The sequence below is a fragment of the Streptomonospora sediminis genome (assembly GCF_054778995.1).
Genome location: NZ_BAAGYZ010000021.1, coordinates 115,344 through 229,610 on the forward strand (window position 1 = coordinate 115,344; position 114,267 = coordinate 229,610).

The following is a 114,267-nucleotide window of genomic DNA, read 5'->3' on the forward strand; positions in this document are numbered from 1 at the left end:
GACCTTGGGACCGAGGAGGCGGTCGATCTCGGCGAAGTACTCGTCTTCGAGGCCGGGCAGGAACCGCCCGTCGACCTGCGCCGTTGCGGCTCCGGGGATGACGTTTGCCTTGTAGCCGCCGTCGAGCACGGTCGGGTTCACGGTGTGGCGCAGCGTGGCGCCGATCATCGAGGCCACCGAGCCCAGGCGGGCGACCGTGGACTCCACGTCGTTCTCGTCGAACTCGATACCGAACTCGGCGCAGACCTCCTCCAGGAAGGTGCGCACGGTCTTGGTCAGCTGGACGGGGAACCGGTGACGGCCCAGGCGCGCCACCGCATCGGCCAACTCAGTGACGGCGTTGTCGTCGTTGACCATCGACCCGTGTCCCGCGGTGCCGCGGGCCGCCAGGCGCATCCAGGCGATGCCCTTCTCCGCGGTCTCGACCAGGTACAGCCGCCGGTTCTCCGCCACGGTGACGCTGAATCCGCCGACCTCGCTGATCGCCTCGCTGCAGTCGGCGAAGAGCTCGGGATGCTGGTCCACCAGCCACCGGGCTCCCCAGGTGCCGCCGGCCTCCTCATCGGCCAGGAAGGCCAGCACGATATCGCGCGGCGGCCGGCGCCCCTCGCGCATGCGCTGCCGCAGCACAGCGAGGACCATCGCGTCCATGTCCTTCATGTCGATCGCGCCGCGCCCCCAGATGCACCCGTCGGCGACCTCGCCGCCGAACGGATCGTGCGTCCAGTCGGCCGCGTCGGCCGGCACCACGTCCAGATGCCCGTGCACCAGCAGCGGCGCCCGCCCCGGGTCCGTACCGGGGATCCGCGCCACCACACTGCTGCGCCCCGGATGCGACTCGTAGATGGCCGGCTGCACGCCGACCTCGTCCAACTTCTCCGCGACATACTCGGCCGCGGCCCGCTCCCCGGGACCGGAGTGGTCCCCGTAATTGGACGTATCGATGGCGATGAGCTCCCGGCACAGCTCCACAACCTCGCGCTCCGCCGCGCTCACCCCGTCACCGTCACCAACACCAGCCATGGCGCCCACCAACTCCTCTCACCACACACGTACGCCCTCGACCCTTCCATGCTCCCCCTGAACCCGAAAACGATGTCCGCCCGACCCCAGACCTTTGCTATGGTTAACCCCAGCCCGCACACAGTGCAGGGCCGCTACGTCCGGGTGGCGGAATAGGTAGACGCGCTAGCTTGAGGTGCTAGTGCCCGTTTAGGGCATGGGGGTTCAAGTCCCCCCTCGGACACTTAGGTATGCATGAGATTGCATAAGGTTTCATGGCGACAAAATCCCGGGACTCTGTGTCCTGGGATTTTCTTTGTCCTATGTGACCTGGACGTGCTCAGTATCCAGCCATACCGCATAACCTTCCATGGGGGTTCGACTCAGCATGGTGCGCATGGTTCCGCTGATGCGGAGGACTCACAGGCGGACCAAGATTGCCTCCGCATCGACTCCTGCGCTCAGCGCCCGCTCCACGGGATCGTAGGTAAGCGCCAGTCCCCGTTCACGGCACGCCGCGACCTGCGCGGCCGACCCGCGGCGGACATCGACCTCCTCGAATAGGACACCCAGCTGCCCCATAAGGCGGACCAGGAAGGCCCCAAGGTGGACGGTGACGGCGTCCTCCCGGACGAAGACGTTGCGCATCTTTCCATCGGCCACGTGCTCCCTAGCCGTGCGATCGGACCGAATCGGCCTCCTTCGGGATATCGGAGAACAAGTGGCCCGCTCGGTCCGAAGTGGTACCGCCCAATCACCTGCTGTGGCTGATGGCCACGACCTCGACGGCGATTCCGCACCGGCGCAGCGCCACGGCAGTGCGGTACAGCTCGACCTGCGCCAGCGGGTAGAGACTGTCAACGGTGACATCGGAGTGCTTGGCCAACCGGATGGCGAACACGACGGTCCTCGGTTGAAAACCGGTGAGGTCGCGCTCGGGGTCGATGCGGGCCACGGCCTCAGCGAACCATTCGCGTGCCTGGCGCTCGTAGTGCAGGCTCTCCACAGCCGACTTGGCCTGATTGAACAGGTGACTCAGGCCCGCTGCTGACGACGCCTGCTTGACGTGGACCAGCTCATTGCCCGGCCCGAGAATGTCGCATAGCTCCACCCCGTTGCCGGAGTGGACCTCGGTGCGGGCGAGGTTCTTGTCCAGGCAGAGGTATCCGGATTGCGTCTCGCCGACGCGCCTGTTGTAGGCGGCTTCAGGGGACTCCTTGTCGTGCCGGTATGCCAGCCGGTCCGGCCAGACGGGGAGCTCCAGCGAGGAGCCGCACGCGAGGAGGTCGGCGACCTCGCGGCGCACTTCCTCCAGGTAGCGGGCGCCGTACTCGTACCAGCGCCCGTCCCGCAGCACGTACATCTCGCTGCCCGGCGACACCGTGGCATCGATCCAGTAGCACAGGTTGCGGTGCGTGGCGATCTCCCGCCGGCCGTCAGTGTCCTCGAACAGTTTGATCCACCCGTTCTTGAGGGCCTGGGCGAGTTTCCCCTTTCTCAGGGAGCGGAGCCGCGCCACCAGGTCCTCCACCCGGAGTTCGGCACGCAGCGGGCACGTCGCGGGTCCGATGCGGACCTGGAATGAACGCGCCTCGTCGAGCTGGTCGAAGATGTCCAGTGGCGGGGCGATCGCCAGCCCGATGGACTCCGGGTCGCGCAGCCCGTCCTCGACCAGCGACCAGAGCACCTCGATCTTCTCGGGAGAGCGGACCTCCTTGCGGTCTTTCAGGAACCGCATTTCCTCGTGCACCTGCCCGTCCTTCACCGTGGCGGCGATGAAGCGGATGTCGTTGACGAGGTCGGCTTGGTCGACACCGAGGTGGGTGCGGATCCCGTCCCCGCATTCGGCGAAGCGCGGGCGTTCGCCGCCCCGCGCGGCGGTGAGCTCGTTCAGCCCGCACTTGGCTTTGAGGCGGTTCACCAAGTCCCTTTCGTGCCGGAGGCCGAAGGTGCGCACCGCTTGGCCGCGCGGGATGTGGGTGCTGCCGTACCGGTTCGCGGTGTCCATGTCGCGGGTGTTCACAGTCGCCACCGTTGCCGGGTCGAGGGCGCAGGCGGCGAACGTGCGTCCGAACTCCGGGTCCCTGAGGTCCCTCGGGATGAAGTGGTATCCGCCGCCGTAGCTGAACGCATAGACGTGGTCGTCCACCGCGATGAGGACGGCAGCGACCGGCGAGGCCTTGCGCAAGTCCAGGTCGACCGCGGTGGTCCGGGCCGCGTCGGCCTGCCAGTCGGGCGGGTGTTCGCCGCCGCGCATCCCGTACAGGATCACCGCGGGCATGCCGTGGATGCGGGTCGTACTGAGGTCGAGCTGCCGGCGGGCGGTTCCGGCTTCGTCGAAGACGGCGCGCATGCTCTGCTCGTTCGTGTCCACATCGGTCAGCCGGTACAGCGTGACCTCGCGGACGCGGGCGGCGATTCGGGGCGGCTCCGGGGTGGAAAGTGCCGTTCCGGTTGTCATTGCGGTCTCCCGAGGGGAAGTTGCGGGACATGGTCGTGAACACGCCGCTGAACACATCATCAACGGCGACTCGGTCAATGTAGGACATGCTTGTGAACCTAGTCAACAGACAAAAAACTGTGCACGGGAGTTCCGCTGCTCATGCAGCCGCGATAGGGTCAACACCATGGCAAGTTCGGTGCCGGACACCAGCGACGGCGACACCCCGACCGTCAGCGCGGCCGAGATCGCACGCCTGGCGGGGGTGGGGCGCGCCGCGGTAAGCAACTGGCGGCGCCGATACGGCGATTTCCCTGCACCGGTGGGCGGCACGGACACCAGCCCTTCGTTCGACCTGCGTGAGGTGCGCGGCTGGCTGAAGCAGCAGGGCAAGCTCGACCAGGCGCCGAGCGTGGAGTCGGTGTGGCAGCTCATGGACGCCGCGCGGGGTCGGCTGGACACCGCCGACGCGGTTGCGTACACGGGTGCGGCCCTGCTGGTGGCGACCTCGGAGCGCGAAACAGCGGAAATGGCGGACGCCGAGCTGGACGACCGTATCCGCGCGGTGTTCACAGCCGTTCCCGGCATTGGGGCTCCGGAGCTTCCCCCTGTTCACACGTTCCGGCCCGCACTGGACGGGATAACGGAGCTGGCCCGCAAGGAGGGCGGCCCGCCAGAGGCGTTCGAGCGGCTCTACAAGCGCTTCCTCACCTCGGTCACCCGCCATTTCACGGCCACCCCTGAAGACCTGGCCGAGCTGATGGTGGAGCTCGCCGGCCACCCCGGCGGCACCGTGTTCGACCCGGCGTGCGGCGCGGCCACCCTGCTGCGCACGGCGTTCCTGCGCGGCCGGGGGGTGCATCCAGTCGGGCAGGAGTTAACCACGGGGTTGGCACGGCTCGGCCGGGTGCGGCTGGCATTGGCCGGCGCCGAACCCTATATCCGCGCGGGTGACTCGCTGCGGGAGAACAACTTCCCCGACCTGCGCTCCGACGCAGTGCTGGTGAACCCACCGTTCAACCAGCGGGACTGGGGTGTGGGGGAGCTGGAGTTCGACGCCCGCTGGGAGTACGGGCTGCCGGCGAAGGGCGACTCGGAGCTCGCCTGGGTGCAGCACGCACTCGCCTGTGCCCGGCCCGGCGGCGCGGTCGTCGTGGTCCTTCCGCCAGGCGTGGCGTCGCGGCGGTCCGGTCGCCGGATCCGGACGGAACTGCTGCGCCGGGGCGCGCTGCGCGCGGTGGTCGCGCTGCCCGCAGGACTCGCGCCCCCGATGGGCGTTCCCCTCACGCTGTGGGTGCTGCGGCGCCCTGTCGAGAACGAGCCCGCGCCCTCCGAGGTGCTGCTGGTGGATGCCGCCGCGGCGATCGCCGAGCCCGCGTGGCCGGAGGTGCGCGAGGCGGTGCTGGACGCTTATGAGCCGTTCGCGGCCGGCCGGGGGGTCGGCGGCGAGGAGGGCGGGTACTGGCGGGCGGTGCCGGTGGTCGGCCTCCTCGGCGAGGACGTGGACCTCACCCCGGCCCGGCACCTCACTGCGGCCGCTCCCGATGTGTCCGGGCTCGGTGCGGCCCGGGAGTCCGCGGTCGAGCTCGCCGGTCGGCTCCCGGGACTGCTGCCGCGGGTCGCCGAGGCCTCACCGGGGTCACGGGCCACGGTGTCCGTGCATGATCTGGTGCGCCGCGGGCAGGTCGAGCTGCTCTGGACACCGTCGCACCGCCGCGGGGAGGAGGACGCCGGACCGGATGCGCTTCTCGCGTTCACGGAGCGGGATGTGCTCTCCGGTGGGCCGCCGTCGCAGCGGATACCGGAGGGTGTGGACGCCGTGCGAGTACGGGCGGGTGATGTGCTGGTGACGCGCGCGATGATCCTCCACCCGGCAACCCGGGTGGTCGCAGACACCGAAGCGGGAACTCCCGTCTCGGGCAGCGTGGTGGTCGTGCGCCCGGACCCCGACGCGGTCGACTCGTGGTTCCTGGCCGCCGTGTTCAACGGCTCCGAGGTGGCGCAGCGCTCCTCCCCATCGCGCCGCTCCTCCATCATCAACGTCCGGCGGGTGGAGTTGCCGCGTCTGCCGCTGCTCGACCAGCAGCGGATCGGGGCGGCCTTCCGCCGGCTGGAGGAGTTCCGCGCCACTCTGGACCGGCTGTACCGGGCGGGTGGCGAAGCGCGGCGCACGATGGTCGACGGCCTGGTCTACGGCGCGCTCCGCCCGGTGGAAGACGGGCCGGATGGCGCTTCCGACAGATGATCGGCGCCGACTCGGCGGAAACCGGTCGCGCCTGTCGTAGCCGTCTCGCAGACTTTCCCTGTCCCCTCTTCGTTCTTGGTAAGGAAAACCCGCCATGAGTTCTGAGCACCAGCGGCTCGCCGGTTTCCTCTGGTCGGTGGCCGACCTGCTGCGCGGCAGCTACAAGCAGTCGGAGTACGGTCGGGTGGTCCTGCCGTTCACCGTGCTGCGGAGGCTGGAGTGCGTGCTGGAGCCGCACAAGGCCGCCATCATCGAGAAGCGCGACGAGCTCAAGGAGAAAGGGATCGAGAACCGGGAGCGCCAGCTCCTGTCGTTCGTACGGCCGCTGGGGTTGGGCTTCTTCAACGAGTCGAACCTGAGCCTGACGAGGATCGTGGGGTCCGAGACCGACGAACATGTGATCGCGCGGAACCTGCGCACTTACGTCGGTGGTTTCTCTTCGACGGCCGCGGACATCTTCGAGCACTACGACTTCACCAACCAGATCGCCCGGTTGGAGAAGTCGAAGCTGCTGTACCAGGTGGCGGGCAGGTTCGCCGACCCAAGATTGGACCTAAGTCCGGAGCGGGTGTCCAACCACCAGATGGGCTACCTGTTCGAGGAGTTGATCCGCAGGTTCTCCGAGATCTCCAACGAGACCGCCGGTGAGCACTTCACCCCGCGCGAGGTCATCAACCTGATGGTGAAGCTGCTGCTGTCGCCGGACGAGGCCGAGCTGCTAACCCCAAACAGGGTTTTCACCGTGCTGGACCCGGCGTGCGGAACCGGGGGCATGCTCACCGCCGCCGAGGACTTCATCACCGAGCACAACCCGCACGCGACCGTGAAGCTGTTCGGCCAGGAGATGAACCCGGAGTCCTACGCGATCAGCCGCTCCGACATGCTGATCAAAGGTGAACAGGCCGACAACATCAAGCTCGGCAACTCCTTCACCGCCGACAAGCATGCCGCACGGTCGTTCAGTTACCTGCTGGCCAACCCGCCGTTCGGGGTGGAGTGGAAGCAGGCCCGCGCTGAGGTCGAGGCCGAGCACGAGAACAAGGGGTACCGGGGCCGGTTCGGGGCGGGGTTGCCCCGGATCAACGACGGTTCGCTGCTGTTCTTGCAGCACATGATCCACCACATGCGCACACCCGAGGAGGGGGGCGCGCGCGTGGCGATCGTGTTCAACGGTTCCCCGCTGTTCACGGGAGGTGCGGATTCGGGCGAGTCCAATATCCGCCGGTGGATCCTGGAGAACGACTGGCTGGAGGGCATCGTGGCCCTGCCGGACCAACTCTTCTACAACACGGGGATCTCCACGTACTTCTGGATCCTGTCGAACAAGAAGGATGCGGCCCACAGGGGCAGGGTGATCCTGCTGGACGCCCGCGAAGAGTGGGAGAAGATGCGCAAGAGTCTCGGCGACAAGCGCAAGCTCATTCCGGACGACCGGATCACGGAGTTGACGAAGCTGTACGTGAACGCCCTCTCCGAGGCGGAGTCGGACCCGCGGGTGAAGGTGTTCCGGCCGAAGGATTTCGGGTACCGCCGGATCACGGTCGAGCGCCCGCTGCGGCTGCGTTTCGAGGTGACCGAGGAGGCACTGGCCGAACTGGAGGCCAACAAGACCCTCGCCAAGGACACCGATCTGCGGGAGAAGATTCTCGCCGCGCTGCACCCTTTGGCGAGCCGGGAGCCGATCTACAGCAAGGCCGACTTCGACGCCGCGCTGAAGGCCGCTTACGCCGACGCGGGGCTGACCGGCATCCCGGCCGCTGTTACCAAGCAGGTGTGGAACGCAGTCAGCGTCAGCGATCCGGAAGGCGAACTGCAGAAGGATAAGAAGGGCGATGTCCTTCCGGATACGGATTTGCGGGACAACGAGAATGTTCCGCTGGACGAGGACATCCACGCGTACTTGGAGCGCGAGGTTCTGCCGCACGTGCCTGACGCCTGGATCGACGAGAGTAAGACGAAGGTGGGGTACGAGATCCCCTTCACCAGGCATTTTTATGAGTACATACCGCCGAGGCCGTTGGAAGAGATCGACACGGAACTGAAGGAGCTTGAAGGGGAGATCCAGCGGTTGTTGGGGGAGGTGACGGAGTGATGTGGTCGAGCGTTCGCCTAAAATACATAGCCAGACTAACAGCCGGCGGAACCCCAAAATCAGACGTAGAAGAATACTGGTCCGATGGCGACCATGGCTACCCCTGGGTTTCCATCTCTGACATGTCGACCCACGATAAGGTCACTGACACGAATAACCGGATCACCAAGAAGGGGTTAGTCGCCGCGCGACTCAGGCCCTCCTCACCCAAAACACTACTTTTCAGTATGTACGCCAGCTTAGGCCATACTGCTTGGCTTGAACCGAGCGGAACTTGGAACCAGGCAATCCTTGGCATCACCCCGAACGGAACAGTCGATGGACGCTTTCTCAATTATGCATTAATAAGCATCCGCCCCAATATCCATCAATTCGCGCGCAGCAACACGCAATCAAACCTCAACGCGGAACAAGTTGGCAACCTCACCCTACCCATGCCTAGCATGGACGAGCAGCGCCGCATCGCCGATTTTCTCGACGCCGAGACAGCACGGATTGATCGCCTTACACACGCACGAGCACGTCAGATTGAACTTCTCAAAAACCGTTTGCAATCTCGCAATTCACAGAAATTCAATCACCTAAGCATCTATCACCCAACCGCGCGATTCAAGCACGCACTTTTAGGAATCGAACAGGGATGGTCTCCTGATTGTTACAACACCCCTGCAAAGCAAGAAGAGTGGGGCGTACTCAAATCAGGGGCGGTCAACAACGGATCTTTCGATCCAGAAAACAACAAGAGACTCCCAGTAGATATCGCCCCTAAAGTTCGTTATCGCATCCGCAAAGGCGATCTCCTCATGTCTAGAGCCAGCGGATCATTAGACCTGATCGGGAGCATCGCCGTAGTCCCCGATATAGAGAAAAATCTACTTCTTTGCGACAAAATATATCGGCTCTACACCGACAACACTAAAGTACTACCTGAGTACATGGCATTTATCGCATCCTCACCCCAGGTTCGCGATCAAATCAAGAATGGAACTTCAGGAGCAGGAGGACTTGCAAACAACCTTCCTTCCGGTGTTATCCGTTCTCTTTCTTTGCCCCTCCCTCCCCTTGAATGCCAAAGAGAAGTCGTTCAAAGAGAACGAGACCACCAGGAAGCACAACAAGGGCTACAGAAGGCAATCCACGACCAGCTCTCTCTCCTCACTGAACGCCGCCAGGCGCTCATCACTGCCGCTGTGACCGGCCAGCTCGATGTCATGACAGCGGGGCGGGCGGCCGTGGGGTGACGCTGGGGCGTGGACGACGGCCGCCGTGCCGGACAGGGAGTCGGGGTCAGCGTCGGCTACTGGTGTGGAAGTGGGCCCAGGTGACCATCGGGCCGGTGTAGTCGTCGGGAGCAGGGGTGTGGACGCCGCAGCACGGGTCGGCATCGGCCGGCACGCGGCCCCAGCCGTGGGATAGGGCCGCGGCGAGGACCAGGCCGCAGCCGCCGGGGCGCATCGGTTCGACGGGCCGACGCTCGGCGCGGGTGGTGGCCTGGCCCTGGTCGATCACTTCCAGATGGAGGACACCGGCCGCCAGACCCACCAAGCCCACATCCACCTCGCCGTCGGGGCGGCCTGAGGCGGTGTGGCGCAGGGCGTTGCTGAAGAACTCGCTGGCGACCACTTCCACGGCGTCGGCCACGTCGTGGAAGTCGCGCACCAGCGCCTGCACCCAGAGGCGGGCCTCGCGGCACTGCTCCGCCGCGCCGGGAAAGGACCGGTAGGCGCTGAGCGTGAACGGGGAGAGTACGTCTTCCATCACGCCACCTCCGCGAACGCGCCCGAGGCGGCTTGCGCGGCCTGCTTACCGCGTGCGCGAGGGCGGCGGCTGAACAGATCCCGGACTTTTCCCGCGCCGCCCCGGCCCACCGGGCGGAGCCCGGCGAGGATCGCGGCAGCCTCGCGCGGCGAGTCCGCCGGAGCCTGACCGTTCCGGCCCCAGATGAACCACCAGGAATCCCCCAGCCACATGGCCACGACGGCGACCCGGCGACCGTCGGGGCCGACGGTGTAGAGCACCGGGTGATCCGAATCGGCCAGCGCCACCAGCGCCGACCCACCGACCTTGTGCACCTCCTGCTGGAGCTGGTTGAGGAGATGGCGCCGCGTCGACCCGAGTGTTGTTGAAGACGGCATGGGAGTACCTCCGTAGGGGTGAGGACAAGCCTTCACCTCAGATAGAATCAGCTAGAGAATCGATTCTCAAGGTAATTCAGGTAGTTTTCACGGACGTACACCGAGAAGCAAGCTGTAACTGTCGGTAACAGGCAACTGATCACAGGCGACTGTGGTCGCTAGGCTCTACCCGATGCTTGCGAGCCTGGGAGGGACTGGATGCAGGGCGGACAACCAACGGTCGCTGGACGCGGTCTCGGAGCCGAGCTGCGCTCTATACGAGAAGAGCGCAACCTAAGCAGTCGCAAAGTGGCGAACCAACTGGGGTGGCCTCAGTCAAAGGTCTCCAAGATCGAGAACGGCAAGCAAGGCGTTACCCCTGCCGATGTCGCCTCTCTACTGGCCATCTATGCAGTGACCGGCTTCGAGAGAGACCGCCTCGTCGCGAAGGCCGAGAAGGCCGATGAGCCCGGCTTCTTCGAATCTCAGGGCGGCCTGTCGCGAGAGTCGCGAACGCTCATCCAGCTCGAATCAGAAGCCGTCAGCCACTTCAACTTCGAGCCCCTGGTCATACCTGGACTACTGCAAACGCCGGACTACACACGTGCCATCATGCAAGCGGCCGGTGTCCCTGAGGAGGAAACGGAAGTCCGTGTAGCAGCCCGCATGGGACGCCAGGCTCTGCTGAGCCGGGAACATCCCCCGAAGTTTGAGTTCGCGATCGACGAAGGCGCCCTACGGCGCAACATCGTGCCCCCGCGCTTGCTCGCTCGCCAGCTACGCCATGTCATCGAGGCATCCGAGCGCCCCCATGTGACCATCTGGACCCTCCCGCTAGCGCTCGGCGCGCACACAGGTCTCGACGGCTCTTTCGGGGTGATCGAACTCCCCAAGGGCAAGTCCGTGGCCTACCTCGAACACAAGATCTCTGGAACCTTCCTGGAAGAGACTCACGAGGTCGAGTTCTACCGGGCCGAGGCCGATAGGCTTAGACAATCCGCACTATCTCCGGATGAATCGGTCGCTTTCATCGCAGCGATCGCTGAAGAGCAAGCCCCCGAATGAAAGGCAGAGCCCATGCGCGCCTCCGAGCACCCAGCACTTGAGTGGCGCAAGAGCTCCTACAGCGGCTCCAACATGAACTGCCTCGAATGCTCCAGCGCCACCTGGCACGTCTCCTCCTACAGCGGTCGCGAGGTCAACCGCGTCGAGTACGCCCACCTCCCCTCCTCGGTCGTCGTGCGGGACTCCAAGCACCCGCAGGCGGGGCATCTGGCCTTCTCCGGTTCCGAGTGGTCGGCGTTCCTCACCGCGGTGAAGGACACCCGCCTGTAGAACTTCGACTCGTCATCCGAATACCGATGGCTCGGGAGTCGAAGTGGCCGGATCGGGCCAGCAACCGGGATTCGCTCCTCCGGTAGACGGGGTACGACGATCAGCGATCAGCATCCCCTGTGCAGCGCGTCGATCAACGAGGAGCGTCGCCCGGCATGGCCGAATCCCCCGTCAGTGGTCACGGTTTCACCATCGAGCAGCTTTTCTCCGGGCAGCGGTTCGGACTGGACTACTACCAGCGTGAGTACGTCTGGTCCCGCAAGCACGTCGACTCCCTCGTCGAGGACCTGTACCAGCGGTTCGCCGCCTCGTGGCACCCCGAGCACAGCAGGTCCCAGACGTCCGAGTACGCGCCGTACTTCCTCGGGCCGTTCGTGTACTTCGAAGAGGGTGAGACCACCTACCTCGTCGACGGCCAGCAGCGCATCACCACGCTCCACCTGCTGCTAATGCACCTCCGCCGACTGCTCGTCGAGCAGCAGATCGACGCCGACGACGACCTGAGCGAACTCGACAAACTCATCCGGATCTCCAAACACGGCCGGCGCACCTACACCATCGCGATCGACGAGCGGAGCGCACTACTCGACTCCATCTATAAGGGACGCCCCTACAACCTCCCGAAGAACGCCACACCCTCGGTGATCAACCTCTACGAACGCGCCCGCGACCTCGACGAGACCTTCCCGCCCGAGCTCCGCGGCGAAAGCCTCCTCCCCTTCCTGGACTGGCTCCGCGACCGCGTGTGCCTCGTCGGTATCAAGGCCGACAGCCGCGAACAGGGCTGGGAGATCTTCAAGACGATGAACGACCGGGGCGTCAAGCTCGACCCCGTCGAACTGCTGAAGGGCTTCCTGCTCTCCCACGCCCGCGACCGTCACCAACTCGACGTGCAATGGCGCGCAATGCTCGCCCAGATCATCGCCAACGAGCCCCACACCCCCAGCGACTTCATCACTGCCATGCTGACCGCCAAGTACGCCGATCTCTCCGACACCGGACCGGGCAACGACACCGACAGGATCGGCACGGCGGCGCACGAATGGGTTCGCGAGAACCACGGCCGGCTCAGCCTGCACGGCGAGGACTCCTACCACCGCTTCGTCACCAACGAAATCTGCGGTCTCGCCGACCGGTACGCCTCCCTGCTACGCGCCGCGAAAGAGCCCTACAAGAACCGTGAGCCCATCTTCCACAACGCGGTGAACGGCCTCGACCAGCAGTACACCGCGATCCTCGCCACCGTCTCCCCCACCGACGACCTCGACGAGTTCTGGAAGAAGGCGGTCCTGGTCGCCGGTTACCTCGACCTCCTCTACGTTCGCCGCTTCGTGAACGACAAGGCGCGCCAACCCGAGGCCCTGGACGACGAGGTGGCCCATCTGGTGCCGCGGCTCCGCGATTGCCGAACCAGTGAGGACGTCAGGAACCTGCTCAGCCAGGAGATCGCCGGACTCGACGACGACTTCACCGGAATCACCGCGACCAAGTTCGGCCTGCGGCACGACAACAGGAAACAGGTGCGCTACCTGCTCGCCCGGGTCACCGCCTGGGTTGAGAAGGAATGCGGCAAACCCGACCCCCTCGCCAGCTACCTGGACCGGCAGCGTCCGTACGAGATCGAGCACATCTGGGCCAACAAGCCCGCGCGCTACCAGTCCGAGGCTCCCACACTCGCCAAGTTCAACGCCCACCGCGACCGGCTCGGCGCCCTGCTGCTCCTGGACAAGAGCGAGAACGCGAGTTACCGGGATGTTCCCCTCAGCGAGAAGATCGAGTCCTACCGCCAGCAGAACGTACTGGCCGCCTCCCTCCACCCGGGGTTCCACAGTGCCAGGAACCCCGGTTTCCGCAAGCTCCGCAGCAACAGGGAGTACGGGCTGGCGAAACTGTTCCAGAGCTACAAGGACGACACCGAGTTCACCGCGAAAGCCATCGACGAGCGCCAGAAGCTGTACCAGCGGCTGTGCGAACTGGTGTGGGCACCGGAGAACTACGGATTCAAGATCCCCAAGCACGTGACGCCCGAGCGGCGTGCCGCCCGGCGAGGCAAGGCGCGCTATGACGTCACCGTGGGAGAACTCATCCAGAACGGCTATCTGGCTGCCGGACAGGAGATTTTCGGCACACGCGCCGGTGAGCGCTACACCGCCACCGTCCTCGGCGACGGCCATGTGAAGGTCGACTCCGGGGAGATCTTCACCGCCGTCTCATCGGCGGCCATGTTCGTCCTGAACCGGCAGTCCGCCAACGGTTGGACCTTCTGGCACGCTAAGAAAGCCGGTGGAAAAGCCACGCTGAAAAGCGTCCGCGACGAAGCCCTGAAGGATGGCCTTCGGGACGAGACGGCACGTGACTAGTTCCTCCTTGCGAGTGCGGAACATTCCGCATCAGGTGCCGAACGACCCCTGCGGCGGCCACCGAAGGTAGGGGGTGGGCGGGAGTTCGACGATGCGCAGCCGCCGCAGCCTGAGACCCAGACGCGTCTACTCCTCGGCCACACCCCGGATGGCGGCGCGCTCGCTCTCGAAAATCTCCAGCGCACGGCGCCAGTCGCCGGAACAGAACGCCTCCCAGGCGGGGTCCCCGGACTCGTAGAAGAACTGCGTCCGTTCCAGTTTCCAGACCTCGCCGGTCATGGCCGGGTCCGCGCGCAGGGCGGCGGCGTCCGCACGGTAGGCGCGTCGGTCCAGGGAGGTGCCCTCAGCGGAACGGATGTCGTCAAACATCGGCGATGTCCTCCTTGGCGGCGCGCAGCACCGACCGGCCAAGCAGATGCATGACCGATTCACCCCGTTTCGCCGCCGTGGCCGTTGATCTCGGCCATACTGGGGGCTTCACGGCGGACCAAAAAAGAGCCTCGCGCGCCCAAGGAGCCTCCCGTATGCCCTCGCCGAAACCCCCGCACCACGAAGCGGCGTTCGAGACGGTCATCGTCGACTCGCTCACCGGGACCGGCGGATGGGTCGAAGGTTTCCAGCAGGACTACGACCGGCGGCTCGCGCTCGACACCCGGCGGCTGTTCCAGTTCCTGGGCCGCACCCAGCCCGACGAGTGCGAACGGCTCACCGAGCTCTACGGCGGCGACACCGAGGAATTCCAGCGGCGCTTCGCCGAACACGTCGCCCGCGAGATCGACCGGCGGGGAGCCCTCGACGTGCTGCGGCACCCCGTCAAAGACCGCGGAGTGCAGATACGGCTCGCGTTCTTCAAACCCGCCGGCGCGGGAGCCGCCGACGCCCACGCCGAATACGACGCCAACCTCCTTACCGCCACCCGGCAACTGCACTACTCCGCGAAAGCCCCGGAGAAGTCCCTCGACCTTGTGCTGTTCTGCAACGGGATACCGGTCGCCACCGCCGAGTTGAAAAACCCCCTCACCGGGCAGACCGTGGAACACGCCAAACGGCAGTACCGCACCGACCGCGACCCCCGCGATCCCCTACTGCGCAACCGCGCTCTGGTGCACTTCGCGGTCGACACCGACGAAGTGCACCTCACCACGCGGCTCGCCGGCGACGCCACCGCCTTCCTCCCGTTCAACGCCGGTTCCAGAGGCCCCGGTGTCTCCGGCGGCAAAGGCAACCCGCCGGCCGGACCCTCCGGGTATGCCACGGGCTACCTGTGGGAGCAGATCTGGCAACGCGACACCTGGCTCGACCTGCTGCGCCGGTTCCTGCACCTGGAACTGCCGGCGAAAGGCGCCAAAGCACCCCCGCATGAACGTCGGCTCGTTTTCCCGCGCTACCACCAGTGGCACGCCGTTGACCGGCTCACCGACCACGTCGCCCGGCACGGCAGCGGCCACAACTACCTCGTCCAGCACTCCGCCGGCTCCGGCAAGTCCAACACCATCGCCTGGCTGGCGCACCGGCTGTCCACTCTGCACACGGTGCCCGACCCCGCCGACCTCGGCCCCGGGACCGGGCTGGGCGCCGACGAGCTGGTGTTCGACAAGACCATCGTGGTCACCGACCGCTCCGTTCTGGACAAGCAACTCGGCGACACCATCTACCAGTTCGACCACACCCCCGGTGTGGTCAAACGCATCACCACCACTGACGGCAGCAAGTCCGGCCAGCTCGCGGCGGCGCTCACCGACGCCACCACGAAGATCATCATCGTGACCCTGCAGACCTTCCCCCATGTGCTGGAACAGGTCACCGCGCTGCGCGGGAACCGGTATGCGATCGTCGCCGACGAAGCCCACTCCTCCCAGTCCGGCGACTCCGCCTCAGCTATGAAGCGGGCCCTGCGCAAACTCGGCAGTGACGACATCGACGCCGACGGCGACCCGCTGACCGCCTCGGCGCTGGCGCGCGGCCGCCACCCGGAGCTGTCGTTCTTCGCGTTCACCGCCACCCCGAAACCCAAAACCCTCGAACTGTTCGGCACCCCCGATCCGGTGACGGGCTCCCCCGAGGCTTTCCACGCCTACTCGATGCGCCAGGCCATCGAGGAAGGCTTCATCCTCGACGTGCTCGGCAACTACATCACCTACGCCAACTACTTCCGACTGGCCGGGCCCGACACAGAGGACCACGAAGTCGACACCAAGAAAGCCCGCTCGGCGCTGGTGCGGTTCGCGATGCTCAGCCCGGAAAGCATGCAGCAGCGCGCCGAAGTCATCGTGGAGCACGTACACCGGGACACCCGGCACCGCATGGGCGGCCGCGGCAAGGCGATGGTCGTCACCGGGTCGCGCAACCACGCCGTGAAGCTCTACCGGGCCATCACCGAGTACACGGCGACACTCGGATACCGCGATTGCAGGGCGCTCGTCGCGATCTCCGGCGAACTGGAGGTTGATGGGAACCCCGACGACAAGGTCACCGAAACCACTCTCAACGGATTCGGCGAGAAGGAACTCCCCGAACGGTTCGGCTACACGCGCGCCGACGACCCCGACGCCCCGGCGAACGGCAAACCCGAATACCGCATCCTCATCGTGGCCGACAAGTACCAGACCGGCTTCGACCAGCCGCTACTCACCACGATGTTCGTGGACCGCAAACTCACCGGCGTGCAGGCGGTACAAACCCTGTCGCGGCTGAACCGCACCCACCCCGCCAAAAGCCAGGACGACCTGTTCGTCCTCGACTTCGCCAACGACGCCGAGGACATCCGCAAGTCCTTCCAGCGGTACTACGAGACCACCCTGACCACCCCCACCGACCCAAACCTGCTCTACACGGCCGAACGCGAGGTCATGGAGCACCAACTGCTGGTCGAGCACGAACTCGCCGACTTCGCCGAAGCGTTCGCAGCCGCCGACCGCTCCCCCGTCGAAGGCCGCGAACGGCAGCGCCTGCACGCGGAGATGAACCGGCACACCGAACCCGCCGCAAAACGGTTCGTCCGGCTGCAGGAGGAGGACCCCGATGCCGCGGAGTCCTTCCGCGCAGCCCTGCGGGACTTCGTCCGGATGTACGCCTTCCTCGCCCAGATCGTGCCGTTCACCGACAGCGGGCTGGAGCGGTTGTTCCAGTACGGCAAGCTGCTGCTGAACCGACTGCCCAACCGCAAGGAGGAATCCGACATCGACCTCTCCGGGACCGCCGTCGAGCAGTTCCGGCTCAAGCAGACCGGTGTGCACGACGAACGCCTGACCTCCGAGGGCGCGCAGGTGCTGCCAGGGTTCTCCGAAGGCGGGAGCGGCACCGCCGAAGAACCGGAAACGGGTTCCCTGCAGGAGCTCATCGACGAACTCAACAAGAAGTACGGCGGGCACGCGCAACCGGGCGACATGGGCGACCCCCTCAACGCGGTCCTCGTCGAACCCGGGATGGCCAACTCCGCCGACGCCAACAGCGAGGAGGACTTCGGCCTGGTATTCGACACCGCCTTCGAGGACAAGGTGTACGAGGCCGCCGAGAGCAGGACCGAATTCCTCCGGATGTTCAGCGACAATGACGAATACCGGGAGGAGTTCGTGCGCAAGGCCCGCGGACGCGCCTATCGGCGGCTGCGCCGCGACGCCGCCTGACCGCCCCCTGTACCACGGAAACACGGCCATTCGATGTTCCAGCAACGCGTCATCGCCGACCGCTACGAACTGACCACCCCCATAGGCCGAGGCGGCATGGGCGTGGTCCTCCGCGGCTACGACCGCCGGCTCGACCGCCGGATCGCGGTGAAACTGATGAGCCGGAAGCACCTGAGCACCACCGACACGCAGGCCGACGTCCTGGTCGAACGCTTCCTGCGGGAAACCAGGATGACCGCCCGCGTCGAGCATCCGGGCGTCCCGGCCGTCTACGACGCCGGAACCGAGAACGGGGAGCTGTACCTCGTCATGCAGCTCGTGGAGGGGCAGAACCTCGGCGATATCCTCGCGCAGCGGGGCCCGCTGCCCGTAGAGAGCGCGGCCGCCATCGGGGCGCAGCTCGCCTCCGTCCTCGCCGCGGCACACTCCGGCTTCCTAGTGCACCGCGACATCAAGCCCCCCAACGTCATGCTGGGCCCCGACGGCGCCGTGAAACTCCTCGACTTCGGCATCGCGATCCTGCTCGATCCGAGCATCTCCCGGCTCACCCGAAGCCACGAGGCCCTCGGCAGCGCACCATACATGGCTCCCGAGTTGTGTGACGGCGGGGACGCCACCGCGCGCACCGATCTGTACGCGCTGGGCTGCCTGATGTTCGAAGTGCTCACCGGCCGTCCCCCATTCACCGGCGCACACACAGCGGCGCTGATATACCAGCAGGTGCACACCGCCCCGCCCTTTCTGGGCGAGTTCCGCGACGACGTCCCCGCGCCGCTTGCCGCGCTCCTGGCCGACCTCCTCAGCAAGGAGCCGACCGACCGCCCGGCCGATGCCGGCGAGGTGCTCACCCGGCTGGCTCCGTGCCTACCGGCCCCGCGGCCGGTGGGAACCCCCGACACGAGCGCAGAGCACGACCCGACCCGCCCGTTCCGGTACCCGTTCACACCCCGTTCCCGAACCGGCAGCGACACCGCGCGGGCAGCCGCTCCTCCCTTCCCTGCGCCGTATCCGACCGGGCCGATCGACCCGGATCAGGTGTACGAGGAGGTGGACCGACTCGTGGACGACCAGCGTTTCGTCCAGGCCGGCGACGTCCTCTCCGACGCGCTCGCAAACGCGGAGCAGCTGCCCGACGATGTCTGTCTGCGGTTCACCCGTATGCGGGCCGACGCGTGGCTCTACGCCCGCCGCATTGAACAGGCCGAGCGGGAGTATCGGCGCCTGCTCCCGCTGCTCATCGAGCAGCACGGCGAGGGGGCGCGCGACGTCATGGCCTGCCGGGACGCTCTAGCCGCGTGTCTGGTCGACCTGGACCGCTACGCCGAGGCCATCGAGGTGCTGCTCGACCTGCTGGACAACCACCGCACGCTCGGCGAGGAGGAGACAGAGGACGCCCTTGAAATCCGCTTCGAACTCGCCCGCACCCACGCGGAACTGGGCGAGCTCGAGAACGCCCGGAACCGGCTGCGCGACCTCCACGACGACGCCGTGCGCGTCCTGGGACCTGATCACCCCCTCACTAGAAAGGTGCAGCGATTGCTGCATTAACGTTGAACGGGAATCGCCCTCAAGGAAGAACCAGCTATCCGGGGCGGCGGCGGATTGCCGGCCGGCGCCAGCGGGCGTGCTGCCCCGGTGCCTCAAACCGCCGCGTCCCAGGCCTCGGCGAGCGCGCGGACGGAGGGGTACCGGTCCTGCGGCCGCTCCGCGGTCGCCTTCTCGACGACGGCGCGCTGGTCGGCGGTGCCGCGCCAGTGTTTCTCCTCGTCGCCGGCGTCGAGGAGGAGGCGGAGGGCACGGCCCAGGGTGAACACCGTCGTCCGGATATCGACGACCGAGCCCCGCACGAACTCCTCCGGGGCCATGTAGCGCCTGGAACCCGGAAGCCGCTCCGCCTCAAGGGTGAACGGGCCGGGCCGGTACTCGTCCAGGTCGCACAACACCATCCGGTGCGCGTCGAAGTCGTAGAGCATGCAGCCGTCGTAGAAGTCGACCGCCACGAACCCGGCCTGCTCCACCGCGATGTGGGCACTCAGCACGGATTCCAGGACCGCGTGTATGCGGGGAGTCGGGAGCCTGCGGAAGCGGGACAGCGGGCTGTTGGCCTCGCCCCGTCCTCCGCGGTGTTTCCGTGTCGGGTGATAAAGCACCTCGCCGGTGAACCACGGGTACACGAGCACAAGTCCGTCGTCGGTGGTGAAGGAGTGCAGCAGCGGGGCGATGGCGGGATGGGCGACGGCCTGGTGCACCGCGATCGCCCGGCGCAGTGCGGAGACGCCGCCGGGAGTCGAGGCGCTCTTGACGAACCAGCGCCGCCCGGCCGCGGCCACCCCGTAGGAGACGCATCCCGAGTCCTGCTCGGCGAACGTGCGGAAGACGCGGCCCGCTTGCGCGAGATGGGGCTGGAGCGCAGAGACGTGCGTGAGGCCGGAGAACGGGTGTGTCGCCATTCCCCGAATACTGCCACCGGCGGCGTGGCGGCGTCGGTGCAGCCGCTCATGCACCGCGGTGCCGCGCGGCTGCGGGCGCCTTCCCTATCGGTGCGGACAAGAGCGGAGCCCGCAACCGCATCGAGCCGTGGCGATGGCGGTCCGCACAGGCGAGGCCCGTGCGGTGTTCGAACGCGCCGCGCCGATGATCAGGGCCGGAGGCCGTTTCACCGCTCTCACCGCCGGTCCAGGAACGTACGCACGACCGCGGCCAGCTCATCGGGGACCTCCTCGGCCAGGTCGTGGCCTGCGTGGAAGACGTGGCCGACGACGTCGCGGGCGAGCAGCCGCATCTGCGCCTCGTTCTCGCTGCCGATGAACGCATCGCCACCGACCGCCAGCACCGGAATGTCCAGCTTCTCGGCAGCCGCTGCACGGTTCTGTTCGGCATCAGTGAGCATCGCGCGGTAGATGGCGAGCATCGACCGGATGCCGCCCGGCATCGAGTAGCAGCGGACGTATTCCTCGATCGCGTCCGGGGAGGCGCTGTCAGGACGGCTGCGCTCCTGCTTGATCATGTAGGTGATCAGGTCACGCTCGTGCCCGGCGATCAGCATCTCCGGCACGTCCGGCTGGTTGTAGAACCCCAGGTGCCACAAGAACATCCCTTCATACAGATTCTCCCGGGTCAGTGCGGCGTGATCCTCGAAGCCGAACCCGGGCAGGCGCGCCTCGGCGAAGACAAGCGAGGCGACGTTCGCGCGGTGCCGCGCAGCCAGTTGGTAGCCGATGGCGGCGCCCCAGTCTTCGCCGACCACGCTGTAGGCCGGGTGTCCGAGTCGGGCCATCAGCTCGGCGATGTCGTCGCTCATGGTCGCGGAGTCGTAGCCGCCGTCGGGGTGGGCGGAGTCGCCGAGTCCGCGGAGGTCGGGGACGACGACGGTGTGGTCGGTCGTCAGGTGTGGGACGAGGTGCCGCCAGTGGTAGCCCGTTTTCGGTACTCCGTGCAGCAACACCACGGCGGGGCCGGAACCGCCTACTCGGACGTGCAGGCTCGTTCCGTTGACGGCGACGCGATCGGTGCGGAGGGGCGCTCCGGCATGGTCCACGATCATGTTTCTCATCCTTTCCCGGTGTGCTCGGCGGTGGGCGGTGCCTTCCGGCACGGCCCTCCGATCGGAGGAATCTCTGAAATATAGATAAGTCAGTCTAGAATTCGGGCGCGCAGAGCCTGGTCCCGGTATCGAGAGGTGGTCGGAAGCGGGCGGGGACTCCAGCGCGGTGGGCGGCTAGGGCGCCAGCATCGCCATGGTGGTGTCGATCGTCGCCCTGATGCGCTCGTGCTGGCCTACGCCGGCGCGGGCCAGCACTTTCAGGCCGGAGTTCACGGCCACCAGCATGGAAGCGGCCGTCTTGGGGTCGACTCCGGGTGCCAACTCGCCTTCGGCCCTGCCCCGGAGAAGGACCGAGTACAACGCCGTCTCCGTGCGCCGCCGGTCGCTTTCCAGGCGGCGGGAGACCTCCGGATCGACGGTTCCATGCTCCACGGTGGCGTTCACCGCGAAACACCCTTCGGGCCCATCCGGCTCGGACGCCGTGACGCTGGTCTCCAGAAAAGCACGGACCGACTCCAAGGCCGACTCGTGGGCGGCCAGTATGTCGGCGGCGCTCGGCCCGCCGCCTCCGGAGACGAAGCGGTCGAGTGCGGCCAGGTACAGCTCGCGCTTGGAGCCGAAGGTCCCGTACAGGCTCGCGCGGGAGATACCGAGCTCCTCGACGAGGTCGGTGGTCGAGGTCCCCTCATACCCCTTCCGCCAGAACAGCCGCATGGCGGTGTCAAGCACGATCTCGGGGTTGAATTCCTTGCTGCGGGCCATACCGGGAAGACTAGACAATTGTGAACAGATCAGTCAAAAACTGTCCGGGCGGCGTACGCTCTCGCCCTCCCGGAGTCCCTGGGTCGCGTTCCCGCAAAAAGCGGGCACCTTCATGCGGCTTGGTCCAGTAGCGGCAGTGTCAGCCGGAAGCGGGCGCCTTCACCGAGCGCGGTTTCCAGCTCGACGTCGCCGCCGTGCGCACGGGCGAGGGAGCGGGCGATGGCGAGGCCGAGCCCTCTGTTGCCTCCGTCCGAGCGGCTACCGGAGCGGTCGGTGCGGTAGAAGCGGTCGAAGACTCGGCCCGCTTGTTCGGCTGCCATACCCGGACCCTCGTCGGCCACCTCGAGCAATGCCGCGGCACCTACAGTGCCTACTCCAATACGGACGGGGGTGCCCGGCGGAGTGTGGGTAACGGCATTGCCTACGAGATTGGTCACGACCTGCCGCAGCCGGGTCTCGTCGGCGTGGACCTGGGCGGCGCCGGGCGGACCGTCACCTCCCGGACCGGTGAGTTCGATCGGACGGGACGGGTCCAGGGCACGCAGATCGTGGCGTGCGTCATTGGCGAGGGTGCGCAGGTCCATTGGGGCCCGATCGAGCTGCTCCTCCGGGGCTTCGTCGAGCTGGGCGAGCAGCAGCAGGCCCTCTGCGAGGCCGGCGAGTCGCGTTGCCTCCCGGTCGATACGCTGCATCGTCTCGTCGACGTCGGCCCGTTCCGGCAGGGCACCCATCCGGTAGAGCTCGGCCGAGCCCTTGATGCCGAAAAGCGGGGTGCGCAGCTCGTGGCTGACGTCCGAAACGAACGTGCGCATCCGGGCCTCGGACGCGGCCCGATCGGCGAAGGCCCGTTCAAGCTGGCCGAGCATGGTGTTGAGCGACACCGCCAGGTGCCCTATCTCCGTGCTTGGTGCAGCGATGTCGGGTACGCGCCGGGTGAGGTCTCCACCGGCGATCGCGGCCGCCGTGTGCTCGATCCGCCGCAGCGGTCGCAGGCCTCGGCCAAGGGCGAACCAGCCGACCCCACTCAGCAGCACGAGGAGAGCCGCACCGCTGGTCAGGCTGGCTGTCCGGAGGCGGGTGATCGTGGCATCGAGCTCGGTGAGCGGTGTGGCGGCGATGACCGTTACGTCCGAGCCCGGGATTGTCCGGGCGACGGCCCGCCAGCGTTCCCGGCCGTCAGCGGCGCGCAGGGTGACCGGTGTCCCGTCGGCGGGCATCGTGCGCAGATCGCCGAGTGGCGGCAGGTTCGCCTTACCCAGCCGGGAAGACCGGACGTCTCGGGCGATGTCACCGTCCGCGTCCAGGTGCACCAGGTACGGGACCCCGAACAAGTCGAGGGCGTGCTCGAGGCGCTCCGGGTAAGCGGTCACGGGATCCATCCGGGGCGGCATGGCGGTCGACGCACGCGAGAACAGCACGGTGAACGAGCGCAGCTGGCTGTCGAGCCGGTCGAGCTGGTAGCGCTCCAAGCGGTCGGACACCACGGCACTGACGAGGGTCAGCCCCGCCAACAGCAGGCCCGTGGTGAGCAGCAATAGCCTGGCCCGCAGCGAGAGCCGGTTCAGGGCGCGCCTCACCGCCGGGGCTCCCGCAGGACATAGCCGACTCCGTAGACGGTGTGGATGAGCTTAGGCTCTTCGGTGTCGACCTTGCGCCGCAGGTAGGAGATGTAAGTGTCGACGATGTTGGTGTCGCCGCCGAAATCGTAGTGCCACACCCGGTCGAGGATCTGTGCCTTGGACACCACGCGTCCGGCGTTTTCCATCAGGTAGCGCAACAGTCGGAACTCGGTGGGGGAGACTCGGACGGGCTGTCCCGCCCGCTTCACCTGGTGTCCCTCGGGGTCGAGCGCGAGAGGGCCCGTCTTCAGCATGTCCGCCTGGTGGCCCCTCGTGCGGCGCAGGATCGCGCGGATCCTGGCGATCAGCTCCTCCAAGTCGAACGGTTTGGTCACGTAGTCGTCGGCACCGAGCGAGAGGCCGGTGACCTTGTCGGCCTGCTGGTCCCGGGCGGTGAGGAAGAGGATCGGCACCGGCCCGCCGCCGCGGCTTTCCGAGCGCTTGCCGCGGAGCTGCCGGACCACATCGAAGCCGTCCATGTCCGGCAGCATGATGTCGAGCAGCACCAGATCGGGAGGCTCCCCGGTGGCTGCGGCGACCGCCTCGGTGGCGGTCGCCGCGGTGGTCACCTGGAAGCCGGCGAAACGCAGCGCCGCGGAGAGCAGTTCGCGGACGGTCGCCTCGTCGTCGACGACCAGCAGCCGCTCGACATCTTCTCGCAACGTCATCGCCTGCCCTGAGCTCCCCACGCCGACCAGGATGGAACTCCCGGCTCCCCGGATGGCCCATCAACGAATGTCACACGTCGCGGCGCCGCACGACCGCGAAAGCGGCGCCGAGAACAACAGCGACGCCGAGGCACATGCCGGCGAAGTTGATCCAGGGATACGGGTAGTCGGGATCGGGCACGGTCGCAATGATAGCGGTCGGGCCTACGCCCGGCCAGAAGTCGAGAAGCCACTGGAGCCAGGAGGGGTAAAGGTCTGCGAAGCCGGGCACCAGGAGGACGATCCCGACCAGCGTGGCGAACGCTCCCGCCGTGGCTCGCGTGATCATGCCGAGGCCGACCGCCAACAGCGCGATCACCGCGAGATAGAGTCCGGCGCCCGCGACGGTTGAAAGCACGCCGGGATCGCCGAGCCCGGCGTTCGGCACGCCTTGCACGGCGAGAAGGCCCTGCCCGACGAAGAAGCACATGAACATCAGCGCCTGGCCGGCGACCAGGGCCACGCCGGCGGTCACCACCAGCTTCGCCGCCAGCACTCGGTGCCTGCGGGGCGTGGCGGTCAGCGACGTCCGTATCAGACCGGTCGCGTACTCAGAGGTCGCCACCAGAGTTCCCAACGCACCGATGACCAACTGGGCTATGAGGTATGACCTCAAACTTAGGTTGGTGGGATCCCAGTCCTGCCGTTCGGCGGGCGTCATTGACGCATATTCCGGCCCGGCGGCATCCATGACCAGGACCATGAGCCCCAGCCCGACCGCGAAAAGGAAGGCCAGCGAGTACCACGTGGAACGCAGGCTGCGGAACTTGACCCACTCCGCGTGGACAGTGTGAGCGAACGTCACATTGGTGGATGAAGTCGCGAGTGAGCTCATGCGGTGGTCCCCTGGTATTCGATGCTGTCCTCGGTCATCGCCATGAAGGTGTCTTCCAGCGATGCTCGCTGCGGCGTGAGCTCGGTAAGCACGATGCCGTCGTGTGCGGCGAGTTTGCCGATCTGGTCGCTCGCCATGCCGGAGACGACGAGTGTGGACTCCGAACCCTCACTTACGGCCGCCCCTGCGGCGGTCAACCTGCGCGCGAAAGCCTCCTGGTCGGGAGTGCGGAGTAGTACGGTGCCCTCACCACCCGCACTCATAAGCTCACTGACGCTGGTATCCGCGAGGAGCCGTCCCCGGCCGACCACGATCAGATGGTCGGCGGTCTCCGCCATCTCGTTCATGAGGTGGCTCGACACCAGCACCGTCCGGCCCTCGCGGGCCAACGAGCGCATGAAACCCCGCACCCAGCGGATGCCCTCCGGGTCGAGCCCGTTGACAGGCTCGTCGAAGATCAGCACCTCCGGCTCACCGAGCAGGGTCGCGGCGATGCCGAGCCGTTGGCGCATGCCGAGCGAGAACCCTCCCACCTGCTTGCCGGCGACGTCCTCCAACCCGGTACTGGCAAGCGCCTCGTGGACCCGGCGCCGAGGCAAGCCGTTGCTCACCGCGAGCGCCAGCAGATGGTCGTAAGCCTTCCGGCTGCCGTGCACAGCGCCGGCGTCGAGCAGCGCGCCCACCTCGGTCAGCGGAACCGGGAGGTCGCCGTAGCGGCGGCCACCGATGGTGACGGAACCGCGAGTAGGGGCGGCCAGCCCCAGGATCATTCTCATTGTTGTGGACTTGCCGGCGCCGTTCGGGCCGAGGAAACCTGTCACCTGCCCCGATCCGACGGTGAAGGACAGGTCGTCCACCACGGTCTGAGGGCCGTACCGCTTGGTCAGCCCGCGTGCCTCGATCGTTGTCATGGGGCCGATCCTGCCGAGCCGAACCGGCCGGCTTCTGAGAGCTTCTGAGAGACCTCTCAGAAGACGGCCGTCCCATCCGAGCGCCGTCGCGCCGCCGCCCGGCGCTGCGGCGTCCCGCTCACAGGAAACTCTGCGGACCGGTGCACGGGCCCGCGGCGAACGAAACACAGCGCGTCCTCGTTGCCCGAACATGCAGTACGCACATATCCATCGGGGCATTGCACATTTGGTGCACCTGCTCAGGGACGACCGCCGACGCCGAGCGTGGCGCCGGATCGGCAGACTCTGATGTGTTGAGGGCCATAGTTTCTTGCGCGAGAGTATGACCATGGCCGACGACCAGTTGTCAGAGGTGTTCTCGCTCGTTGAGGTCCAAAGCGTGCTCACCGGCGGGCTCGCGGCGCGGGGTGCCTGGGTCTCTGGTTCGCCGATCACGCACCCGCTGAAGTTTTTCGCGCTGCTGTCCGGCCGGGGACGGCTGAGGACCGATGGGCCCAACGTTCCCCTCGAGCTGGAAACCGGGGACGTCGGGATTCTCAACAACCGGGGATGGGTCGAGCTGCGCGGCGGTCCCGACGGGGTGCCGCCGCGCGAGGTCGGTGTGCAGCCGGACATGCCACCGTCCTGGCCGCTGCCACCCGAGAGGGACGTCGACGACGTCTTGGTCGGCGGCCGCATCGATCTCAACCCGGCAGGCGAGGCGCTCCTGCTGCACGCTCTGCCGCCGGTCTCGCACGTACGGGCGGCGCAGCGTGGCGCCTCGGGGCTGCGCTCCATCGTGGACCGCCTCTTCGACGAGCTCGCCGGCGACCGGGTCGGTTCGCCGTTCGCGATCCGGCAGTACGGTCAACTCCTGCTGCTGGAGACGCTGCGGGCGTATCTCGAGCAGTTCGAGGCGCCTCCCGGTTGGTTGCAGCTCCTCGCCGACGAACGGCTGCGGCCTGCGGTCGCCCTCATGCACGGCGAACCCGGACGATCCTGGGGTCTCGAGGAACTGGCGCGGGCCGCCGCGATGTCGCGGGCATCGTTCGCCGGCCGCTTCCGAAAGGTCTCCGGCATGACGCCACTGGCCTACCTGAGCCGCTGGCGCATGATGTTGGCGCAACGCGCACTCAGTGACGGTGAAGCGCATATCGGGCCGCTGGCCGTTCGGCTCGGTTACGGATCCGAAAGCGCGTTCAGCACCGCGTTCAAGCGTGAGATGGGCATGTCGCCATCGCAGTACCGCCGACAGGTCAGCGGGCTCGCGGAGGCCCCGGCACCGTCCGAAGCGGTCGCGGCGCTCTGAGGGGCGACGCGGCCAGCGGGTAGGCGCACGTCTGCGCGCGACCCGGGTCACGCGCAGACGATCACGACTGGCCGCGGCGCTTTCGGGATCCCGTGCTCAGATCAATGGGATCTACTTGGATTCGACCCGGCCGAGCGCGTCGGCTCCTGTCGTCAGCGCGTCCTGCGCTTCCTGCCAGGCAGGATCCTGGGCGTCGAATGCCGTGCGGAGGTAGGCCGCGGACAGCCGCCCGACTGCTGCCACCCGCTCAGGGTTCTCGTCCGTGGTCAGGGCGGAGTCGTATCCGCCGACCCCGCCGAGCATGTGCTCTGCGTCCAACATGGTGAGCAGGGTCTTGGGGCCTGGGGACAGGTAGTAGGAATCCATACGCCAGCGCGGGCCCATGTGCGTAAATCGCGCAGAGGCATCCCGTTCACCTGCGACGATGAGCGCAGGCGCGTTCATCGTGGAGAAGTCCGGGTCCGCTGTGGCAGGGTACTGCTCGACCACACCCTCGTTGAGCGCATCGCCGCCTCTGCCGGGTGCGGCCATCAGCACGCCCGTCTTGACCCGGCGGTCGATCAGGCTCACTGTCCTGCCGCCCCGAGAAGGATCGGCGAAGCGCATACCCAGCAGCAGGCCCGCGGTATGGCCACCCAGCGAATGCCCGACGACGGCGATGTTGTTCCGGTCCAGACGCGTCCTGAGCTGCGGCACGGCCGACTCGATCGTGTCGAGTTGGTCGATGATGTGGCTCATGTCCTCAGCTCGCGCTCGCGCGTACATGGGTGCATCGGGGTCATCGGCGTCACGCAGGCCAAGCATCGTCGCGTCCAGGTGGGTCGGCTGGATCACGGCAAACCCGTGGGCCGAGTAGTAGTCGACAAGCGGGGCATACCCGAGGAACGAGTTCAGGAAGTTCGTTTCGCCATGGCCGTGCGAGAGGAGGATGACCGGCACTTTGTGCTTGGTCACGGGCACGGTGACCCGGACCTCCAGGGGCACGGTCCGGCCGGGCGTCGACAACACGATCGGGCTGATGGTGATGGTCTGAGTGGGCTCGCCGGGGTTACCGGAACCAGGCGGATAGCGGTCTTCCAACTCCTCTGCCGCCGCGGCCCCTGCCCCGGCTACAGCACCGGCTACGGTACCGACCGCGGCCAGACCTGCCCCGGCCGACAAGGCTCGGCGCCGGGATATCCCGGCGGGCCGGCTGCCTGAGTCGGTTGGTCGATTCGGTTCACTCACGATGAGGCCCTTTCCGTGGATTTCGCTGCCGGGGCACCTGCGGCCGGCAGGAGACAAGACGGGCGGAACGTGCCGCGCCGACTTGCTGACGCGTACCACCCTGGGCCCATACGCGAGTACTTTGAATACTCCTTAGTCTCGATTTCTTGCGTGAGGGTACGACCAGGGTTGTGATCAGCGTTCCAATGTGTGCGACCCCGTCGAGACAGCGGGGACACCACAGGCCGCGCCGTACCAGATCGGCTCGGGACTGGCGACGATGCAGAAATGCCGGTCTCAGAATTAAAATCCCGGCATTTCTGCATGATCATCAGTGCGCCGGATGCGGCGGCGCCTGCGGGACCGCTGCCTCTTCCGTTGGCGGTCATTTCCGCCAGACGGCAAGACACCGTGTCATAAGCTGGAAGGGAATGGCATGCCCGTCGGTCCGGTCTACCGTGCCGACCAGGTGTACATCGAGTTCGGGACAGTGGAAAAGCCAGGTCCCGGTGGCTCCCGAATGGCCGATGAGTGTAACCGGGCGGCGCCCCGCCGCCATAGCCCGGTTGACTCTGAAGAACATCGTGCCCAGCCCGTACCGCAGGACGGGGATGTTGCGCAGTCTGTTGCGGCGCTCAGTAAGGGATTCCAGTGAGCAGGCGCGGCTGAAGAGTTCGCCGGCGAGCAGCGCTCGTTGGAAGGTGATCAGATCACCGGTCGTGCTGAATAAGTCGTTGCTGGACTCCAGCAGCCCGGTCAGCTCCGCGCGGCGGTGCCGGGTGTAGAGGGCCAGCGGCGCTGCCGCCGTTGCCGGCCGGGGGTGGGCGGGCAGCCATGTGCTCGTCAGCTCGAGCGGGCCGGTGATACGTCGGGCCAGCAGGGTGCCGAATGAGTCGCCGGTGACCGCTTCCAGGACGCGGATGAGCAACTGGAAGCCGGTATCGGAGTAGCGGGCCTTCTGTCGTGCGGCTGCGAGGTCCTGCGGTTGGAAGTGCGGGCGCTGCTGCTCGCGAGTGGTGTGCAGCATGTCCTCGAAGCCCCATGCCACATCACGACCGGCACGGAGGGAGTGCTCCAGGCCAGGGCCGTCGCGGCGCTTCTCGAAGTGATCGGGCAATCCCGATGTGTGGCTCGCCAGGTGGCGCACGGTGATCTCCGGCGTCCGGTCGGTTCCGCGCAGGACATGGAGTCCGCTGAGTGCCTCGGCAGGCAGGTGGTTGCTGATCGGCGCGGCCAGATCGAGTTCGCCGCGCTCGTGTGCTTGCAGCACGAGTGTGACGATGAGGCGCTTTGTGATGCTCGCGATGAAGAACGGCGTATCGGGGCCCGGCTGAGGGTCGGTGTCGGCTCGTGCGGAAACGGCCGACCAGCGTCGCCTCCCGTCATCTCCCACGAGGGCGAGACTGACATGGTGCGCGCGGCGCTGCGCGATGAGGTTCTCCACCAGGCGTGTCAGCCGGGTGTCGACGTCGGCTTCGACGGTGTTGTCAGGGGCCCGAGTGGTGAGCGGTGCGAGTGGCATAGCCGGCTCCTGTTCACGACCGGCGCCGCGCGCATCGATGCTGTCGGACAACGCCGCCGACCTTTTCTCTTATAGACATGTCTACGAGATATGTCTATAGGATGCAATGGTCTACGCTCGGCCCATGGCACACGTGGTCCTGGGGCTGCTCCTGATCGCCCCGCAGAGCCTCTATGACCTCATCAAAGGATTCGAAGCAGGCGTCGCGCTGTTCTACAGCGCCAGCTCCGGAAGCATCAAGCGCGCGCTGGACAACCTCCTCGCACAGGAACTCATCGAGGTGGCCAGCGCCGAAGCCGGTGGCCGGGGCAGGAAGGTCTACCGTGTCACCGACGCCGGCCGGCAGGAGTTTCGTGCGTGGATGATCGGCGAGCCGACCGGATCAGACCTGGAGAGCGCAGTGCTCTCGCGGCTCTACTTCCTCGGCCTGCTCGACTCCGCAGAACGCGCACCGGTGCTCGGCCGCATCCGGACTCGCATCGAGGCCGACCTCACCCGGCTCACTCGCCTAGAGCAGCGCCTCGACGCCGTTGACGTGCCCGATGAGCTGACAGACGTCGCGACCCACCAGCGCGCGACTCTCGACTACGGCATCGCCTCACTAAGGTTCGCCAGTGCGTGGTTCAGCGACTACACCGACCGCCACGAGCAAGCGGACACTTAGTCCCTGCTCTCCGAACGCAACGCATGGCCCATGACGGCGCATACCAGTGCGTGGGATCTCCGGCATCACCTATCGAAGTGCAGGGCGTGGCGATGGGAAACTCCGATCCGGCTCGGCAAGGGAGCCCAGCAGCCGCCGGAACAGCCCGGTGCCGACCTCGGTCTGCAGCCCGTCGAGTTCTCCGGTGGAGACCGCCGGGAGCGCGGGGGGGTCAATGCCGTCTTCGGCTCCGGAGGGGGGCCGGGCTGGAGTACGCGCGGTGGATCGGACCACCAGGGCGGGTCCGTCTCCGGGGCTCCGTGGGCCAGGTCGTGGACGGCGCGGCGGAGTAGCGCCGTGACACGCTCGGGCGGTGCGTCCCGCAGGCCGTCGAGTTCCAGGAGGTGGCGGCCGATGACGGTGCCGATGGAAAGGGCGGATCGGCGATCCGTGGCCGACCGGATGCGATGGCGGTAGAAAGGTTTGCAGGCACCGAGGGGAGGCGGGGGGCGATGATCGACCGGGCCGGGCTGGCGGAGTTCCTCCGGCGCCGCCGGGAATCGTTGCAGCCCGAAGACGTCGGCCTCGCGCGCGGGAAACGCCGCAGGACCACCGGGCTGCGGCGCGAGGAAGCCGCCTCTCTGTGCCACATGTCCACGGACTACTACGCCCGCTTGGAGAGGCAGCGCGGTCCCCGGCCCTCCGAGCAGCTGATCGCATCGATCGCGCAGGGCCTGCATCTTTCGCTCGACGAGCGCGACCACCTGTTCCGCCTGGCGGGGCACCACCCGCCGCTGCGGGGCCCGGACAGCGAGCACATCAGCCCCGGTCTACTGCGCGTCCTCGACCGTCTCGCCGACACCCCCGCCGAGATCATCACCGAACTGGGCGAGACTCTGCGGCAGACCCCGCTCGGCGCCGCCCTTACCGGCGACACGACCGGGTACACCGGCCCGGCCCGCAGCATCGGGTACCGCTGGTTCACCGACCCCGCTACGCGGCGCCTTTATGCTCCCGACGAGCACGCCCATATGTCGCGGATGTTCGTGTCGGGCCTGCGCGGTATCGCCACGCTGCGCGGACCCGGTTCCCGGGCGGCGCACTTCGCCGACCTCCTGCTGGACCAGAGCGAGGAGTTCCGGGACCTGTGGAACGGCCACGAGGTCGGTGTCCGCCCCCGCGAACTCAAGCGCTTCATCCATCCCGAGGTCGGGCCGCTGGAACTGACCTGCCAGACGCTGGTCGATCCGGACCAGTCGCATTCCCTGCTCGTCTACACCGCGGCTCCCGGCAGCGAGAGCCACGGGAAACTGCAGATGCTGTCCGGTCATCGGCGCCGCCGCGCCATGACCGCGGGATGAGAGGCGGCCGGCGCGGCCGCATGGCCGGCGCCGGGTCCGGCCCGTCGCGCCACCGGCTTGTTAGGTGCGCCACATATTCCCGGCATGACAAATACCGAAACTTTTCGAATTGCGGCTCCACGGCAGGACCCGAGCCCAACGCCAGGACCTGCGAGGACGAATACCGTGTTTTCCGGACCACCGGACCGACGTGCAAAAACAAACCCGGGCCGCGAAACGCGGCGGCAATAGTGGGATCACCCGATAAGAATATGCTGAACTGCGGAAACCTGGCCGCCGGCAAGCCGCTCCGCAGGAACGGACGCACACCGCGGAGAAGCCCCCACCACTCACCTGCGATCAGGCTACCTGCGGGTACTTAATACAGTTCCAGGCCAGAAACACGGCCGGGAAATTTTATACAGAATTAATCCCGACACCCAGTAGCATGTCCGAATGCGGTCACGGCAGGAAATCCTGTCGACGCCGACCGCTCCAGCGGTCCACGGACTCCCCTCCCGAGCCGTTCAGCAGGGAAGCCGCTCCACTCCAGAGGCATGGGCGCCTTTCCTGGCCGTGCGACCGCTGTTCCTTTCACTCTTAATCAACTGGAGACCCCCTATGAAATCGTGGCGTACTCTCATCACCGCCGGTCTGGCCACCGGTGCCGCGGCAGTCGTCCTGCCGTTGACCGCGAGCCCCGCTTCCGCGGCGGATGACTGGAGTGTCGCCGGTGGCGGCTATCCCACGGTCGAGGCGTGCATTGAGGACGGCTACCGCTACATGAACTACGACGGCCAGGAGAAGTACCACGACTACACCGAGTTCCAGTGCTACCAGAACGGCAGCACCTGGGCCATGCGGGTGCGCTAGTCGCACTCGGTCGAGCGTGGTCCGGTCCTCATGAGTGCCTCTGCCGCGGTGTTGCACCGCGGCAGAGGCACTCGGAATTCCAGGGCGCGTATCGGACGGGCGGGTCGCCGGTGCCGGCCGGCCCGACCACCCGGCCGACCACCGAACCGGGGCTCAGGTGTAGTCCCCTGCGAGGTAGCGGTCGCGGCATGTCGCGCGGCGCAGCTTGCCGCTGGAGGTCTTGGGCAGGGTGCCGGCCGCGACGAGCACCAGGTCGTGCAGAGTGATGCCGTGCTGCTCGGCCACTGCCGCGCGGGCCCGGGTCAGCAGCAGGCGGTGCTCGGCGGCCGGGTCCCGGGCGGCGTTCGCGGCGGGCGCGCCCGGCTCGCTCCCCTCGGCCTCCTCGTCCCGTACTCCCTCTTCGATCCGCTCCATCCGCTCGGCGATGACGACGAGCCGCTCGCGCCCGCCGTCGTCGACCGACACGGCCGCCAGGTGGCCCTGCCGCAGCCCGCTGCCGGCGCCGGCGGCCGCCGCTACGCAGGACTCCAGGTCGGCCGGGTGATGGTTGCAGCCGTCGATGATGACCAGGTCGCTGATCCGGCCCACGACGAACAGGTGGCCCTCGTCGGCGAACCCGAGGTCGCCGGTGCGCAGCCACTCGCGGTCGTCGCCAGGCGCGGCGTCCGAGCGCCGCCGGCCGTAGATCCGGGAGGTCTGCTCGGGACTGCCGTGGTAGCCCGCGGTGACCGCCGGACCGCACACCCAGATCTCGCCGACGTGTCTCGGGGGCAGCCCGACCAGGGTCGCGGGGTCGACGATCGCGAACTCCTGGCCCCACTCGGTCCCGCATTCCACGACCATGCGCGCGGTGCCGTGGTCCGGGGCCGCCGACGGCACCGCCTGGCCCTTGGCGAGTTCGCGGCGGTCGCAGGCAAAGACCCGCGGTGCGGCCCCGGGCGGTGTCGCCGACACCAGAATGGTGGCCTCGGCGAGGCCGTAGGCCGGTGTGTGCGCCTCGTGGGAGAAACCGAAGGGGGCGAAGGTGTCGGTGAACCGGTCCAGACTGGATTTGCGCACCGGTTCGCTGCCGTTGACCAGCGATGTCAGGGCGCTGAGGTCGAGTCCGTCAAGCCCGGCGGTTCCGTCGAACCCGCCGGGTCCGGCGGAACCGCCGGCTGCGCCGGTGACTGCGGCATCCGCGGCGTCGCAGACCATGCCGAGCGCGAAATCGGGGCACGGCGCAAAGGTGCCGCCGTAGCGCGAGAGCAACCGCAGCCAGCGCAGCGGGTGCTGTACGAAGGCCAGCGGATCGAACACCACCGCGCGGCAACCGATGGCCAGCGGCACGGTCACCGAAGTGGCCAGGCCGAAATCGTGGAAGAGCGGCAGCCAGCTCACCGAGACGGAGGCGGGGCCCAGCCGGTAGGCGCGGATCGACTGCTCGACGGTGTGGGCGAGGTTGGCGTGGGTGACGCGGACGCCGCGGGGCAGCCCGGTGGAGCCCGAGGTGTACTGCAGGTAGGCGGTGTCTCCGGGAGCGGGCGAGCACGGCGTTGCCGCGCCGCGGCCGGGCGCCTCGCCGGTCGCGTCGATGACGGTCGGGAGGTTTCCGCCCGGCTCTTCGGCGGCGAGCTCGGCGATCGGGGCGGTGTGCTCGGGTGTGGTCAGCACACACGCAGGGGCGGCACCGCCGAACAGAGCACGCAGCCGCCCATTGCGTTGGAAGGGCTGGGGCGGATACAGCGGTACCGCCCGCACTCCGGCGTACAGGCAGCCCAAGAACGCGGCGGCGTAGTAGAGCCCTTGCGGGCAGAGCACCGCGGCCGTGTCACCGGGGCGGCAGTGCGCGCCGAGCAGCCCGGCGATGCGGCGGGCGTGCCCGTCGACCTCGGCGTAGGTCCAGTCGGTCGCGCTGCCCCGGGGGTCGGCCGCATAGTCGACGAATGTCAGCGCGGGCGCGTCGGGGTGCCGAGCGGCGTGTTCGCGGATGCGGCTCGGCAGGTCGGGCGGCTCGGGCGGGGCGGATGCCGTGGGCATGGTGATTTCTCCGTTGTGAAGGGCGTCGCCGGTGGCGCACGGGTCGGGCCCGCGGCGCGGCCCCGGCCATCGGCGGGGACCGGACGGACCTCCTGCGGGGTCAGCGCAGGCAGGCCCGCAGGTAGTCGCGGTCGATGGGAGGTTCGCGGGGACAGGCGAGCCCGAGCCCGGCCAGGGCGGTATCGGCGAAGGTGCGGGTCATTTTGCCCATTGGCGCGATACCGGCGGTGAGTTCCATGGACTCCGCCGCGATGTGCGAGCCGGGGACGGGAAGGTCGGCACCGCTGTAGCTGACCGGGAACCCCACGCGCTCGGCGACCGCCTCGACGAGCAGGTGGGCGGGCACGTGGCCGCCGGTGACATTGATCGTCCGCAGTCCGGGACCCGCGGCCTTGGTGCTCGCATCGGCCATGGCGCGTGCGGCGTACTCCGCGGGCAGCACGTTGACCGGGGCGGTCCCGTCGCCGGGTACGACGATGCCGTTGCGGACCTCGGGAAACCGCTCGGCGAGCGCGGCCAGGGCGTCGCGGGCCACCACCAGCGGCTGGGCGGGCCCGCCCGGGTAGGGCGGTAGGTCACTGGTGAGCAGGGCCGGGCGGAACACCAGGACATCGCAGTCGGCGTGCTGGGCGGCCCAGCGGCGCACCCGTATCTCGGCGTCGAACTTGGACCGCTCGTACTCGCTGTTGAATCCGTGGGAGTCGTCCAGCTCGTCGTCGCCGATGACTCCGTGCTCGCGCCCGCCGGCCACGGCGTGGGTGCTGGTGTGCCGCAGCGCCCGCAACCGGGGGCAGCGGTCGGCCAGGGCCAGGACGTTGCGGGTGCCCACAACGTTGGTGCGGCGCGCTCGGGGATCTGTTGCCAGCAATCCGATGTAGGCGGCGTTGTGCCACAACGCGCTGACCTCGCGGGTGAACGTATCGAGCGTGTCCGGATCCATCCCCAGGTCCCGCCGGGTGATGTCGGCGTCGACGACCCGGATCCGCTCCGGCAGCGCGGCCGGCAGATCGCCGCTACCGCCCTGTGCGCGCAGGAACGCCCCGATGCGCTCCAGTGCGGGGACCGGCCCCGGCCGGGCCAGGACGATGACGCGGTCTTCGCGCTTGAGCAGCTCGGTGAGCAGCCGCAGGCCGACCAGGCCCGTGGCGCCGGTGATCGCCGTTGTCATCGCACACCTCCCGCAACGCTGCCGGGTCCAGCAGGCTCAGCGGATAGAGCGGGTCCACCTGCTGCGGCGCGGTCGGCGCCGCCGGTCCCCGGCTCGGCGGCGGCGCTGGGCTCAGCGCCGGGTTCGGCGATCGACTCGGCGATGAACTCCGCCAGGTCGCCGAGGGTGCCGCCGGTCCACAGCAGCTTGGTCGGGATGCGCACGCCGGCCCGCTGCTCGATGCGGGTGCGCAGTTCCAGCGCGCGCAGCGAGTCGATGCCGAGGTCGGTCAGCCGCACATCGGGGCCGAGTTCGCGGGCCGGGTCGCCGAGGATCTCGCCGAGCTGGTCGGACAGGTATTCGGCGACGGCCGCGGCGCCGCGGCCTCCGGCGGCGGCGGCTCGCACGCGCGCAATCAGCGCGGTGTCGCGCCCGTGTTCCTCCGAGCCGTTGCTCCGGCGCGCGATGTCGGCGAAGAACGGCGACTCCACCGCGTGCGGCATCGCCTTTGCCCACAGCTCGGCATCGACCGGGACGTAGCCGGTGCAGACGCGGTCGTGGCGCAGCAGGTGGTCCAGAGCCGCGATGCCCTCTTCGGCGGCGATCATGGTCGTCCCCCGCTCGGCCAAGGCCTCGACCGCCCCCTGTCCGGACCATGGGCCCCAGGCGATGCTGGTGGCGGGCAGCCCGTGGGCGCGCCGCCACACGGCAAAGGCGTCCAGCCACGCGTTGGCCGCCGCGTAGGCGCCCTGACCGGGCGGGCCCACCAGCGCGGCCGCCGAGGAGAAGCAGGCAAACCAGTCGAGCGCGCGCTCGCCGACCGCCTCGTGCAGCCGCCAGGCTCCTGCGGTCTTGGCGTGCCAGCTGCGCTCCAGGGTGGCGTCGTCGAGCAGGGCGACGGTGCTGTCGGCGATGGCGGCGGCGGCGTGGGCGACCCCCCGCAACCGGCCACCGGAGTCTTCGGCTGCGGCCACCAGGCGTTCGGCGGTGCCGGCCTCGGCGATGTCGCCGCTCACCACGCGCACGTCGGTTCCTGCCGCGCGCAGCCGGTCGATCGCCGCATCGGCCTGCGGGCCCGGAGCCGAGCGGCCGTTGAGGATGAGGCGGGCGGCGCCGGATTGCGCGAGGTGCTCGGCCAGCCGGACCCCGATCGCGCCGAGACCGCCGGTGATGATGTAGGCGCCGTCGCCGCGCACCACCGGAACCCGCTCGGGTTCGACGGGGATCTCGGTCTCGGCCGTGGGAGCGGTCAGCACGAGCTTTCCGGTGTGTTGGGCGGCGGCCATTGTGCGGAACGCCGCCGCGGCGTGGGTGTAGGCGTGGGCGGTGGCGGGCAGCCGGGGCTCGCGCCCGGCGGCGAGCTCGCCGGCCACCTCGGCCACCAGCTCGGCCATCAGCCGCGGGCGCTGTGTGGCGATCGTCTGCAGGTCGACGCCGGCGAACACGATGTTCTTGCGGAACGGCGCCGGGTCGATCGGGTTGCCCGCGTAGATGTCGCGTTTGCCGAGTTCGATGAAGCGGCCGCCCGCCGCCAACGCCTCCAGCCCGGCGCGCTGCGCCCGCCCGGTGAGGCAGTTGAGCACCACGTCCACGCCGGTGCCGCCGGTGGCGGCGCGCGCCTGGTGGGCGAAGTCGGTGGTGCGGGAGTCCATCACGTGCTCGATGCCGAGGTCGCGCAGTAGAGCGCGCTTCGGTTCGCTGCCTGCGGTGGCGAGCACGTGCGCGCCCATGGCGCGGGCGACGTGGACCGCTGCCAGGCCGACGCCGCCGGTGGCGGCGTGCACGAGCACGGTCTCGCCGGGTGCGGGGCGCGCCAGGTGGCGCAGCGCGTACCAGGCGGTGGTGAAGGCGCAGGGCAGCGCGGCGGCCTGGACGGAGTCGAGTCGGGCGGGGATCGGCAGTAGCGCTGCGGCCGGCACGACGGTGTGGCTGCTCAGGCCGATGTCGCCGATCATCGCGACGCGGTCGCCGGGCCGCACGTCCGCAACACCGGGTCCGGTGCGCACGACCGTTCCCGCGCCGTCGAGGGCCAGGGGGATCTCGCCGGGGTACATGCCCATGGCGCCGAGCAGGTTGGCGTAGTTGAGGCTCACGGCCTGCACGCGGATCTCGGCCTCGCCCTGCAGGGGCGCGCGGCGCTCGGCCGCGACCGTTTCAAAGCTGCCGAGGTCGCCGGGGCTGCGCAGGCGCACGGCCAGCGCGTGGCGATCGGGGTCGCGCCGCTCGTGGCGCCGTTCCCCGGGGCGCAGCGGAGCATTGCGGAACCGGGCGGTGTAGCGCGCTCCGCCGCGCAGCGCGATGTCGTGTTCGGCGCCGGGCGCCAGGATCTCGGCGGCCACCTGTTCGGGCGTTGCCGCGGCGTCGGTGTCGATGTGGGTGATGTCGAGTTCGGGGTGCTCGTGGTAGGCGGTGCGGGTGAGCGCCCGCAGCGGTGCCTGGTCGGTTCCGAGACCGTCGCCGGGCCGCACCGGGTGCGCATCGCGGGTGAGCACAATGAACCGCGGCATGCGCTCGCGGTCGTCGCGGAGCAGCGGGCCCACTGACCGCAGCAGGCTTGCGACGGACTCGCGCGCCTGCAGCGGGTCGGGCGGTTGCGCGGCGGCGGGGGCGGGGGCGATGAACACGATGCCGTCCGCGCGCTGCATGGCGGGAGCGAGGCGGTCGCGCGCCTCGGCGGTATCGCGGGGCGGTTCGACGATGCGGGCCGTGCCGTTGCGGGCTTCGATACGCTCGGCGAGGAGAGCGGCTTGGCCTGCACCGGCTGGCGCGATCAGCAGCCAGTCCCCCGCCTCCGCTGTCGCCGGCCCTGCCGTCGGCTGCGCTGCCGCGGGCGCCGGTGCGGAGTCCCAGCAGACCTGGTGCAGCCGCGCGGCAAAGCGGTCGGCGCCGCCGACGAAGGAGATGCCCACGTCTTCGGCCGCGATGACCGGCCGGCCCTGCGGCGAGTAGATCCGGCAGGCGCCCGTGATGCCGGCGGTGCCGGCCTGGCGGCCGCTGACGTCGCAGTAGCCGGCGGTACCCACCGGGCCGAGGACCCGGACCCGCCCGAACTCGCTCACCAGCCCGAACCGGTGCTCATCGCCTGCCAGCGCCGCAGCGGCGGCCATCTGCAGGCAGGCGTCCATGAGCAGCGGGTGCACGTGGTAGCCGCCGGCGTCGGCGCGCTCGGCTGCGGCGACCGCGATCTCCCCCATGGCGGCGAACGCCCCGGGGCGGTTGTCGGCACCGAGGCGCCGCACCCCTTGGAAAGCGGGGCCGAACCGCAGCGGCGCGCCGCGGAGGCGTTCGTAGAACTCCGCGCCGTCGAGGAGTTCGGGGTGGGCGGTGAGCCGCCGGTCGAGTTCGCCGGCCGCCACGGATTGCGGGACGTCGCCATGGCGCGGTGCCCGGCGCAGCGTGGCCGAGCAGGTGGGGATCCACTCGCCGGATTCGGTGGCATACACCTGGAAGGCCGCAGTGCCGCCGGCGAGGTCCAGGTCGGCGCGCACGGCTAGGCGGGTGTCGCCGTCGATGGTCTGGAAGGCCGGCACCTTGAGTCCGGTCACCTCGATGCCGGGGGCCTCGGCGGCGAACACCGTGCACGCCGCCGCGATCGCCATCTCGATGTAGGCGGCGGCCGGCACGAGCGCGACGCCGTTGTACCGGTGGTCGGCGAGCCAGGGATGGCTGCGGGTGCCGAGGTCGGCGTTCCACACGTACCTGCCGTGCTCGTCGGGCAGCCGCACCCCTTCGCCCAGCAGCGGGTGGGCGGTGGTGGTGCGGCCGGTCGGGCCGTCGGTGGCAGGGACCAGATGCGTGCGGTGGTCCCATGCGGTGGGCGGTAGCTCGGCAGGGGTGCCGGCGGGGTGCTCGCGGGACCAGTCGATCCGGCCTCCGGCGCAGTAGGCGGCGCCGATCTGGGTGCGCAGTGTGGTCACGGGGTCGTCGCCGCGGCGGATGGACGGCGCGGCGAGGACGGTGCGGTCGCGATGCCGCCCGGTGGCGCTGATGGCCTGGGTCAACAGCGGGTGCGGCGAGATTTCGGCGAAGGCGCGGTGGCCGTCCGCGATGGCGGCGTCGACCGCGGCGGCGAAGCGCACCGGGCGGCGCAGGTTGCGCACCCAGTAGCCGGCGTCGAAGGCGGGCACGGCGCGCGGGTCGTCGTCCACCGTCCCGTAGCAGCGGATCCGGGCAGTGCCCGGCGCCAGCCCGGCCAGCTCGGCGCCGATGCCGGCCAGCAGCGGATCGGTCAGCGCGCAATGCGGCGCCCCGTCGATGACGACCCGGCGGGCGGGGATGTCGGTGTCCTCCCACAGGTCGATGAGCCGATCGACGGTGTCCTCGGGGCCGGCGACGACCGTGGACTCGGGTGCGTTGAGGACGGCGACCGCGGTGTCGTACGCGCCGAAACGCGCCAGGTCGCGCTCTGCCTGGTCGGCGGGCAGCTCAACGGCCGCCATCGCGCCGCCCAGCCCGGTCATCAGCCGGGACCGGCGGCAGACGACGCGGACGCCTTGGGCGGGCGTAAGCGCTCCGGCGGTGACCGCGGCGGCGATCTCGCCCATGGAGTGGCCGATGACGGCGCCGGGTTCGATGCCGTGTGCGCGCCAGGCCGCCGCGAGTCCCAGGTGCATCGCGAACAGCGCGGGCTGGACCCGGTCGGCGCCGGTCACCTGCTCGGGGGCTGTGATCAGGGCGCGGACCGACATCCCGGTCTCGGCGCGGATCAGGGGTTCGAGCGTGTCGATTTCGGCAGCGAACGCGGGCTCGCCGCGGAGCAGGTCGGTTCCCATTCCGGCCCACTGCGCCCCTTGCCCCGAGAAGACCCAAACCACGCCGCGGGCGGCACCGGCGGGCGCGGTTCCGGCCGCGGTGCCCACGGCGGCTCCGATGCGCCCGGATGCGGCGGCGCGCAACCGGTCGGCGAGTTCGCCGTGGTGGGCGGCGGTGACCGCGATCCGGGCGCCGCGCGGCGAGCGGTGGTGGGTGAGGGTGCGGCCGATGTCGCTGAGCGGAGTGTCGGCGCCGTCGGATTCCACCCAGTCGGCGAGGCTGCGGGCGGTGGCCGCGGCAGCGGTGGCGGAGCCGGCCGAGACGGGGAAGATCAGCGGGTCGGTGGCCGCGCCCGGCGGCACTGCTGCGGGCGCGGTGGGCGCGGGGCTGCGGCGCTGTTCCGGTGCGCTCTCCAGGATGACGTGGCCGTTGGTGCCGCTGAACCCGAAGGAGGACACGCCCCCGAGGCGGGCCGCGCCCTGCGCCCAGGCAACGGGCTCGCTGGGGACGAACAGGCCGGTGCCTTCGGCGTCGATGCCCGGGTTCCACGTGCGGAAGTGCGGGGTGTGCGGGACGGTGCCGTGCCTGAGGGCCAGGACCGTCTTGAGGATGCCGACAATGCCCGATGCGCATTCGGTGTGGCCGAGGTTGGCCTTGCTCGCGCCTATCGGCAGGCGGCGGTGGGCGGAGCCGTAGACGGTTGAGAGCGCGCTGAACTCGATCGGATCGCCCAGCGGCGTGCCGGTGCCGTGGGCCTCGACCATGCCGATGTCGGCGGGGTCGGTTCCGGCTGCGGCCAGGGCGTCGCGCAGCACCGCCTGCTGGGCGGATTCGGAGGGCGCCACGATGCCGTTGGAGCGGCCGTTGTGGTTGATTGCGGATCCGCGCAGGACGGCGAGGATGCGGTCGCCGTCGCGCCGGGAGTCGGCGAGCCGTTTCAGCACCAGTACACCGGCGCCTTCGCTGCGCACGTAGCCGTCGGCGCCTGCGTCGAAGGGGCGGCACCGGCCGGTCGGCGAGAGCATGCCCCACTGGGAGAAGCTGATGTCGGCGCTGGGTCCGAGGATGAGGTTGACCGCTCCGGCGAGTGCGAGGTCGCACTCGCCTGCGCGCAGGCTCTGCGCGGCGATGTGGACCGCGGTGAGCCCGGAAGAGCAGGCGGTGTCGAGGGCGAGGGCGGGACCGTTGGCGCCGAGGAGGTAGGCGATCCGGCCTGCGGCCACCGAGTGGGTGTTTCCGGTGGAGATGTAGGCCTCGGAGAGCCGGTCGGTGCCGTAGGCGCGCTGCAGGCAGCGGAGCATGTAGTCGATGTGGGCGATGCCGGTGAACACCCCGGTGCGGGTGGCTTCCAGACCGCGGGCGGGGATCCCGGCGTGTTCCAGGGCCTCCCAGGCGACCTCCAGCAGGACGCGCTGCTGGGGGTCCATGGCCAGGGCCTCGGTTTCGGGGATGGCGAAGAAGGCGGAGTCGAAGCCGCCGACGTCGTCGATGTAGCCGCCCTTGCGTGCAACGGTGCGGCCGCGGACCCCGGGGTCGGGGTCGTGGTAGCGGCCGGTGTCCCAGCGGTCGGCGGGCACATCGCCGATGGCATCGCGGCCGTCGGCCAGCAACCGCCACAGGCGGGCCGGGGTGTCGGCCCCGCCGGGCAGCCGGCAGCCCATGCCGACGATCGCGAGGTGCTCGCCGGAGTCCGTTGGCGCGGTCGGCCGCGGGTCGGGATCGGCGGCTGTGCCGGGCGCGGGACCCGGCGCGGGCGGCACCGCTGGGCTGCTGGAGGTCATGGCGGGGGCTCCGTTCAACGGTGGGTGGTCACTCGGGGGCGGTGTCGCATGTGCCGGATGTCGTTGGCGGTGTCTCCGGCGGTGTCTCCGGCGCGTCGGCCGGGTCGCATGGGGCGGGATGGGCGGCGAGATGCTCGGCCAGGGAGTCGATGTCCGGGTAGCGCCAGGGCAGCAGCGGTGGGACGGGCACGCCCAGGCGCGTTTCGAGCTCGCCGCAGAGGGCGGCGGCGTCGCGCGAGGTGAGGCCGAGCGCGAAGAACGGTTGCCGGGGATCCACGGTGTCAGGGTCGGATCCGGTGCGCCGTGCGACGGAGCCGATCATTGCGGCCCGAATATCCGCTGCGGTGCGATCGGCCCGGTTCATGCAAACTCCGCGATTTTGAATTTCCAACAGGACTGCAGTCCCGTCCACCCGACAGGAAATTCATTATCACCGCACCTGTGCGCTGCAGCAACTTGTGACGATTCGGACAAACCCCAAGAATTACGAATTCCACCACCCGGCGCACTGATGATCATACAGAAATACCCGAATATTGAAGCTGAGATGGGCATTTCTGCATCGCCATCGCAAACCGCAACCCCGGAACCCGAAATAACGGACATGTGCCCGCCGACCCGGGCCGCCCCGCCGCCTTTGGTACCGCTTTTATCGGCAGACCACCCGCCGCCCGGCAGACCACAAGGCCGCACAGCCGACCATTGCCGCCGCCGATGGTCCTCGTTGCCAAGTGCCCCGCCGCCGGGCGGATCACCCGGTCACCCGGTCACCCGGTCACCCGGTCACCCGTAAATGAATCATCCAATCAGCACATTAGAACGAGTGAACCACCGGCCGGTGGTTCACTCGTTCAAGGTTGGTTTATCAGACTTTTCCCAACCGGTACCGCCCACTCACCCGCCGCGGATGCGCACGACGACATTGCGGAGCCGGGTGTAGTTGTCCAGCGCGGCGAGACCCCGCTCGCGGCCGTAGCCGCTGTGTTTGGAGCCCCCGAACGGGCTTTCGGCGCCGCCCGAGAAGTACTCGTTGACCATGACGTAGCCCGCCCCGACGTCCCGCGCAAAGCGCAGCGCGCGGTCCACGTCGCGGGTGTGGATGCCCGCGGCCAGGCCGTACTCGGTGGCGTCGGCGAGCTCGGCGGCCTCCTCATCGCTGCCGAACTCCAGCACGGCCAGCACCGGCCCGAAGACCTCCTCCCGCGCCACCCGCATGTCCGGTTGCACGCAGTCCAGAACGGTCGGGGCGACGAAGTATCCCTTGTCAGGGACCTGAAGATGCTGAGGAGCCTGGAGGTCCGCGGTCCCGGTGACCGCGTGCGCGCCCGCGGACCTGGCCGCTTCGATGTGGTCGAGGACGCGGTCGCGCTGTTCCGCCGAAATCAGCGGCCCCATGTCGGGGTCGTCCATGCCGGGGCCTACGCGCAGCCCCTTGATCCGTGCCGTCAGGCGTTCCACCAGCGGTTCGCGTACTGCGGCGTGGACGAGCAGGCGCGAACCCGCGTCGCAGTACTGCCCGGCGTTGGTGAAGACGCCCTTGGCGACCTCATCGGCCGCGCGGTCGAGGTCGGCGTCGCTGAACACGAGCTGCGGGGATTTGCCGCCGAGTTCGAGCACCACCGGGGTGATGTGCTCGCCGGCCGCCTGCAGCACGGCCCGGCCGGTGGGTACCGAACCGGTGAAGGTCAGCGAGTCGATGCCGGGATGACCGCTGAGGGCCGCCCCTGCCTCGCCGCCGAAGCCGGTGACGGCGTTGTACGCGCCGGCGGGCCAACCCGCCTGCCCGAGGACCTCGGCGAGCGCCAGCGCGGTCAGCGGGGCCTGCTCGGCGGGTTTGACCACGGCGGTGTTGCCGGCGGCCAGCGCCGGTGCCAGGCTCCGGCAGACCATGGACAGCGGTGCGTTCCACGGGGTGATGTGCGCGGTCACCCCGAGCGGTTCGCGGATGGTGTAGTCCAGGTGGTCCGGCCCGAGGGGCACGGTCTCGCCCTGGATCTTGTCGGCGGCGCCGGCGTAGTAGTCAAAGTACCGCACGCAGCCGCGGATCTCGCCCCGGGAGAGCGTGAGCGGTTTGCCGGTGTCGCGGGTTTCCAGGCGGGCGAACTCCTCGGCACGGGACTCCAGGATCCGCGCGGTGCGGGTGAGCAGCCCGGCCCGCTCCGCCGGCGCCATGCGGCGGCAGTGCCCGTCGAAGGCGGCCCGCGCCGCCCGGACGGCTTCGTCGATGTCCTGCGGCCCGCCGCGCGCCACCCGGGTGACGGTCTCCTCGGTGGCCGGGTCGAGGACCTCGAAGGTGGCGCCGGAGCGGGCCGGGGCCCACCCGCCGCCGAGGAACAGCTCGCCGCGCGGGAGATCGCCGCGCAGGAACCCGCCGCGCTCACTCATTGCCGGTCGCGAACATCGGAGTCATCGCCGCTGCGTCGCCCTCCGGGACGCGGTCGACACCGATCATCCGGTCGATGACCATGTTCTGGAAGCGGTGCAGCGGCTCCTCGAAGCGGTAGCACATGCGCCCGCCCGGGTAGGCCGGGCTCGCGATGCCCTGCTGGACCCGCTCGACGATCTCAAGGTCCTGCCGGTTCACCAGGTCCCAGAAGTGTTCGAGCCGGTCCAGTCCTTCCTGCGCGCCATCGCCGCTCACCGAGTCGGGATGGGCGAGGATGACCGCCTCCTCAACGGTGCGGCCGGGCGATTCGGGGCGGCTGAACAGGACGAAGGCGTGGTTGGGCAGGACGACGATCGCGGTGTTCGGGAACAGCCAGACGAAGCGGCCCGCGGCGGCGTTTTCAGCGCTGAGCCCGTCCATCGGGGGCAGGCCGCCCCAGCCGCCGTCCTCGGTATCGCGGGATATCGGGGAGGTGCACATGCCCGTGTACATTCCGGGGCCCTGCCAGCGGTAGTGGTCGGCGAGGCGGGACACCTTGATGAGTTCGGGATGCACCCACGGCAGGTGGTAGTACTCCATGAAGTTCTCGCCGATGAGCTTGTAGTTGGCCGCCACGTCGTAGCTGCGCCTGCGCATGGCGCGCCACTCGGGTAGCCGGTGCTCGGCCAAGCGCTCGGGCAGATCGCCGAGCTGGCGGCTCAGCGGTGCGGCCTGCGGGTCGAGGTTGACGAAGACGAGGAAGCCCCAGGAGTCGACGCGCACCGGGAGCAGCCCGTAGTCGGCGCGGTCGAAGCCCTTGGTGTCGGACATGTCGAACACGCCCTGCTGGTCCGGTGGGATGTCCGAGCCTTCGAACAGCGGTGTGCCCAGGCAGTTGCCGTCCAGGTCGTAGGTCCAGCTGTGGTACGGGCAGCGGATCTTCCGGGTGCGCTCGACGCTGCAGGCGCCGTCGAGCAGCTTGGTGGCCCGGTGGCGGCAGACATTGTGGAACGCGCGCAGTTCGCCCTGCTTGTTGCGGGTGACCAGGAGCGGGCGCCCGGCCACTTCGGCGAGGATCACCTGTCCGGGCGCCGCGACCTGGCAGGTGGTGCCCACGGCGATCCAGCTCGCCGCGAAGACCCGCTCGCGCTCGATGGCGAAGAACTCCGCGGACGTGTAGGCCGCGGGAATGAGCGTGGTGGCGAAGTCCACCGGAACGCGCGAACTCTGGTATGTGCGTTCGTCGGTGAAGGCCGCCGCGGCGGTCGGCTGCGGGGCCGGCGCGCCGTAGGCGCCGATGCCCTCGGTGGTGGTCATGTCCGGCTCCCTTCGTGCGGATCGGCTCAAACGTGCAGTGCCTTCTGGAACGTCCGGTCGGTGAGGGCCGGACGGGTGAGGGAGAAAGCGTCGATGGGATGCGAGGAGGCGCCGTCGAGGGCGAGTTCGGCGAGAATCGTGCCGATCAGCGCGGCGAACTTGTAGGCGTGGCCCGCCCCGACCGCGACCACGACCCGCGGGTCGGCCGGGAGGGCGCCGAGCACGAAGTGCTGATCGGGCGGGACGGTGTAGAGGCAGGTCTTGGTGTAGAGCTCCGGCCCGATGAAACCGGGGATGTGCCGTTGCAGGAAGGCCAGGTACCGCTCGCGCCGCTGCGGGTCGGGGGCAAAGGTCCTGGTGTCGGCGGTGACCTCGGGGCCGCCCATGTGCTGGCCCAGTTTGGTCGCGACCTCGCCGTAGACCGGGAAGCCGTAGAAGTTGTGGTCGCCGTGCCACATGAAGACCGGGAAGTTCTCCGGGGCGAACTCCCGCAGGTTGGCCGTGGCGTAGTAGGTCACCTGTTCCTGGGTGACCGTCAGCGGCAGTTGGACCCCGCAGCCGGCGAGCAGTAGGTTGGTCCAGGCGTCGCCCGCCACCACCACCCGATCGGCCAGGTAGGTCTCGTCGCCGGTGTGCACCTCGATCCCGGCCGGGGTCGGGTGCAGCGACCGGACGGGGGTGTTCTCGGCGATCCGGGCGCCGTTACCGCGGGCGAGCGCCGCGTGGACCGCGTTGGCCTTCCGGGCGTCCACGATGCCGGAATCGCGCTGGTACAGGGCGCGTTCGCCGCCGCTGAGCCGGAACTGCGGCCAGCGCCGCATCAACTCAGCGGGTTCCAGGAGTTCGTGGGCGACACCGAACTCCGTGAAGAGCCGCAGGTAGCCCTCGATGTTGCGGGTGCCGGTGTCGAGGTCCTTGCGTTGTTCCGCATCCTCGATGACCAGCCCGCCCGTGGTCGTGACGAGCTGCTGCCGAGCGGCGTCCTCGACCTCGCGCCACGCGGTGTAGGCGGCGTGTGCCAACTGCGCGTACGGGCGCTGGTGCTGGGCGAGCCGGATAATGCGGGAATGGTCTTGGGAGGCGCCGCGCTCGTGGCCGAGCCGGAATTGCTCGATGCCGAGCACTCCGGAGCCGAGTCTGCGCGAGAGCCGGTACAGCGCGGCGGAGCCAAGGCCGCCGCAGCCGATCACGATCGCTGGCAAATGCTTCATCGACGTACCCCGCTTCTGAATACCGCCGAGCTGGGTTTCAGGTTCAGAATGCGGTCGCCGGAGCGTTCGGGTCCATCGCAGAAAATTGCAGCCGATTGTGTAATCCCCGTACAAGATCATCGCTTGGTCACCGCATGGCCGTTCCATGACCGGCCGCCGTTTCCGCGGTTCTTGCGAGCGGGAGCACGACTTCCACCGGACCCGTGCCGATGGGCGGTCCGCATGGGGATCGGTCCTGGCACGCAACCGCCGCCTCCCCGGCGATCGACCACCCGGCTGCCTGACTGTTCAGCGGTTCGCCGCCGCAGGCACGCGCATGCAAAAAGGGTCGGCGCCGACCGGGCCACTGCCCGGCCGGCGCCGACCGCCGTCACCGCGTCGGCCCGGCCCCGCGGCCGGGCCGGGCCCGGTTCGACCGCCGCTATCCCTCCGCGGCCGCGGAGACCACGTCGCGGACCTTCTCGGCGGCCAGGTCGGGCTGGTCGACGTAGATGTGGTGGCCGCTTTCCTCGGCGGTGGTCAGGTTGCTGCGGCCGGAGAGCTTGAGCCAGTTGTTCTGGCCTTCGGTCCATGCTTCCTCCAGACCGGGCCCGTACTCGGGCACCTCGGCGAGGTACTGCACGCCGTGCTGGATGACCTCCACCGGGATGTCGCCGGCGGAACGGACCTCGCCGTCGGGGACTTCCAGCTGCTCCGGGCCCTCACCGGCGAGGGCCGCCAGGGTTTGGTCGCGCAGGTCGGCCGCCGGGCCGGTGGCCGACTCGGGGATCTCCTCGGTGAGGTCGGCCTGCTGGGTCGGCGAGGTGGCGTCCATCAGGACCAGGCCGGCGACCCGGTCCTGGTGGTCGGGGGCGTACCGGCCGGCGATCACCCCGCCCAGCGAGTGGCCGGCCAGCACGACCGGAGAGTCGCCGGCGACCCGGTCGATGACGCCGGTCAGCACCTCCCCGGTGCTTTCGAGGGTCTGCGGGCCGCCGGGCTTGTCGCTGGCGCCGGCGCCGAGCCGGTCGTAGGAGCAGACGCGCTCGTCCTTGCCCAGGGTCTTTTGGAAGTCGGCCAGTTTCTTTACGCTGTCGCCTCCCCCGTGCAGGAGGAAGACCACCGGCCGGCCCTCGACCGGAGCACCGGAGCAGGACACGTTCACCGACCGGCCGTCGATCTCGAACTTCTTGGTCCCGGTGAAGTCCGGTTCGCCGCCGAACTCCGCCATGGGGTCGAACGTTTCGAGGCTGTCGAGCTGCTCCTCGGCCTCCGGGGGAAGCTCTCCGCAGCCGGAGAGGGTCACGGCGGCGAACACTGCGGTCACAACAGCGGTGGTGCGGAACATGGCTATCTCCGAATATGAAAGTCGGGGCGGTAATACGGGGGGCGGTTATAAAAGCGGAACGACTGGGCGGCGCAGGGGAATCCGGCACCTTTTACAAGGCGAGGGGAACGGTTACCCTGCTGCCGTTTCGGGGCCTTTTGCCGATGTGGTGAACACTACGGATTCGGCGCTCGGGAATCGTCACCGCGGCGTGGACACCCGCATGTGGCTCGCAGAGGGGACACCCGTGCCGCGCAGCCGCATGTGCGGGCGATGGAGCAGGCGGCGAGCGGGGCGGTGCCGGGCCCGGGCGCGGGCCGGCCGGCGCCCGGCCTGCCGCGGCGCCCCGCGGATGGGGGCGCCGTCCCCCGGCGGTGTCCCCCGTGCGAGCTACCTGCAGGTATCCACTGCACGGTGACGACTGGGCCATCTCCGGATCCGTAGCGTTTCCCTCATACGCAACACCCCGCCGCTTCCCCGACACGGAGAACATCATGAGAGTGCTCTGGCAGCTCCTGGCCCTTATAGCGATCGCCTTCATCGGCGGCAACGCGATAACCCTCGTTGAAGGCAACCCGTGGCTGGTTTTCGCCATCGGCGTCCTTACCGCCGCGGTCTCGGTGCCGGTATACCGGTGGGTGGTGGGCCGTACGGAGAAGCGGCCGGTCGCGGAACTCGCCGGCAAGGGCGCCGTGTCCGCCACCGGGCTGGGCACCTTCATCGGCCTCGCGCTGTTCGCGCTGGTCATCGTCAACATCTTCTTCCTCGGGTACTACGGGGTCGACGGGCCGGGCTCGGTTCCGGGGGCGGTGGGCCTGCTGGGCATGATGAGCGCCGCCGCCGTGACCGAGGAGCTGATCTTCCGCGGTGTGCTGTTCCGGATCGTCGAGCAGCGCACGGGAACGTGGATCGCGCTGGTGCTCACCGGCGTGCTGTTCGGCCTGATGCACCTGCCCAACCCCAACGCCAGCCTGTGGGGCGCCATCGCCATCGCCATCGAGGCCGGCGGCATGCTCACCGCCGCCTACATCGCCACTCGCAGCCTGTGGCTGCCGATCGGCCTGCACCTGGGCTGGAACCTCGCCGGCTCCGCCATCTTCAGCACCGAGGTTTCGGGCAACAACACGGCTCAGGGGCTGGTGGACTCCTGGATGTCGGGCCCGGCACTCATCACCGGCGGCGGCTTCGGCCCGGAGGGCAGCCTGTACTCGATCGCGTTCTGCCTGCTGGCGACCATGGTGTTCCTGTGGCTGGCCCACCGGCGCGGGCGCCTGGTGCCCTTCCCCCGGCGCACCGGGAACACCGAGAACGCCGGCACCACGACCGCGCAGCCCCGATGACCCGCCGCCGACGGCTCCTGAAGCCGCGGCGCCGGCTCGGCGCCGCGGCCCGGGGCCTCCCCTCGCGACTGCTGCTCCTTTTCACCGCGGCGAGCGTGCCTCCGGCGGTCGGGCTCTTCCGGGGCCGGCCGCCGGGCGCGGTGGCGTCCTACTATCTGGCGCTCGCCCTCGCGTGGGGCATCGGGTCGCGGCTGCCCTCCTCGGCCCGCGCCGCGCAGGCCGAACGCAGCCGCGCCGCAGCGGCGGATCGCACGGCCGAACGCACCCGCATCGCCCGGGAGCTGCACGACGGGGTGGCCCACAACGTGACCGCGATGGTGGTGCAGGCCGAGTCGGCGCGGTACCTGGCCGCCGCGCCCGACCGCCTCGACCAGAGCCTGACCGCTGTCAGCGAAACCGGCCGGCGCGCCATCGCCGACCTGCGGCACCTGCTCGGCCTGCTGGACCTGCTCCACCCCGCCGACGGCACGGGGCGGGCCGAGAGCACAGAGAGCACCGCCGCCGCGGCCAGGGCCACGAGGACACCGCCGGCGTCCTTGAACCGCCGGCCCGACCGGCCTGCGCCGCACCGCAGCCGCCCGCTCGCCCCGGTCAGGCCGGCGCGCCCTTACCGGTCGCCATGACTGCGGCGCGGACCGCGGTGCGGAGCCCGGGGACCTCGGCGTCGAAGCGCTTCCGGATCGCGTCAAGGGTCGCACGGTACGTCCAACGCTCCGCCGAGGTCAGCACCGTCTGGACGTCGCCTTCGGCCGCGGTCGCCTCGGCGGTCCCGCCTGCCCGTGCCGGAGCCCCGGACCGTGCCCCGTTCCGTTACCGGCGCGGCTCCCAGCCGAAGAGTTGCACGGCCGCCGCGATGGCGACGACCACCCAGCCCAGGGTGGGCGCCAGGAGAACCAGGGAGTCCGCCACCGACCCACCGCCCGCCCAGGCTGCGGCGACCGCCTCGGCGGCTGAGCCCCCGGGGAGCAGCCGCTTGAGCACGGTGAGGTCTTCGGTGCCCGTGAACGCCACCCAGCCCGCCACGGCGAGCGTGCCGACCATGATGGGCAGCGTGGTCACTTGGGCGTGGTCGGGCGAATTCGTCAGACCGGCGGTGGCCAACCCCAGGCCGAGCATCATGGCCATCGCCGCGGCAACCGCCGACACCAGCAGGAACGGGTTCGCCGGCCCGCCGCCGACCGCGGCCAGCACGCCCAGGATCACCGCCACCTGAACGAGTGTGATGGCGGTGATCGGAAGCAGCAGGCCCGTGAGGATTCCTGCGTCGCCCGCCGCAGTGGAGCGCAGCCGCTTGAGGAACAGGCTCTGCCGGCGAGTGGCGAGCGTGGTCACCGCGGTGGCGTAGAGCCCCACGGCCACGACGAGGAACGCCAGGATCGCCGCGACGGATCCGGTGCTGTAGAGCTCGCCGATGGCAGGGACGGCTTGGTGCAGGTAGATGTAACCCGCGCTGGATGCCGCGGGAACAAGCAGCATGGTGACCAGAACCAACCGGTTCCGGAAGAGCTGGATCAGCTCGCTGCGCGCGATCGAAAGCATGAGGCGGTCCTTTAACATTCGGCCCGGAACGTTCCGGTTCCGGACGGGATCCCCGGAGTGGCTGCGCGGGCTTGCCCGGGCGGGCTTCCTTCGAAGGGGGCCTTGATCTCCGACGCGGCGCCCTAGTCGCCGGCGATGGAGCGGAAAACGTCGTCGAGGCCGGTCGGGCCGGCTGCGAGCTCCTGCAGCTCAACGGCGTGGTCCTGCGCCCACTGGAGCAGCATGTGCAGGTCCGGCTGCAGGTCGAAGGTTTCGATGAGGAACGTCCCGTCGCTCTTGCGCGCGGCCGGCACCGGTGGCGCCGGAGCGGAGGGCGGCAGGGAGAAGCGGATCTCGGCCGGCAGGGCCCGGGTCAGGTCGGCGACGGTGCCCTCCTGATGGAAGGCTCCGTTGTGCATGAGCCCGATGCGGTCGGCGCGCTGCTGGGCCTCTTCCAGGTAGTGCGTGGTCAGCACGATGGTGGATCCGTCCTCGCGCAGCCTGTCCACGGCGGCCCAGAGCGCGTCCCGCGACCGGATGTCCAAGCCGGTGGTGGGCTCGTCCAGAAAGACCAGTTCCGGCGTGCCGTACACGGCGGTGGCGAAGTCCAGGCGCCGCTTCTCGCCGCCGGAGAGCTGGGAGACCTTGGTGCCGGCCTTCGCGGTGAGGTCGACGACTCCGAGCACCCGGTCGACCGTGTCCGCACGCTTGGTGAGCCTGCCGATCAGCCGGACCGATTCGCGCACTGTCAGGTCCGGGGAGAACCCGCTCTCCTGCAGCATGATGCCCATCCTGGGCCGCACGGCGCGCCGGTTGCGCGGGCTCTGCCCGAAGACGCGCACGGTGCCCGATGTGGCGGTCCGGTGGCCTTCGACCACCTCCAGAGTGGAGGTTTTGCCGGCCCCGTTCGTACCGAGCAGAGCGTAGAACTCACCCTCCCCGACCTGGAAGGACAAGTCCCGGACGGCGTGGAATCCGCCGTACTTGACGTTGAGGTCTGCGACGTCGATGACCGATGTGGAAGGCATGGAGCCATTCCAGCCGCCGACGCGCTCGTCCGGCAGTGCGGCCGCGTCACCGCTGAGCCGTGACATTCGTCCACGCGGTGGCGTGACGCAGTGTCACTTGCGGCGCGGGCGGGTCGTGCCGGGCCTGGCCCGGCACGGTCACACCGCGGCGCGTTCACCGGCCGGCCGCCGGCGCAGGTCCGCCCGGGTGAGGGCCTGCGGGGCGTGGGACACGTCGATCGGGCCGAGGTCGGTTCCCGGTGCCACGATCCGGTCGATCCGGTCGAGGATCTCGTCGCCGAGGACGGTTCCGGCTCCGGCGAGCAGGTCCTCAAGCTGCTCCGTGGTGCGCGGCCCGATAATGGCCGAGGTGACGCCGGGATGGGCGATGGCAAAGGCCAGCGCCAGATGGGTCAGCGACAGGCCGGCCTCGTCGGCCAGCGGGATGAGCTGTTCGACGGCGTCGAGCTTGCGCTCGTCGGTCAGGTGCCTGGGCACCCAGTGCATCCGCGGGTTCTGCGGCGCCGACCCGCCCTTGCGGTACCGGCCGGTCAGCAGACCCATCGCCAGCGGGCTCCACACCAGCGCCCCCATGCCGAAGTGCCGGCAGGTGGGCAGGATCTCGCGTTCAATGCCGCGGTTGAGGATCGAGTAGTGCGGCTGTTCGGTGCGGAAACGCTGCAGCCCGCGCCGGTCGGCGACCCATTGCGCCTCGACGATCTCCGCGGCCGGAAGGTTCGACGACCCGATGGCGCGGACCTTGCCGCTGCGCACCAGATCGGTCAGCGCGGAGAGCGTCTCCTCGATGTCGGTGTCCGGGTCGGGGTGGTGGACCTGGTACAGGTCGATGTGGTCGGTCCCCAGCCGCCGCAGCGAGTTCTCGACCTCGGTGATGATCCAGCGCCGCGAGCTGCCCGCCCGGTTGGGGTCGTCGCCCATCCGGCCGTTGACCTTGGTGGCCAGCACGACATCGTCGCGGCGCCCCTTCAGGGCTTTGCCGACGATCTCCTCGGTCTCGCTGTAGGAGTACACGTCGGCCGTGTCGATGAAGTTGATTCCGGAGTCGAGCGCCCGGTGGACGATCCGGGCGCAGGCGCCGTGGTCCTTGTTTCCCACGGCACCGAACATCATGGTGCCGAGGCAGTAGGGACTGACCCGGATTCCGGTGCGGCCGAGGAGACGCAGTTGCATGGTGGTTGTTCCCTTCGATGATCGGGGGGCGCGCGGCGCCTTGCGGGGATGGCATGGGCAGGCGGGCGGGGAGGGGCCTGCACGCCTCTCCCCGCCCGCCCGGACGGGCTCAGCCGTTGTACTCGCTCGCGACGTCCAGCACCCAGACGACACCGAAGCGGTCCCGCAGCATCCCGTAGGCGGGGGCCCAGGCGGCCGGGCCCATCGGGACGACCACGGTGGCCCCGGCCGACAGCTTCTCCCAGTAACCGGTGATCTCCTCAGCGGTCTCGCCGCGCACGGAGACGAAAACGGAGTTCTCGCCCTGGTCGTAACCCATGTTCGGGGGCACGTCGTAGGCCATGACGTGGAAGCCGTTCCCGGCGAGCACCTGGCCCCACATCACCTGGTCGGCCGTTGCCTCGTCCTGGGCGGCACCGGCGTCCTTGTAGGTGATGGCGGCAAGGTCCCCGCCGAACACGGACTGGTAGAGCTCCAGGGCCGCCCGGGCATCGCCGCGGAAATTCAGGTGGGTCGTGGTCGTTACGGACATGGTTTGTTCCTTGCCTGCTCGTTGGTCGTTTCCGGGCGCTCGCGGCCGGACCGCACAGCCGGCATCGGCGGCGTCGGCGGTTCGGCGGTCGACCGCGCGTGGCCAACCATGGCAAGCGAAGCGGCCAGGTTGCGTCCGCTTCTTCCGAGCGGATGCAGAAACCCGAAGCCCGCCGGTGCTCCGGAGCCCGAGAGGCACGGCGGCTGATCCGCCGGGCGGCGGCCGCGGCGCCCCGGCTCCCCCGCGCGGGGGGTGCCGGCCACTCTGCGGGGGGAGGCCCGAGAGGCCGCGCGGTCGCGATCATGGCCGCCATGACCAGCACCGGCCGCAGCGGCCCTGACATGACCGGCCCGCGCGAGCGGCGAGGCGATACCGAGGGCGCCTCGGGGGCGCCGTGGGCGTTTTTCCTGCTGACAGCGGCGCTGTCGCTGCCCGTCTACGGAATCGGCCGGCTGGTGCACGTCGCGGGCACTCCGAAGAACATGCCGGTGTTCGACGCGGCGCTGGCTTTCGTGCCGCTCGCGGCGGCCCTGATCCTCACCTTCCGGCAGGAGGGTGCGCCGGGGGCGCGCAGGCTGCTGAAACGGGCCGCCGACCTCGGACGCATCGGCCAAAAGCGCTGGTACGTGCCGATCATCCTGCTCGGACCGGTGATCCTGCTGATCACCTACGGACTCATGGCGTTGTTCGGGGTTGAGCTGCCGGCCCAACCGCACCTACCTGCCGCGGCGATGCTGCTGCTGCCGGCGGCGTTCCTCGCCGCGGCCGCCGGAGAAGAGCTGGGCTGGACCGGATACGCCACCGCTCCGCTCCAGCGGCGGTGGGGACCGCTGGGCGCCGCCCTGATCGTGGGCACCGTGTGGTGGGTCTGGCACATCCCCTCGATCCTCGCCAGCGGCCAGCCGCCGCTGCTGATCGCGCTGGGGGCGCTGAGCGCCATCGGCGGCCGGATCCTCTGGGTCTGGATCCACAACGGGGCCGGGGGCAGTGTCGCCGCGGTCATCATCGTGCACGCCATCGCCAACGTCTGCGGCTCCTACGTCCCGTCGGTGCCGACTGCCGCGCTCGGGCCGGTGACCGCCGTCCTCGCGGCCGTTGTCGCAGGCCTGCTGCTAGCGCAAGCTCCGCGCCGCCGGCAGCGGGTCCGGGAGCGCGGTCCGCAGGCCCGGTGAGCGTCCTCCACTCTCGCAATACGACATGGACAATGGGCAATAAGTACATATAGTCTCTAATATATGTTTCCAGTATCCAGGTCCGGCGACCGGCCGCCGGAGGATCTCACCGCCCGGGCGCGCATCAGGGACGCCGCGCTCGCGCAGTTCGCCGAACGCGGGTACTCCGGGGCGACACTCAAGGGCATCGCCGAGTCCGCGGGCGTCTCGATCGGGCTGGTCCAGCATCATTTCGGGGCAAAGGACGACCTGCGGCAAGCCTGCGATACCTACGCCGCCGAAACCCTGGCCAGCCTCGACGGCCTGGGTGTGACCGGCGGCGAGATCGCCGACTCCGACTTCCTCGCTGGGATGTTCCGGCACAGCCCGCTGATCCTGCGCTACATCGCCCGCGCCATGGTTGAGGGGACCTCTTCGGCCGCGACGTTCTTCGACAACGGGGCCGCTACCGCCGAGGCGTTCCTGAGCCGCACCTGGCCCGAGCGTTTCCCGCCCGGCTCCGACCGCACCCGCGACGCCGCCGCGGTGATGACCGCGATGCACCAGGCGACCATCGTGCTGCACGAGCACCTCTCGCGCCGCATGGGCGCCGACGTGCTGGCCGCCGAGAACACCGCGCGTATCGGCCTGGCGATGTTCGACGTCTACACCTCCATCGCCGAGTTCGCGGCCTCCGACACCGGTACGGCCGTCCGCGACGCGGCGCACACCTACCAGCAAGGCACCGCGCCACGGCAGAACGGAGCCGACGATGACCGCGACCATTGACATCGCAGGACTGGTGAAGACCTTCGGGACCACACGTGCCCTGGACGGCCTGGACATGACCGTCCAACCGGGCGAGGTGCACGGGTTCCTCGGGCCCAACGGGGCGGGGAAATCCACCGCGCTGCGGACCCTGCTCGGCCTGATCCGCCCGGAGGCCGGCACGGTGCGGCTGCTCGGCGAGGACCCCTGGCACCGGGCGGTCGAACTGCACCGCCGCCTGGCCTACGTGCCCGGCGACGTCGCCCTGTGGCCCACGCTCACCGGCGGCGAGGTGATCGATCTGCTGGGGCGGCTGCGCGGCGGAGCCGACCAACGGCGCCGCGACCAACTCGTGCAGCGGTTCGGCCTCGACCCGGGCAAGAAGTGCCGCACCTACTCCACCGGCAACCGGCAGAAGGTGGCGCTCATCGCGGCGCTGGCCGCCGACACCGAACTCCTGCTGCTCGACGAACCGACCTCGGGGCTGGACCCGCTGATGGAGGCGGTCTTTCGCGAGTGCATCGCCGAGGAGCGCGCCAAAGGCCGCACCGTCCTGCTCTCCAGCCACATCCTCGGCGAGGTTGAGGCGGTGTGCGACCGGGTGACCATCGTCCGCGACGGCCGCACGGTCGAGGCCGGTTCCCTCTCCGAGCTGCGCCACCTCACGCGGTCCTCGGTCTCGGCGGAACTCGCGGCCGCACCGGCCGGGCTGAGCGGCATGGCCGGGGTATACGGCCTGCACACCGAAGGCCATCACGTGCGCTGCCAGGTCGACACCGCCCACATCGGCGAGGTCCTGGCACACCTCCACTCGCTGGGGATCGCCGACATCACCGTGCAGCCGCCCGCGCTCGAAGAACTGTTCCTGCGCCACTACCAGGACGCCCCGGCCGACCGGAGCGGGGACCGCGGGGCGGTCGCCCGATGAGCGCGCCCGCGCCCGCGCTCGCGCCGCGAGCCGGCGGCGCCGCAACCGGCGGGTCCCTGGCGGGAACCGGCATGCTCACCCGGGTGCTGCTGCGGCGCGACCGGGCCCTGCTCGCGGTGTGGCTGCTGCTGAGCTGGGCGGTGGCCGCCGCCCGGGTCGGCGGCACCTACGAGGCGATGTACCCGACCGCCGCGGCCCGCCAGGCGCGCTACGACCAGGTCATGGCCGAGGTCCCGATGTACCTGCTGTTCCAGGGGCCCGCCTACGGCACCGGCATCAACGCCCTGCTGGTGCAGGAGTCGTTCGGTGCCGCGACCCTGATCGCGGCGCTCGGGGCGGTGGTCTTCGTGGTGCGGCACACCCGTACCGACGAGCAGGCCGGCCGGCGCGAGCTGGTGGCCTCCACGGCGGTGGGTCGCCATGCCCCGCTGTCCGCGGCTCTGGCCGCGGTGTTCGCCGCCGGCGCGCTGCTGGCCGTGCTCACCAGCGCGACCATGGTGGCCGCCGGAATGCCCACCGTCGGATCGCTGGTCTTCGGCCTGGTGGTCGGCAGCGCGGTCTGCGTTTCGGCGGCGATGGCTGCGGTGGCGGCTCAGCTGACGGCCGCTCCGCGCGCGGCCGTCATCGGTGCGTTCGCCCTGTTCACCGCGCTGCACTTCGTCCGCGGCATCTCCGACCTCGGCGGGCCGGGGCTGGCCTGGTTGGGGTGGCTGACACCGAACGGCTGGCTGCAGCGCACCCAACCGTTCGCCGGCGACCGCTGGTGGCCGTTCCTGCTGGTGGCGGCCTTGGCCGCGGTCTTGGTGCGGGTGGCGTTCGCGCTGGCCGAGCGCCGCGACCTCGGGTCGGGCCTGCTGGCGGCGCGCCCGGGGCGCAGCGCCGCGCCGCGCGGGCTGAGTGGTCCGTTCGGGCTGGCCTGGCGGCTGCACCGGGCGATGGTGCTGGTGTGGGTGGCGGGAACTGCCGCCATCTGCCTGCCGTCCGGCCTGATCGGTACCGCCGGCATGGCACAGTACGCCAACAGTGCCCAGATGGCGCAGTGGGCCGCGGCGATGAAGTCGGCGCAGCCGGCCGATGTGCTGTTCGTCTACATCGCCTTCACCACCGTCTTCCCGATCACGCTGTACTCGATCCAGGTCGTACTGCGGATCCGGGCGGAGGAGGCCGACGGGCACGCCGCCATGCTCCTGGCCGCACCTGTCTCCAGGCTGCGCTGGGCCGCCGGGCACCTGGCAGTGGCACTGGCCGCGCCCGCTGTGCTGCTGGTCGTGGTGGGCCTGTGCCTGGGCACGGGAGCCGCGGGCGGGCCGGGCGCCCTCGTCGCGATCACCGCCCGCCTCATCCCGGCCGTGTGGGTGATGGTGGGGATCGCCATGGCGGCTTGCGGTCTCGCGGGGCGTGCCGCGCCGTTCGCGGCCTACGGCGCGCTGATCGTCGCGCTCACCGTGGAATTCGGGCAGCACCTGGGGTGGCCCGACTGGTTGTTCCTGGCGTTCTCGCCGTTCGGCCATGTACTGCCGTTCTTCGGCACGCCCGGCACCACCACGCTGGTGGTGCTCACGGCCGTGGCGATGGGGCTGTGCGCGGCGGGCCTGGCCGGCCTGCGCCACCGCGACCTGCTCGGCTGACCCCGGCTCGGGCGTGGTGCGGCCGCCCCGTCGGCGGCCTGCTCGGGGCTGCGGCTGGGCGGGGCTCGGCCCGCTACCGGAACCGCGCTGCCGGTCCGGTAGCGCGGTGCGGGGCCGGGTAGCGGGCCGGGTATGCGGCACGCGGGCACCGTGTACCGTGCGCGCGGCCTGCGGCTACCGCACAACCGTCCCGTTCCGGCGATCCCGCCCTGTTGGAGGCCGCCATGCGCTCCGACGATCACGCAGCCCGGCCGGCGTCCGCATTCCGTCCCGGGCTGCTGCTCATCCCGGTGCTGAGCACCGCCTTCAGCGCCGTATCCGGAGTGGCGATCGACGCCTCGCTTCCGCTGGCGGGATTCGGCCTGGTGTGGGGCATAGCCGTAATGTTGGCGGCTCCGAGGCTGGCCGGCCTCGGCGACCGTTCCGCGGGCTGGGCCCAAGCGCCACTGTACCTGGCGTGCGCACTCGCGTTCATGTCGCTGGGCGGCGGGATCCTCGGCGAACTGCTGTGGACCGACCCGCAGCGCACGTTCGAGGTGCTGCGCGCACCGGGATTCGGGCTCTACTTCGCCTCGATCCACGGCGTCTTCGAGTGGCTGCTGCTGCCGGCGGCGCTGATCCTCAACTGGCGCGACCGCGCCCGCCGGTACCTGCTGCTGGCCGCGGCGGTCTTCTTCTATGCCCTGCGGATGGTCAGCGCGGTTTACTTCGCGCCGGTCGCAATGGAGTGGGCGCAGCTCCCGGCCGGCACCGTGGTCAGCGGGGAACTGCAGGCGGGCATCGAATTGTGGACCAGCCTGAACCTGCTGCGGAGGCTATTCCAGGAGTGGCTGGTCACAGCCCTGCTGGTGATCGCGACACTGCGCCCCCGGTCCAGGGCGCGGGCCCGCGCCTAACAGCACGCTCCCGCCATCGCCACCCGGGTGGCCGGAAGCGGACGCGGAGATTTCGGCGCCCCCGGAACCCCGGCCGTGCGGTCGTGCGGCCCGCGAGCAGGCCGTTCGGCGGCGTTTCGCAACGCCGCGGCGGCAGGATCACCGCGGTTTTCCGCGCCGCCGCCACCCAAACCGCCGCCGCTGAACTTTCGAGCAAAATCGACGGACTCGCAGCCATTCAAAATCGGCGGTGCCCCATGCACAGTGGGGGCATGTCCGCGCGCCGCTACTTCGCGGAAGCAAGGTCCACCGCTGCTTTCCCCGGTACCGGCCTTCGCCGGTCCCCGTAGACCGGCGGGCGTCCCATTCCGTCCGTTCCTGGTCGTTTTCGGCCGCATTCGGGCGCGGCCGCCGCAGTCCTACCTGGACTCGGCCCAGCTCAGCCGGGCTGCAGCCGCCGCCCGGGGTCTGGACCCCGGCCCCAGGCGGCCACCGGACCGCGCTTCCGGCGGTTTCGGCAACCTGTCCGTTCGGAAGGCGAAAATGGAAGTGAATGACGTTGCAATGCGGATCAACGGCACTGAGGTGAACGTGCCCGTCGATCCCCGGACATCGCTGCTGGATCTGCTCCGTGAAACGCTTCGGATGCCCGGTACCAAGAAGGGGTGCAACCAGGGAGCCTGCGGAGCGTGCACCGTTCTGGTCGACGGCGAACGAATCCTCGCCTGCCTTGCGCTGGCCGTGCAATACACGGGCCGCGAAATCACCACCATCGAAGGCCTGGCCGACCACAACGGTCTGCACCCGCTGCAGCAGGCGTTCATCGACGATGACGGATTCCAGTGCGGCTACTGCACGCCGGGGCAGATCTGCTCGGCGGTGGGCATGGCCGCCGAGGCCCAACGCGGGGTACCCAGCCACGCCACCTGCGATCTCACCGCCTCCGAAGTTTCGCTCGACCACGACGAGGTCCGCGAACGCATGAGCGGCAACGTATGCAGGTGCGGCGCCCACAACGGCATCGTCGCCGCAATCACCGAAACCTATGGGGCGGGGGCCCAATGAACCGATTCACCTACCACCGGGCCGCCGACACCGCCGAAGCCGTCCGCCTCGGCGAATCACCCGGGGCGTCCTACATCGGCGGCGGCACCAATGTGGTCGACCTCCTGCGCGAATCCATCGCCGACCCGGCTTCGCTGGTCGATGTCACCGGCCTGTCGTCGTCGATCGAGGAACGCGCCGACGGCGGGCTCCTGATCGGCGCGGCCGTCCGCAACACCGCGGTGGCCGAACACCGCGCCGTCCGCACCCGTTACCCGGTGCTGTCCCGCGCGATCCTGGCGGGCGCATCGGCGCAGGTCCGCAACATGGCGACCGTCGGCGGCAACATCCTCCAGCGCACGCGCTGCCAGTACTTCTACGACGCCGAAGGATCGCGGTGCAACAAGCGCAACCCCGGCCAGGGCTGCGATGCGCTGCAGGGCTTCAACCGCGAGCACGCGATCCTCGGTGCCTCGTCCTCCTGCGTCGCCACCCACCCCTCGGACATGAGCGTGGCGCTCGCCGCGCTCGGCGCCGATGTACACCTCCAAGGGGCTGATGGCACGCGCGTGCTGCCGCTCGCCGACCTCCACCGGCTGCCCGGCGACACCCCCGATGTCGAGACCCGGCTCGCACCGGGCGAACTGATCACCGCGGTCGAACTACCGCCGCTGCCGTCCGGAACCCGGTCCACCTACCGCAAGGTCCGCGACCGCTCCAGCTTCGCGTTCGCCCTGGTATCCGTCGCCGCCGCCCTGCACCAGCGCGACGGCACCATCGCCGAAGCCCGGCTGGCGCTGGGCGGTGTGGCGCACAAGCCCTGGCGGGCCCGCAAGGCCGAGGACGTGCTCGTCGGTGCACCCGCCGACACCGCCACCTTCCGCGCAGCCGCCGAGGCCGAACTCGCCGACGCCGAACCCCTGCGCGACAACGGATTCAAGATCGAACTCAGCAGGCGGACCATCACCGCCGTCCTCGGCGAACTGGCAGGAGGCACCTCATGAGCACCACCGAACAAGCAGCGCAGGGGGGCGCCCCTCTCGGCCTGGCGCCCATGGACTGGTCCGGCTCCGACCCCGACCCGCTGACCCGTCCGGGCCAGGGGCACAGGCTCGGCGCTTCGGGGCCGCGGCTTGACGGCGCCCTGAAAGTGCAGGGCGGGGCGGCCTTCGCGGCCGAGTTCGCCTACCCCGGCATGGTTTACGCCGCTCTCGCCTTCAGCACGATCGCCAAGGGCCGCATCGCCGCCCTCGACACCGCCGCTGCCGAACGCGCGCCGGGCGTGGTCCTCGTGATGACCCACGGGAACGCGCCGCGGATGGCGCCCATGCCGATGATGATGACCAGCGAGTTGGCGGCCGGCGGCGACAACCTGCCGATCATGCAGGACGACCGGGTCCACTGGAACGGCCAGCCGATCGCGGTGGTGCTGGCCGAAACCCAGGACCAAGCCGACCACGCCGCCTCACTGCTGCGGGTCACGTACCAGGCGGAACCGGCCACCACCTCCTGGGCCGACGGCGTGGCCAACGGTGTCGAAACCGGCGAGATGTTCGGGCACCCGCTCGCGGTCGAGACCGGCGACACCGAGGCCGCACTGGCGGCTGCGGCGGTGTCGGTCGATGCCCGGTTCAGCACGCCCTACGAGAACCATGCCGCCATTGAGCCGCACGCGGCCACCGTGAAATGGGACGGCGACGAACTCACCGTGCACGACGCCTCCCAAGCGGTCGTGCACACTGCGTGGTCACTCGCCGGGATCTTCGGCATCCCGCAGGATAAGGTCCATGTCACCTCACCCTTCGTGGGAGGCGGATTCGGCGGGAAAATGCTCTGGCAGCACCAGGTGCTGGCCGCCGCTGCAGCGAAACTCGCCGATCGCCCGGTCCGGCTCGCGCTCTCCCGCAAGGGGGTTTTCCGGGCCACCGGCGGACGCGCCGCAACGGATCAGCGGGTCGCCATCGGCGCCGATGCCGACGGACGTTTCAAGGCGGTCATCCATACCGGTATCTCCCCGACCACCAGGAACAACAACTCCCCCGAGCCGGCCAGCCATTCCACATCCAGCTCCTACGCGGCCGGCAGCTTCAAGCTCGGTGCCGATGTGATCTACCTCGACATGGTCGCCAACGTCACCATGCGGGCCCCGGGCGAGGCGGTCGGCAACTTCGCGTTGGAATCCGCTGTTGACGAACTCGCCGTAGCGTTGGACCTCGACCCGGTCGAACTCCGGCTCCGCAACGAGCCCGAAACCCATCCCATCGACGGCCGGCCGTTCTCGTCCCGCAACGCCGTCCAGGCATGGCGCGACGGCGCAGCGCGTTTCGGCTGGGCCGACCGCAACCCCGTGCCTGGCGCCGTGCGCGACGGCGAGTGGTTGGTGGGCACCGGTTGCGCCACCGCCTCACACCCCTACGTCCGGTTTCCCAGCGGGGCGGCGCGTATGACCCTCACCCGCGACGGCCGGGCCGAGGTCGACATCGCCGCGCACGACATGGGCATGGGCACCACCACCGCGCAGATCCCGGTCATCGCCGAACGGCTGGGGCTCGACCCCGACCAGGTCTCGCTCCGGTTCGGCGATTCGCGGATGCCCGGCCGCATGATGGCCGCCGGATCCGGCCAGAGCGCCGGCATCGGCGCGGCCGTGGCAGCGGCCCACCGCGAACTCGTCACCGACCTGCTCGAACTCGTCGACGATTCGTCACCGCTGGCCGGACTCAAACCCGACCAGGTCGGCGCATTGGACGGCGGCCTCGCCGCGCTCGACGACCCGCACCGGCACGAGACCTACACCGACATCCTCGACCGCGCCGGCCGCAGCGAACTCGTGTCCGAGGCCGACGCCCCGCCGCCGTCGGAGATGGCCGACTGGGCGATGCACTCCTTCGGCGCGGTGTTCTGCGAGGTCCGCGTCAACGCCGTCACCGGCGAGATCCGGGTCAGCCGTTTCCTCGGTTCGATGGACTGCGGCCGCATCCTCAACGCCCGAACGGCCGCCGACCAGATCCGCGGCGGCCTCGTCATGGGCATCGGCCTCGCCCTGATGGAAGAGGTCCGCTTCGACGAGCGCACCGGCCGCATCATGAACCCGAACCTGGCCGAGTACCACGTGCCGGTCCACCCCGACGTACCCGAGATCGACGTGATCTGGACGGACATCCCCGACCCGCACGCACCAATGGGCGCGCGCGGCCTAGGCGAAATCAGCATCACCGGTGCCGGCGCCGCCATCGCCAATGCGGTCTACAACGCCACCGGCAAACGCGTCCGCGACCTCCCGATCACCCTGGACAAACTGATGTGAGGATCCCCGGCACCCATTCAACGACCCCACAACCAACCGGCCGGGGCAGCACCTGCCCCGGCCGGCCGTCGGCGCGATACACATCCGAATACGCCGGCTCGCGCAATGGCGGGCCGGCGTTCGCAGTTTCATCCGCGCTTCCCGCAGCCGCAGCCGCCGGGCGCCGGCCGTATGCGTTCGGGTGTCGGGTGGGGCGTGGTGCGGTGGGGATGGGTGATGTGGTCTGCATGCAAATCCCGGTTCCGGTCACCCTTGGAGGATTCTCAAGGACTGAATTCGGTACAGAACGCTTCGGGAATGCGTCCGCCGGAATGGAGGAAAATAAATCCGCGCGGACGGACTCGGACAGTATTGGACGGGGGTGGACGCGGGTGGACCGGAATGGACCTGGTGCGGCGTCGGGTTGGCGGTGGAGGGCTAACTTCGCAAAAGGTTCATTAGGGGACAACAGCGGTGAGGCCTGGCGCGCCCGTGTGTCCGCAACTACTTAGCGCCTTCGCTGACACCTAGCGTGTCAGGTAACGTTTTGATTACGCACCAGAGGGGTTTCTGCGGGGAGTACACCTGACTCCATTTCCCCGGCTCCTTCCCGCGGTTCCCGAACGGCGCTCCGCCCCCTGCATCCGCGGGGGCGTATCAACGTAGTTAGGGATGAAATGCACGCTTCTATCTGGGCTCGTCTGGTCCTGGTCGTGGTGGTGCTGGTGATGGCTTGCCTGCTCGCCGCCTATGGCCGCGACCTGGCGACCACCCTGCTGCCGGCCACCGCTCTGCTGGGTCTGCTGGGTATGGCCGCCGACACCGCCCGCCGGATCCTGCCCGCGCAGCCCGCCCTCGGGGAGGCGACATGAGCGCAGCCGACCTGCTGGATCCCACCGGCCCGCAGCGGGGCATGCGGTCGGTGCATAAGCCCACGGTCTACCGCCCCGCGCCAGGTGCCCACCCCCACCACCTGCGCCGCGAGTCCGACGGCGTCTACGGATGGGTTCGTATGGATCCGGTCGAAGCTCCCGAACCACCGACCCAGTCGGGCCGGTCGGACCAGCCCGAGGGGGCCGACCAGGATCACCGGCCCGACCAGGATCACCAGGCCGGCCGTGCCAGCGGGGCCAGCGGGGCCGACCAGTCGGCTGAGCAGGACCGGCCGGCCCAGCCGTCCCGTTCGGGCCGGTCAGGCCAGTCGGGCGGGCCCGACCGGTCTCCGCGGGCGGACCAGCGGCCGCAGCCGCCGGCGCAGGCCCGGTCCGACCAGAACGGGCCTGCGGCCGAACGCCCGCACACCATCCACGACCTGGAAGGTTACGACCAGCGCCCCGATCCGCTGCTGGCCGAAACCCCTGCGCAGTTCGTGCAGGCGATGCGCGAATTCCGCACATGGTCGGGCGACTGGTCCTTCCGCCAGTTGGAAGAGTTCTCGGGCGGCACGCCACGCTCGACCTTCCACGCCGCGCTCAAGAGCGACCAGTTGCCCAAGCTCCCCCTGGTCGGCCTGTTCATCACCGCCTGCGGCGGGGACGAGACCGAGGTGCGGCGCTGGACCACTGCCTGGCGCCGCCTGCGCATGGCGGCCGAAAACCCCTGCCGCACCGAAACCACCGAGGAGGCCGTGCACCGCCTGACCACCGACGATTGAACCATCCGCGGCATCGGGGCGCTGCCGGCCCCCTCCGCGCAGCCGCAGGGCCCACCGGCCCCGGCCGCGACGACGCCCACAAGGCGTCCGGCAGCGCACCCGCCCTGCTGTGCCTGCCCCCGTCGTTGCCCCTGCCCCTGTTCCCGTTCCCGCTCCTACTGGCCGGCCCGACCGGCGGCCGCCCCCATCCACGCGGAGGAAGGGGGCGGCCATCGGCATCAGTCGTCGACGAGGGACAGGGCACGGCTGGGGCAGAGGTTGACCGCTTGGCGTGCGCTGTCCATGTGGTCGGGATCGGGGTGCGGGGTCAGGACGATGACCGTGCCGTCGTCGTCCTGGTCGAACATGTCCGGCTCGGTGAGCACGCACTGGCCGGCGCCGACGCAGACTGCGGTATCGGCGGCGATACGCATGGTGTTGACTCCTTTGGCGGGTTGCGTTTTACCAGTTCACCGGGAACTCATGAATGCCGTAGACGTTCGCGTCGTCCTTGAACGGCAGCGAATCGAGCGGCACCGCCGAACGCAGGTCCGGGATCCGGCGGAACAGGGTGTCGAACACGATCTCCAGTTCCATCCGCGCGAGGTTCTGCCCCAAACACTGGTGCGCCCCGAACCCGAACGCGAGGTGGTTGCGCGCACCGCGCTCGATGTCGAATTCGTCGGGCCGGTCGAACACCTCGGGGTCGCGGTCGGCGACGTTGCCGAGTGTCACCACGCCTTCGCCGGCCCGGATCAGCTTGCCGCCGATCTCGACATCGGCGACCGCCGTGCGCGATACCACGGCCTCGGCGATGGTGAAGTAGCGCAGCAGCTCTTCGACCGCCGCCGGGGTCTTCGACGGGTCCTCGCGGATCGCACGCAGGTCCTCGGGGTTGTCGAGGAAGGACATGGTGCCCAGCGAGATCATGTTCGCCGTGGTCTCGTGCCCGGCGACGAGCAGCAGGGTCGCGAGTTTGGCCACCGCCTCGTGGTCGTCGGACTTGGCGAGCTGGCGGCTGATCAGGTCGTCGCCCGGTTCGCGCTCCTTCTGCGCGATCAGTTCGCCGAGATAGTCGAGCAGTTCGCCGAATGCATCGCTGTTGTTCGTGCCTGAGGGGTCGCGCCTCAGGATGTTCGCCGAGCGGCTCTGGAAGAACTCGTGGTCGGCGTAGGGCACCCCGAGCATCTCGCAGATGACCAGCGACGGCACCGGCAGCGACAGCGCCTGCACCAGATCAGCGGGCTGCGGCCCCGCCAGCATCGCGTCGATGTGCTCATCGACGATCTCCTGGATCCGCGGCCGCAGCGCGGCCATGCGCTTGACCGTGAACTCGCCGACCACCGCACGGCGGGCCGGACCGTGCTCCGGCGGATCCATGCCGATCAGCGCCGGGCTCCGCGAGGTGATCACCTGCGTCGAGAAAATCGTCGGGAACCCCGGCTTGCGCCGGTCGGAGCTGAACCGCGCGTCGGTGAGCACCGTACGGATGTCCTCGTGCCGGGTGAGCGCCCACACGGTCATGCCGCTGGGCAGGGTCACCTGCGAGACCGGTTCCTCGTCCCGCAGCCGGCGGTGCTCGGCGGGCGGCGCGTAGGGGCAGGAACGGGCGTAGGGAAGTGTGGCCGGCGACTGAGCTGTCACGATTCCACCTCGCTGTCCGCGATATGCGTTTTCAGATGTCTCACCAGGTGACCGGGAACTCGTAGATACCGTAGACGTTCGCGTCGTCCTTGAACGGCAGCGAATCGAGCGGCACCGCCGAACGCAGGTCCGGGATCCGGCGGAACAGGGTGTCGAACACGACCTCCAGTTCCATCCGCGCGAGGTTCTGCCCCAAACACTGGTGCGCCCCGAACCCGAACGCGAGGTGGTTGCGCGCACCGCGCTCGATGTCGAGTTTCTCGGGCTGGTCGAACGCCTCAGGATCCCGGTTGGCCGTGTTGCTGAGCCCTACCACGCCTTCGCCGGCCCGGATCAGCTTGCCGCCGATCTCGACATCGGCGAGCGCCACACGCGAGGTGGCCACCTCGGCGATCGTGAAGTAGCGCAGCAGCTCTTCGACCGCCGCCGGGGTCTTCGACGGGTCCTCGCGGATCGCACGCAGGTCCTCTGGGTGGTCGAGGAAGGACATGGTGCCCAGCGAGATCATGTTCGCCGTGGTCTCGTGCCCGGCAATGAGCAGCAGGAACGCGAGCATGACGAGTTCTTCGCGGTCGTCGGACTTGGCGAGCCGGCGGCTGAGCAGGTCGTCGGCCGGGGCCTGCTCCTTCTGCGCGATCAGTTCGCCGAGGTAGCCGAGCAGTTCCTGTACGGCCTGGGAGCGGTCTTCGGGCGGCGTGGACCGTTTCAGCATCTTCGCCGAGCGGCTCTGGAAGAACTCGTGGTCGGCGTAGGGCACCCCGAGCATCTCGCAGATGACCAGCGACGGCACCGGCAGCGACAGCGCCTGCACCAGATCAGCGGGCTGCGGCCCCGCCAGCATCGCGTCGATGTGCTCATCGACGATCTCCTGGATCCGCGGCCGCAGCGCGGCCATGCGCTTGACCGTGAACTCGCCGACCACCGCACGGCGCGCCGGACCGTGCTCCGGCGGATCCATGCTGATCAGGGAGAGCCTGCGCCCCATCTGCGCGGGGATGAACCGCGGAAATCCGGGGTGGAGCCGGTCGGAGCTGAACCGCGCGTCGGTGAGCATCGCGCGGATGTCCTCGTGGCGGGTGAGCACCCACGCGGTGGCGCCGCTGGGCAGGGCGGCCTGCGAGACCGGCTCTTCCCGCTGCAGTCGGAGGTGCTCGTCGGCCGGTGCGTACGGGCAGCCGCGGGGAATGGGCAGCGCGGCGGTGTCGGGAGCTGGAAGGGGCACTGTTCCACCCACATTCGTGACAGCGAATATTCGGAAGAATAGCTTCCGCTTATACCTCCAACATACAGATCCGGAAGGTTTTCGTCCATCTATGCGCGGATGCGACAATGACCTGGAACGGAGGAGGACCACGCAGATGACGACCGGCTCACAGCGGTTGCGGGCCGATGCCAGACGCAACCGCGACCAGATCCTCGCCGCCGCCCGCGAGGTCTTCGGCGCGCAGGGGTCGGATGTCCCGATGGAGGAGATCGCCCGCGCGGCCCGAGTCGGTGTCGGCACGCTCTACCGGCGTTTTCCCGACCGCGAGGCGCTCATCCGCGCAGTCGCCCACGAAAGCTTCGCGCAGGTTCTCCAGGACACGCGCGCGGCCGCGGCCGAGGAACCGACGGCGTGGGGTGCGCTGGTACGCCTGGTCGGCAGGTCGCAGCAACTCCAGTTGAGCATGCACCTCGCCCTGCACTCCCAGAACGCCAAAGACGCACTGCACTCCGATACAGCAACCCGCGAACTCCGCAGCGCCCTGCTGACCGAAATCGTGCAGATCGTCGATGCCGCGCAGCAGGAAGGCACCCTGCGTGCGGATATCGGCGCAGGCGACATCGTGATCCTGCTGGCGATGTTGCTGAAACAGCCGCGGCTGGTCCAGATTCCCGCCGCACTCGCCTTCGAGCGCGCCGTCATGATCACGCTCGACGGGCTGCGGGCACAGCCGCACGACCCGCTGCCGGGTCGACCGATCGGTGCCGAGGACATCCGCTTCGAGTGAGCCGGGCCCCGCGGTCCGTGCCATAGCCCGGCACCGGCCGCGCCGGCACCGCGAGCCCCTCAGCCGTCGAGCAGCGCCGCAGCCGCGCGTCCGATCGCAGCAGCGTCGTCGCCGAGCACCGCCCGTTGCAGGATCATGCCGGGCAGCAGCGCCAGTACGAACCGCGCGCCGTCGCCGGGGTCGAGGCGGGCCGGCACCCGGCCGGCGCGCTGCCCCCGGGCCAGGGCGCCGGCGCATGCACCGGTCAGGTACTCGAAACCGCTGCGGGCCGCGCCCAGTAGTTCCTCGTTGCGGGAGATCTCGCTCCACGCCTGCAGCGCCACCTTGCCCTGGTCGTCCAGGTCGATGCCGCGCCCGTCCACTGTGAGGCCGCCCCCGGTGAACGTGCTGGTGAACACGTTCACCACGTCGGCGGCCGAGGGAGCGTCCAGTTGCTCCAGCCGGGCGGACACGGCGGGCCCGATCCCGTCGAACGACTCGCGGGCGACCTCGCGAATGAGCTCGTCCTTGCCGCTGAAGTAGCGGTAGAACGCGCCTGCCGAGATTCCCGCCTCGGCGACCAGGTCGGGCATCGAGGTCAAGTGGAAGCCGTCGCGGGCGAAACAGCGGCGCGCGGCATCGAGGATGGCGGCCCGGTTCGCTGCGCGGCGCTGGTCACTGATCCTGGGCATGCCCCCACCTTAGGCGAACACCTATTCGCCTTGACAGGCACGTGCCCGGCGAGCAGACTCAACTCATTAAAGAATGAACATTCGTTTTTTATAAGCTTGGAGTGTGGCTGCCGTGACCGATACGTTTCCAACAGAGCAGCGGACGACGTGCGCCGTCATCGGCGGCGGGCCGGCGGGCATGTTCCTGGGCCTTCTACTCGCCCGCGCCGGCGTGGCGGTCACCGTCCTGGAGAAGCACCCGGACTTCCTGCGCGACTTCCGCGGCGACACGGTGCACGTGGCCACCCGCAACCTGCTCGACGAACTCGGGCTGGGCGAGCGATTCGCCGCGCTGCCGCAGCAGTCCGCCGAGCGCGCCGGCCTCCAACTCGACCAAGGCAGCGTGCAGATGGCCGACATGTCCCGGCTTCCCGGCCGCCACCGCAGCATGGTGATGGCGCCGCAGTGGGACCTGCTCAACCTGCTCGCCGATTCCGCCGCGGCCGAGCCGGCGTTCACACTGCGCCGGAACGCCGAGGTCACCGGGCTGCTGCGCGAGGAAGGCCGCGTCGCCGGTGTCCGGTTCACCGACCGGAGCGACGGCTCCGCACACGAGCTGCGCGCGGGGCTGACCGTGGCCTGCGACGGCCGCGGCTCCGCGGTGCGCACCGCCGCAGGGCCGGCACCCCGCTCGTTCGAGACGCCGATGGACGTGTGGTGGTTCCGGCTGCCGCACCGCGCCGGCGATCCGGACTCCGGCCAGCGCGTCTCCCCCGGCCGGTTCATGATCATGCTCGACCGCGGCGACTTCTGGCAGTGCGCCTACCTGGTCCCCAAGGGCGCCGACGCCGAACTGCGCGCGGAGGGCATCGAGGCGTTCCGCCACCGCCTCGCCGCGCTCGTGCCCTGGCTGGCCGACCGGCTGGATGAGCTTCGCACGTTCGACGACGTGAAACTGCTGGATGTGCGCATGGACCGGCTGCGGCGCTGGTACAGCGACGGTCTGCTGCTCATCGGCGACGCAGCACACGCGATGTCGCCGGTCGGCGGCGTGGGGATCAACCTGGCGGTGGCCGACGCGGTCGCGGCGGGGCGGATCCTCGCACCGGCATTGCGCAGCAGCGGACGGGCACCGGTGGCGGTACTGCGCCGGGTGCAGACGCGGCGGTCGTGGCCGACATCGGTCTTCCAGGGCGTGCAAGGCCGGCTGCACCGGCAGATCCGCACGGTGTTGGCGGAGGTGCCCGCCGCAGGCACCGGCGCCGCGCCCCCGGTCCCCTACGGCGTTGCGGCGCCCACGTCGTCACTGCCGTTCCCGATGCGCATGCTGCGCCGCTTCCCCGCACTCCAGGTCATCCCGGCCTGGCTGACCGCGATCGGCCCGCTACCCGAGCACGCCCCGCAGTGGGCCCGGCGCCCACCGGAGCGCCCGGACACAGCGCCCGGTGGCGGCACCGACTAGGACCGGGCCGGTGGCCGGCACCGCGGCCCGGTGCCGGTACGCGACTCCGGCACCGGCCACCGGGCGGTCCCGCACGGCGCCGACAGCGGCACAACCGCCGCACGTCACCCGCCCGATGGGCCGGCGCAGGAGTCGATCCAAGCGCACAGGCCGGCCAGGGCCGCATCGGTCCGCTCGCGGTCGCCGCTGACGAGGCGGTCGGTTTGCAACCCGCTGAAGGCCGCGTTGAGCATGGTCGCCCGAACAAGCGCCTCGCCCGGGTCGAGCCCGCGTACGGCCAAGCACTCGGCGACGAACTCCGCCCGGCCCCGGACGAAGTCGGGCACCGGCCGGCCGAGCCGTCCGCCGGCGGCCAGCCCTTCGATCTCGCGGATGAGGCGGGTGGTCCCCGCCTCTTCGGCGGCGAGGGTGCGCTCCCACGTGGAACGGACGATGCTCCCGACCGGCACCGCCGGGTCGTCCCAGCCGGGGGTGGCGCGCAGCTCCGCGTGCTGGCGTTCGTCCAGCCGCTCCAGAACCGCGGCGACCAGAGCCTCCTTGTCGGCGAAGTGGTGGGTCAGCACCCGGGTGCTCTGCCCCAGGCCTTCGGCCAGGCTCCGCAGCGAGAAACCCGAGATTCCCGTGCGGGTGAGCTGAGCTATCACCGCGTCGGTGACATCGCGCCGCCGGCGCGAATCCGCGATTCGCGGCATGGGCCGTCCTTCCGCAGGGCCGCGTCGGCCCGGAATCAGGCATACATAAGGGAAACAGTTGTTACCTTAATGCCATGCGCATCCCGAACCGACCGCCCATGTGGCTACTCGCTCTTACGCTGGCCGCCTTCGCGGTCCAGACCGACGACTTCATCCTCGTCGGCGTGCTGCCGGCGGTGGCATCCGGCGCGGGCGTGTCCGAGGCGGCGGCCGGACAGCTCGTCACCGTCTATTCCCTCGGCTACGCGCTCACCGCGCCGCTCTTTGCGGTCCTGTTCGCCCGGATCCGCCGCCGGCGGGCCCTGTGCTGGGCGCTGGCCGTGTTCACCGCCGCGAACTTCGCCGTCCTGGCGACCGACTCCTATCTGCTGCTGGTGGCGCTGCGCACCGCGGCGGCCCTTGCAGCAGCGGTGGTCCTGCCCACTGCGCTGGCGCTCGCGAGCACCGGGGCTCCCGACGGGCGCACCGGCCGCTACCTCGCCACCGTGATGACGGGCCTGACCGGCGCGGTCCTGATCGGCGTGCCGTTGGGGACGTGGATCGGCGCACTGCTGGGTTGGAAGGCCACGTTCGTGTTCGCCGGGCTACTGGGGCTGGCCTCGCTCCTGCTCGCCGCCCGCGCCCTGCCGACCGGTGCCGCCGGCGAGCAGCGGCAGCGCCTCGCCGACCTGGTGCGCCCGCTGCTGGACCGGTCGGTGGCCGCGGTTCTCGGGGCGACCGTGCTGACCGTGGCCGGAAACCTCGCGTTCCAGACCTACATCGCCGTGATCCTTGCGGGCCTCGCGGGAGTCACGCCCGCCGGGCTCGCCGTGCTGCTGGTGTGCTCCGGAATCGGCGGCCTGCTCGGCACCCGGGTTTCGGGGCGGCTGGTGGACCGCCTCGGCGGCGGGCGCGCCTTCCTGTGCGCCGGGGCGCTGTTCTGCCTGGCGATGGCCGCGCTGGCACTGCTGTGGCCGGCGGCCCCGGTTCCGGTGTGGGCGGTGGTGCCGCTGCTCGTGGTGTGGTCGGCCGCAGCGTGGGCGGTGCCGCCGAGCCTCCAGGCGCTGATGTTGGCGCGTGCCGGGGTCCGGGCCGCCGCGCAGGCCATGGCGGTACACAGCAGTTCGGTGTACGCCGGGGCGGCGGCCGGCGGTGTGCTGGGCGGCGCGGCGGTCGCCGTGAGCCCCGGGCTGGTCCCGGCCGCGGCGGCGGTGACCGCCGGGCTCGGGCTCCTGCTCGGCGCGGCGGTAACCCGGGTGCCCCGCCGGCCCGGCACACCGCCGCCGCACCAGGACACCGCTGCGCAGGCGTGATGGCCGGCCGGCGCCGCCGGACCCGCGCGCCGCCGGCACCGGCCGGGCCGCCCCGCGGGTCAGCCCGTAGGCCCGGCCCCGGTTTCGGCGGTGGTTGCCGTCCCGGCGGCCGCCCCTCCTCGCGCGGTGTGGACCACCTCGCGGGCGCGGCGCGGGGTGACCACCTCGCGCAGGGCGGGGTCGGTGAGCAGCACGGTCGGGGCGATGCGGTTCTCCGCGGTCGGGTACCACTGGGGCAGCGCCTGCCGGATGGTCTCCCAGGCCTCGTCCGCGGCACCCCCGGCCGCCAACGAGCGGGCGGTTTCCAGGGCCTGTTCAAAGGCCGGGGGCTCCGGCGTGCGGTGGGCGGTGAGCCAGGCATCGGGGTCCTGGGAGCCCTCGTCGCGCATCCGGAGGATTTCCGCCTCCTCCGGAAACAGGCCCGGCACGACCGCGTTGCACGTGTCGGCCATCCGAGCCGCGGTGGCGGCGGCCGGAACCGACCCCCCGTGCCTTTCGCGGGCGGCACCCGCCACGAAGAGCGGGGCGGCCTCGTTGGCGATCTGCTCGGCGCCGATCTCCTCGACCACATGCGGGCGGCCCATCAGGTGGCGCAGGTCGTGGTGGCTCCAGGTGCCGCCGAGGAACGCCTCCAAGACCACCTCCAGATAGGCCGCGGTTCCGGACCCCTTATTGCCGGCGCGTTCAAAGAACCGGAGCGCGGCCTCCGCGTCGCCGCGCAGCGCCGCCCGGCGGCCTTCGGCCAGCAGTTCCTCGGCGCCGTCCGAGTTCACCGGACGGCCGTCGGCGGCCTTGAGCATCTCGAACGACTCGCGTTCGGCGGCGACGAGGTCGGCGAAGGAGCGGTGGCGGTCGCCCAACGCCGGATACCACGAGGCCCAGATATAGGCCGCCCACTCGCCGTCGGGGGAGACGTCGCCGGAATCGAGCAGCCAGTACTGGGCGTCCCCTTCACCGGAGACGAGCAGCACCCTTTCCTCTAGATCGTGCGGGGCCACATCATCGAGCAGGAAGAGGTACTCGGCGGCATCGGAGCCGTCCAGCCACTCGATGTTCTCCGCCGACAGCAGCTCGTTCATGAACGCGCTGATGTCGCGCCAGCCGTTCGAGGCGGCCAGGAACGAGCGGTAGCTGGGCGGCAGCTCAGCGCCCAACCGCTCTTCCGCGGCCGTGAGCTGTTCCTCGGTGGCGCCCTCGAAGCCCAGCCACCCGGCGGCGCGCTGCTCGTCGGTGACCTCGCGGAGTTCGTTGTCCGCGGCGACCCGCAGCATGTCGGTGCTGTACTCAGCCAGGTAGGACCGCCAGGACTCGGCGGTGGTCAAGTCCGCGGCCGGTGGACCGTCCACCCGGGCGCCGGGCGCCGCGGTGGCCTCCGCTGTCTCGGCAGCGGCGAGCCCTTCGTAGGCGCGGGGGGCTTCGCCGGGCCCGTGGCGGTACCCGGTGAACGATTCGTAGGCCGGGACCTCGGAATGCAGCCGCACCTGGCTGAGCTGGGTCTCGGACGCGCCGTGGTTCTCGGTGAACTCCAGCAGGAAGTACCGGTAAGGCTCCGCACCCGGGGTTGCGACGTCGTAGCCGCGCTCCTGGTACCGGCTGGGAAAGAACTCCCCGATGCGGGTGTCCAGTACGGTCCATGTCTCGCCGTCGGCCGAGCCCTTGAGGACCCAGTCGCGCGGGTCGCGGTCGGCGAAGTCGTTGGCCGACTTCAGCATGTAGTGGCGCACCGTGACGGGCTCGGCCATATGGAACATCAGCCAGTCGCCGCGCCGCGCCCGCCGGCCCAACCACTTCTTCCCTGTGGGGTCGAGCACGTTCTCGGCGACCTCGCCGGCACTCAAGAGCTCGTCGCTCGGGGTGATCTCGCGCACGCTGCGCGTAAGGTCGCCGCCGACCTCGGTGGTATGGCGCAGCGCGATCGCGCCGCCGCCGCCGTCAGGCTCGGCCCAGGTGACGCGCACGGCCGGGGCGCCGCCGTCGCCGATCAGCACGCGCAGCTCGCCGTCGCCGCCCGCGTCCGCGGCGCCGCCGTCGGCTCCGTCGCCGTCCGCGCCAGAGCCGTCACCGCTGCGCGCCCCGCTCACCACGCCGAATCGGTGCGCGGTGCGGTCGGCCGACCGCTCCGCAAGCCGCCCCCGCCAGGCGAGCGCGGTGCCGTCAGCGGCGGTGCGCAGGCCGAGGAACCCGTCCATGCCGGGCTCGAAACCGATGTCGGCCTCAGCGCCGTCGCGGTCGCGCCAGCCCAGCCGGGCCAGCGGCACGGCTCCACCGGGCTCGAAGCGCACGGTGAACGGCCGGCCCTCCTGCCACGTCCGGGAACCGGGCCGCCGGCACTCGGTGTGGAAAATAAAAGCCGTTGCAGTACCTGGCATTTCGTCCATATCGTCCTTGCCTGAGGGGGTCGCGCAGGGTCGGGGCAGGGCGCGGCGGGGGTCCCGTCCGCAATCCGCGAGGAGACTACAGGCGGGCTCTGTCATCTTCCGCGGCCCCGGTTCCCGGCACCGCGGCCGTGTGGCCTTGGCCACCTGCGCGGGCGGGCCGGTATGGCCCAGTGCGGAAAACGGGCAGGTGGCCGGGGCGGACGCTCTCGGCAGACGGGGAATGGGGCCTGCAGCGTGACGCAGCAGACGGAACTAAAGAGTCCTCACCGATGGTTGTTCGGAGAGATGACTCCTCTACCTAAGGGCCTCCCCTGTGCCGGGCCGCGGCCGCCGGCAGGGCAAACCGTCTTCTAGCCGCCCGCGCCCCGCCGCGCGGGGCCGCCGCCCGACGGCGCCCGCCCCGACTTACTCATCCCCCGGTGCCCTGCCGGGACCACCCACCGAATCCGCCGTTCCCTGTGAGGTAGTGCCCAATGTCCGACTCCGCGCAAGCCGCGGTCCCGGCGAGCGATCGGGAGGTTGCCGCACCGCGAGCCAATCTCCTTATCGGCGTCCTGGTCGTCTCGGCCTTCGTGATGATCCTGAACGAGACGATCCTGAGCGTCGCGCTGCGGGACCTGACCGTCGAACTCGATGTCTCGACCACGACGGTGCAGTGGCTGACCAGCGGATTCCTGCTGACCATGGCCGTGGTCATCCCGACCACCGGCTTCCTGCTCGAACGGTTCACACCGCGCCAGGTCTTCCTGGCCTCATTGACCATGTTCAGCATCGGCACGCTGCTGAGCGCCCTGGCACCGGGGTTCTGGGTGCTGCTCGTCGGCCGCATCGTGCAGGCCTGCGGCACCGCGGTGATGGTGCCGCTGCTGATGACCTCGGTGATGCGCCTGGTGCCGGCCCACCGGCGCGGCGCGATGATGGGCACGATCACCATCGTCATCGCCGTCGCCCCGGCGATCGGGCCGACCATCGGCGGCGCGCTGCTGGCCTCGCTCGGCTGGCGCTGGATGTTCTGGACCGTCCTGCCGCTGGCGCTGCTGGCCCTGGTCATCGGTGCGGTCTGGATGCGGCTCGACAGCAAGACCCGGCAGGTGCCGCTCGACCTGCTCTCGGTGCTGCTGTCCGCTGTCGGCTTCGGCGGTCTGCTCTACGGTCTGTCCTCGTTCGGCGGCCACGGCGGCGGCGGGCAGTCCCTGCCGCCCTGGCTGCCGATCGGGGTCGGCGCCGCCGCGCTGGCGGTCTTCGTGCTGCGCCAGAGCAGGCTGCAGCGCGACGGACGGGCGCTGCTCGACCTGCGCCCGTTCACCCACCGCACCTTCGTTGTCGCGCTGGTCCTGACCGCGCTGCTGTTCATGTGCCTGCTGGGTGCCGCGTCCATCCTGCTGCCGCTCTACATGCAGACCGTCATGAACACCAGCACGTTCGTCAGCGGGTTGGCGGTACTGCCCGGCGGGCTGGTTCTCGGGCTGCTCGGCCGCCCGGTCGGGGCGCTGTTCGACCGCTACGGCGCCCGTCCCCTGGTGATCCCGGGCGCGGCGGCCATGGCGGCGTCGCTGTGGCTGTTCACCCTGCTGACCCCTGACTCGCCGCTGGCCATGGTCGTCGGAATCCACATCGTGCTGATGGCGGGCCTGGGGCTGATGATGACCCCGCTGATGACCGAGTCGCTGGGGTCGCTGCCCGACAGCCTGCACTCGCACGGCAGCGCGATCCTGGCCACGCTCCAGCAGGTGGCCGGCGCGTTCGGCACGGCCGTCTTCGTGACCGTCTCGGCGATCGGCAGCGCCGACGCCGCCGGCGGGCCGGATGCGACCGGCCTGCGCACCGCGTTCGCCGTCGCCGGCTGCATCGGTCTGCTCGCCCTTGCCACATCGCTGTTCATCCGCCGCCGCACCGCTGAGCCCGCAAGGACGGGCCAGGCCGGCGACGCTGGCGGCGATGGCGGCGCTGTTGCCGCTCCGGCCGCGGCCGAGCCGGACGGTGCCGCCCGGCACTAACGGACACGCGCAGCAGGAAAAGCCGAGCGGGGGCGCCGAAAACCGGCGCCCCCGCTCGGCTTTTCCGCCCTACCGAAGGGCCCTTACTCTAGCGGCGTTTCGCCGGTGGGGAGCCCTGCCTCGGCCCGAGCGCGATAGCCGCCGATCATGTCCGTGGCCGCGCTGAGTCCCAGCTCGCGCAGCTGCGCCGCGGCCAGGCTGGACGCATAACCCTCCAGCGCCAGTTAACCTTATTTCCTACTTGAATTGTGGGATAAACGGCAACCGCCTGCCTGGCAGGCGTTGCGGGAACCGCGGGACGGCGCTCAGTGGCCGCCGCCCCCGTTACTGTGTGCCATGGACCACAGAGAAAGGAATCGCGCACCCATGCCAACGGAACCCGCCAGCGGCGAAAGCGGGACAACGAGCGCCGACGAGTCCTACGACTCCATGTTCTCCATGATCACCGCGTACTGGCGGACCCAGGTCGTCGCCGCAATGGCGCGCTTTTCCATCGCGGAGCACCTGGACCGGGGAGTACGCACGGCAGAGGAGATAGCCGACCTGGAATCGACCGATCCGGACGCCACCCGCCGCCTGCTGCGCGCGGGTGCCGCCATCGGGCTGGCCACCTCGCAGGACGGCGTCCATTACGCGCCCACCCCGCTACTGGAGCCGCTGCGCGCCGACTCCCCCCGCTCGCTGCGCTCGGTTGCCCTGGCGCTGACCGCGCCCGGACACTGGCTGCCGTGGGGCCGGTTTCCGGATGCCGTGCAGGCCGGTACCACGCAGGCGGTCGCGGCTTATGGAACCGACATCTTCGACTACTACGCGCGGACACCCGACGAAGCGGCGCTGTTCACCCAGGCGATGGGCAACTTGACCGCGCCGATGACCGACCAGGCGGCCGAGTACATCGACACCTCCTCCACCTCGCTGGCGGTGGATGTCGGCGGCGCCGACGGCAGCCTTGTGCAGGAGCTCATGGTGCACAACCCGCGGCTGCACGGCGCGGTCGTCGATTTGCCCCACGTGGTGCCCGACTCCGCGGAATCCGCCCGGAAGAAGGGGCTGGAGGACCGCTTCTCCGCTGTACCCGGCGACTTCTTCGAGTCTGTGCCCGCCGCCGACCTCTACCTGCTCAAGTTCGTGCTGCACGACTGGGACGACGAGGCATGCGTGCGCATCCTGGGCAACTGCCGCGCAGCGCTGCGGGAAAACGGCCGGGTCGTCATCGTGGAGATGCACATGGCACCCGGCGATACGGGTGTGGCGCCGCTGATGGATCTGAACATGCTGAGTGTGTCGCCGAGCGGGAGTGAACGCGAGATCGGCGAGTACGACGCCCTGCTGTCAGCGGCCGGACTGCGCCGCACGGCGACCCATCGGCCGCCCCGATCGCAGTACTGCTACCTGGAAGCGGTTCCGGTACAACAAGGCTGAACGCCGGGCCCGCCCGGAGCCTTAAGAAGACCTCCCTGCTGGGTGCCCGGCAGGGAGGCACATGCCGGGCACCGCGGCTCAGTCCCGCGGTGCCCGCAGGCCGTCCAGCAGGATGTCCAGGAGCCGGTCCGCCTGCTCGCGGGGTTCCGGGCCACCGGCGGTCATCAGCGACCCCGCCATTGCCGCGACGACGTCGTCGGCGGCGACGTCGCGGCGGAGCAGCCCCTGCTCACCGCCTGCCGAGAGCAAGCGCTCCGCTGCCGCGGTGAGCAGGCTGCGCGTGGTCGTGGCGGTGGGGGCACCGGCGGCCACAAGCCCGCGCAGCACCTCCATCATGCCGCGCTTGGCGGCGACGAAGTCGGCGTAGCGCCCCATCCAGACCCGCAGCGCGCGGTCGGGCGGGTGTTCGTCCAGCAGCTCATCGACCGAGTAGCACAGCCGCTCCAGTTCGCGGTGGTACACGGCCTCGACCAGCGCCTCGCGGGTGGCGAAGCGGCGGTACAGGGTGCCGGGCCCCACTCCGGCGCGGGATGCGACGGCGTCCAGGGACAAGGGTTTGTCCGGCGCCTTCTCGGTCAGTTCCGCAAGCGCCGCTTGCAGGATCAGCTCGCGGTTGCGGCGGGCGTCGGCCCGCAGCGGACGCCCATCTGTTTCCCTGGACAAAGCGGAGACACCTCCATTTCTGCTAACATCATCTTAGCGGAGAGTCCTCCGCTTATGCTGCGACGGTCGAAGGGAAACACCGTGACACAGGAGTCGGAAACGGTTCAGCAGTCCCCCGGGGGCACGGGGAACCTGGGCGGCCACCCGGTCGCCCGCATCGGGTACGGGGCGATGCAACTGGAGCACGCCGACGAGGCGACCGCGCACGCGGTCCTGCGCCGCGCCGCGGAACTCGGCGTCGACCACATCGACACCGCGTCCTTCTACGGCAACGGCAAGGTGAACCAACTCATCCGCTCGGCGCTGGCGCCCTATCCGAGCAGCCTTGCACTGGTCAGCAAGGTGGGTGCCCGGTACGTCGCCGGCCGCAAGCCGATACCGCTGGTGCCGGCGCAGCGTCCCGACGAGCTGCGGAGCGGGGTGGAAGAGGACCTGCGCGGCCTCGGCACCGAACGCCTCACGGCGGTGAACCTGCGCCGCATGGACGGCGGGCTCGGCATCGTGGCCGAGGGCAGCGACGCCGTGGCGCTCGACGACCAGCTCGCCGAGCTCGTGGCCCTGCGCGATGAGGGGAAGATCGGCGCCATCGGCCTGAGCAACGTCAGCGCCGCCCAACTGCAGGCCGCGCTGCCCGCGGGGATCGTGTGCGTGCAGAACCTCTACAGCATCCTCAACCGCGAGGACGAGGACGTCCTGGAGATGTGCCGGGCCAACGGCATCGCCTGGGTACCGTTCTGCCCGCTCGGATCGGCCTTCGAACAGGTCCCCTCGCCCGCCGACCACCCCGTGGTCCAGGAGGTCGCCGCAGGTGTGGGCGCCACTCCCGCGCAGGTCAGCCTCGCCTGGGTGCTCGCACACGCCCCGAACACCCTGCTCATCCCGGGTACCGGCAGCGTTGGGCATCTGACCGAGAATATCGCCGCCGGCAATGTGCACCTCTCGGCCGCCGATATGTCGGCCCTCGACGCACTCGCCGACGCCTAGCCGACCGCGCGGTCGGCGCCGCCCCGGCTGGGAAGGCGCCGGCCGCCGGAGCGTGCGGCTACACGGGCGGCTCGCCGGGCGCCAGGTCGAGAGTCACCAGCGCACCGCCGTCGGGATGGTTCTCCAGGACCAGCCGGGCGCCCAGGACATCGGCCTGCCCGCGCGCGATGGTCAGCCCCAGGCCGTGGCCGCCGCCTTCCGGCGCCTCCGTGCCTTTGCGGAACCGGCTGGGGCCCTCGCGCAGCAGCACGTCAGGGAATCCCGGCCCGAGGTCATGGATGCGCACCCTGGAGCCGTCGACCTCCACAGTGACCGGCGGCGCACCGTGGCGCAACGCGTTGGCCAGCAGGTTGGCCAGGATCCGTTCCAGGCGGCGGGGGTCGGTGGAGACCACTTCCTCCGCTACACAGCGCACCGCCACATCGGGGGCGAACCTGGCGGCCCGGCGCTGAACGAACTCGGCAAGCGCGATGTCGCTGAGGTCGGGGCGCTGAGTGGCGGTGTCCAGACGCGCCACTTCCAGCACGTCCTCGACCAGCGCCCGCAACACGGCGACCCGGTCGCGGACCAGCTCCGCCGGGCGGCCCTCATCCAACAGGTCGGCGGCGGTGCTCAACCCGGTCAGCGGCGTGCGCAGCTCGTGGGCGATATCGGCGGTCACCCGCTGTTCGGCCGTGATGCGGGCCTGAAGCGCATCGGCCATTGCGTCGACCGACCGCGCCAGCTCGCTGGCCTCGTCGCGGGCGCTTCCCCCCACGGCCTCGCTTACCCGGGTGCCGTGGTCGCCGGCGGCCACCCGGCCGGCGGCTCCGGCGGCGCGGCTCAACCGTGCCGACAGTCCGGCGCCCAGGACCACTCCGGAACCCGCGCCCAGCGCGACCACAGCGGCCGCGGCGGCCAGCAGCACCCGGTCGAGCCGGGCCAGGTCGGCCAGCCGGGGTGCGTAAGAGGTGCGCAACGAAAGGATGCTGCCGTCCGAGGCGGGCACCGCCGCCCAAACCGCCGCGTTGGTGCCGCGGCCGGAGATCAGTGTCGCGGTGTTGCCGTCCTCGGCGACCTGCCGCAACCGGTCGGGCAGGTCGGCGGCATCGACCCGGCTGCCCAGCACGGGCCGGCCGGTCCGCTCATAGGAGCGCAGCGCCAGCTCGACCCGGTCCGTCTGCAATTCGCGGGCGTCCTCGGCCTGCTTCAGCGCAAAGGCGTAGTGCACCGTCAGGCTCAGCGCCACGGCGACCAGTGCGCTCACCACCGCGATGGTCGCGGTGATCCGCCAGCGCAGGTTCACCGCTGGTCGCCTGCGAGCCGGTAACCGAATCCGCGCACCGTCTCGATGCGGTCGGTGCCGATCTTGTTGCGGAGCCGCTGCACGTGCACGTCGACCACCCGGGTGTCGCCGCCCCACTCGTAGTCCCAGACGTTCTCCAGCAGGACATCGCGGCTGAGGACCGTACCGGGCGACTCCGCGAACCGCAGCAGCAGCCGCATCTCGGTGGGGGTCAGGTTCACCTCGCGGCCCGCGCGCAGCACCCGCACCCCGTCCGGGTCGATCTCGACATCCCCGAAGCGCAGCACACCGCCGGATGCACCGCCTGCGGCGAAGCGGCCGGTGCGCCGCAGCACCGCGCGCAGCCGCGCCGTCAGCACCGCGCTGTCGAACGGCTTGGTGACGTAGTCGTCGGCCCCCGCCTCCAGACCGACGACGATGTCCACCGGGTCGTCGCGGGCGGAGAGCATGAGTACCGGGATCAGGCTCTCCTCCCGGATGCGGCGGCACAGGCTGACGCCGTTGAGGTTGGGCAGCACGACATCGATCAGTACGGCGTCGGGCCGGCACGCGCGGAACTCGGCCAGTCCTTCGCGGCCGTCCGCGGCCGGAGTCACCCGGAAGCCGTCCCGTTCCAGGCTGAGCCCGGTCGCCTCGCGGATGACGTCGTCGTCCTCGACGAACAGCACATGGGCTTCGGTCACCTGCTAATCACTCCCGGTCCCCTCCTCGGCCAGCCGTTCACCGTTCCAGTGCAGACTCGTGCGGTCGACGGGGCAGCGGGCACCCACCAGTTCTCCCGGGAGCGAGCGTTCGACCACGATGCCGCCTTCGTGCAGGTCGACCCGGGAGATTCCGTCCGCGACCGTGAAAACGCGTTCGGTGCGGTCCTCCCACAGGCGGTAGACGTAACCGGCCAGCGCGCCGTGGCAGGCCACGCTCGCCCCGCACTCCTGCACATTGATCAGGGCGACCGGGATCCCGGCGCCGGAAATCTCGGTATAGCGCAGGTACACCGGGTACCAGCCCTCGCCGTACTCCTCGGTGCAGGGGTGCGCCACCGCGTCCTTGACGCGGTCGCCGACGCCCGGATCCTCGCGCAGCAGCTCGACCGCATCGACGGTACGCGCGGTGGTGCCGCCGTTGTTCCCGCCGGAGCCCGACACCTCGTCGGACGGGGCCGGCGCCGGTCCGGATATCCGTACTCCCGTATCGACCATGCCGCAACCGCCGGCGAGGAAGAGCGCCCCGGCGGCCGCGCAGAGTGCGGCCGCGGCCCTTCGCATCGATTCTCGCATCGAAAGCGATGCTACCGCCCGCACCAACCGCTGTTACACGATCGACGGATTTCCGCCGGGAAACTGCGGCACAGGTGCTACAGCAATGGGAAGTCCGTTTCCTAGCGTCCAGTGAGGACGACCAGGAGAGGACGACATGGCAATTCGGCATGCAGGTTCACTGCTTCTACTCATTGTGGCCGCCACCGCGCTCGCCGCTTGCACTCCGGGATTCGCCGCGCACACATCCGGAGCGGGCACGGCCTCCGACGGCGTCGTTTTCCGGGTGGAGACCGACGATCCCGTCGTCTTCCTGACCATCGACGACGGTGCGGTACGCGACCGGTCGATGGCCGCCACGCTGGAGGAGGCGGGGGTACCCGCAACGCTTTTCCTCACCAGTGACTACGCTCTCGACGAACCGGAGTTCTTCCGCCGCCTGCGCGACACGGCAGGAGCGCGCATCGAGACTCACGGCATCGATCACTCCAACCTGGAGGGCCAGGACCTCGCCGACCAGAAACGCCAGATCTGCCAACCCGCCGAAGACTACAAGCGGACCTTCGGGAAACGACCGAAACTGTTCCGGCCGCCGTACGGAAACTATGACGAGACGACGATTCGCGCAGCCGAAGAATGCGGCGCATCCGCCGTCGTCCACTGGAGTGCCGAACTCAAGAACGGCGAAATGGCGTTTGCTTCGGGCGGCGAACTGCGTGCCGGCGACATTGTCCTCATGCATTTCCGGGGAAGCTTCGCGGAAAACGTGGCCGAATTCTCCGAGCAGGCCGACCGCGCCGGACTGCGCCCGGCGCTGCTTGAGAACCACCTGCTGTGAACGCCCGATGCCACCGGGCTCGCGGCCGCCACCGCTCGGCCCGCGGGACCGCGGCGTTACCTGCCGGACGGCGGCCGGACGGTACTTGCCGGAGGATCCGCCGGGGTCGTTGAATGGGTGCTGACCGAACCGTCCGGCTTGACCAGCTTCATCCGGTCTGACCGGCCCCGCCCACCCGGCCCGATCCGGCCCCTCCGCCAGGCACCGGGCCCAGTAGCGAAAGCAGGACCGTGCCTTCCGAGAACGCCGCACCCGGTATCGACACCACCGTCCCGCACAACGCCCGGATCTGGAACTACTGGCTGGGCGGCAAGGACAACTACGCCGTCGACCGCGAGATGGGCGACCAGATCCGCTCGTTCTTCCCCGAGATCGTCGACAATGCGGTGGCCGACCGGGAGTTCCTGGTCCGCACGGTCACCCACCTTGTCCGCGACCGGGGCGTGCGGCAGTTCCTCGACGTCGGCACGGGGTTGCCGACCCGCAACAACACCCACGAGGTCGCCCAGGCCCAGGCACCCGAGGCGCGCGTGGTCTACGTGGACAACGACCCGCTGGTGCTCGCCCACGCCCGCGCGCTCCTGGTCGGCACCGAGCAGGGGGTCACCGACTACATCGACGCCGACCTGCGCGACCCCGAGGCGATCCTGGAGGCGGCCGGCCGCAGCCTGGACCTGTCGGAACCGGTGGCCCTGATGCTGCTGGGCGTGGTCAACTTCGTGGCCGACGACACCGAGGTCCGGTCGGTGCTGGACCGCCTGCTCGATGCGCTCGCACCGGGCAGCTTCCTGGTGATCTCCCACCCCACCGACGACATCGACCACGACCGCGCCCACCAGGTGGCCCGGGCCTGGAACGAGCGGGGCACGCCCAAGCTCACGATAAGGTCCGCGGCCGCGATCGAGGCGCTCTTCGACGGCCTGGAACTGCTGGAGCCGGGCGTGGTCTCGTGCTCGTTGTGGCGCCCCGGGCAGGGCCGCTCCACCCGGACCGACCCGGTCGCCGAATACGGCGGCGTGGCCCGCAAACCGGTTACTGGTTAGCCGCACCGCGGATCAGCCGCGGTGGCCGCCCGGTCCACCCGTGAGGCGGGCGGCGATGGCGGGGCCCTCGCGGGCGATCCACGCTTCGGCCCGGGGCATCCGGTCCTTGGTGCCCTGCTCCCAGAGGCGGCGGAACACCGGATCGCGGTCGGCGGCGGCGCGGGCCCGCAGGTGGAAGCGGTGCACCATCCGTACCGCCAGGGGCACCAACTCCCTGCGCTGGCCTGCGGTCATGCCGTAGGCGTCGGCGAAGACGGCGCACCGGTGGGCCGCGTCCAGGTCGGCGAACGCGGGCGCGCGGTCGCGGGGATCGAACAGCGGCACCCACCAGTACAGCGCGTTGGCGATGTCGTAGAGCCTGGTGGTGGGCCGGGCGAGGTCGAAGTCGATGAGGGCGGCCGGTACACCGCCGCGGAAGACGACGTTGCCGGGGCAGTAGTCGCGGTGGCTGACCAGTTCGAGCGGCTCCTCCTGCGGCTCCGCGCTGATCGTTTCGGATCCGGGAATGCCGCCCCAGACCGCGTCCGCCGGCGGGGTCCAGCCCTGGGCTGCCTCGTGGAGGCCGCGGATGAGTTCGGCCAGCGCGACCAGGACCGCTTCGTCGGCGGCCTCGGCGGGCAGCGGCTCGCGCGGGACGTCGCCGGGAACGTAGGACAGCACTTCGCGCCCCTGCTCGTCGGTGCCGAGCGGGACCGGCGCGGCGGTGAACCCGGCGCTGTGCAGGTGGGCGAGGTAGGCCTGGATGGTCGCGGTGAACGGCCGGGTAGGCCGGCGGACCGTGTCGCCGATCCGCACGATGCCCTGGGTGACACCGTCGCCGACCAGGGGTTCGGGGGCCGGCTCGCTGTGCTCGCTGTGCTCGCCGGGCTCGCCGGGCTCGGTGCGCTGCGTACCGCGCGGGTCTGGTGTCATCGGGGCTTCCACGTCCATCGGGGGCAGGGTCGGCAGGGTCGGCGGCGGCCCCGGCCGGGCGACCGGGGCCGCCCGGTGGCGCCAGGTTACGCCGTTCGGCGCCGCTCTGGCACGGGTCGGCGGGGACCGGGTCAGGGCCTTGCCGGCGGGGCCGCCGTTGCGGCGGCGGGTCAGGCGGGGCGGGCGCGGATGTGGGCGCGTTCGCCCTGCTGGCCGAAGAGGACGAGGACCTCCACCGGCTCGGCGCCGGCGGCGTCGAGCGAGTGCGGCAGGTGGGTGTCGAACTCGGCGGCTTCTCCGGGCGACAGGACGAGGTCCTGGTCGCCCAGGAACAGGCGCAGCCGGCCGTTGAGCACGTAGAGCCATTCGTAGCCCTCGTGGGTCTGGAGTTCGGGCTCGGCCGGTTCGCGCACCCCCGGAATGATCATCTTGTGGGCCTGAAGGCCGCCCGCCCGTCGGCTCAGCGGGATGAAGGTCCTGCCGAAACGCTGGATCGGGCGCAGGTGCACGCGCGGGTCGCCGGTGTGCGGGGCGCCGACGAGGTCGTCGAGCGGTACTCCGTAGGCGCGGGCCAGCGGCAGCAGCAACTCCAGATTGGCCCGCCGGCCGCCGTTCTCCAGCCGCGACAGCGTGCTCTCGGAGATACCCGTGGTCGCCGACAGGTCGGCCAGGGTGATCCCTTTCGCGCGCCGCAGCGCCCGCAGCCGGGGAGCCACCGCATCCAGCACGCCCGCAAGGTCGTCATTCATTCCCCCATTCTTGCCGATCCGGCATGAGAATGTGCGCAGTGCGGCGACCCGCGTTCAGGATGGCGCCCGGCGGCCCGCCGCGCGCGGGCGGAAGCGGAACGCCGCGGACCGCCGCAGTTCCAACACCGCCGGCCAGGAAGGAAACCACCGAAATGCCATTGCACGGCGACTACGCACCCAGCGCCATGACCTACGCGCACGACCAGGTCGACCGCTATGAGAGGACCGGCGGGCGCGAGGGCGGCCACCAGCACGGCAAGCCCGTCATCATCCTCACCACTCGCGGCGCGAGGAGCGGATACCTGCGCAAGAGCCCGGTCATGCGCGTCGAGCACGGCGGTGTCTACGCCGCGGTGGCCTCCTACAACGGCGCCCCGGCGCACCCGGCCTGGTACCGCAACCTGGTCGCCGACCCCCGTGTCATGGTGCAGGACGGCCCCGAACCCCGCGACATGATCGCCAGAGTCGCCACCGGCGAAGAGCGGGAGCGCTGGTGGCGGCGCGCTGTTGACACGTACCCGGATTACGCCGACTACCAGGAGGCCACGGAGCGGGAGATTCCCGTTGTCATCCTCGAACCGGCGCCGTTGGACCACTGAAGCCCTCTGATGCCCGTTGGCGGCTGCGGCCCGCCGGCGGCCGGTTGCCGCCCGGCCCCGAATCCGCTTCACGAATGACCGATCCGTCAGTCCTGGATGCGGATATCCTTGGCGCATGGTGACCCGACAGTCGGCCGCGGGCGATCCGCAGCACAGACCGGCCGCGGAACTCCCCCGTGTGGAGCGCCGCAAGGCGCGCACCCGCCAAGCGCTGGTCGATGCCGGACGTGCTCTGCTGGCACGCAAGGGCGACCTCGGGTTCAGCGTCCAGGAGGTCACCGACGAAGCCGATGTCGGGCTCGGCTCGTTCTACAACCATTTCGAGGACAAGCAGCAGCTCATGCGGGCCGCTGTCGAGGACGTGCTCACCGAGCACGGCACGATGCTCGACTCCTGGACCTCCGGCATCGACGACCCGGCCGAGTCGTTCGCCCTGGCGGTGCGCACCACGGCCCGCCTCGGCACGACCCACCCCAACCTGGCCCGTGTGCTGGTGTACAACGGCATGGCGTTCCTGTCGGCCGACCACGGGCTGGCCCCGCGGGCGCTGGCCGGCATCCGGCGCGGCATGGAGGCGGGCCGCTTCACCATCGCCAACGCCGAACTCGGCTTGGCGGTCGTGGGCGGATCGCTGATCGCCCTGGTGCACCTGCAGCTTGAGGATCCCGAGCACCTCGACCGCGATGCGTGCGACGAACTCGCCGAGTACCTGCTGACCATGCTGGGCATGTCCCGCGACGAGGCACGGGCGCTGGCGCACGCGCCGCTGCCCGATATGCCTGCGCCCGGTACTGGTGCCGGCGCCGGCACCGGTACCGGCTGATCCCCGCCGGCAACCGCGCGCCCTACTGCGCCCCGGCGCCGCGCGGCCGCCGCTGTTGAGCACGGGCCGGCCTGCGCACTCGCACCGGCCCCGCCGCGGCCCACCGCCGCCCTCACCACTCCGTCCCGAACCGGCCACCGGCACGAGCCGTCCCGCCGGCATGGCGCCCTGCCTTCATGCCGCCCTATCCCCATGCCGCCCCGCCTTCGGGGTACACGCGGCGACCCGGGCATGCCGATACCCGCAGGTGAGCGAGCACATACCCGCACGTGGGGCCCTCTTTGCAGTTGGACGTGTAATCTGTTTCTGACGTGGCCATCAAGACTGACGAATCATTCAGAAGCAGATCAGCAGTGATCCGGTCAGTTCGGCCCCCGCAGATCGCCGACAAGCAGGAATGAACCGATGGCAACGCTCCTGTACCGCCTGGGCAAGCTCTCCTACCGGCACCGCTGGCCGGTCATCGCCGTGTGGATCGTCCTCCTGGCCGCGCTCGCCGGAGCAGCGGCCGTCCTACGGGTTCCGGTCAACGACTCCTTCTCGATCCCCGGAACCGAATCCCAGGACACGGTCGACATGCTCCAGGAGCGTTTCCCGGAACGCAGCGGCGGCCGGGCCACCGTCGTGCTGGAGGCGCCGGAGGATGCCGACATCACCTCCGGCAAGTACCAGGACGCCGTCCGCGACACCGCCGACCGGATCGAGGGCATCGACGGCGTCCAGTCCGTCACCGGCCCGTTCGAGCTCTACGACCAAGGCCGCGAACAGGCCCTGAACAGCGGCGAACTCCGCTCCTCCATGATCGGATCCGGCATGGAGCAGGCGCGCGCCGACTACGAGTCCGAGGTCGACTCGGCGGCGGACGAGGCCGCCGAACAGGCCCGCTCATCGGCTGCGGCGCAGTACCCCGAAGGCTCACCGGGGCGGCAGCAGGCGCTGGAGCAGGCCGAGCAGCAGGCACGCGAACAGGCCCGCGCCCAGGCACCCGCTTTCGACGAGGACCGGGCGCGGGCGCAGGTCGAAGACGAGGTCGACCGCCGCATCGCCGAGGACGACCTGCCCGACGCGGCCGCCGAACAGGTCGACGACGAGGTGATGCAGGAGATCCCGCTGTTTTCGGGCGACCGCACCACGGCACTGCTCCAGGTCCAATTCACCCAGCCCGACGGCAGCGTGCCGTCCGCCACTGTGGACGACCTGCTCGCCAGCGGCACTGCGGCCGAGCAGGCCGGGCTCGACGCCGAGTTCAGCGGCCAGGCGATCTCCGTCGCCGAGGTCTCGGGCATCCACGGCGGTGAAAGCGCCGGCCTGCTGATCGCCCTGGTGGTCCTGCTGGTGAACTTCGGCGCCGTCGTGGCGGCCGGGATCCCCATCCTCATGGCGCTGGCCGGAGCCGGCGCGGGCATGGCGCTGGTCTACGCGCTGTCGCCGGTACTGGACCTGACCAGCACCGCTCCCCTGCTGGCGCTGATGCTCGGCCTGGCCGTGGGCATCGACTACAGCCTGTTCGTGCTCGCGCGGCACCGCCAGCAACTGCTGGAGGGCATGGCCCCGCAGGAGTCGGCGGGCCGCGCCATCGGCACGGCCGGCAGCGCGGTCGTCTTCGCCGGGGTGACCGTGGTTATTGCGCTGCTGGGGCTCAGCATCGTGCAGATCCCGTTCCTGACCGTCATGGGCATCGCCGCCGCGGTCACGGTCGCGTTCTCCGTGCTGGTCGCCATCACCCTGCTGCCCGCGATCCTGGGCCTGCTCGGCGGGCGGGTGCGCGCGGGCCGGCTGCCGGGGCTGGGTGCGCGCGCGGAGCGTGCGCTGACCGCCGTGTCGACATTGGGCTCGCGCTGGGCCGGGGCCGTCACCCGGCGGCCGCTGCTGCCCGCGATCGCGGTGCTGGCCGTACTCGGGGTGGCGCTGCTCCCGCTGCAGAGCATGCGGCTGGGCCTGCCCACCGACGAGGCCGGCGCCCCCGACAGCACCCAGCACCGGGCCTACGACATCATCACCGCGGAGTTCGGCGAGGGCTTCAACGCCTCGCTACTGGTGACGGTGGAGTCGGCCGACACCGGCGACGCCGAGCAGGTCCGCGACGAACTGGCGTCCTTCGACCGGATCGACAGCGTGCAGCGCCCGGTCTTCAACGACGCCGAGGACACCGCGATGGTCGTGGCCGTGCCCGAGGACGGGCCGGCGGCCGAGGAGACCGAGGAACTGCTGCACGACATCCGCGACGCACGCTCGGGCTGGGAGGACGATACCGGCGCGACGATCTCCGTCACCGGCACGACCGCCACCAGCATCGACACCTCCGAACGCATCGCCGAAGCCATGCCGCTCTTCCTCTCCGTCGTGGTAGGCCTGGCCCTGGTCCTGCTGATGCTCGTCTTCCGGTCCATCCTGGTACCGGTCAAGGCCGCTTTGGGCTTCGTGCTGAGCATGGGCGCGGCGCTGGGCGCCACGGTCGCGGTGTTCCAGTGGGGATACGGCAGCGACCTGCTGGGTGTCACCCCGACCGAAACGCTGCTGTCGTTCCTGCCGATCCTGCTCGTCGGCACCCTGTTCGGCCTGGCCATGGACTACGAGGTGTTCCTCGTCAGCAGGATGCGCGAGGACTTCGTCCACGGCCACGGCGCGCGGCACGCGGTCGTGAGCGGGTTCCGCGCCAGCGCACGGGTGGTGGTCTGCGCGGCCGTCATCATGACCGCGGTGTTCGCGTCGTTCGTCGTCAGTGACAACACCACGATCCAGCCGGTGGCCTTCGCCCTGGCGGTGGGCGTGCTGGTGGACGCGTTCCTGGTACGGATGACACTGGTCCCGGCGGTGATGGCGCTGTTCGGCAAGGCGGCCTGGTGGCTGCCGCGCTGGTTGGCACGCGTCCTGCCCGACGTCGACATCGAGGGGGCGGGCCTGCGGACCGGCACCGCCGAGCCGCCCGCCGAGCACAGCTAGCCGGGCGACCGAGCGCCGGGTGCGGGCCGCCGGACGGGACCGGCGGCCCGCACCCGCTCACCGGCTCTGTTATCGCCCTTCGGACGGTGCCGCGTGGACGGCCCGGGTCGCTGCGAGCAGGATGGCGCAGACGAACCAGAGCGCGCCCGCGGCGCCGGTGGTCCCGGCGACCAGGGCCGCACCGGCCGGGATGGCGACCTGGCCCAGCCGGTTGCCCCACAGCCGCAGCGACAGGGCGGTGCCGCGGGTATCGGCGGGTACCGCCCGCACCACCATGGTCATGGTCAGCGGCTGGCCGAGCCCCAGCAGGAACCCGCCCAGCGCGAGCGCGGCCGCCATGGCGACGGTGCCCGACACCGGCAGCGCCACCGCGCTCAGTGCCGCGGCCGAACCCAGCGTGCTCGCCATGATGAGCAGGCGGCGCGACCACCGGGCGACGAGCCGCTCCACCAGCAGCCGGGACGCGATCGAGGCCGCCGCGCGGACCGCCAGCAGCGCGCCGACTGCGGCGGGGGTGATACCGCGCTGCTCGGCGATCAGCGGCAGGTAAGCGGTGAGCAGGTCGACCGACGACAGCAGCGCCAGGCTGGTGAACAGTCCGGTGGGCACGCCGGGACGGCGCAGCAGGGCGGTCACCGGCAGCGGCGCGGCCTGCGTCGCCGCGGGTTCGGGCTGGGTCGCCGGCCACAGCCCGACCACGGCCGGCAGCGCCAGTGCCGCGGCCAGCGCGGCAACGTACAGCGCCTGCTGGGTCGCCCCGGCCAGCGCGCTGTCGGAGTGCGCCCCGGTGAGCAGCACGCTGGACAGCAGCGGACCCACCAGTTGGCCCAGCGCCGCCGAGGCCGTGAGCAGGCCGAAGTTGCGGTCCAGCGCATGTTCGGCGGACCGCTGGGCGACCAGCCGCTGCGCGGCGATCATGAACGTGAGGTGGCCCAGCCCCAGCACGGCGCTGCCGCCGGCCACGGTGACCAGGCGCTGGGAGACCGCCAGCAGCAGCGGCGCCACGGCCATCGCCGCTGCGCCGGCGCCCAGGATCCACGCCGTGCGCCGGATCCGGTCGCTCAGCCGCCCCAACGGCACGGCGACGAGCAGCGGCAGCAGGGCGAAGGCCGCCGTGATGAGCCCGATGTCGAACGCGTCGGCGCCCAGGGCGACCGAGCGGTACGAGATGAGCGGGCGGCCCAGGTTGAGCGCGGTCTGGGTGGCGACCACGGCGATGAGCAGCCACCACAGCCGGCGGTCCCGTGGGGCGGTGCGCGGCGTACCGGTACCGGTCACGGGCGTCTCCGGGCCCGTGGCGTGGCGGCGTCGGTGTCCATCATGTGCGAATCCTCCTGGACAGAGCGGGGCCCAAGCGGCCGGTACCGGCCGATGATCAGTCTCGCTCTTGGCCTTCGGGAGTGCGCTGGCGCCCCCGGGGAAGATCATCGATCCCGCGCCGCAGCGTGTCCCGGCCGACTCTGCCGACTCCGCCCTGGATTGCGGTGCCACCGTATCCGGCGGCGCGGCCGCGGGGCCGCGCCGCCGGCGGTGGTCACGTCCGGTCTGCGGTGTCCGCGCCTTGCACGAACAGCAGCCTGCGCCGCAGCGCCGTCCGGGCTTCGGCGAGGGCCGGAGCGTACTCCGGTGAGTCGTACCAGGCTGTGAGCCGGTCCATGCTGGGGAACTCCACGACGGCGACGACCCGGCCGTCCCAGTCGCCCTCGGGGACTGCCGGCTCGGTGGCGTTCACCACGACGCGGCCCCCGTAGTGCACGATCGACGGGTTGGCGAGGTCGAGATAGCGTTCGACGCCGGCCTGGTCCAAGACCTCGATGAGCTCGCTGATGCAGTAGGCAGGGCCTTGCGGGTGTTCGCTTGCGGGCATGAGTGGTCCCCTTTTCCGATCGGTTTGCCGTGCCGGTTGCCCGGCCGCGGCCGCTCGCCGTCCCATGCGGGTGGACAACGCGCTGCCTCCAGGAACGGGTGGCCGCACCTGCGGTCGGCCGGTCCGGCTCGCTCCACGATGCGGGCGGGCCGTCCCGCCCGTCCAAGGCTCTCTGCGGCGCCTGCCATACCCTTAAGGCATCACGCCAGCTGCCGGGAGGCGCCGTGGACCTCGACCTGCGCAAAATGCGCTACTTCGCCGCTGTCGCCGAGCACCGGAGCTTCATCCGTGCCGCCGAGGAGCTGCACATTTCGCAGCCGGTCCTGTCGCGCCAAATCCGCGCGCTGGAGCAGGAGCTCAAGGCCCAGCTGTTCGACCGGGACAACCGCGGCACGCGGCTCACCCCGGCCGGCGAGGCGCTGGCCGAGGATGCGCGTGCTCTGCTGCCGGCCGCAGACGCGGCACGGCGCCGGGTCCGCGACCTGGCGGCCGGCCGGCGTACCTTCACCATCGGGTTCTCGCCCGGTCTGGTCGTCGCCCCCGCCGTCCGCGAGCTTTCGCACCGCCACCCCGACCTGACCGTGGAGGTGCTGCAGACCGGCTGGCTCGACCAGACCGACGCCATCCGCAACGGCCGGGCCGACGTCGGCTATGTGCGGCTGCCCGCCGACCAGCGCGGCCTCGCGGTCGAGCCCCTGTTCACCGAGGCGCGTGCGGTCATGCTGCCGGACGACCACCGGCTCGCCGGCAAGGAAACGGTCTCGGTCACCGACCTCGCTGCCGAGCGCCTACTCCAAAACCCCGGCGACGTGCCCGAATGGCGCGATCTCGCCCTGGAGCAGCAGGGCCCGCAACCGCACAAGCCGGTCCCGTCGCTCCGGAGCGCGGAGGAGAAGCTGGAGCACGTCGCCGCCGGGACCGGAATCGTCGTGCTCCCGATCTCGGCAGCCGCCCTCTACAACCGCCCCGGTATCGTGCACGTCCCCGTCCACGACATCGCGCCGACACGCGTATGCCTTGCCTGGGACCGTTCCCGGAGCAGCGCGCTCATCCGCGAATACGCCGCGATCGCCCGCAGCTCCTGAGCGGTCGGATCACCACCCGCGGCAGTACGCCCACCAGTGGTGGATGAGGGCGACGTCGGCGGCGAACCGGGCGTCGTCCTTGGCCCGGAGGCGGTTGGGGGCGACGAGGTTGCGCTTGCGGCCATCGGCCATGCGCACCTCGACCACGGTGTTGGCCAGGAACCGCTTGGTGCGGATGGCGACGATGTAGCGCCACGGCAGCGTCCGCAGCCGGACCTCGCGCACCGCGATGCCCTCCGGGGTCAGCTGCACATACCCCCGGATCAAATACAGCTGGAACAGCGTGGTCGCCAGCAGAAACACCTGCGTCACCGCGAGGAACACGGTCGAGACGGCAGGCAGCCCCGCCACGGCTGTCACGGCGAGCAGCAGGACCAGTAACGCGGACAGCACGGCGAACACGACCGTCAGGGACCGTTTCCGCTGGTTGTAGAACGTGGGCGGCGAGTGCATGACTGCGAACCCTGGCACACCACCGCCAACCGCCGCAATGCCGGGCAGCGGAAATGACCTGGTGAGAGCCGGTGAGGGCACGGCTGTGCGGCGGGGGTTGCGCCGGTGCGCCGCTCGCGGCGGACGGGCCCGCCGACACCCGCGGCCCGGGCTCAGGCCGCCGGCACCGTCGCGATATAGACGGTGTTGGCGGCGTCGCGGTCCTGCAGGGGGTTGGGGAACGTGACGACCTCGGCGCGCACCCCGGTGAAGACCTCGCCGAGCACGGCGGTGAACTCCGCATCCGGCGGGTCGTTGGACCACAGCGCGAAGACGCCGCCGGGATACAGGAAGCCGGCCATGCGGCGCAGCCCGTCAGCCCGGTAGAAACCCGCGTGGCCGTCGTGCAGCAGGTGGGCGGGCGAGTGATCGATGTCGACGATGGCGGCGTGGAAACGGCGGCCCGGCACCTGCGGGTCGAACCCGGAATCGCCCGCCGCCATCGCGAAGAAGTCGCCGCGCACGAACCGGCAGCGCGGATCGGCGGCAAGCTCGGTGCCGGCCGGGATAAGCCCGCGCTCGTGCCACTCGACCACCTCCGGCAGCGCCTCGACGACCACCAGGGACTCGACCCCGGGGTGGCGGAGCACGGTCTGCGCGGTGAAGCCCAGCCCGAGGCCGCCCACGACCACTTCGGCGCGGTCCTGCGCCGACTCGGCCAACGCGAGCCGGGCCATTTCCTCCTCTGCCACGGTGAACAGGCTCGACATCAGGAACTCGTCGCCGAGCTTGATCTCGTGCACGTCCGTGCGGAAGACCGGATCCCACCGGCGGCGCAGCGCGAGGTCGCCCATCGGCGTGGGGCGCCAGTCCAGTTCCTCGAAGCGGAGGCCCATCCGGCCCGCTCCCTTCCGGTCGGGTGCACCGGTGCGTCGCTGGAACGCCGGGAGTGAGTGAACGCCGCGAACCCCGGCGGACGGCGCCGGGGCACTGCGCGGCCGCGGGACACGACCGCCCCGCACCATTGAACCTACCCGCGGCGCGCCGGCGTCCCGGCCTGCCGCGCAGCCGCCCGCCGGCACCGGCGCGGCGGCCCGGACCGCTTCCCCGGACCGCTTCCCCGGACCGGTTGCCCGGAACATGGTTCGGCGCCCGGCCCGGCATCCGGGCGGCACCGGCACCCACCACTTAATTGATGCTCGTCAATGGACGGGGCGATGGCGCGTGGCCGATAATGGCCCTATGGCCGTGCGCACACCCACCTCCCCCGCCCCGCTACCGACCCTGCCCGCATCCGACGCCGAAACCTACGCCGCCTGGTTCGCGTGCCTGGCCGAACCCGCCCGGGTCCGGCTCCTGCACACCATCGCCGCCGCCCCGGGCGCCGCGACCGTCGGCGAGCTTTCCGCGGCGCTGGGCCTGCGCCAGCCAACGGTCTCCCACCACCTGCGCAAGCTTGCCGAGGCCGGCTTCATCACGCTCACCAAGTCCGGCACGTCCACCCGCGTCATGATCAACCCGGCCTGCTGCACCGGGCTCCCGCACGCCGCCGACGCCGTGATGGGGCTGCTCGCCTCCCGGCCCTGCTGCCCCACCGACCTGCCCGCCGACGTCACCGTGCACCCCATGGAACCCGGCGACCTCGACGCGGTGCGCCGCATCTACGCCGAGGGCATCGCCACCGGCCACGCCACCTTCGAGACCGAGGTCCCGCCTGCGGCCGACCTCGACGCGAAATGGTCGCCGGGCCACCGCTGGGTCGCCCGGCTCGACGGCACCGGCGAGCCCGTCGGCTGGGCCGCCGCAACGCCCGTCTCCACCCGCGCGGCCTATGCCGGAGTCGCCGAGACCTCGGTCTATGTCGCCGAATCCGCACGCGGGCGCGGAGTCGGCAAGGCACTGCTGCACAAGCAGGTCACGGCCGCCGACGCAGGGGGCCTGTGGATGCTGCAGACCGCGATCTTCCCGGAGAACAAAGCCAGCCTGGCGCTGCACCACAGCGCGGGTTTCCGCACTCTGGGCGTCCGCGAGCGCATCGCCCGCCACCACGGCGTCTGGCGCGACACCGTCATGCTGGAGCGGCGCCGCGACGAGACCGCCTGCACCGGCGGCCCCTGCGACGGTGGCGGCGGGGTCCCGGGCGGCGCGTGAACCCTCCGGTCCGCTGCGGGCAACCGCGGCGGGTGCCGGAGGCGGGCACGCCGTGCCCGTCCCGGCGCCCTGATCAGCAGTGCTCGCTAACTCTGCGGACGCAGCACGTAGCCCACGTAGCCGTACTCGGCCCCGTGGGCCCGCCGCAGGTCGCTCTCACGCTGCAGGACCGCGCCGGCCTGGACCATCAGTTCGTCGCCGGGATCGATGGCGGCGACCCGCTCCTCCAACGGGGTGTAGTACCCGTCGAACCAGTCGCTGTCCGGGAGCAGGTAGGTGGCCGCAACGGTGTAGCCGGCGGCGGTCGCGATGGCCACGTTCTCGGCCGTGCTGCGCAGCGGATACAGCTCGTCCCAGAACTCCTTGGCCTCAGCGGAGGGCTCGTCGGTGGTCCACCCGCATTCGGTGACCACGAGCACCCCGCCGGGGGCCAGTAGGCGCCGCCAACTGCGCAGCGCGTTGTCGAACCCGATGTTGTAGGCCGCCCCCTCCGACCACACCAGGTCGAAGGCGCCGTCGGGGTAGGGCAGGTCGTCGATCGAGTGGGCCTCGGCCCGGATGCGGTCGGCCGCACCCGCCGCCTGCGCGGAGTTGCGCACGTCCTCCAGGAACGGCTCGTAGAAGTCGACGGCGACCACCTCGGCCGCCTGCTCCGCCAGGATGAGTGTCGCCGCTCCGCTTCCGCAGCCGAGGTCGGCCACGCGGGGGTGCCGGGGCAAGGGGCCGGCCAGGGACAGCATGAGCCGGGTGCTGGCCGCCGAGCCGGGGCCGTGGTGGGTGAGGCCCTGGTGCATGCTCAGCGCAGCCTGCACGAAGGGGTCGTCGAAAATGCTGAGGTCGATTGCCACTGGTCTTGTCCATCCAGTCGTGCTCGCGGTTTTCCACACCGGTCGGGGTGGAATGCAGAACCACCGCGGCGGGCGGTACGCCCGTGGCGGTGTATCCCGTTGTCCGCGGACCTCATGCGCCGGCGGCACCGGCGAGGGCTTGCGGTTCCCGGTTCGTGTCGGGCCGGAACGGCCGACGGCGCGGGAACCCGCGCAGCCTCAGCAGGCGCCGGCCGCAACGAGGTGCAACCGCGGACCGCTACCCGAAATCACCGCGCCGGTCGACACGTGACCTCACCTGCTTTCACTGCTCGATCGCTGACCGGTCCCGCCTGGACCGGTGGCCTGGTTCCTGCCGGGCGGAACCTAGCAATGTGCGGCCGGAGGGGCAATCGGTTTTCCGCGGGTGCTGCGGCGCGGGCACGGCCGGCTCCGGGCCGCGGGCGATACCGGTGCGCCGAACCCCGGAACACGGCAAATTGTCCGGACAAGAGTTCTCCCGGTTGCCCTAGGCTGCAGAGGTGAGCACAACGAACAACGCCGACGCGGGCACCGGCGCGAACACCCCCGCGGAACCTGCTGCGGACACCGGTTCCGGCACCGCCGCGCACGGCGGCGGGCGCGACCGGGTTTCCAGCGCGGGCCCGGTGAGCCATGCGATCTTCCGGGTGGCGCGCATCCACAAGATGCTCGCCGGGCAACTGCTGCGCGAGGTGGGTCTGTACCCGGGCCAGGAGCTGCTGATGATGCGGCTCTGGGACGAGGGCCCGCAGCGCCAGGCCGACCTGGCCGCCGTGCTGGACGCCGACGCGCCAACCGTCACCCGGTCGGTCCGGCGCCTGGAACACGCCGGTTTCGTGCGCCGCTCCCCCAGTCCGAAGGACGGCAGGGTGACCATTGTCGAGGCCACGCCCGCGAGCATGGGTCTGCGCCGGTCGGTCGAGCGCATCTGGGCCGAACTGGAGCGCATGACGGTCGGCGGCATGGAGGGTGACCAGCGGGACGAGGTACTGCGCGCGCTCGGCGGCATCGAGGGCAATCTGGCCGCGTCGGCGGATGCCGTTCAGGGCGGACCGCCGCACCGGGAATAACCCGGCAATATTTCCTTGTTCGAACAAACAACAGACTTGACCGAAGAGGGGATGAGCCCGGTGTCGTCATTCAACGAGCGCGTGATCGCGGAGTTCCGCGCCAACCAGGGCCGTGTCCGCGAAGCGGCGGGATTCGGCACCAACCTGGTGCTGATCCACAGCCGGGGAGCGCAGACCGGCCGCGAGCGCGTCAACCCCGCGCTGTGCCTGACCGACGGTGCAGCGTGGCTGGTGATCGGCTCGGCCAAGGGCGCGCCGAAGGACCCCGCTTGGGTGTTCAACCTGCGGGCGCACCCCGACGCCGAGATCGAGGTGCCCGGCACCGCCGCGGTGGAACGCATCCCGGTCACCGCCACCGAACTGGCCGGCACCGACCGCGAACGTGCCTTCGGCCGCTTCGTCGGCCGCACGTCGTCCTTTGCCGCCTTCCAGCAGCAGGCCGGGCGGACCCTGCCGATCATCCGTTTCACCCGGCGGCCGGCGGCCTGATCCGAGCGGCCCGCCGGCACCGGACCGGCGCGCGATCGCACACGCGGGGAAACCGAGCGGGCGCGCCGGTGCTCGGCGCGCCCGTTCGGCGGGATGCCCGCTCATGGAACCATGGCGCAGAACATAACAGTGACCGATGACTCCACCTGCCCCGTCGAATCCGGCGCTGAAACCGCCCGGGTTTAGCCGATCAGCGCGTCGGGGCCGCTCCGATGCCGTGGATGTGCTGGTCGCCATGTTGCGTGGCAAAGACGGTGCCGTTCCCGGCGGCCTTATTGATCATTGTCGAGCCGGCGGAAGCGGGTTCGGGCGCGGCGGGTTCGGGCGCCGGCGAACGCTGCGGGACCTGCTGCGACACCTGCTGCGGGACCGGCGTGTCCGGAGCCAGATGCAGCCAGGCGTCGGCCGTGTACTCCTTCGTCGTGAAGGCGATCTTGTGGAACGTGTCCGGGTCGATCCCCGCGTAGCCGTGCCGCACCGTCTCGTCGTAGAAGTGCTGCGACAGCAACAGGGCGACGGACACCCCCTCCGGTGCTTCGGCCAGTGCGGTTTTGAGCGCGGGCGCGTCGACCATCCGCGCGAGGATTTCGAGCGGCGACCCCACGGCGCTGGTGGCACCTCCGGCACCGCCCTGCCCGCCCACGTAGACCTCGCCGGCATGCAGCGCGACCCGCACCCGTACGGCGGTCTGCGGTGCGGCGGTGCGGTTGTGCGCGCGCAGGCGGACCGCCAGCTCGTGGATCAGCGGGTGGATGAGCACCGATTTCGCCAGCCCGGCCGGGGCGGCCACCCGTATGCCGTCGCCGAGGTCGTCACGGATGCAGTCGGCCCAGGCGATCCCGCTGCGCTCGAACGCCGCCCGCAGTGCGGCCATCAGCGCCGCTCGGATCTGCCGCAATGCCACATTGCCGCGCCCCGCCGAACGTTCGATGTCGGCGGTCAGCAGCGCACGGTATTCCAGTTCGTCGGCCAATCTCCAGCCTCCTCGGATCAGTGGCGCGGCGCCGCGGCCGGGTGCGCGGCCGTGCCGCCGGTGCCGGGAGCCGCCGCGGGCACATCGGATGCGGCGAACACCCCGGGCCCGCGACCCGGCCGGGAATTGCAGCGGAATGCACCGCCAACGACCGGCCATTCCAGCCAACGGTAACGGTAACGCCATGGCCGGATCCGCTGTTCGAGCGGATCCCGATCGGTTACTATTCCAGCTCGGTCGGCCGAACCGGATCGGAGCGCGGACCATGGCCAATTCCGGCGTTGCTGCAAGCCGCTGGCCGGCCGCAAGCCTGCTCGGAGTGCTGAACCCCAATCAGCGCGACCGGTTGCTCGCGCTCGGGGCGCGCGTGCGGTATCCGCCCGACCGGGTGCTGATTCGCCAGGGAGACCGGTCGACGTTTGCAATGGTCCTGCTCGACGGAGTGGTCAAGGCCAGCGCGCGAACCAGCGGCGAGCGCGATGCGCTGCTGGCCATCCGGATGGGCGGCGACCTGGTCGGCGAGTTCTCGGCCATGGACGACCGCCCCCGATCGGCAACGGTGACCACTTGCGGGCCGGTTGTCGCCCGGATGGTGACCCGCGCGGAATTCCTCGCGTGCCTGCACCGGAATCCGGAACTAATGCACGAGGTCAATCAGGCCGTGCTGGCCAAACTCCGCACGGCCAACAACCACCGCATCGATCTGGCCGGGTGCGATGTCCCGACCCGGCTGGCGCGGGTGCTTCATCAGATCGCTCTCACCTACGGCGAACCCACCGGAGCCGGAGCGGTGATTCCGTGGCCGCTCACCCAGCCGGAGTTGGCGAGCCTATCCGGCGCGGCCGAACCCACGGTGCACAAAATCCTGCGCACGCTCCGCAAGGACGGCGTGGTTTCCACCGGATACCGCACTATCGCGATCAACGACCTTGCGCAGCTCAGCAGCATCGCATTCGATTAGCGCGCAGGAATCCGCCCGGAAACCGTCGTAGCACGGTATCGCGCTTCCCGGGCGCCGTTAACGTCCAGCCAAGCGGGATTGCGCAGGCCCGCTGCCGACCACGGCCGAAAAGGGGAGGGCGATGAGCCACGCGGACGAACCCGACGAGGAGGCGGGTGGCGCCGACCGGAACACGGATGCGGAACACGCTGCGGGCGGTCACCGCATCGATATCGGTGGCAACGCCTATGGACCGGTGGTCGCCGGCGACCACAACCTCGTGGTCGACGCGCGCCACGGGTCGTCCGTGACCGTGGTGAACGAACGGCAGCGGCCGGCGCCCAAGCGCCGCGAACGCATCTCCGTGCTGCCCCGGCGGCAACGCGAGCCGCTCGGCCGCGAATCGGCGGCGCTGACGCTGGCCGGCGCCATCGCCGAGGGCGGTCCGGTGCAGCTGTGCGGACCTGCCGGGGTGGGCAAGAGCACGCTGCTGCGGTACGCGGCGACCGTCGTCGAGCGCGGACCCGACGGCGTCGTGTTCGTGAGCGCCGCACACCGCCAGGTGGCCGACATCGCGCAGGAGATCTTCGAGGCCTGCTACGAGACCCGCGGCTACGCACCATCACGGAACGACCTGCGCAGACTGCTCGCCGACGTGCGGATAACGGTGTACATCGACGACGCCGACCTGGGAATCGACCAGTTGCGGCAGCTCACCGACATGGCCCCGTCGGCGACCTTCGTCTTCGCCGGCCGCGAGGGGTCGCTGGGCGGCGAAGGCACCGTGCTTTACCTGGAGGGGCTGGACCGGTTTCCGGCGACACAGCTGCTGGCCCGCGGGCTGGGCCGGCCGCTGCTGGACGGCGAAGGCGCCACTGCCGACGAACTGTGGCGGGCCGCCGGTGGGAATCCGCTGCTGCTCCTGCGCACCGCGGGACTGGCCAGGTCGGGCCGGTCCGGGTGGCCCGGTCAAGCCGGACCGGCGGGGCAGTCGGGACAGGCAGGGCAGGCGGTGCACCCGCGCCGGTCGGCGCTGCCGCCGCCCGGTGCGGTCGCCGACCTGCTGCCCTTACTGCTCGACCAGCGCGACGAGGCCGAGCTGCGCGTGCTCAACGTGCTCGCGACACTGGCCGGCGCCGACCTGGCACCCGCGCATGTGCACGCCCTCACCGGTATTGCCGACGCCGACCAGGTGTGCCGGCGCCTCGCCGACCTCGGCCTTGCGGTGGCCGCAGCCCACGGCTACGGCAGCGCGCCCGACGTCGGCGCGGCGCTGCGGCGGCGCAGCGTCGCGGCGTTCCCCGTCGATCCGTTGTGCCGGTACTTCGCCCAGTGGGCGGCCGACCCGGCGACGGCACCGGAGCAGGTGGCCGGCCACAGCCGGGCGCTGGAGCAGGCGGCGGAGCTGGCCACCGCGGCCGGGCGGCCCGATCTCGCGGTGCTGGTCGGACGGGCCGCATCGCCGAAGATGGCCCACTCGCTGCAGTTCGAAGCGTGGGGGCGGCTGCTCGGCCGCGGCTGGTCCGCCGCCCAGGACGCGGGCGACCGGGAGGCCGCGGCGTACTTCACGCACGAAGAGGCCATGCGCTGCCTGGTGATCGGCCAGCGGGTCGCGGCGGCCGCACTGCTGGCCGAGGCGGTCGTGCTGTGGAACACGCTGGGCGACGACCAGGGCTCGACCGCGGCGACCCAGGCCCAGGAGTTCCTGCCGCCCGCACCGCAACCGCCGCAGCCCGCGGTCCCCGACGGAACCGGCGCAGCCGAGTCCCAGGCGGTCGATGCCGGCTACACCGGTGACACCGGCGGGTCCTGGCAGACCGTCGCCGACCACATGGCGGAGCTGACCCTCGACCCGGCCGTGCGCCAGGTGCGGCCGGAGGACTTCTGCGGTCAGCCGCCGCCCGGAGTGGAACAGGCCGGCTGCGGCGTGCCGGACGGTTCCGGGCACGCCGGCTACGAGACGCCGGCCGGTGCCGACCAGGCCGGCCAGGCCGGATACGGCACGCCGCCGGGCGCCGAGCACGCCGGTTTCCCCGGGCAAAGCGCGCCGTTCCCGGATGGCGGGGCTTTTGGTACGCACGCCGCCACCGCAACGGGTCCGGCGTCGTCCGGCGGAGCGGGTGCGGGCGCGGCGGCCGGCGGGACCACGGCCGGAACAGCAGCCGGCGGGGCTGCGGCGACCGGGATGACGACCGGCGGGATGCTCTTGCTGGGTACCGGGTTGCTCACCCTGTTCCTGGTCGTGACCGCGACGGCCGGGGCGGTCTTCGTGGTCAGCGAGGTCGCCCTTGAGGAGGTCGCCGGAGACGACGGAAGCGTCGGGAGCGATCCCAATGGGCTCGCGGGCACGTGGGAGGACGAGCAGGGCGCTGCAGTGCGGATCGAGGAGACCGGTCCGGGCACGTATTCGGTGCAGGCGGCCTGCGGTGAGCCCGATGTCGAACTGACCGGCGACAGCACCCGAGCCACCGGAAAAGAACCGCTCTTTGACGCCCCCAACGGTGGCTGCGGTCCGGTTGTCGGATACGCCGACGTCACGATCACGGTTGGGCCGGACGGGGACACCGCCGAATACACCACGACAATGACCGCGGAACCGGAAGGAACGGATGACGAGGAATTTTGGGAGTGCTACACCTGCGGAACGGAAAATTGGACCCGCCTGGAATGAGATTGGCCTGCTGCGAAAGGTGTGCATCGCATGAACCCGAAACCGGGTAACCGGAACTCGATCCGGATCGGCGGCGACGCGTCGGCCCCGGTCGTGGCCGGAAACGGCAACATCGTCGAAGTCAGCGACGGCCAGGGCACGTCCGAGGCCGCCGGCCAACTCCCCCTGCACGGACAGCGGAACAAGGCGGAAGACCGCGGCAGCGTCTTCGCCGTCACACATGGCGACATGCACATCCAGCAGGCCGGGGAACCCCGGAATCCCGAGGAGTGAACGGCGCCCGCCGGGCCGCGCCGCCTCCCCGATGGCGCGGCCCGGCCGGCGCGGCTACGGCGGCGGGTACAGCAGACGCAGCGGGCACCCAACGGCCGCGCAAAGGGGGACGATGTCGGCGGGGCGGGTTGCAGCGGCGGGTGGCGGTTCCACATTCGCGCTGGCCGCCGTGGCCGGGGTACTGGGCAACCAGCTCACGGCGACCGCACTGTGGGCCTGGGCCGCGTTCGCCGCAGTGGTGGCCATCGGCGCGGCCGCAACGGCCTGGACGGCCCACCGCACAACGGCGCGCCATGCCCCGTCCGGCGCGGCTGCAGGCCCGGTCCCCCGGCCGAAGCGGCCACCGGCACCGGACCGGCTCGGCCCGCAGACCAACCGGCAAACCAACACCGCGCGCGATCAAGGCCGGGTCATCGCAACGCAGCACGGGAACATCACCATCCACCGCCCCGCACCGATCCCCGGCCCTGCAGCGGCACCGCCGGACCACCGGTGATCCACGGAGCCCCGGCCGCGACGACCCTGCAGTAGTGCCGACATCCAGCGCCGGATTTCGACATTTCTGCAGGATCGTCGGCGGCCGGCCCGGACCCGGTGCTCGCCCAGGCTTGGCGCGTTGGGGAACGGGAAGTGGGGGAACGTGTGGCCGCGGCCGTGCCCCCTCGATACGGCCGCGGCCGGTCAGTTGGGATTCGCCCGGGTTCGGGAAACCGCAGGTGGCTCGTTGATTGGCCAGGGCCGGGTGGCCGCCACTTGGGTAGAGCGGCCCCGGACCTGGTCGACGCCGTCGAGCGCGTCGGCGAGGAGCATCCGCAGGCCCGGGTCGTCGGGTGCGACGTAGATGGCCGCGAGGATCTGCCCGGCGATTTCGGCGAGGCGGGCCTCGTCTGCGGCGGACAGGCGAGTGGGGTTGCCGCTCATGGGGTGCCTCGCTGCGGCGCGGTGATGGTGTCCGCGAGGTGGCGCGCGAACTCCTCGGCGTGCTCTGCGGACGCGCACAGCAGGCGCCACGCGCCCGGCACGATCGCGTAGAGCGCGCGGGAGTAGCTGCCCCGCCACAGTTCGACGGCCCGCAGCGCGGGATAGCGGTCCCGGAGTTCGGCGACGGAGGGCTCCGGCGTGGGCTGGGGCGCCGGCGGGGTAGGCGGGGCCGGCGGCAGCGGATCCGCACCCGCACGGGCGCGGGCGGGGCGGGAGCGGTTGTCGGGTTCTTGTTTGTAAATGAGCGAAGGCATACAATCCTCCACAGGTAGTGGTTAACAGGTGGCGAGCGGGCGCCAACCACGGCTCGCCACCTGAATTCGCTTGGTGCTTACGGCTGCTTTTTCAGCAACTCCCGCAAGTCGTCGCAGGTCTGCGCCCTCAGAACCATCCAGTTCTTCTCCGCGCACCAGTCGCCGTGACTGCCGTCGTCGCGTCTGTCCCGCCAGATCTGCCAATCCGGCCACTCGGCTTGCAGGATTTCGCTGCCGGTGGGCCATGGCCCGTGCAGCGCATCGCGTTCGTCAGTGCGGTCGTCCATGCTGTGCTGCCACCACCTCGACTGTCGTGGTGGTGACGCTACTTTCCAATACCCAGAGAAAGAAGAATCGGGGCGTGGCACTTTTTCCACGCCCCGACCGGAACTAGTACACCTCGTATCACCTAAAGAGGAACCCCAAGGAAATCCGCAAGGTCGCGTTGACTCTGGGACGGTTTCCGCATCCCGTCAAGCAGATCTTCAGTGGTTTCGCGTGCCGACTGCTGGTAACGCAACCAGTCCGGTGCCTCTTGCCGCAGGTTCTGAAGGATTGTCTCGGCTTTATCCGTGTTGCCCATTTTCGTGTGGGCGTTCGCCTTGTCGATCCTGTGCCGGTGCCAGTCCGACCGCATCACATCCCCTGTATCGCGGGGAAGTTTCGCCGCCAGCTCCAACGCCTTATCCGGCCGGTCGGCCACCAGGGCGTTCTCCGGTCCCTTCATTGCGACTGTCAACCGGCCGAACGTCTGCCCGACCGAGTTCTCCACCTCGCGATCGATCGGGGCAGCCGCCGAGGTCGCGTACCCGAAGAATGTCGCAGCTTCCTGCGGGCGGTTGTTACGGGCCGCCGCCGCTGATGCGCGCAGCAGCAGCCACCCCCACGCCGCCAACTCGTCGGGGCTCGCTTTGGTGATTTTGGCGGGTTCGACTTCGTCCGCTGAATGCGAGCACAAGTCCTCGACCTCGGAGAACCTGCCCTGGCGCAACAGCGCCCACGCTTGCGCGGAGATCGCCCGAGCCGCCCGCGACGTGTCGCCGACCGCCAACGCGTCCTGCAACGCGTCCCGCGAAGCCACCAGGGCGAGATCGTGCTCGCGAATCTGGATGAGATACCGGCCCGCGACACCCAACGCGTCGGAACGCAATCGCCGCGCCGCGGCTTCCTGGTCACCATCGAGTGCGTCGACGTGGAGGTGAGCGGACCGCACTACGGCAGGAGCGAGGTGGGCGACGGAGTCGTATTCGTCGTTCTTGTAATGGGTGGCGAGCCGGCGGGTGGCCTGGGTGAGCATGGCAAGGTCAGGAGTGTCCATGCCCATGGCGAGGAGTGGGCCGCGCATCCCGGCCGGCGGATTGACCGCCGCCCTGATTCCGGCGAGGGCATGGTCCTGGTTACTGGATGGCTGCGGGGCGGGAGAACCGGGGACTGCGAACATGAGGGTGATGACGCCCATGGCGCGTGCTATTGCATGGTAGGACTCCATGCGGGCGCCGCCGCGGTTCTGCTCAATCTTGCGGATGAGGTTGACACTGAGCCCGGCACGGTCGGCCAACTGCTCCTGAGTGAGTCCACGGCGGTTGCGGAGTTCGGCGACCCGGTCACCGATTGAGGTATCAGCGGTGGTGTTCACGGGGGTATCGTTTTTCATAGCCCGTCCTATCCGTTGGTTCGCGTCTTCAGGATAGGGCGGGCTTTTCGTTGTGTCAGGGCAATGCAGGCGCCGGAAAATTGGGCGGATGCCGCCAAAACAAGAAAGCAGTACCCAACCGGGAACATCCGATGTTCGGGCGTGCGGGGGTTGCCTCAAGCACCGGGGACGGTATACAAAGTCCCGGATCGTAACCGGTGCAGCACCCTACGGAGCAGTTGAGGCCGGCATGGACACTTCTCCCCTCGATCCCCTCAACCCCGGCAACCCCTCTGACCCTGCTAAGGCCCCCGCCGACGCCCCCGACGCCTCCGACGTCCCCGCCGCCGCCCGGGCCGGTGGGGCGATCACTCGGCGGGATCTGTTCGAAACGGGCGGCAAGGCCACCGCCGCCGGAGGTGCGTTGTGGCTGGCCGATCCGGTGCCGGTGGCGGCGGCCGCCGGGCGGTCCGGGGATGGCGAGGTGACCGTCACCGAGGGCACCAACATCTCCGCGGCCGCCTCGCCCGACGGCAAGTGGGTCGCGTTCGACCTCTACAACGCGATCTGGCTGGTGCCCGCCGCGGGCGGCACCGCGCGCAGGCTCACCGGCGACCGCACCGATGCCACCCGGCCGCGGTTCAGCCCCGATTCCGGGCGCCTGACCTTCCAGGGCTACCGCGAAGGCAACTTCCACATCTACGTCCTGGACCTCCCCGACGGCGAGCCGCGCCGCCTCACCAGCGGCCCGCACGACCACCGCGAACCCGCGTTCTCCCCCGACGGCAAGCGCATCGCGCTCGCCAGTGACCGCAGCGGTACCGGCTACGACATCCATCTGCACGACCTCAACACCGGCGAGCTGACCCGGGTCACCGACACCGGCGCCGACACCGACGAGGGCGAGCCCGCGTGGTCTCCCGAAGGCGACCGCATCGTGCACACCTCCGCAGGGACCAGCATCCGGTCGACCGCGATCGGCGGCGGCGCCGGCAAGGAGCTGGTCCCGGCCCGCGAGCACACCACCGTCCACGCACCGGCGCCGGGCCCCGGCGGCAGGCTCGCCCATGTGCGGTTGCACGCGGATACCTGCCGACTGGTCGTCGACGGCGAACCGGTGAGCGGCGGCGAGGACGTCTTCCTCGGCGTCGTGACCTGGACCGCCGAAGACCGGGTGCTCTACACCGCCGATGGCCGTATTCGCCGGCGCACGCTCGGCGCCGGTGATTCCGGCGGCTCCGGCGATTCCGGTGGCTCCGACAGCTCCGACAGCTCCACCGACTCCGGCAAGCCAGGCAAGCCCGGCAACTCCGGCAAGCCCGCCACCCGCGACGTTCCCTTCCGCACCACCGCCCCCTATCTGAAGCGCCGACCGCGCCCCGCTCGCCGCGACATCGACGACACCGCCGAGCACCCGGTGCGCGGCATCGCCTCGCCGGTGCTCGCACCCAACGGCCGCGACGTGGCGTTCCGCGCACTGGGCGCACTGTGGATCATGCCGATCGGCGGCAAACCCCGCGCGGTCGCCGACGACGGCTACTTCAACTCCGACCCCGACTGGCACCCCGACGGCACCGCCCTGGTCTACTCCAGCGACCGGTCGGGCAGCCCCGCGCTGTGGCGCTACGACACCGGCTCCGGCGAATCCAAGCGCCTCACCTCGCTCGACGGCGCCCAGGTCGCGCCCCGCTGGGCGCCGGACGGCAGACGGATCGCCTACCAGGACCAGGACGGCGCCACCTGGGTGTACGACACCGAAACCAACGCGGCCCGCCAGGTGCTGCCCGCGCTGTTCCAGCCGGGCCGCGCCACCTGGTCGCCGTCGGGCAGGACGCTCGCGCTGGCCGCGGTCAAGCCCCGCTCGCAGCGCTTCCGCGAGGGCACCAGCCAGATCCTCACCGTCGACCTGGAGTCCGGCGCGACCCGCTACGCCGAACCCGCGCCGTACAAGTCGCTGTCCACCCGCGGCGACGACGGCCCCGTCTGGTCACCCGACGGCCGCCACCTCGCCTTCGTCATGGAGAGCGTGCTGTGGACGGTCCCCGTCGACGGGACCGGGCGCTTCACCGGCGAGCCGCGGCGGCTCACCGCAGAGCCCACCGATGCCCCCAGTTGGAGCGGCGACTCCGCGAGCCTGCTCTACCTCGCCAACGGCCGGCTGCGCCGGATCGGCCGCGGCGGCGGTGACACCGAAACCATCGCCGTCGACCTCAGCTGGAAGCGGCCCCGATCCACCGACCGGGTGATCGTGCAGGCCGGCGCGGTGTGGGACGGCCGCGCCGACCGGCTGCGCCGCGACGTGGACATCGTCATCGAGGGCAACCGGATCACCGCCGTCGAGACGCGCCGCGACCGCACCGGCGACAACGGGGCAAAGGTGATCGACGCCGCGCACCTGACCGCCATGCCGGGGCTGATCGACGCGCACAACCACTGGCACCTGCGCGGCCGCTTCTGGGGCGCGCGGCAGGGCCCGCTGTGGCTGGCCTACGGGGTCACCACCACCCGCTCCCCCGGCGACCCCGCGTACCAGATGCTGGAGACCCGCGAAGCGCTGGACGCGGGCCGCACCACCGGTCCGCGCTACCTGGCCACCGGCGAGGCGATCGACGGCAGCCGGGTCTACTACAACTTCATGCGGCCCACCACCGGCCCCGACGAGGTGGAGCTGGAACTGGAGCGCGTCTTCGAACTGGACTACGACCTGGTGAAGACCTACGTTCGGCTACCCGTCAGCGCCCAGCACCTCGCGGTCGAACGCGCCCATGCCGTGGACCTGCCGCTGACCTCGCACTACCTGTACCCGGCCGTGCACCTGGGCATGGACGGGATGGAACACACGGGGGCGACCAACCGGTTGGGCTACTCGCGCACGGTGAGCGAGCTCGGCCGCGCCTACGAGGACGTCACCAAGCTGTTCGCCGCCTCGGGCATGTCGATCACCCCGACCCTGTTCACCTCCGCCGCGCTCTACGCCGACGACCGCTCCCTGGTCGAGGACGAACGCACCCGCCGCCTGTTCCCCGAGTGGGAGTACCGCGAACTGGTGGCCAAGGCCGATGCCGCCGGCTCCGACGAGCCGCGGCCCAGGCTGGCGCGCAAAGCGCTCCCGGCCAATGTGGAGCTGCTGCACACCGTGCACCGGCGCGGCGGGCTGGTCATCAGCGGCACCGATGCGCCGCTGGACAACATCGCGGTGAGCCTGCACCAGAACCTGCGTGCGCTGGTGAAGTACGGGTTCACCCCGCACGCGGCGCTGACGGCGACCACATCGACCGCCGCAGGGTGGCTCGGGCTGGATGCGGACCTCGGTACGGTCGAGCGCGGCAAGCTGGCCGACCTCGCCCTGGTCGAGGGCGATCCGCTGGAGGACATCGCGGCGGTGGCAAACGTGCGGATGACGATCGCCAACGGGGTCGTGCACACCACCGGCGACCTGATGAAACCGTTCGCGGGGGCCGATGGGGCCGGCGATGCGGACGGGTCCGCGGCGCCCCGTTCCGCACCGCCCACCGCCACCGAGCGGACCCCGCTGTCGGCAGCCGGGTCCGGTAGCGAGCACTGGTGGCACGGCGAATCCGAGCGCACCAGCCCGCACCGCTGCTGACCCCGCCTTCTGCGCCCTGAGCCCGCGCCCGGCGCCGCCCGCTCCTGCGCGCTAACCCGGCGTGCACAGTGGTGCCGCCGGGCGGCCGGGGCCGTCTGCGCGGCTTAAGCGCCGACCTGCGCGGGGAGCTGCGCGCGCGGATTGTCCAGTAAACTCCACTGCCGCACTCTGCCGTATTCGAGACAATGCGCGCGGTAAGGGTCCGGTTGGGGAGGTTACTGCGCCATGAACGCCAAACAGGTGATGAAGGGCGGCCGTGCCACCGGCTACCTGCTGGTGGGGCTGCCGACAAGCCTGATGGCGCTGGTGGCGCTCCCATTCCTGCTCACCACTGTCGTGCTCATCCCGCTCGGCATCGGATACCTGGCGCTGCCCCGGATGCTGCAACTCATCCGGCGGTGGGGCGAGTGGGAGCGCCGCCGCGCCTGCGACCGGCTCGGGCTCGCCCATACACCCGGACCCGAAGGTTCCGCGGGGTTGCGCGAGCAGCTCCGCGATCCGCAGACCTGGCGCTCGCTGCGCGGCCTGCTCCTGCACGGCCTGGTCGGCCTGGCTGCCGGCCTGATCGGCGTGTCGGCGGCGGCGGGTCCGCCGAGCACCCTCATCGAGATGGCGGTGTGGTGGGCCGCACCGGTCGCACCGACGTTCCTCGGCATCGAGACCTACACCTGGTCGTTCGCGCTCCTCGGTGGTTTCACCGAGATCATCGCGTACTCGGCGGTGTTCCTGTGGGGCACGCCCTCCCTGGCCGACGGCTACTCCTGGCTGCTGGAGCGCGCCCTCTCCCCGTCGTCCGCGGAGCTGCGGGCGGCACGCCTCAGCGAACGGGTGGAGGAGCTGTCGACCACCCGCGCTGAAGCGCTGCACGCCCACGGCGCCGAGCTGCGCCGGATCGAGCGCGACCTGCACGACGGCACGCAGGCGCGGCTGGTGGAGCTGGCCATGCGCGCGGGCGTGGCCGAGCAGTTGATGGCCACCGACCCGGAAAAGGCCGCCGAGATCGTCGGCCAGATCCGCGGCCGCGCCGAAGAGGCCATGACCGAACTCCGCGACGTCATCCGCACCATGTACCCGCCGATCCTGGCCGACCGCGGCCTGGACGGCTCCGTCTCGGCGCTGGCCGCCCGCTGCCCGGTGCCGACCACCGCCAAAGTGGGCGAGTTGGGCGAGGTTCCCGCGTCGGTGCAGGCCGCCGCCTACTTCGTCATCGCCGAGGCGCTCACCAACGCGGCCAAGCACGCGCAGGCGGATGCCGCGGAACTGCGCGTCGAGCGCGCCGGGCCGACCCTGCAGGTGGAGATCTCCGACGACGGTGTCGGCGGCGCGGACGCCGAGGGCGGCAGCGGTCTCAGCGGCATCCGGCGCCGGGTGGCGGCGCTGGATGGAACGACTTCTGTTGTCAGCCCCGTTGGGGGGCCGACCGTGATCACTGTGGAGCTGCCGTGCGAGTCGTGATCGTCGAGGACAACACCATCCTCGCCGAAGGATTGAAGCTGCTGCTGAGCACTTCCGGGCACGAGGTGGCAACCGTGCTGGGAGATGCCGAAGGCCTGATCGAGGCCGTGGACGAACACGCCCCTGACGTGGTCATCGCCGATGTGCGGCTGCCGCCCGGCTACCGCGACGAGGGCCTGCGGGCGTCGATCGAGGCGCGCCGCGCCCGGCCCGGCCTGCCGGTGCTGGTGTTCTCGCAGTACGTCGAGGAGGTCTATGCCTCCGAGCTGTTCACCGGCGGCGCGCGCGGTGTCGGCTACCTGCTCAAGGACCGGGTGGCCCGCGTCGGCGAGTTCCTGGAGGCGCTGACCCGGGTCGCCGGGGGCGGCACCGCGATGGATCCCGAAGTGGTCAGCCAGCTGCTGACCCGCAAGGAACGGCCGCTGGCCCGGCTGACCACGCGCGAGCAGGAGGTGCTGGCGCTGATGGCCGAAGGGCTCGGCAACACCGAGATCGCCGAGCGGCTCGTGGTGACCGACGGGGCGGTGCACAAGCACATCGGGCGCATTTTCACCAAGCTGGACCTGACCTCCGACGACACCGGGCACCGCCGGGTCCGCGCGGTGCTGGCGTACCTGGGCGGTTGACCGCGCCGGATGTTGGGAACCGGCGGGTGAACACCCCTTGCGCTCTTGGCCTCTTGCGCTCGGCTGGGCGCAGCGGGCTCCGCACACGAGTGCGGCCGGGGGCACGCGCGCCCCGGCCGCACTCGCACGGTTCCGCCTCAGCGGCACCGGCGCTCCACCTCAGCGGCACTGTGCCTCAGCGGCGCTGCGCCTCGGCCGCAACCAGCCGACGGGCCGGGATTTCCACGCTCAGCCAGGCCAGCAGCGCGACCACCCCAGCGGCGGCGGGCAGCAGCCACACCGGGCCGCCGGGCCACGGCCGGCCGAGGAACCCGATTCCCGCCATCACCAGCGGAACCACCACAGCGACGGCTCCGGCCGCGATCGCGCCGACCGCCAGCATCGCGGACTCGCGGCGCAGCAGCGCGCGCACCTGGGCCGGCGTCATCCCGATCGAGCGCAGCGACGCCACCTCGCCGCCCCGCTGCAGGGTCTGGGCCGCCAGCCGGTTGGCGACCGACATCAGCATGTAGCCCAGCAGCGCGGAGAGCACCACGAAGTTGAGGATGGCGTCGGCGGGCAGTTCGGCCGACCCCGACGACGCGCCCTGCGATCCGGCGGCGGGGCCGACACGCAGCCCGGGGTGCTCGGCGGCCACCGTGTCCAGAGCGTCGCCCACTGCCGACTCCTGCCCGGGTTGTGCCCGGACGAGCAGGGTGGCGGGCAGGCCGCCGGTAACGTGGCCGGACGCGAGGTCGTCTGCGACCAGCACCTGCCCGAAACCCAGGTCGCGTTCGTAGAGCGCGACGACTTCGGCGCTGACGCGCGCCCCGTCGCCCATACGGAACTCGGCGGTATCGCCCACTCCGACCTCGCGCTGGCGGGCGTAGGAGGCGCTGAGGGCGACCGTGTCGCCGTCGAGCCGGTCCAGCCCGCCGGCGGTGGCCTCGGGATCGATCGCTTGGGCGGCGCCGGGGCCGATCGCACCGGCGGAAAGCACCTCGTAGGTGTCGAAGTCGTTGGCGAACATCCGGTGGCTCCAGACCACCGACGTCGGGGTGCTCGCCACGGCCGCGGCGACCCCCGGTGCGTCGCGGACCGCTGCGACGGCCTCCTCGGGCACGCCGCCGAGGCCGGGCGCGCTCACCTGGTACTGGGCGAGCGCCCCTTCGGACTGCTGCATCGCCGCGGCGGCAACGGGCGTGGTCTGGGCGTAGGCGTAGCCGAGGGTGAAGGCCACCGCCATCGCCAGCGACGCCACGGCGCCCGCGACGCGGTAGGCGTGGCCGTGCAGGTTGTGCACTGCCAGCCAGGTCAGCGTCGAGGTGCGCGCAGGCAGCCGGCGCGCGATGGCTCCGGTGACCGCCCGCACCAGGGCGGGTCCGGCCAAGGCCAGGCCGATGACGGCCAGCATGCTGGCGGTCGCCGTGCCGACCATGCCCATCCGCGAGTCGATGAACAGCGGTGTGGCGCCCAGCACCAGCGAGCCCGCCATCAGTGCCGCACCCGCGACGGCGCGTCCCTGCCGCGGCGGCTTGACCTGCACCCGCGCGTCGGCCAGCGCGGTGGTGGGGGGGCGCGGCGGCGATCGGTGCCGAGGCGGCGAGGGCTGCCAGCCACACGGTGGCGGGCAGCAGGAGGACCGCGGCCAGCGCGGGCAGCGGGGAGAAGCTGACCGGGAGCTGCTCGGGGACGATGCCGAGCCCGGCGAGCAGGTCGTGCAGGCGCACGGCCAGCAGGTACCCGCCCGCGATCCCCAGCGGCAGGGCGGCGGCCGTGGCGGCCAGGTTGGGTGCGGCGACCAGGCGGCGGATCCGGCGCGGGGTGGCGCCCACGATCCGCAGCAGCGCCAGGTCCCGGCGCTGCGCGGCAACGGAGATCGAGACGGCGCCGGCGACCGCGAACCCGACGATGATCAGCACCGTCCCGCTGAGCGAGCCGGCGATCGCCAGCAGCGTGGAGTTGCCGGCGGATGCGGCCGGCACCTCGGCGTCGCCGCGGGCGTCACCGGTGCGCACCACGGCGCCGGTGTCGCCCTTGGCCACTT

At 70.4% G+C, this 114,267-nt stretch carries 97 protein-coding genes, 1 tRNA gene and 1 pseudogene (2 of these 99 running past the window's edge); 47 read left to right on the forward strand and 52 right to left on the reverse strand.

Features of this window, described 5'->3' with window-relative positions:
* Nucleotides 1–1,023: the 5' portion of a M20/M25/M40 family metallo-hydrolase gene (locus ACYVD5_RS06050; protein WP_460999909.1), read on the reverse strand. Its footprint begins 306 nt before the window's first position; only the first 1,023 of its 1,329 coding nucleotides appear in the window; the start codon lies at nt 1,021–1,023; the stop codon falls past the left edge of the window.
* Between the two features lie 138 nt (nt 1,024–1,161).
* Here ACYVD5_RS06050 and ACYVD5_RS06055 point away from each other — a divergent pair.
* Nucleotides 1,162–1,246: transfer RNA gene (locus tag ACYVD5_RS06055), tRNA-Leu, on the forward strand.
* Nucleotides 1,247–1,422: 176 nt separating this feature from the next.
* Here the strand turns inward: ACYVD5_RS06055 and ACYVD5_RS06060 are convergent.
* Both ACYVD5_RS06060 and ACYVD5_RS06065 read right to left on the reverse strand, forming a co-directional pair.
* Entirely contained in the window at nt 1,423–1,665 is a 243-nt protein-coding gene (locus ACYVD5_RS06060) for a hypothetical protein (protein WP_460999910.1), read from the reverse strand.
* A 91-nt stretch (nt 1,666–1,756) separates the two neighbouring features.
* A complete protein-coding gene (locus ACYVD5_RS06065; RefSeq protein ID WP_460999911.1) occupies nt 1,757–3,463 on the reverse strand; it encodes a DUF6119 family protein in 1,707 nt (568 codons plus the stop codon).
* 166 nt (nt 3,464–3,629) lie between these two features.
* Here ACYVD5_RS06065 and ACYVD5_RS06070 point away from each other — a divergent pair, with 166 nt between their 5' ends.
* The 3 genes from ACYVD5_RS06070 (at nt 3,630) to ACYVD5_RS06080 (ending at nt 9,020) form a co-directional block, all read left to right on the forward strand.
* Nucleotides 3,630–5,687: an N-6 DNA methylase gene (locus tag ACYVD5_RS06070; protein WP_460999912.1), complete on the forward strand. Its 2,058-nt coding sequence runs from the start codon at nt 3,630–3,632 to the stop codon at nt 5,685–5,687.
* Nucleotides 5,688–5,781: 94 nt separating this feature from the next.
* Nucleotides 5,782–7,779 (forward strand): type I restriction-modification system subunit M, encoded by a 1,998-nt coding sequence (locus ACYVD5_RS06075; protein ID WP_460999913.1) that lies wholly within the window; start codon nt 5,782–5,784, stop codon nt 7,777–7,779.
* Nucleotides 7,779–9,020, forward strand: coding sequence for a restriction endonuclease subunit S (locus ACYVD5_RS06080; protein WP_461000043.1), 1,242 nt, complete (start codon nt 7,779–7,781; stop codon nt 9,018–9,020). Before ACYVD5_RS06075 ends, ACYVD5_RS06080 begins: the two co-directional genes overlap by 1 nt.
* Before the next feature lie 46 nt (nt 9,021–9,066).
* Here ACYVD5_RS06080 and ACYVD5_RS06085 read toward each other — a convergent pair whose 3' ends face one another.
* Together ACYVD5_RS06085 and ACYVD5_RS06090 are read right to left on the reverse strand one after the other, a co-directional pair.
* Entirely contained in the window at nt 9,067–9,537 is a 471-nt protein-coding gene (locus ACYVD5_RS06085) for an ATP-binding protein (protein ID WP_460999914.1), read from the reverse strand.
* Nucleotides 9,537–9,914, reverse strand: coding sequence for a hypothetical protein (locus ACYVD5_RS06090; protein WP_460999915.1), 378 nt, complete (start codon nt 9,912–9,914; stop codon nt 9,537–9,539). The genes ACYVD5_RS06085 and ACYVD5_RS06090 overlap by 1 nt, the downstream gene beginning before the upstream one ends.
* 198 nt (nt 9,915–10,112) lie before the next feature.
* Between ACYVD5_RS06090 and ACYVD5_RS06095 the strand changes: the two genes are divergently transcribed.
* The 3 genes from ACYVD5_RS06095 (at nt 10,113) to ACYVD5_RS06105 (ending at nt 13,588) form a co-directional block, all read left to right on the forward strand.
* Entirely contained in the window at nt 10,113–10,958 is an 846-nt protein-coding gene (locus ACYVD5_RS06095; protein ID WP_460999916.1) for a helix-turn-helix domain-containing protein, read from the forward strand.
* Between the two features lie 12 nt (nt 10,959–10,970).
* Nucleotides 10,971–11,228 (forward strand): DUF397 domain-containing protein, encoded by a 258-nt coding sequence (locus ACYVD5_RS06100; RefSeq protein ID WP_460999917.1) that lies wholly within the window; start codon nt 10,971–10,973, stop codon nt 11,226–11,228.
* Nucleotides 11,229–11,383: 155 nt separating this feature from the next.
* On the forward strand, nt 11,384–13,588 hold the full coding sequence (locus ACYVD5_RS06105) for a GmrSD restriction endonuclease domain-containing protein (RefSeq protein ID WP_460999918.1): 2,205 nt from the start codon (nt 11,384–11,386) through the stop codon (nt 13,586–13,588).
* 30 nt (nt 13,589–13,618) lie between these two features.
* On the opposite strand, the gene ACYVD5_RS06110 is transcribed toward ACYVD5_RS06105, so the two are convergent.
* Entirely contained in the window at nt 13,619–13,708 is a 90-nt protein-coding gene (locus tag ACYVD5_RS06110; RefSeq protein ID WP_461000044.1) for a hypothetical protein, read from the reverse strand.
* A gap of 6 nt (nt 13,709–13,714) precedes the next feature.
* Nucleotides 13,715–13,957 carry a hypothetical protein gene (locus ACYVD5_RS06115; RefSeq protein ID WP_460999919.1) on the reverse strand — a complete coding sequence of 81 codons (243 nt, stop codon included), beginning with the start codon at nt 13,955–13,957 and terminating at the stop codon, nt 13,715–13,717.
* A gap of 155 nt (nt 13,958–14,112) precedes the next feature.
* On the opposite strand from ACYVD5_RS06115, the gene ACYVD5_RS06120 reads away from it, so the two are divergent.
* Complete coding sequence (locus ACYVD5_RS06120) at nt 14,113–17,214, forward strand: type I restriction endonuclease subunit R (RefSeq protein ID WP_460999920.1); 3,102 nt, start codon at nt 14,113–14,115, stop codon at nt 17,212–17,214.
* Between the two features lie 33 nt (nt 17,215–17,247).
* A complete protein-coding gene (locus ACYVD5_RS06125; RefSeq protein WP_460999921.1) occupies nt 17,248–18,762 on the forward strand; it encodes a serine/threonine-protein kinase in 1,515 nt (504 codons plus the stop codon).
* 92 nt (nt 18,763–18,854) lie between these two features.
* Here ACYVD5_RS06125 and ACYVD5_RS06130 read toward each other — a convergent pair whose 3' ends face one another.
* From ACYVD5_RS06130 to ACYVD5_RS06160, 7 genes are all read right to left on the reverse strand, one after another.
* Complete coding sequence (locus ACYVD5_RS06130) at nt 18,855–19,664, reverse strand: protein kinase family protein (RefSeq protein ID WP_460999922.1); 810 nt, start codon at nt 19,662–19,664, stop codon at nt 18,855–18,857.
* Nucleotides 19,665–19,879: 215 nt separating this feature from the next.
* A complete protein-coding gene (locus ACYVD5_RS06135) occupies nt 19,880–20,758 on the reverse strand; it encodes an alpha/beta fold hydrolase (protein ID WP_460999923.1) in 879 nt (292 codons plus the stop codon).
* A gap of 174 nt (nt 20,759–20,932) precedes the next feature.
* Nucleotides 20,933–21,520 carry a TetR/AcrR family transcriptional regulator gene (locus ACYVD5_RS06140; RefSeq protein ID WP_460999924.1) on the reverse strand — a complete coding sequence of 196 codons (588 nt, stop codon included), beginning with the start codon at nt 21,518–21,520 and terminating at the stop codon, nt 20,933–20,935.
* 110 nt (nt 21,521–21,630) lie between these two features.
* Complete coding sequence (locus ACYVD5_RS06145) at nt 21,631–23,097, reverse strand: sensor histidine kinase (protein WP_460999925.1); 1,467 nt, start codon at nt 23,095–23,097, stop codon at nt 21,631–21,633.
* Nucleotides 23,094–23,807 (reverse strand): response regulator transcription factor, encoded by a 714-nt coding sequence (locus ACYVD5_RS06150; protein WP_460999926.1) that lies wholly within the window; start codon nt 23,805–23,807, stop codon nt 23,094–23,096. Before ACYVD5_RS06150 ends, ACYVD5_RS06145 begins: the two co-directional genes overlap by 4 nt.
* 70 nt (nt 23,808–23,877) lie before the next feature.
* Nucleotides 23,878–24,681: an ABC transporter permease gene (locus ACYVD5_RS06155; RefSeq protein WP_460999927.1), complete on the reverse strand. Its 804-nt coding sequence runs from the start codon at nt 24,679–24,681 to the stop codon at nt 23,878–23,880.
* Nucleotides 24,678–25,592, reverse strand: a complete 915-nt coding sequence (locus tag ACYVD5_RS06160) for an ABC transporter ATP-binding protein (RefSeq protein WP_460999928.1) — start codon at nt 25,590–25,592, stop codon at nt 24,678–24,680. The genes ACYVD5_RS06155 and ACYVD5_RS06160 overlap by 4 nt, the downstream gene beginning before the upstream one ends.
* Before the next feature lie 328 nt (nt 25,593–25,920).
* Between ACYVD5_RS06160 and ACYVD5_RS06165 the strand changes: the two genes are divergently transcribed.
* Nucleotides 25,921–26,880 carry an AraC family transcriptional regulator gene (locus ACYVD5_RS06165; protein WP_460999929.1) on the forward strand — a complete coding sequence of 320 codons (960 nt, stop codon included), beginning with the start codon at nt 25,921–25,923 and terminating at the stop codon, nt 26,878–26,880.
* Between the two features lie 111 nt (nt 26,881–26,991).
* On the opposite strand, the gene ACYVD5_RS06170 is transcribed toward ACYVD5_RS06165, so the two are convergent.
* A complete protein-coding gene (locus ACYVD5_RS06170; protein ID WP_460999930.1) occupies nt 26,992–28,107 on the reverse strand; it encodes an alpha/beta hydrolase family protein in 1,116 nt (371 codons plus the stop codon).
* Nucleotides 28,108–28,471: 364 nt separating this feature from the next.
* Entirely contained in the window at nt 28,472–29,659 is a 1,188-nt protein-coding gene (locus ACYVD5_RS06175) for a serine hydrolase domain-containing protein (RefSeq protein ID WP_460999931.1), read from the reverse strand.
* Nucleotides 29,660–29,732: 73 nt separating this feature from the next.
* Here ACYVD5_RS06175 and ACYVD5_RS06180 point away from each other — a divergent pair, with 73 nt between their 5' ends.
* The 3 genes from ACYVD5_RS06180 to ACYVD5_RS06190 all read left to right on the forward strand — a co-directional run bounded on the left by ACYVD5_RS06180 (nt 29,733) and on the right by ACYVD5_RS06190 (nt 32,464).
* The gene (locus tag ACYVD5_RS06180; RefSeq protein ID WP_460999932.1) at nt 29,733–30,272 is read left to right on the forward strand and encodes a PadR family transcriptional regulator; all 540 of its coding nucleotides are present in this window, start codon (nt 29,733–29,735) and stop codon (nt 30,270–30,272) included.
* A gap of 491 nt (nt 30,273–30,763) precedes the next feature.
* Complete coding sequence (locus tag ACYVD5_RS06185; protein WP_460999933.1) at nt 30,764–31,612, forward strand: helix-turn-helix transcriptional regulator; 849 nt, start codon at nt 30,764–30,766, stop codon at nt 31,610–31,612.
* A 600-nt stretch (nt 31,613–32,212) separates the two neighbouring features.
* The gene (locus tag ACYVD5_RS06190; RefSeq protein ID WP_460999934.1) at nt 32,213–32,464 is read left to right on the forward strand and encodes a hypothetical protein; all 252 of its coding nucleotides are present in this window, start codon (nt 32,213–32,215) and stop codon (nt 32,462–32,464) included.
* Between the two features lie 153 nt (nt 32,465–32,617).
* Here ACYVD5_RS06190 and ACYVD5_RS06195 read toward each other — a convergent pair whose 3' ends face one another.
* The 8 genes from ACYVD5_RS06195 to ACYVD5_RS06230 form a co-directional block, all read right to left on the reverse strand.
* A complete protein-coding gene (locus ACYVD5_RS06195; RefSeq protein WP_460999935.1) occupies nt 32,618–34,483 on the reverse strand; it encodes a fatty acyl-AMP ligase in 1,866 nt (621 codons plus the stop codon).
* A 100-nt stretch (nt 34,484–34,583) separates the two neighbouring features.
* The gene (locus ACYVD5_RS06200; protein ID WP_460999936.1) at nt 34,584–35,651 is read right to left on the reverse strand and encodes an SDR family oxidoreductase; all 1,068 of its coding nucleotides are present in this window, start codon (nt 35,649–35,651) and stop codon (nt 34,584–34,586) included.
* On the reverse strand, nt 35,648–42,163 hold the full coding sequence (locus tag ACYVD5_RS06205) for an SDR family NAD(P)-dependent oxidoreductase (protein ID WP_460999937.1): 6,516 nt from the start codon (nt 42,161–42,163) through the stop codon (nt 35,648–35,650). Before ACYVD5_RS06205 ends, ACYVD5_RS06200 begins: the two co-directional genes overlap by 4 nt.
* Nucleotides 42,164–42,191: 28 nt before the next feature.
* Entirely contained in the window at nt 42,192–42,485 is a 294-nt protein-coding gene (locus tag ACYVD5_RS06210; RefSeq protein WP_460999938.1) for an acyl carrier protein, read from the reverse strand.
* Between the two features lie 572 nt (nt 42,486–43,057).
* Complete coding sequence (locus tag ACYVD5_RS06215) at nt 43,058–44,548, reverse strand: aldehyde dehydrogenase family protein (protein ID WP_460999939.1); 1,491 nt, start codon at nt 44,546–44,548, stop codon at nt 43,058–43,060.
* Nucleotides 44,541–45,845 carry an aromatic ring-hydroxylating oxygenase subunit alpha gene (locus tag ACYVD5_RS06220; protein ID WP_460999940.1) on the reverse strand — a complete coding sequence of 435 codons (1,305 nt, stop codon included), beginning with the start codon at nt 45,843–45,845 and terminating at the stop codon, nt 44,541–44,543. The genes ACYVD5_RS06215 and ACYVD5_RS06220 overlap by 8 nt, the downstream gene beginning before the upstream one ends.
* Before the next feature lie 26 nt (nt 45,846–45,871).
* Nucleotides 45,872–47,056: an N-methyl-L-tryptophan oxidase gene (gene solA, locus ACYVD5_RS06225; RefSeq protein WP_460999941.1), complete on the reverse strand. Its 1,185-nt coding sequence runs from the start codon at nt 47,054–47,056 to the stop codon at nt 45,872–45,874.
* A 421-nt stretch (nt 47,057–47,477) separates the two neighbouring features.
* A complete protein-coding gene (locus ACYVD5_RS06230) occupies nt 47,478–48,383 on the reverse strand; it encodes an alpha/beta fold hydrolase (RefSeq protein WP_460999942.1) in 906 nt (301 codons plus the stop codon).
* Between the two features lie 473 nt (nt 48,384–48,856).
* Between ACYVD5_RS06230 and ACYVD5_RS06235 the strand changes: the two genes are divergently transcribed.
* Together ACYVD5_RS06235 and ACYVD5_RS06240 are read left to right on the forward strand one after the other, a co-directional pair.
* Nucleotides 48,857–49,702, forward strand: a complete 846-nt coding sequence (locus tag ACYVD5_RS06235) for a lysostaphin resistance A-like protein (protein WP_460999943.1) — start codon at nt 48,857–48,859, stop codon at nt 49,700–49,702.
* A gap of 95 nt (nt 49,703–49,797) precedes the next feature.
* Nucleotides 49,798–50,325: a histidine kinase gene (locus ACYVD5_RS06240; protein WP_460999944.1), complete on the forward strand. Its 528-nt coding sequence runs from the start codon at nt 49,798–49,800 to the stop codon at nt 50,323–50,325.
* Between the two features lie 187 nt (nt 50,326–50,512).
* Here ACYVD5_RS06240 and ACYVD5_RS06245 read toward each other — a convergent pair whose 3' ends face one another.
* From ACYVD5_RS06245 to ACYVD5_RS06260, 4 genes are all read right to left on the reverse strand, one after another.
* The gene (locus ACYVD5_RS06245) at nt 50,513–51,241 is read right to left on the reverse strand and encodes an ABC transporter permease (protein ID WP_460999945.1); all 729 of its coding nucleotides are present in this window, start codon (nt 51,239–51,241) and stop codon (nt 50,513–50,515) included.
* Between the two features lie 122 nt (nt 51,242–51,363).
* Nucleotides 51,364–52,248, reverse strand: coding sequence for an ABC transporter ATP-binding protein (locus ACYVD5_RS06250; protein ID WP_460999946.1), 885 nt, complete (start codon nt 52,246–52,248; stop codon nt 51,364–51,366).
* Nucleotides 52,249–52,386: 138 nt separating this feature from the next.
* Nucleotides 52,387–53,418, reverse strand: coding sequence for an aldo/keto reductase (locus ACYVD5_RS06255; RefSeq protein ID WP_460999947.1), 1,032 nt, complete (start codon nt 53,416–53,418; stop codon nt 52,387–52,389).
* 109 nt (nt 53,419–53,527) lie between these two features.
* Nucleotides 53,528–53,950, reverse strand: a complete 423-nt coding sequence (locus tag ACYVD5_RS06260) for a VOC family protein (protein ID WP_460999948.1) — start codon at nt 53,948–53,950, stop codon at nt 53,528–53,530.
* A 311-nt stretch (nt 53,951–54,261) separates the two neighbouring features.
* Between ACYVD5_RS06260 and ACYVD5_RS06265 the strand changes: the two genes are divergently transcribed.
* From ACYVD5_RS06265 to ACYVD5_RS06310, 10 genes are all read left to right on the forward strand, one after another.
* Complete coding sequence (locus ACYVD5_RS06265) at nt 54,262–55,122, forward strand: CPBP family intramembrane glutamic endopeptidase (RefSeq protein WP_460999949.1); 861 nt, start codon at nt 54,262–54,264, stop codon at nt 55,120–55,122.
* A gap of 63 nt (nt 55,123–55,185) precedes the next feature.
* A complete protein-coding gene (locus tag ACYVD5_RS06270) occupies nt 55,186–55,890 on the forward strand; it encodes a TetR/AcrR family transcriptional regulator (RefSeq protein ID WP_460999950.1) in 705 nt (234 codons plus the stop codon).
* A complete protein-coding gene (locus ACYVD5_RS06275; RefSeq protein ID WP_460999951.1) occupies nt 55,874–56,797 on the forward strand; it encodes an ABC transporter ATP-binding protein in 924 nt (307 codons plus the stop codon). The genes ACYVD5_RS06270 and ACYVD5_RS06275 overlap by 17 nt, the downstream gene beginning before the upstream one ends.
* On the forward strand, nt 56,794–58,425 hold the full coding sequence (locus ACYVD5_RS06280; RefSeq protein WP_460999952.1) for an ABC transporter permease: 1,632 nt from the start codon (nt 56,794–56,796) through the stop codon (nt 58,423–58,425). Before ACYVD5_RS06275 ends, ACYVD5_RS06280 begins: the two co-directional genes overlap by 4 nt.
* Before the next feature lie 224 nt (nt 58,426–58,649).
* Entirely contained in the window at nt 58,650–59,321 is a 672-nt protein-coding gene (locus tag ACYVD5_RS06285) for a hypothetical protein (RefSeq protein ID WP_460999953.1), read from the forward strand.
* 522 nt (nt 59,322–59,843) lie between these two features.
* Nucleotides 59,844–60,365, forward strand: a complete 522-nt coding sequence (locus ACYVD5_RS06290; protein WP_460999954.1) for a 2Fe-2S iron-sulfur cluster-binding protein — start codon at nt 59,844–59,846, stop codon at nt 60,363–60,365.
* Nucleotides 60,362–61,348 (forward strand): FAD binding domain-containing protein, encoded by a 987-nt coding sequence (locus tag ACYVD5_RS06295; RefSeq protein ID WP_460999955.1) that lies wholly within the window; start codon nt 60,362–60,364, stop codon nt 61,346–61,348. Before ACYVD5_RS06290 ends, ACYVD5_RS06295 begins: the two co-directional genes overlap by 4 nt.
* Nucleotides 61,345–63,651 carry a xanthine dehydrogenase family protein molybdopterin-binding subunit gene (locus tag ACYVD5_RS06300; RefSeq protein ID WP_460999956.1) on the forward strand — a complete coding sequence of 769 codons (2,307 nt, stop codon included), beginning with the start codon at nt 61,345–61,347 and terminating at the stop codon, nt 63,649–63,651. The genes ACYVD5_RS06295 and ACYVD5_RS06300 overlap by 4 nt, the downstream gene beginning before the upstream one ends.
* A gap of 656 nt (nt 63,652–64,307) precedes the next feature.
* A complete protein-coding gene (locus ACYVD5_RS06305; protein ID WP_460999957.1) occupies nt 64,308–64,502 on the forward strand; it encodes a hypothetical protein in 195 nt (64 codons plus the stop codon).
* A complete protein-coding gene (locus ACYVD5_RS06310) occupies nt 64,499–65,284 on the forward strand; it encodes a hypothetical protein (RefSeq protein WP_460999958.1) in 786 nt (261 codons plus the stop codon). Before ACYVD5_RS06305 ends, ACYVD5_RS06310 begins: the two co-directional genes overlap by 4 nt.
* Before the next feature lie 218 nt (nt 65,285–65,502).
* Here ACYVD5_RS06310 and ACYVD5_RS06315 read toward each other — a convergent pair whose 3' ends face one another.
* The 3 genes from ACYVD5_RS06315 to ACYVD5_RS06325 are packed head-to-tail and all read right to left on the reverse strand — an operon-like array spanning nt 65,503 to nt 68,129.
* Nucleotides 65,503–65,697: a ferredoxin gene (locus tag ACYVD5_RS06315; protein ID WP_460999959.1), complete on the reverse strand. Its 195-nt coding sequence runs from the start codon at nt 65,695–65,697 to the stop codon at nt 65,503–65,505.
* A gap of 28 nt (nt 65,698–65,725) precedes the next feature.
* Nucleotides 65,726–66,907, reverse strand: coding sequence for a cytochrome P450 (locus ACYVD5_RS06320; protein WP_460999960.1), 1,182 nt, complete (start codon nt 66,905–66,907; stop codon nt 65,726–65,728).
* A 40-nt stretch (nt 66,908–66,947) separates the two neighbouring features.
* Nucleotides 66,948–68,129 (reverse strand): cytochrome P450, encoded by a 1,182-nt coding sequence (locus tag ACYVD5_RS06325; RefSeq protein ID WP_460999961.1) that lies wholly within the window; start codon nt 68,127–68,129, stop codon nt 66,948–66,950.
* Between the two features lie 136 nt (nt 68,130–68,265).
* Between ACYVD5_RS06325 and ACYVD5_RS06330 the strand changes: the two genes are divergently transcribed.
* Nucleotides 68,266–68,898, forward strand: coding sequence for a TetR/AcrR family transcriptional regulator (locus ACYVD5_RS06330; protein ID WP_460999962.1), 633 nt, complete (start codon nt 68,266–68,268; stop codon nt 68,896–68,898).
* A gap of 59 nt (nt 68,899–68,957) precedes the next feature.
* On the opposite strand, the gene ACYVD5_RS06335 is transcribed toward ACYVD5_RS06330, so the two are convergent.
* Entirely contained in the window at nt 68,958–69,569 is a 612-nt protein-coding gene (locus ACYVD5_RS06335) for a TetR/AcrR family transcriptional regulator (protein ID WP_460999963.1), read from the reverse strand.
* Between the two features lie 112 nt (nt 69,570–69,681).
* On the opposite strand from ACYVD5_RS06335, the gene ACYVD5_RS06340 reads away from it, so the two are divergent.
* Complete coding sequence (locus tag ACYVD5_RS06340; RefSeq protein ID WP_460999964.1) at nt 69,682–71,010, forward strand: FAD-dependent oxidoreductase; 1,329 nt, start codon at nt 69,682–69,684, stop codon at nt 71,008–71,010.
* A gap of 104 nt (nt 71,011–71,114) precedes the next feature.
* Here the strand turns inward: ACYVD5_RS06340 and ACYVD5_RS06345 are convergent, their stop codons facing one another.
* Nucleotides 71,115–71,702: a TetR/AcrR family transcriptional regulator gene (locus ACYVD5_RS06345; RefSeq protein ID WP_460999965.1), complete on the reverse strand. Its 588-nt coding sequence runs from the start codon at nt 71,700–71,702 to the stop codon at nt 71,115–71,117.
* A 74-nt stretch (nt 71,703–71,776) separates the two neighbouring features.
* Here ACYVD5_RS06345 and ACYVD5_RS06350 point away from each other — a divergent pair, with 74 nt between their 5' ends.
* Nucleotides 71,777–72,994, forward strand: a complete 1,218-nt coding sequence (locus ACYVD5_RS06350) for an MFS transporter (RefSeq protein WP_460999966.1) — start codon at nt 71,777–71,779, stop codon at nt 72,992–72,994.
* Nucleotides 72,995–73,053: 59 nt separating this feature from the next.
* On the opposite strand, the gene ACYVD5_RS06355 is transcribed toward ACYVD5_RS06350, so the two are convergent.
* Nucleotides 73,054–75,372, reverse strand: coding sequence for an SMI1/KNR4 family protein (locus ACYVD5_RS06355; protein WP_460999967.1), 2,319 nt, complete (start codon nt 75,370–75,372; stop codon nt 73,054–73,056).
* 473 nt (nt 75,373–75,845) lie between these two features.
* Between ACYVD5_RS06355 and ACYVD5_RS06360 the strand changes: the two genes are divergently transcribed.
* Together ACYVD5_RS06360 and ACYVD5_RS06365 are read left to right on the forward strand one after the other, a co-directional pair.
* Nucleotides 75,846–77,369, forward strand: a complete 1,524-nt coding sequence (locus ACYVD5_RS06360) for an MDR family MFS transporter (RefSeq protein ID WP_460999968.1) — start codon at nt 75,846–75,848, stop codon at nt 77,367–77,369.
* 366 nt (nt 77,370–77,735) lie between these two features.
* Nucleotides 77,736–78,791 (forward strand): methyltransferase, encoded by a 1,056-nt coding sequence (locus ACYVD5_RS06365; protein ID WP_460999969.1) that lies wholly within the window; start codon nt 77,736–77,738, stop codon nt 78,789–78,791.
* Nucleotides 78,792–78,869: 78 nt separating this feature from the next.
* On the opposite strand, the gene ACYVD5_RS06370 is transcribed toward ACYVD5_RS06365, so the two are convergent.
* Nucleotides 78,870–79,454 carry a TetR/AcrR family transcriptional regulator gene (locus ACYVD5_RS06370; RefSeq protein ID WP_460999970.1) on the reverse strand — a complete coding sequence of 195 codons (585 nt, stop codon included), beginning with the start codon at nt 79,452–79,454 and terminating at the stop codon, nt 78,870–78,872.
* 81 nt (nt 79,455–79,535) lie between these two features.
* On the opposite strand from ACYVD5_RS06370, the gene ACYVD5_RS06375 reads away from it, so the two are divergent.
* Nucleotides 79,536–80,438: an aldo/keto reductase gene (locus ACYVD5_RS06375; protein WP_460999971.1), complete on the forward strand. Its 903-nt coding sequence runs from the start codon at nt 79,536–79,538 to the stop codon at nt 80,436–80,438.
* 58 nt (nt 80,439–80,496) lie between these two features.
* On the opposite strand, the gene ACYVD5_RS06380 is transcribed toward ACYVD5_RS06375, so the two are convergent.
* The 3 genes from ACYVD5_RS06380 to ACYVD5_RS06390 are packed head-to-tail and all read right to left on the reverse strand — an operon-like array spanning nt 80,497 to nt 83,000.
* The gene (locus tag ACYVD5_RS06380) at nt 80,497–81,723 is read right to left on the reverse strand and encodes a sensor histidine kinase (protein WP_460999972.1); all 1,227 of its coding nucleotides are present in this window, start codon (nt 81,721–81,723) and stop codon (nt 80,497–80,499) included.
* A complete protein-coding gene (gene cseB / locus ACYVD5_RS06385; protein WP_460999973.1) occupies nt 81,720–82,406 on the reverse strand; it encodes a two-component system response regulator CseB in 687 nt (228 codons plus the stop codon). The genes ACYVD5_RS06380 and cseB overlap by 4 nt, the downstream gene beginning before the upstream one ends.
* Nucleotides 82,407–82,409: 3 nt before the next feature.
* A complete protein-coding gene (locus ACYVD5_RS06390; protein WP_460999974.1) occupies nt 82,410–83,000 on the reverse strand; it encodes a hypothetical protein in 591 nt (196 codons plus the stop codon).
* A 136-nt stretch (nt 83,001–83,136) separates the two neighbouring features.
* On the opposite strand from ACYVD5_RS06390, the gene ACYVD5_RS06395 reads away from it, so the two are divergent.
* Together ACYVD5_RS06395 and ACYVD5_RS06400 are read left to right on the forward strand one after the other, a co-directional pair.
* Entirely contained in the window at nt 83,137–83,817 is a 681-nt protein-coding gene (locus ACYVD5_RS06395) for a polysaccharide deacetylase family protein (RefSeq protein ID WP_460999975.1), read from the forward strand.
* A 230-nt stretch (nt 83,818–84,047) separates the two neighbouring features.
* Complete coding sequence (locus ACYVD5_RS06400; RefSeq protein WP_460999976.1) at nt 84,048–84,860, forward strand: SAM-dependent methyltransferase; 813 nt, start codon at nt 84,048–84,050, stop codon at nt 84,858–84,860.
* A gap of 12 nt (nt 84,861–84,872) precedes the next feature.
* Here the strand turns inward: ACYVD5_RS06400 and ACYVD5_RS06405 are convergent, their stop codons facing one another.
* Together ACYVD5_RS06405 and ACYVD5_RS06410 are read right to left on the reverse strand one after the other, a co-directional pair.
* Nucleotides 84,873–85,790: a phosphotransferase enzyme family protein gene (locus ACYVD5_RS06405; RefSeq protein WP_460999977.1), complete on the reverse strand. Its 918-nt coding sequence runs from the start codon at nt 85,788–85,790 to the stop codon at nt 84,873–84,875.
* 152 nt (nt 85,791–85,942) lie between these two features.
* The gene (locus ACYVD5_RS06410; RefSeq protein ID WP_460999978.1) at nt 85,943–86,521 is read right to left on the reverse strand and encodes a helix-turn-helix domain-containing protein; all 579 of its coding nucleotides are present in this window, start codon (nt 86,519–86,521) and stop codon (nt 85,943–85,945) included.
* Nucleotides 86,522–86,673: 152 nt separating this feature from the next.
* Between ACYVD5_RS06410 and ACYVD5_RS06415 the strand changes: the two genes are divergently transcribed.
* From ACYVD5_RS06415 to ACYVD5_RS06425, 3 genes are all read left to right on the forward strand, one after another.
* Nucleotides 86,674–87,120 (forward strand): nitroreductase family deazaflavin-dependent oxidoreductase, encoded by a 447-nt coding sequence (locus ACYVD5_RS06415; RefSeq protein ID WP_460999979.1) that lies wholly within the window; start codon nt 86,674–86,676, stop codon nt 87,118–87,120.
* Nucleotides 87,121–87,235: 115 nt separating this feature from the next.
* Nucleotides 87,236–87,943, forward strand: coding sequence for a TetR/AcrR family transcriptional regulator (locus tag ACYVD5_RS06420; protein WP_460999980.1), 708 nt, complete (start codon nt 87,236–87,238; stop codon nt 87,941–87,943).
* Between the two features lie 405 nt (nt 87,944–88,348).
* On the forward strand, nt 88,349–90,886 hold the full coding sequence (locus tag ACYVD5_RS06425) for an MMPL family transporter (protein WP_460999981.1): 2,538 nt from the start codon (nt 88,349–88,351) through the stop codon (nt 90,884–90,886).
* Nucleotides 90,887–90,955: 69 nt separating this feature from the next.
* Here the strand turns inward: ACYVD5_RS06425 and ACYVD5_RS06430 are convergent, their stop codons facing one another.
* Together ACYVD5_RS06430 and ACYVD5_RS06435 are read right to left on the reverse strand one after the other, a co-directional pair.
* Nucleotides 90,956–92,164 carry an MFS transporter gene (locus tag ACYVD5_RS06430; protein ID WP_460999982.1) on the reverse strand — a complete coding sequence of 403 codons (1,209 nt, stop codon included), beginning with the start codon at nt 92,162–92,164 and terminating at the stop codon, nt 90,956–90,958.
* A gap of 256 nt (nt 92,165–92,420) precedes the next feature.
* Nucleotides 92,421–92,753, reverse strand: coding sequence for a DUF1330 domain-containing protein (locus tag ACYVD5_RS06435; protein WP_460999983.1), 333 nt, complete (start codon nt 92,751–92,753; stop codon nt 92,421–92,423).
* A gap of 224 nt (nt 92,754–92,977) precedes the next feature.
* Here ACYVD5_RS06435 and ACYVD5_RS06440 point away from each other — a divergent pair, with 224 nt between their 5' ends.
* A complete protein-coding gene (locus ACYVD5_RS06440) occupies nt 92,978–93,838 on the forward strand; it encodes a LysR family transcriptional regulator (protein WP_460999984.1) in 861 nt (286 codons plus the stop codon).
* Between the two features lie 9 nt (nt 93,839–93,847).
* On the opposite strand, the gene ACYVD5_RS06445 is transcribed toward ACYVD5_RS06440, so the two are convergent.
* Together ACYVD5_RS06445 and ACYVD5_RS06450 are read right to left on the reverse strand one after the other, a co-directional pair.
* Nucleotides 93,848–94,291: a hypothetical protein gene (locus ACYVD5_RS06445; RefSeq protein WP_460999985.1), complete on the reverse strand. Its 444-nt coding sequence runs from the start codon at nt 94,289–94,291 to the stop codon at nt 93,848–93,850.
* Nucleotides 94,292–94,443: 152 nt separating this feature from the next.
* Nucleotides 94,444–95,166 carry a polyamine aminopropyltransferase gene (locus ACYVD5_RS06450; RefSeq protein ID WP_460999986.1) on the reverse strand — a complete coding sequence of 241 codons (723 nt, stop codon included), beginning with the start codon at nt 95,164–95,166 and terminating at the stop codon, nt 94,444–94,446.
* A 346-nt stretch (nt 95,167–95,512) separates the two neighbouring features.
* Between ACYVD5_RS06450 and ACYVD5_RS06455 the strand changes: the two genes are divergently transcribed.
* Nucleotides 95,513–96,421, forward strand: coding sequence for a helix-turn-helix domain-containing GNAT family N-acetyltransferase (locus tag ACYVD5_RS06455; protein WP_460999987.1), 909 nt, complete (start codon nt 95,513–95,515; stop codon nt 96,419–96,421).
* Between the two features lie 86 nt (nt 96,422–96,507).
* Here ACYVD5_RS06455 and ACYVD5_RS06460 read toward each other — a convergent pair whose 3' ends face one another.
* A complete protein-coding gene (locus ACYVD5_RS06460; RefSeq protein ID WP_460999988.1) occupies nt 96,508–97,269 on the reverse strand; it encodes a class I SAM-dependent methyltransferase in 762 nt (253 codons plus the stop codon).
* 500 nt (nt 97,270–97,769) lie between these two features.
* Here ACYVD5_RS06460 and ACYVD5_RS06465 point away from each other — a divergent pair, with 500 nt between their 5' ends.
* Together ACYVD5_RS06465 and ACYVD5_RS06470 are read left to right on the forward strand one after the other, a co-directional pair.
* A complete protein-coding gene (locus tag ACYVD5_RS06465; protein ID WP_460999989.1) occupies nt 97,770–98,339 on the forward strand; it encodes a MarR family winged helix-turn-helix transcriptional regulator in 570 nt (189 codons plus the stop codon).
* 36 nt (nt 98,340–98,375) lie between these two features.
* Entirely contained in the window at nt 98,376–98,828 is a 453-nt protein-coding gene (locus ACYVD5_RS06470; RefSeq protein ID WP_460999990.1) for a nitroreductase/quinone reductase family protein, read from the forward strand.
* 190 nt (nt 98,829–99,018) lie between these two features.
* Here ACYVD5_RS06470 and ACYVD5_RS06475 read toward each other — a convergent pair whose 3' ends face one another.
* Nucleotides 99,019–99,801 (reverse strand): hypothetical protein, encoded by a 783-nt coding sequence (locus ACYVD5_RS06475; RefSeq protein WP_460999991.1) that lies wholly within the window; start codon nt 99,799–99,801, stop codon nt 99,019–99,021.
* 265 nt (nt 99,802–100,066) lie between these two features.
* Here ACYVD5_RS06475 and ACYVD5_RS06480 point away from each other — a divergent pair, with 265 nt between their 5' ends.
* The 4 genes from ACYVD5_RS06480 to ACYVD5_RS06495 all read left to right on the forward strand — a co-directional run bounded on the left by ACYVD5_RS06480 (nt 100,067) and on the right by ACYVD5_RS06495 (nt 104,181).
* Nucleotides 100,067–100,762, forward strand: coding sequence for a Crp/Fnr family transcriptional regulator (locus ACYVD5_RS06480; RefSeq protein WP_460999992.1), 696 nt, complete (start codon nt 100,067–100,069; stop codon nt 100,760–100,762).
* A 121-nt stretch (nt 100,763–100,883) separates the two neighbouring features.
* Nucleotides 100,884–103,412: an AAA family ATPase gene (locus ACYVD5_RS06485; protein ID WP_460999993.1), complete on the forward strand. Its 2,529-nt coding sequence runs from the start codon at nt 100,884–100,886 to the stop codon at nt 103,410–103,412.
* 30 nt (nt 103,413–103,442) lie between these two features.
* Nucleotides 103,443–103,685, forward strand: a complete 243-nt coding sequence (locus tag ACYVD5_RS06490) for a hypothetical protein (protein WP_460999994.1) — start codon at nt 103,443–103,445, stop codon at nt 103,683–103,685.
* Between the two features lie 112 nt (nt 103,686–103,797).
* A complete protein-coding gene (locus tag ACYVD5_RS06495) occupies nt 103,798–104,181 on the forward strand; it encodes a hypothetical protein (RefSeq protein WP_460999995.1) in 384 nt (127 codons plus the stop codon).
* A 185-nt stretch (nt 104,182–104,366) separates the two neighbouring features.
* Here the strand turns inward: ACYVD5_RS06495 and ACYVD5_RS06500 are convergent, their stop codons facing one another.
* From ACYVD5_RS06500 to ACYVD5_RS06515, 4 genes are all read right to left on the reverse strand, one after another.
* Nucleotides 104,367–104,606: a hypothetical protein gene (locus ACYVD5_RS06500; RefSeq protein WP_460999996.1), complete on the reverse strand. Its 240-nt coding sequence runs from the start codon at nt 104,604–104,606 to the stop codon at nt 104,367–104,369.
* Complete coding sequence (locus ACYVD5_RS06505; protein ID WP_460999997.1) at nt 104,603–104,920, reverse strand: hypothetical protein; 318 nt, start codon at nt 104,918–104,920, stop codon at nt 104,603–104,605. Before ACYVD5_RS06505 ends, ACYVD5_RS06500 begins: the two co-directional genes overlap by 4 nt.
* 77 nt (nt 104,921–104,997) lie before the next feature.
* Complete coding sequence (locus ACYVD5_RS06510) at nt 104,998–105,207, reverse strand: hypothetical protein (RefSeq protein ID WP_460999998.1); 210 nt, start codon at nt 105,205–105,207, stop codon at nt 104,998–105,000.
* A 122-nt stretch (nt 105,208–105,329) separates the two neighbouring features.
* On the reverse strand, nt 105,330–106,574 hold the full coding sequence (locus ACYVD5_RS06515) for a helix-turn-helix domain-containing protein (protein ID WP_460999999.1): 1,245 nt from the start codon (nt 106,572–106,574) through the stop codon (nt 105,330–105,332).
* 229 nt (nt 106,575–106,803) lie between these two features.
* On the opposite strand from ACYVD5_RS06515, the gene ACYVD5_RS06520 reads away from it, so the two are divergent.
* The 3 genes from ACYVD5_RS06520 (at nt 106,804) to ACYVD5_RS06530 (ending at nt 112,241) form a co-directional block, all read left to right on the forward strand.
* Nucleotides 106,804–110,160 (forward strand): amidohydrolase family protein, encoded by a 3,357-nt coding sequence (locus ACYVD5_RS06520; protein ID WP_461000000.1) that lies wholly within the window; start codon nt 106,804–106,806, stop codon nt 110,158–110,160.
* 225 nt (nt 110,161–110,385) lie between these two features.
* Entirely contained in the window at nt 110,386–111,615 is a 1,230-nt protein-coding gene (locus tag ACYVD5_RS06525) for a sensor histidine kinase (protein ID WP_461000001.1), read from the forward strand.
* Nucleotides 111,603–112,241, forward strand: a complete 639-nt coding sequence (locus ACYVD5_RS06530) for a response regulator (protein WP_461000002.1) — start codon at nt 111,603–111,605, stop codon at nt 112,239–112,241. The genes ACYVD5_RS06525 and ACYVD5_RS06530 overlap by 13 nt, the downstream gene beginning before the upstream one ends.
* A gap of 175 nt (nt 112,242–112,416) precedes the next feature.
* On the opposite strand, the gene ACYVD5_RS06535 is transcribed toward ACYVD5_RS06530, so the two are convergent.
* The gene (locus ACYVD5_RS06535; protein WP_461000003.1) at nt 112,417–113,715 is read right to left on the reverse strand and encodes an FtsX-like permease family protein; all 1,299 of its coding nucleotides are present in this window, start codon (nt 113,713–113,715) and stop codon (nt 112,417–112,419) included.
* 139 nt (nt 113,716–113,854) lie between these two features.
* Nucleotides 113,855–114,267: pseudogene (locus ACYVD5_RS06540) on the reverse strand (ABC transporter permease) (its annotated part continues 790 nt past the right edge of the window); the annotation flags it as partial.

Bases quoted from the DNA above. Each gene is read 5' to 3' on its own strand.
- ACYVD5_RS06280 (WP_460999952.1), top strand. From the start codon at position 56,794: ATGAGCGCGCCCGCGCCCGCGCTCGCGCCGCGAGCCGGCGGCGCCGCA.
- ACYVD5_RS06140 (WP_460999924.1), bottom strand. From the start codon at position 21,520: ATGGCCCGCAGCAAGGAATTCAACCCCGAGATCGTGCTTGACACCGCC.
- ACYVD5_RS06330 (WP_460999962.1), top strand. From the start codon at position 68,266: ATGACGACCGGCTCACAGCGGTTGCGGGCCGATGCCAGACGCAACCGC.
- ACYVD5_RS06505 (WP_460999997.1), bottom strand. From the start codon at position 104,920: ATGCCTTCGCTCATTTACAAACAAGAACCCGACAACCGCTCCCGCCCC.
- ACYVD5_RS06445 (WP_460999985.1), bottom strand. From the start codon at position 94,291: ATGCACTCGCCGCCCACGTTCTACAACCAGCGGAAACGGTCCCTGACG.
- ACYVD5_RS06335 (WP_460999963.1), bottom strand. From the start codon at position 69,569: ATGCCCAGGATCAGTGACCAGCGCCGCGCAGCGAACCGGGCCGCCATC.
- ACYVD5_RS06220 (WP_460999940.1), bottom strand. From the start codon at position 45,845: ATGACCACCACCGAGGGCATCGGCGCCTACGGCGCGCCGGCCCCGCAG.
- ACYVD5_RS06480 (WP_460999992.1), top strand. From the start codon at position 100,067: ATGGCCAATTCCGGCGTTGCTGCAAGCCGCTGGCCGGCCGCAAGCCTG.
- ACYVD5_RS06450 (WP_460999986.1), bottom strand. From the start codon at position 95,166: ATGGGCCTCCGCTTCGAGGAACTGGACTGGCGCCCCACGCCGATGGGC.
- ACYVD5_RS06365 (WP_460999969.1), top strand. From the start codon at position 77,736: ATGCCAACGGAACCCGCCAGCGGCGAAAGCGGGACAACGAGCGCCGAC.
- ACYVD5_RS06205 (WP_460999937.1), bottom strand. From the start codon at position 42,163: ATGACCTCCAGCAGCCCAGCGGTGCCGCCCGCGCCGGGTCCCGCGCCC.
- ACYVD5_RS06065 (WP_460999911.1), bottom strand. From the start codon at position 3,463: ATGACAACCGGAACGGCACTTTCCACCCCGGAGCCGCCCCGAATCGCC.
- ACYVD5_RS06080 (WP_461000043.1), top strand. From the start codon at position 7,779: ATGTGGTCGAGCGTTCGCCTAAAATACATAGCCAGACTAACAGCCGGC.
- ACYVD5_RS06495 (WP_460999995.1), top strand. From the start codon at position 103,798: ATGTCGGCGGGGCGGGTTGCAGCGGCGGGTGGCGGTTCCACATTCGCG.
- ACYVD5_RS06090 (WP_460999915.1), bottom strand. From the start codon at position 9,914: ATGCCGTCTTCAACAACACTCGGGTCGACGCGGCGCCATCTCCTCAAC.
- ACYVD5_RS06180 (WP_460999932.1), top strand. From the start codon at position 29,733: ATGGCACACGTGGTCCTGGGGCTGCTCCTGATCGCCCCGCAGAGCCTC.
- ACYVD5_RS06490 (WP_460999994.1), top strand. From the start codon at position 103,443: ATGAACCCGAAACCGGGTAACCGGAACTCGATCCGGATCGGCGGCGAC.
- ACYVD5_RS06355 (WP_460999967.1), bottom strand. From the start codon at position 75,372: ATGGACGAAATGCCAGGTACTGCAACGGCTTTTATTTTCCACACCGAG.
- ACYVD5_RS06265 (WP_460999949.1), top strand. From the start codon at position 54,262: ATGACCAGCACCGGCCGCAGCGGCCCTGACATGACCGGCCCGCGCGAG.
- ACYVD5_RS06455 (WP_460999987.1), top strand. From the start codon at position 95,513: ATGGCCGTGCGCACACCCACCTCCCCCGCCCCGCTACCGACCCTGCCC.
- ACYVD5_RS06115 (WP_460999919.1), bottom strand. From the start codon at position 13,957: ATGTTTGACGACATCCGTTCCGCTGAGGGCACCTCCCTGGACCGACGC.
- ACYVD5_RS06075 (WP_460999913.1), top strand. From the start codon at position 5,782: ATGAGTTCTGAGCACCAGCGGCTCGCCGGTTTCCTCTGGTCGGTGGCC.
- ACYVD5_RS06100 (WP_460999917.1), top strand. From the start codon at position 10,971: ATGCGCGCCTCCGAGCACCCAGCACTTGAGTGGCGCAAGAGCTCCTAC.
- ACYVD5_RS06350 (WP_460999966.1), top strand. From the start codon at position 71,777: ATGCGCATCCCGAACCGACCGCCCATGTGGCTACTCGCTCTTACGCTG.
- ACYVD5_RS06230 (WP_460999942.1), bottom strand. From the start codon at position 48,383: ATGTTCCGCACCACCGCTGTTGTGACCGCAGTGTTCGCCGCCGTGACC.
- ACYVD5_RS06105 (WP_460999918.1), top strand. From the start codon at position 11,384: ATGGCCGAATCCCCCGTCAGTGGTCACGGTTTCACCATCGAGCAGCTT.
- solA (WP_460999941.1), bottom strand. From the start codon at position 47,056: ATGAAGCATTTGCCAGCGATCGTGATCGGCTGCGGCGGCCTTGGCTCC.
- ACYVD5_RS06520 (WP_461000000.1), top strand. From the start codon at position 106,804: ATGGACACTTCTCCCCTCGATCCCCTCAACCCCGGCAACCCCTCTGAC.
- ACYVD5_RS06190 (WP_460999934.1), top strand. From the start codon at position 32,213: ATGAAATCGTGGCGTACTCTCATCACCGCCGGTCTGGCCACCGGTGCC.
- ACYVD5_RS06095 (WP_460999916.1), top strand. From the start codon at position 10,113: ATGCAGGGCGGACAACCAACGGTCGCTGGACGCGGTCTCGGAGCCGAG.
- ACYVD5_RS06285 (WP_460999953.1), top strand. From the start codon at position 58,650: ATGCGCTCCGACGATCACGCAGCCCGGCCGGCGTCCGCATTCCGTCCC.
- ACYVD5_RS06295 (WP_460999955.1), top strand. From the start codon at position 60,362: ATGAACCGATTCACCTACCACCGGGCCGCCGACACCGCCGAAGCCGTC.
- ACYVD5_RS06510 (WP_460999998.1), bottom strand. From the start codon at position 105,207: ATGGACGACCGCACTGACGAACGCGATGCGCTGCACGGGCCATGGCCC.
- ACYVD5_RS06155 (WP_460999927.1), bottom strand. From the start codon at position 24,681: ATGAGCTCACTCGCGACTTCATCCACCAATGTGACGTTCGCTCACACT.
- ACYVD5_RS06360 (WP_460999968.1), top strand. From the start codon at position 75,846: ATGTCCGACTCCGCGCAAGCCGCGGTCCCGGCGAGCGATCGGGAGGTT.
- ACYVD5_RS06290 (WP_460999954.1), top strand. From the start codon at position 59,844: ATGGAAGTGAATGACGTTGCAATGCGGATCAACGGCACTGAGGTGAAC.
- ACYVD5_RS06500 (WP_460999996.1), bottom strand. From the start codon at position 104,606: ATGAGCGGCAACCCCACTCGCCTGTCCGCCGCAGACGAGGCCCGCCTC.
- ACYVD5_RS06160 (WP_460999928.1), bottom strand. From the start codon at position 25,592: ATGACAACGATCGAGGCACGCGGGCTGACCAAGCGGTACGGCCCTCAG.
- ACYVD5_RS06390 (WP_460999974.1), bottom strand. From the start codon at position 83,000: ATGCGAGAATCGATGCGAAGGGCCGCGGCCGCACTCTGCGCGGCCGCC.
- ACYVD5_RS06275 (WP_460999951.1), top strand. From the start codon at position 55,874: ATGACCGCGACCATTGACATCGCAGGACTGGTGAAGACCTTCGGGACC.
- ACYVD5_RS06245 (WP_460999945.1), bottom strand. From the start codon at position 51,241: ATGCTTTCGATCGCGCGCAGCGAGCTGATCCAGCTCTTCCGGAACCGG.
- ACYVD5_RS06395 (WP_460999975.1), top strand. From the start codon at position 83,137: ATGGCAATTCGGCATGCAGGTTCACTGCTTCTACTCATTGTGGCCGCC.
- ACYVD5_RS06085 (WP_460999914.1), bottom strand. From the start codon at position 9,537: ATGGAAGACGTACTCTCCCCGTTCACGCTCAGCGCCTACCGGTCCTTT.
- ACYVD5_RS06260 (WP_460999948.1), bottom strand. From the start codon at position 53,950: ATGTCCGTAACGACCACGACCCACCTGAATTTCCGCGGCGATGCCCGG.
- ACYVD5_RS06310 (WP_460999958.1), top strand. From the start codon at position 64,499: ATGAGCGCAGCCGACCTGCTGGATCCCACCGGCCCGCAGCGGGGCATG.
- ACYVD5_RS06425 (WP_460999981.1), top strand. From the start codon at position 88,349: ATGGCAACGCTCCTGTACCGCCTGGGCAAGCTCTCCTACCGGCACCGC.
- ACYVD5_RS06150 (WP_460999926.1), bottom strand. From the start codon at position 23,807: ATGACGTTGCGAGAAGATGTCGAGCGGCTGCTGGTCGTCGACGACGAG.
- ACYVD5_RS06210 (WP_460999938.1), bottom strand. From the start codon at position 42,485: ATGATCGGCTCCGTCGCACGGCGCACCGGATCCGACCCTGACACCGTG.
- ACYVD5_RS06185 (WP_460999933.1), top strand. From the start codon at position 30,764: ATGATCGACCGGGCCGGGCTGGCGGAGTTCCTCCGGCGCCGCCGGGAA.
- ACYVD5_RS06120 (WP_460999920.1), top strand. From the start codon at position 14,113: ATGCCCTCGCCGAAACCCCCGCACCACGAAGCGGCGTTCGAGACGGTC.
- ACYVD5_RS06125 (WP_460999921.1), top strand. From the start codon at position 17,248: ATGTTCCAGCAACGCGTCATCGCCGACCGCTACGAACTGACCACCCCC.
- ACYVD5_RS06255 (WP_460999947.1), bottom strand. From the start codon at position 53,418: ATGCAACTGCGTCTCCTCGGCCGCACCGGAATCCGGGTCAGTCCCTAC.
- ACYVD5_RS06525 (WP_461000001.1), top strand. From the start codon at position 110,386: ATGAACGCCAAACAGGTGATGAAGGGCGGCCGTGCCACCGGCTACCTG.
- ACYVD5_RS06165 (WP_460999929.1), top strand. From the start codon at position 25,921: ATGGCCGACGACCAGTTGTCAGAGGTGTTCTCGCTCGTTGAGGTCCAA.
- ACYVD5_RS06315 (WP_460999959.1), bottom strand. From the start codon at position 65,697: ATGCGTATCGCCGCCGATACCGCAGTCTGCGTCGGCGCCGGCCAGTGC.
- ACYVD5_RS06420 (WP_460999980.1), top strand. From the start codon at position 87,236: ATGGTGACCCGACAGTCGGCCGCGGGCGATCCGCAGCACAGACCGGCC.
- ACYVD5_RS06405 (WP_460999977.1), bottom strand. From the start codon at position 85,790: ATGGACGTGGAAGCCCCGATGACACCAGACCCGCGCGGTACGCAGCGC.
- ACYVD5_RS06435 (WP_460999983.1), bottom strand. From the start codon at position 92,753: ATGCCCGCAAGCGAACACCCGCAAGGCCCTGCCTACTGCATCAGCGAG.
- ACYVD5_RS06200 (WP_460999936.1), bottom strand. From the start codon at position 35,651: ATGACAACGGCGATCACCGGCGCCACGGGCCTGGTCGGCCTGCGGCTG.
- ACYVD5_RS06300 (WP_460999956.1), top strand. From the start codon at position 61,345: ATGAGCACCACCGAACAAGCAGCGCAGGGGGGCGCCCCTCTCGGCCTG.
- ACYVD5_RS06130 (WP_460999922.1), bottom strand. From the start codon at position 19,664: ATGGCGACACACCCGTTCTCCGGCCTCACGCACGTCTCTGCGCTCCAG.
- ACYVD5_RS06195 (WP_460999935.1), bottom strand. From the start codon at position 34,483: ATGCCCACGGCATCCGCCCCGCCCGAGCCGCCCGACCTGCCGAGCCGC.
- ACYVD5_RS06485 (WP_460999993.1), top strand. From the start codon at position 100,884: ATGAGCCACGCGGACGAACCCGACGAGGAGGCGGGTGGCGCCGACCGG.
- ACYVD5_RS06535 (WP_461000003.1), bottom strand. From the start codon at position 113,715: ATGGCGGGCTCGCTGGTGCTGGGCGCCACACCGCTGTTCATCGACTCG.
- ACYVD5_RS06250 (WP_460999946.1), bottom strand. From the start codon at position 52,248: ATGCCTTCCACATCGGTCATCGACGTCGCAGACCTCAACGTCAAGTAC.
- ACYVD5_RS06270 (WP_460999950.1), top strand. From the start codon at position 55,186: ATGTTTCCAGTATCCAGGTCCGGCGACCGGCCGCCGGAGGATCTCACC.
- ACYVD5_RS06415 (WP_460999979.1), top strand. From the start codon at position 86,674: ATGCCATTGCACGGCGACTACGCACCCAGCGCCATGACCTACGCGCAC.
- ACYVD5_RS06235 (WP_460999943.1), top strand. From the start codon at position 48,857: ATGAGAGTGCTCTGGCAGCTCCTGGCCCTTATAGCGATCGCCTTCATC.
- ACYVD5_RS06515 (WP_460999999.1), bottom strand. From the start codon at position 106,574: ATGAAAAACGATACCCCCGTGAACACCACCGCTGATACCTCAATCGGT.
- ACYVD5_RS06070 (WP_460999912.1), top strand. From the start codon at position 3,630: ATGGCAAGTTCGGTGCCGGACACCAGCGACGGCGACACCCCGACCGTC.
- ACYVD5_RS06135 (WP_460999923.1), bottom strand. From the start codon at position 20,758: ATGATCGTGGACCATGCCGGAGCGCCCCTCCGCACCGATCGCGTCGCC.
- ACYVD5_RS06215 (WP_460999939.1), bottom strand. From the start codon at position 44,548: ATGAGTGAGCGCGGCGGGTTCCTGCGCGGCGATCTCCCGCGCGGCGAG.
- ACYVD5_RS06410 (WP_460999978.1), bottom strand. From the start codon at position 86,521: ATGAATGACGACCTTGCGGGCGTGCTGGATGCGGTGGCTCCCCGGCTG.
- ACYVD5_RS06305 (WP_460999957.1), top strand. From the start codon at position 64,308: ATGCACGCTTCTATCTGGGCTCGTCTGGTCCTGGTCGTGGTGGTGCTG.
- ACYVD5_RS06345 (WP_460999965.1), bottom strand. From the start codon at position 71,702: ATGCCGCGAATCGCGGATTCGCGCCGGCGGCGCGATGTCACCGACGCG.